Source organism: Nocardioides sp. Root151 (assembly GCF_001427925.1).
Classification (GTDB): Bacteria; Actinomycetota; Actinomycetes; order Propionibacteriales; family Nocardioidaceae; genus Nocardioides.
The window spans coordinates 1,013,022-1,124,348 of the sequence record NZ_LMGG01000001.1; the positions used below are offsets into that span (position 1 = coordinate 1,013,022).

Below are 111,327 nucleotides of genomic sequence, written 5' to 3' on the forward strand. Positions count from 1 at the left end.
TGTACGACGTCCACGCCCGGCACCGCTACGAGCTCGAGCACCAGATGGTCGTCGCGCGATCCCTCCTCAAGGACGCCCACCAGGTCTCCGACCGGGTCGGAGACGCCATGATCCGTGCGCTCAGCACGGCCGCCGCCGCGCATGCAGACGCGGCTACCCACACCCGGGACCTGCAGGCGGCCTCGGATTCCCTGTGGGGCAGCGTCCGGACCCTCGTGCGCGAGGCCGCAGCGGCTCCCGAGGCAGTGCAGGAACGGATCAGCACCAGCATCCTGTCCGGGATGGAGCCGCTGGTCGAGCTGGAGAGCGCGTGGTATCTCCCGTTCGGGTTCGAACCGGATCCGGAATCGGTGACACCGCTCGCCGACCTGTGGTCCACACCGAGCGGTACGGCGTCTTGAGGATTCTGGTCACCAACGACGACGGGATTCGGGAACCCGGTCTGATCGCACTCGCCGGAGAACTGACCCGGGCCGGGCACGAGGTGCACGTGCTCGGGCCGGCGCGCGAGCGCAGCGGCAGTTCCGCCGGGTTCGCCACCGTGGTCGACCACGCCCGGATCCCGATCGAACCGGTGGTGCTGGACGGCCTGCCCGGCATCACCGCCCGAGCCATCGACGCCCCGCCGGCGCTGGCCGTCAAGGCGGCGTGCGCCGGCGCCCTCGACTGGACGCCGGAGCTCGTGGTCTCGGGAATCAACCCGGGGTTCAACACCGGCCGGATGGTCCTGCATTCGGGCACGGTCGGAGCGGCCCTGACCGCTGTCAGCCACGACGTCCCCGGTCTCGCCGTGAGTACGGCCAGGGCCGACGCCGACGGCTTCGCCACCGCCGCCGTACTGGCCGCCTGGCTCGTCGAACTGGCAGAGGCCGAGTCCCTGCCGCCGATCGCGCTGAACCTGAACGTCCCGGCCCTGCCCCTGGCAGAGCTCGACGGGATCAGCGCAGCTTCATTCTCGGACACCTCGGTGAGCGACGTCGGGTTCGTCCTGGAAGGGGACGCGTTCGTCGTCCATCGTTGGCAGAACCAGCCGCCGTTCACGCCCGGGACTGACGCCGCACACCTGCACGCGGGTTGGGCCACACTGAGCGCCGTCTCGCCGCCTTGGGCATCCGCCGGCCCGGTCGATGCCCTTGCCGACGCCCTGTGCAAACGCTGGATCGACACGGTCAGGTCATGACGTGACGACGACGCCCCTGTCCACCGACGCGGGCACGCAGGGGCGTCGTCCGCGCGCAGCAGACATCCTCAGCGGCCCGGACCGAGGCCAGCCACGAAGGCCCGGATCTCTTGGGCGAACAACTCCGGGACCTCGGCGGCCGCGAAGTGGCCGCCACGATCCTGCTCGCTCCAGTAGGTCAACCCGCGGTAACGCCTGGCCACAGCCTTACGGGGCGGACGGATGATCTCGTGCGGGAAGACGGTGACGCCTGTCGGCACGTCGACGTACGTCGCCCGGTCGAGCCCGACCGCTTCCCGATAGAGGCGGGCCGAGGACGCAGCGGTGCCGGTCAACCAGTAGGTCGAGACCACGTCGAGCATCGTGTCGTCATCAAGCAGGCAGTGCCCGTCCTGATCGACGCCTGACCAATCCTTGAGCTTCTCCACTATCCAGGCACACTGACCCACCGGAGAGTCGGAGAGCGAGTAGCCGATGGTCTGCGGCCGGGTGCGTTGGAGCAGGTTGTAGCCGTGGCCGTGCCTGCGGAATCGGCCCTCGCGCTCGACACCCGCCAGCTGAAGCTCTGACGCGCCGTCCTCATCGCCCTCCTCGCGGGCAGCCATGGGCATCGTCAGGTGCACCCCGAGCAGGCGGTCGGCGTGGCGTACGCCGAGCTCGGTGGTCACCATCGCACCCCAGTCGCCACCCTGAGCGATGAACCGGGAGTAGCCCAGGGCCTCCATCAGAGCGACCCAGGCATCGGCGGTGTGCTCGACACCCCAACCGGACCCGGTCGGCTTCCCGCTCCAGCCGTAGCCGGGCAAGGACGGACAGACCACATGGAAGGCCTGGCCCCGCTCGGGCTCAGTCAACAGCTCGATGACGTCGAGGAACTCGAAGCAGGTGCTGGGCCAACCATGCGTGAGCACCAGCGGCACGGCATCGGGATCACTGGACCGCACGTGGACGGCGTGGATGTCGAGCCCGTCGATCTCCACCAGCACCTGCGGCACCGAGGCAATGCGGGAGGCGTAGCGCTCCCAGTCGTAGCCGTCCTGCCAGTGGGCCACCAACCGCTTCATCTCGTCCAACGGCGGGCCCTGGGCCCAGTCAGGCTCGGTGGCCGCTTCAGGCCACCGGGTCCGGCTCAATCGGAGTCGCAGGTCAGTGACCTGTTCCGGGTCGAGGCTCGGTGTGAAGGGCCGCGGCTCAGCCATGGCCAGTCAGACCAGCGTCGGCACGTAGGAGTACGACGACGAACGGGTCAGCGCGAACTCGAAGATGCCCGAGCCGTTCACGCCGTCCAGCGTGAACGACGCGAGCCGGTCGGTGAGCGACGAGTCCACGGTGCGCTGGGTGACCGAACCGTCGAGCGGCCAGGTCTCCCCCTCGACGTGGTCGACGCCCAGCGCCTCGCCGTGGTGGCCGCCGTACCCGGCGCCGGCCATCAGCCCGCCACCACCAGAGGCATCGGTCTCGATCGGCAGCACGTCGCCGGACGCGGTGGTCACCTGCACCAGTCCCGACTTGAGGTCGAGCTGGTCGTCGAAGACAAGGTCGTGCTTGACGTCGGTGATCTCGTCGAGCCGGCCGTCGGTGTGCATCACCGCGCCCTCCAGGAGCAGCCGTGAGCCGTCGCGGCCCTCGACCAGCAGGAAGCCGACGGAGCGATCCGGGAACTGCGCCTGGTACCAGATGTGCAGGCCCTGGCCGCCCTGCATCGTGCGTACGCCGCGGGAGCGGTCGCGCTGGCTGTACCACTGTTCGACGCGCTGTTCCTCGCCGTCGATGGTGACCGTGCCGTCGGCGTACCCCGACTGGAAGAGGTGCGCGAAGGAGGTGGTCTCACCCTTCGGGTTGGTGACGTCGATGTCGCCCCACCAGGCCGGCGTGCGCGCGTGCCACGTGAGGTCGAAGGTCAGGCCGGTCGGGTTGTCGGCGAGCTTCAGCCGCCAGGTCGTGTTGGGCTCGACCACCTCGTAGGAGAAGGGCCCGCAGGTGTCCCAGGACGTCGCCGAGAGCTCGGTCGAGTAGCGGGCGTTGCGCTGCTCGGTGTCCGTGCTCAGCTGGGCGAAGCCGTCGACGGTGTCGCGCAGCGGGTGCAGGCCCAGGCCGACGATGATGGAGGGCCGGGAACCGTCGGTCCGGTGGAAGTTGAAGACGAACCGGTCGAAGAACTTCTCGGGCAGGCCGTCCAGCTCGTCGGGCGTGACGATCGGGTCGTGGAACGGCTCGTTGGATCGGTTGGTCATCTCAGTCCTCCGGTGGAGCAGGGGCAGGGGGCAGTCCGGCGGTGTGGTGGGCGGCATCGAGGAACGACTGCACGAGGGCCTGGTCGGCGTAGTAGTCGTCGCCGACGCCGCGCGCGGCCCGTCGGCGGCCGTATTCGTAGAGCACGGCGAGCTTCCACAGTGCCAGCGCGGTGTACCAGTCGAGCTCACCGAGGTCGGCACCGGTGCGATCCGCGTAGCGGGCAGCAAGCTCCTTGCGGGTCGGGTAGCCGTCCTCGAGCATGGCCGTGCCCAGCTCCTCGGTCGGAGTCAGCGGCTCCTCCGGGTCTGGCACACTGCTCAGGAAGTAGCCGAGGTCGAACAGGGGGTCACCGATGGTGGCCAGCTCCCAGTCGAGCACCGCCTTGATCTCGCCGGGCCGGTCCGCGTCGAGCACGACGTTGCCGATGCGGAAGTCGTTGTGCACGATCGCCGCGCCCGACTCGGCCGGGACATGCACCTGCAGCCAGGCGTCGATCTCCGCGAAGTGCGGCGGCGGCTTCCCGTCGTCGTCGGCCACCAGGCGCGCCATCCGCTTGAGGTGGCGGGCGTTGAAGCCCTCGGGCTTGCCGATGTCGGTGAGCCCGGCGGCCCGCCAGTCGACGGCGTGCAGGTCGGCCAGCGTGTCGACCAGGGTCTCGCCGATCCGGCGCCGCACCTCAGGAGTGTCGAGGGGTGCCGGGGACTCGGTAGTGACGACCGGGCCCGCGGCGAAGCTCATCACGTAGAAGTGCACGTCGATGACCTCATCGGCCTCGGCCGTGGCCAGGACGTCGGCGACCGGGACCGGCGTTCCCGCCAGAGCCCCGACCAGCCGGGCCTCGCGCAACATGTCGTGGGCACCCGGCGGGGTCGGCGGCGGCGGCGGACGGCGTACGACGACCTGGCGTCCGGTGCTGTCGGAGACCAGGTAGGTGAGGTTGGAGTGGCCGTCACCGATGCGCTGCGTGGTCACCTCACCCGAGGTCAGGCCTCGCTTCTCGAGGAAGGCGGCGAGTCGGCCGCGCTCCTCGACGGACCAGTCCCAGTCGCTCATCGCGTCCTCACTCCCCGGTGAAGCGGGGTGCCCGCTTCTCCTTGAACGCGGCCAGCGCCTCGGGCATGTCCGTGGTGCGCGACATCAGCGCCTGGCCGCGGTTCTCGAGCTCGATCGCCGCGGCGTACGACGTGATCTCCTGGTTGCGCTGGATCGCTCGCTTGGACATACGGACTCCACCGGGTGAGTTCGCAGCGATCATCCGGGCCATTGCCAGGGCCTCGTCGAAGAGGTCCTCGGAGGGTACGACGCGGTTGACCAGCCCGATCCGCTCGGCCTCGTCGGCCTTCACGATGCGTGCGGTGTAGCCGATCTCGGCTGCCTTCGCAGGGCCGATCAGGCGGCTCAGGTTGTACGACGTGCCGAGCTCGCCCATCGACAACCCGACCTTCACGAAGGCGGCGCTGAACTTGGCCGTCGGCGCGGCAAGCCTGATGTCGGCGGCCAGGGCGAGGGCCAGCCCGCCACCGGTCGCCGGTCCGTGGATCGCGGCGATCACCGGGAACGGCAGGTGCCTGATGCCCTGGATGCCACCCGTGGCGATCTCCTGGAACTTGAGGAACTCACGCACGCCCATCTCGGTGATCCGGTGGATCTCGTCGAGGTCGAAGCCTGCGCAGAACGCGCGGTCACCCGTGGCGGTCAGGATGAGGGCGCGCAGGGGCGCGTCGCGCAAGGCGAACGCGGCCTCGCCGTACTCACTGAACATCCGGATCGTCTGGCTGTTCATCCGGTCGGGTCGGTTGATCCGCAGGACGCCGATGTCTCCCTCGAGGACCTCGAAGGTCAGCTCCTGGAGGGGTGGGAAGTCCACGGCCACGGTTGCCTGCTGGGGTCGGTCGGTCACGGTCATCTCACTCACTCCCCCGTGAAGACGGGCTGGCGCTGTTCCTTGAAGGCCGCGAGGGCCTCGGGCATGTCCGATCCGCGGGTCAGGAGCGCCTGGCCACGGTTCTCGAGCTCGAGCGCGGCGGCGTACGAGCCGACCTCCATGTTCGCCTGCAGCGCACGCTTGGAGAGCTGCACTCCCCCGGGGCTGTTCGAGACGATCTGGGCGGCCAGCGCGAGGGCGTCGTCCAGCAGCTCGTCGTCCTTGCTGATCGAGTTCACAAGGCCGATCCGCTCGGCTTCCTCCGCCTCGACGATGCGGCCGGTGAACGCGATGTCGCTGGTCACCGCCGGCCCGACGAGCCGGGTGAGCAACCAGGACGTGCCGAGGTCGCCGGCCGACAGGCCGATGCGGACGAACGCGGCGTTGAACTTCGCGGCCGGCGTGCCGATCCGGATGTCTGCCTGCAGGGCGAGCGCCAGGCCGCCTCCGGCAGCAGCTCCGTTGACGGCGGCGATGACCGGCACCCGCATGGACCGTACGGCGACCAGGGCCCGGGCAGCACGTTCCTGCTGGTTGAGCATGCCCATGGCACCCAGGCTCGAGAGGTGCTCGGCGTCGGCCAGGTCGTAGCCGGCGCAGAACGCCTTGCCGGCACCGGTCAACACGACGGCTCGGAGGCTGTCCTCGTCGTCGAGGTCGAGCGCCATCCGCTCGAGCTCGGCGAACATCTGGTTGGTCATCGCGTTGTAGCGGTCGGGCCGGTCCAGCGTCACGACGACGACGCCGGGACTGACCTCCTGCAACCGCAGGGTCTCGTAGGACCTCTCGAGGCTCTTCATCTTCTGAGGCTCTCCTTGTGGGTACTCGTGTTGTCGGTGGATGGGGGATCCGTCTGGGCGATCGCACCGGACCGGGTCCACTTCTCGATGCGGTCATGGGGCACTCCCCAGGCGGCAAGCGCCTCGAGGGTGTGCTCGCCGGGCGCGGCCGGAGGACCGTCCACCTCGGCGGGGGTGCGGCTGAACCTGGGCTGGGGCGAGGGCTGGGTGATGCCCGCGACGTCGACAAAGGTTCCGCGCGCCACGTTGTGCGGGTGCTCCCACGACTCCTCGACCTCGAGCATCGCCGAGACGCAGCCACGGCCGTCGGCCCGGTCGACCCACTCGTCGCGCGGCCGGGTGCGTACGGCGTCCGCGAACACCTTCTTCATCTCGGGCCAGCGGGCGCGGTCGTTCTGGTCCGGGAGACTGGCCGGGTCGATGTCGAGGATCTCCAGGAGCTCGGCGTAGAAGTGCGCCTCCATGGCCGCGACCGCGAGCCACTTCCCGTCCGCGGTCTCGTAGACGTCGTAGAAAGGCGCCCCCGAGTCGACGATGTTCGCGCCCCGCGTGGTCTCCCAGGTGCCACCGCTGACGAAGCCGTGGAAGGCGGCGCCGAGCAAGGCCGAGCCGTCGACCATGGCGGCGTCGACCACCTGGCCCGTGCCGGAACGCTGCGCCTCCCACACCGCGGAGACGACGCCGAGGGCGAGGACCAGCCCACCCCCACCGAAGTCGCCGACGAGGCTGAGCGGCGGTGTCGGCGGTTGGTCGGGACGCCCGATCAGGGCGAGCACGCCGCTCTGTGCGACGTAGTTGAGGTCGTGCCCGACGGCCTGGGCCATCGGTCCGTCCTGGCCGTAGCCCGTCATCCGCCCGTAGACCAGGCGCTCGTTGACGGCGGCACAGTCGTCCGGCCCGATGCCGAGTCGTTCGGTGACGCCGGGTCGGAACCCCTCGATCAGGACGTCCGCGTCACGCACGAGCTCGAGGACGACGTCGCGTCCCTCGGGGTGCTTGAGGTCGACGGCGATCGACCGCCTGCCGCGATGCATCACCTCGGTGCGGAAGTCGGCGTTCGGGCCCACCAGCGCGGCACCGCTCGTGCGGTCCACGCGGATGACGTCGGCGCCGAGATCGGCGAGCAGCATGGCGCAGAACGGGCCCGGCCCGATACTCCCGATCTCGACCACCTTCAGGCCGGCCAGCGGACCTGTGAACGATCGTTTCGTCATGTCACCAGCCTACGCGATGTGTCAATGGTCAGTCCATAACTCGCGGCATGCGGAGTGGGGACCTCTCCACCGACGTGGTCGAGTGCTGAGGTGGTGGTCAGGACAACCACTTCAGCACTCGACCCGTCACAGCGCGATCAGTTCCTGGACGGCCCGGTCCTCGAGCTGCGACACCGGGCCGTCGCCGACCAGGCGGCCGCTGCGCAACGCGAGATAGCGGTCGGCGAGCTTCTGGATCATCCCGATGTGCTGCTCGACCAGGAGCAGCGCCGTCCCCCGTGAGCGGATCTCCTTGAGCGCCTCGATGATGCCGTCGATGATCACCGGGGCGAGGCCCTCGGTCGGCTCGTCGAGCATCAGCAGCGCCGGCTCGGCCATCAGGGCACGACCGATCGCGAGCATCTGCTGCTCGCCGCCACTGAGCGACGTGCCGGAGCGCTTCTTGCCGCGGGCCAGGTTGGGGAACAGGTCGTAGATCGCCGGCAGCGTCCAGGTGCCCTTGCGGCCCGAGGCGCGGCCGAGCATCAGGTTCTCCTCGACCGTCAGGTTGCTGAAGATCCGCTTGCCCTGCGGGACCAGCGAGACGCCGCGCGCCGTCGGCACGTGTGCGCGACCGGAGACCTTCTTGCCGCCCACCAGGATGTCGCCCTTCACGCTCGGTACGCCGTAGACCGACATCAGGGTGGTCGACTTGCCGGCGCCATTGCGGCCCACCAGTCCGACCGTCTCGCCCTCGTTGATGGCGAACGAGATCTCCTGCAGGATGACCGCCCCGCCGTACGCCGCCGACACGTCACGGAACTCAAGGACCGGGCTGCTCATGCTGCACTCCCCAGGTAGGCGCGGATGACGTTCTTGTCGGCACGGACGGACGCCGGGTCACCGGTGGCGAGCAGCTTGCCGAGGTCGAGCACGGTGATCACGTCGCAGGTCCGGAAGACGCCCTCGACGTCGTGCTCGACCAGCAGGGCCGCAACGTTGCGCTCCTTGCAGAGGTTGCGCACGTGGTCGAGCATGCGCACCGACTCGTCGGCGACGAGACCCGCGCACGGCTCGTCGAGGAGTACGACGCGGGGCTGGCCGATCAGCGCGATGGCCAGGTCGACCGAACGCTGGGTGCCGTAGGCGATCTCGGAGCAGACCCGGTCCCGGATCTCGTCGAGGCCCAGCGTCTTCATGATCCCGTCGAGATCGGGCTCGTCGTTCTTGCGGGCCACCATCTCGAGCTGCTGGCCGACGGTCATCGAGCCGAAGACGCTGGTCCGCTGGAAGGACCGCGAGACCCCGTTGCTGCGCCGCCAGCGCGCCGACCGACGGGTGATGTCGGCCTGTTCGAGCAGCACCTTGCCCGACGAAGGCCTCTTGCGGCCGGACAGGGCGTCGATGAACGTCGACTTCCCTGCCCCATTGGGCCCGATGACGCCGTGCACGACGCCCGGCTCCAGCGTGATGTCGATGTTGTCGAGGGCGACCACGGCGCCGTACTTGACCGTCAGCCCGCGGCCTTCGAAGATGCTCATCGGCGTTCCTTTCCACGAATGCGTCGGCTGAGCTTCTGCAAGGCTCCGGTGATGCCGCCCGGCATGAAGACCAGGACCACGATCAGGGCGATTCCGGTGAGCAGGTGCAGGTTTCCGCCGAAGTTGAAGTTGGCCTGGGCGTAGACGAAGAGGAACGTCCCGAGCACCGGGCCGAGGATGATCCCGAATCCGCCGATCAGCGCGGCGATCAGTGAGTCACCGGCCTGGGTGAAGCCGAGGATCTGGGGCGAGATGTAGCCCGCGTTCAGCGCGAAGAGTGCGCCGCCCAGCGAGGCCACCCCACCGGAGAGGACGAAGGCGACGAGGCGGGGCAGGAAGGTGTTGTAGCCGGAGAAGCGCATCCGCTCCTCGTTCTCCCTGATCCCTTCCAGGGTGGTGCCGAACTTCGAGCGACCGACCATCCACAGGACGATCCCGCTGATCACCAGGGCGCTCCAGGCGAAAGGCCAGTAGAGGCCGGGGTTGATCAGGTCGGCCTGGGTCAGGCCGAGGAAGGTCATGTCGGGTTCGTAGGCGATCAGCTTGCCGTCGTGCGCGCCCGTCCAGGGACGGGCCGAGATCTGCACGCTGAGCTGGTAGAGCGCCTGCGACAGCGCCAACGTCAGCATCAGGAATCCGAAGCCGGATGCCCGCACGACGAGCACGCCCATCAACAGCGCGGTCGCGGATCCGACAAGGATCCCGAACCCGACTGCGGTGAGTGGACTCCAACCCCAGTTGGTGATTCCCACCCCGACTGCGTACGCGGAGACGCCGAAGAAGGCGCCGTGGCCGAGGCTGATCATGCCGAGGTGCCGGGCGAGGAACCCGATGCCGAGCGCCAGCATGCTGAGGATGGTGGCGTCGAGCACGAGGCTCATCCGGTAGGTGTCGGTGAGGACGTAGGGGATGGCCAGCCCGACGAGCAGGACGGCGATGCCCACGCCGAGCCCGAAGAGCATCCGGCCGGGGCGACGCTTGATGACGACTGGCTCCACCATCTCGCCGGTGATGTCGTCGGCAGGTGCGGTGGTGGTCATGAGATCCTCTTCCCGGCGAGCCCGGTGGGCCGCCACAACAGGACGATGGTCAGGGCGAGGTAGGGAACGAGCACCGCGAAGCTCGGCGACCAGACGGTGCTGAGGGTCTGGATGAGGCCGAGCCCCATGCCCGCGATCATGGCGCCGGCGATGCTGCCGATGCCGCCGACCACGACCACGATCAGCACGGTGATCAGGAAGGCATTGCCCATCCCCGGGTCGAGCGCGATGTACGGCGCGGCAAGGGTTCCGGCGAGTCCGGCGAGGGCCGAGCCGAGGCTGACCACGATGAGGCTCACCTTGTCGACGTTGATGCCCATGATCGAGGCGGTCTCGATGTCCTGGCTGGCTGCGCGGATGTGCAGGCCGACCGTGCTGAGCCGCAGCCACAGGATGAGGCCGGCCGCCAGGGCGAGGGCGATCACGATGATCGCGAGGCGATAGCTGGGGTACTCGACGCCGAAGACGGTGCTGGTGCCCTGGAGGAACTCCGGCGGCACGACCCGCAGAGTCTTCTCACCCCAGACCAGGATCACGACGCGCTCGACGATCAACGCCAGTCCGAACGTGATCAGGCCCAGCTCGATGTGCGACCGGTGCTGCAGCGGCCGGAAGAAGCACAGCTCGAGCACCACACCGATCACGGCCAGGGCGAGCGGGACGATGATGATGGCCGCGCCGAAGCTCATCCGGTCCGAGACCGAGTAGGCGATGTAGGCGCCGGACATGTAGAGCGCACCGTGGGCGAAGTTGGCCACGCCGCGCAGCCCGTAGATCATTGCCAGTCCTGAGCTGAGGACCATCAGGAGTGATCCGAGGGCCAGCCCGTTGAGCACCTGTGCTGCGTTCACGAGTTTCCTTCCATTGCGTCGGCGCCCGCCGCTCCGAAGAGTGGGCCGCGGGCGCCGACGTCGAGTGGGCGAAGGCGCGCTGTGGCTACTTCTTGCAGGCGGAGTCGGGCTCCGGCGTGGTCACGTCGGGTGAGGAGTTCGTGAGGATCTTGAACTTCAGCCCATTGCCGGCCTTGACCACCTCACCGAGGTAGGAGTCACGCATCAGGCTGTTGTCAGCGCCACGCAGCGTCACGTTGCCGACGATGCTGTCGAAGCTCAGGTCCTGGAGCGCGTCGGCAACCTTGGCCGGGTCAGTGCTACCGGCCTTCTCGATGCCTGCGAACAGGGTCTCGGCAGACAGGAAGTTGTCGGCCGGGACGTAGTAGGGAGCCGAGCCGTGGTCCTCGGTGTAGGCGGCGACGAACTCCTTGTTCAGAGCGTTGTCGCCGTCGACGTCGTAGCCGACGTTGTTGTAGTAGCCGGCGATGGAGTTGCCCAGTGTCTTGAAGAGCGGCTCGGAGACCATGTTGAAGCCGAGGACTGTCTTGAGCTGCTTGTCGAGGTTGAACTGGTCGGCCTGCTGCACGAACGCAACGCCGTCGGCGCCGTATTCGACCGCGAAGACCGCGTCGGCGCCGCTGTCCTTGATCTTCGTGATGTACGAGCCGAAGTCCGTGGTGTTCAGCGGAGCGAACTGCTCGAGGACGACCTCCTTGCCTTCGGCCTCGGCTGCCGCCTTGAACTTCTTGGCGGCACTGTGACCGGTGGCGTAGTCGACGGCCATGATGGCCCACTTGTCGCCGGCCAGCTCCGAGATGGACGACGCCAGGCCGGTGATGTCCATGCTGCTGGTCTGCACGACGTGGAAGGCATTCTTGGAGCACTGCTCACCGACGAGGGCGTCGTCCTTGCCCAGTCCGTTGAAGGACAGCACGTTCAGGCCCTCCAGCTGGGCGTTGAGCGCTGCGTGCTCCGGGGAGGTCATCACGGCACCAATGAACTGGGCGCCGTCCTTCGTGGCCGCCTCCCGCGCCTCGCGCAGGGTGGTGGCGGGGTCCGCGTCGGTCCCCTTGATGATCAGCTCGACCTTCTTGCCGTCGATGCCGCCGTTGTCGTTGGCGAGACGTGCCGCGGTCTTCCAGGCGTTGACCGCGTCGGTCCCGAACTGGGCCAGGGCCCCGCTGGTGGGTGGGATCAGGGCAATCTTGATCGTGTCCCCGCCATCACTTCCCGAGTTCGTGCTGGCGGCGCCGCAGGCTGCCGTGGTGGCCAGCGCGAGTGTCGCCGCGGCCGCAATGAGCTGTCGTTTCATGATGGTGTTCCAATCCACTCGGGTAGCACCGACCCGTGCCGGTGTGCTCCACATCACGAAAGTATGGTCTGATAATTAGATACATACGACCCTAGTAAGGGGGGTCTCTCTGCCCCTTAGGTGATAGAGAGACCCGCTCAGGCCGGCGGCAGCGCCTCGACCGACTCCCGAGACTTCGCCCCCGGGCGGCGTTCGGCGCTGACGATCAGAACCACGGAGGCGACCACGATGCCGCCGCCGACGAGCACCGGCGGTCCGATCGGTTCGGCGAGCACCAGCCAGCCGAGGCCCACCGCCACGACCGGATTGACGTACGCGTGCGTCGCGGTGAGGGAGAGCGGCACGTGGGTCAGCAGCCAGGCGAAGGCGAGGAAGCCGACGATCGAGACCGCCACGACGAGATAGCCGAGCGCGAACCAGGCCCGGGGCGAGTAGTCGATGCTGAACCGCTCCCCTGTGCCGATCGCCAGCGCACACGAGCAGGCAGCGGCGACGAGCTGCTGGTAGGCGGCGATGGTGAAGACGTCCCGGGGCACCTTGAGCACCCCCTGCAGGTATGAGCCGACCGCCCACGCAACGCTCGAGCCCAGGCAGAGCACGACGCCGATCAGCGGCATCTCGCCCGTGACGCCCCGGCCGAGCGCCACCATCAGCACGAGCCCGGCGAAGCCGATGCCGACCCCGACCAGTGTCAGGCGTGCGGGACGGTCACCCGTCACCAGGCGGAGCAGCACCGCCCACGCGGGTACGGCGGCGACGATCAGGGCAGCCACTCCGGAAGGCAGGCCCTTGACCTGGGCCAGCGCCTGGAACCCGTTGCCGAGTCCGAGCAGCAGAACGCCGGTGACAACGAGCGCACCGAGCTGCGCCTTGGTGACGCGCAGCCCGGACCAGCCGCGGCGTACGGCGACGATGGCGACCAGGATCAGGCCCGCGAGGAGGAACCGCTGCGCCATGGCCTGGAACGGGTCCACCTCGTTGACCACGAGGCGGATCGCCAGGTAGACCGATCCCCACAGGATCCACACCGCCGCAAGGCAGAGGGCGAGGGTGGTCCGGTTGGTCCCGGGCGCCAGCTCAGGCACGGCGGCGCTGCCGGGCCGGGGAGCTCACGCGAAGTTCGGTGGACGCTTCGCGATGAACGCCGCGATGCCTTCCGCCGCCTCTCCGTCCTCGAAGAGTCCCTGCTCCTGCTTCGCCTCATAGGCGAAGCCCTGCTCCAGCGGCATCTCGAACGCGGCGTCGACGGTGCGTACGACGGCCAGCTGGGCCGGCAGCGAGGCGGTCACCAGCTCGGCGGCCAGCTCGAGAGCAGCCTTCTCGACGTCGCCGTCAGCGAGGCGGTCGACCAGGCCGATGGCGAGCGCCTCGTCGGCGCGCACCTGGCGGGCGGTGAGCATGATGTCGAGCGCACGGCCGCGCCCGACCAGTTGCGGCAGGCGTTGCGTCCCACCGGCTCCGGGGATCAGCCCGAGCTTCACCTCGGGAAGTCCCAGCTTTGCCTTGGGGCCGGCCACCCGCAGCGTGCAGGCCATCGCGAGCTCGAGTCCGCCACCGAGGGCCAGTCCGTCGACCGCGGCGATGGAGATCCAGGGAGAAGCCGCCAGCCGGTCGTTGACCGCACGCATCGTGTCGCCGTACGCCATGAACGACTCGGCGGTGATGGTCGACATGTGCTTGATGTCCGCGCCGGCAGCGAAGAACCCGTCGAGCGCAGAGGTGATCACCATGGCCTTGACGTCTCCGGCCGCCTGCGCGGCATCGATCGCCGCGTCCAGGCCCTCGAGGATCGGCAGCCCCAGCGCATTGGCCGGAGGCCTGGCCAGCGTCACGACAGTGATGCCGGGTGCCTCGGTTCGCCAGGTGACAACAGGTGCGTCGGACATGGGCCCTCACTTCGCCTTCGGATGCAGTGTGATGAATTTGGTCTGACCTTAACCGAGGACGCTCACCTGTGTCACGGGTCGACAAGAGCCCACTGTGGAGACTCCCACCGGTTCCGGAGCCCGGAACAGCCTGTTCTCCCGACGCTTCCGGCCTCCGACAGTGGGACCACGTCCGTCCAGCCTGAGGAGACCGTGGTGGAGACACAGACCGTGCAGAGGCCGACCTCTGCGGATTCGCTCGCGTTGCATCATGAGGTGGAGCAGTTCCTCTACCGGGAGGCGGACCTGCTCGACACCTGGCGCCTGCCCGAGTGGCTCGAGCTCTTCCTGCCCGAGGGCGTCTACCTCGTGCCCGCCACCGACAAGCCGGACGGCGACCCGGGGCGTGACCTCTTCATGGTCCAGGACGACCGGTTCCTGCTCGAGCAGCGGCTCAACTCCTTGATGAAGCGGTCGGCGCACGCGGAGTACCCGCACTCCCGCACGCGACGCATGGTCACCAACGTGCGCGCCACCGACCTCGGGGACGGCACTCTCGACATCCGCGCCAACTTCACCGTGCAGCGGATCCGCAACGGAGTGCTCGACACCTACGTCGGCCACTACGAGCACTTCGTGGTGCGCGATGACGACAAGGGATTCCTGTTCCGCACCCGACGGTGCGTGCTCGATCTCGACGCCCTCCGCCCCCACGGCAAGGTCAGCATCATCCTGTGAACCGGCTCGCAGGGAAGGTGGCGATCGTCACCGGCGCCAGCCCCAACATCGGCGGGACCCTCGCCGCTGGCCTCGCCGCGGAAGGGGCCCGGGTGCTGTGCGCCGACCTCGACCCCGACGTCGCCAAGGCCAGTGCAGCCCGCATCGAGGAAGCCGGCGGCGAGGCCGTGGCGATGTCGGGAGACGTCACCGACCCGGCTCATGCCGAGGAAGTGGTGGCCCGCGCCGTCGAGACCTGGGGTCGCGTCGACATCCTCGTCAACAATGCGGTGTTCTTCCAGCAACAGGGCCTGATGGACATGCCGTACGACGACTACCGGCGCCAGCTCGACGTGATCCTGGGTGGCTCGTTCCTGTTCTCCAGGGCGGCGGCCGCGGTCATGATCGAGGCCGGCACGGCGGGAAGCATCATCAACGTGCTCTCCACAGCGGCCTGGCAGGGCCAGCCCGGCAACATCGGCTACACCACCGGCAAGAGCGGGCTGATCAACTTCACCCGCTCGACCGCGATGGACCTGGCCCGGTACGGCGTCCGCGTGAACAGCTTCACCCCGACCGCCACGATGCCCACCGACCCCGAGGCGCGGGCCCAGCTGGAGGAGCTTCTGAGCCGCCCGGGCACGCGGTCGATGGACTTCAAGGCACAGTTGCCGCTCAACCGGCTGCCCACCCCCGAGGACTACGTGGGGGCCGTCGTCTATCTCGCCTCCGACGAGGCCTCGATGGTGACCGGCACGAACATCACGGTGGACGGTGGGGCCACGGCGAAGTACTGGCCCTGGCGCCCCCACGACTCCTGACCGCTTCAACACTGAATGAGGACGAGATGAACGACGTCATCATGATCGACCCGACGCGGTCGGCACTCGACACCGCGACGGGTCCGCTCCCGGTCCTCGAGATCTCCCTCCCGGGCACCCCGCACGGCGTCGTCCTGCTGTTCTGCGACATGGGGACCCTGGATCGCGATGCCGCGACCCGGATGAACCATCTGGCCGAGGACGGCTACGACACCCTCGCGGTGGAGGTGGGCGACGGTGTCCTCGAGGTCCTGCCCGTGCTGCTGCAGCGCGCAGCCGAGCGCGGTTGGTCGGCCGAGCAGGTGGCCGTGGTCGGCATCGGCACCGGTGGACGAGCCGCCCTCACGGTCGCCGCGTACGCCGAGCTCGCCGCGGCGGTCAGCTTCTCTGCGCCCCTGCACGGATCAACACCGCACGGATCACCACCGCACTCATCACCCCTGCCTGACCGGCCGGCGCGGACGCCGTGGTTGGGCCTCTTCGGCGCCGAGGACACGGCAGCGCCGGCAGACCACGTGCGCACCCTTGCCGCCACGATGAGCTCTTCCGACGTCTTCACCAAGGTCGTCCGCTATCCCGGGGTCGGCCCGGACTTCCACGCCAGGCTGGACGACGGGCTGAACTACGCAGCGTCGTACGACGGGTGGCAGCGCACCGTCGAATGGCTCAATGCCCGCGTGGCGCCTCGCCTCTCGCCGCTGGCAGTGGCGTGGTGCAGTCGCACGAGCTGAACGCCAACGACAAGGCGGAACATCGCAGTCATCAGGTGACTGCGATGTTCCGCCATGTGGGGAATCCGGTCGGTCAGGAGGGGGCAGTTGCTGCCTCGGGCGCCTTGCGCGGTGCCCGGAACACCTCTCCGAGGGGTTCCTTGTCCTCGGGCGGCAGCTTCTCGCCGGTGATGATCTCGTTCCAGCGCCGCCACCAGGTGCGCATCTGCAGCTCGTCGGTGGTGTTGTTGACAGGCTTGTTCATGCCACGGGAGATGTCCGACCAGGGCAGCTCCTGGCGCCCGCCGTACCCGATCTGGCAGGTCTCGAGGGCCTCGACGTCGTCCGGGGAGGCGAGACCGCCCGGGCCCCAGAAGGTGAGGAAGTTGTCGAGGCGCTGCTTGCGGAGCTCGTCGCCTTCCTCTGGTGGCGCCAGCTCCCAGGCGGTGACCTCCATGTAGTCCGGGGAGATCGGGTCGATCTTGCGGACCACGACACCCATCACCAGGTCGATGATGACCAGGTTCGGGAAGATCACCAGGTTGCGGTTGCCCTTCATCCGGTCGACCCAGCCTTCGCCGTACAGCTCGCGGAACCGCTCGAACCTGGCGTCCCGCTCGACGGCGCCGGCCTCCGACAGGGGCCGTCCGAACAGGCCCTCGGTGGCCGGTGCCCCGGCGACCACGGCGTGGCCGTTGCCGAGGTCGATGCCGCGCGAGTCGCCCAGGGCTGACGGGTCCAGGCTGCCACGGGCGGCGAGGACCATCTCGAAGTAGCGCTGGTGCGTGGAGACCGCGTGGTAGCCGTCGTAGCTGTTCTCGACGAGCAGCTTCCAGTTCGCCTTCACCGAGTACTCATGGGTGCCCTCGAGGATCTCCATGCCCTGTTCGGACTGATCGCAGACGAGGTCGATGTAGTCCGTCGCTCCGGCCAGGTGGGTCTTCAGGTCCACGATGTCGGGATCGAAGCTGATGAAGACGAAACCGCGGTAGGAGTCGACCTTGGGCGGCGAGGCGAGGCCGGGCCGCTCGAAGTCCTCGCCGTACGACGCATCGCTGGGCATCGAGACCATCTCGCCGGCCGTGCTGAACGTCCAGCCGTGGTAGAAGCAGGTCAGGAACCTGGCGTTGCCGGAGGGCTCGCGGCAGAGCATCGCGCCACGGTGCGGACACGAGTTGATCCACACCTTGATCGCGCCCGACTTGTCGCGGGCGAAGATCAGCGGACGGCCGGCGACGTTGCGGGTCTTGAAGTCGTTCTTCTTCTTCAACTCGGTCTCGTGGCCGAGGTAGAGCCAGGTGTGGTTGAAGATCTTGTCCCGTTCCTGGGCGAAGACCTCCGGATCCACCATGACGTTGCGGTTCACTCGGAACCGCGGCATCTCCCGGTCGTCAATCACGTATTCGGACACCGCGCGACCCTCTCAATCTCTTGCACAGACTCTTTGGCTGGTTCCTTGAAGGTGCCCGAAGTCGCAGTTGGTGGCATCGCCACGTTCCGATCCCCGGAACTGCCGGTGTCGAGGTTCCAATGGCTGAAACCAGGCCTGTGTCGCCGTCGATGCGCCGCTGAGACTGAGGGTCCCCCGAACACCTGGAGAGGACGGACATGGAAGGCACCACGACGATGAACCGGCGCTTCGCCTGCACCACCGGAGACCTCGACCCGGGTGAGTCCATGACTGTCCCGGGCGAGGTCAAGATCGCACTGCACCGCACCGAGGACGGCGAGTTCTTCGCCACCGCGGACACCTGCAGCCACGAGGAGTGGTCGCTCGGCGAGGACAGCGACCTGGAGGACGACGAGCTGATCTGCCCGCTGCACATGGCGCGCTTCAACCTGCGCACCGGGGAGCCCACGTGCTTCCCGGCCACGGTCGCCCTGAAGACGTACGCCGTCGAGGTCGAGGGGGAGGACGTCTATGTCGTCGCCTGACCCGACACTCGACACGGCGAACGACACCCGGAAGGTGCTCGTCGTCGGTGCTTCCGTCGCCGGAGTGCGCACTGTCCAGGCACTGCGCAGCGCCGGCTTCACCGGAGTGATCACGGTGCTCGGGGCGGAGCGGCACTTCCCCTACGACAAGCCGCCCATCTCCAAGGAGATGCTGTCGTCCGAGGGCACCGGCGAACCTGTCCCGCTGCTCACCGAGGACGACGTGGCGAAGCTCGACGTCGAGCTGCGACTGGGCGCGGCCGCCGTACGCCTCGACCCCGCGGCGAAGGTCGTCACCACCGAGGACGGCGCGGAGCACGCGTACGACGTTCTGGTGATCGCCACCGGGGCGAGTGCCCGGAACCTGCCCAGTGGCGAGGGGCTGGCCGGCGTGCACACCCTGCGCAACGCCGAGGACGCCGTACAACTGAGGAGCGAGCTCGCCCCCGGACGGAAGGCCGTGGTCGTCGGAGCCGGCTTCATCGGTGCCGAGTTCGCCGCGGCGGCACGCGCCTGGGACGTCGACGTCACGGTCGTGGAGGCCCAGCCGATCCCCCTGGCCCACATCCTCGGCGACCGCATCGGCGCCGAGCTCGGGGGCCTGCACGAGCTCCACGGCGCAACCCTGCTGACCGGTGTGACCACCAAGCGCCTCGTCGGTGAGACCAGGGTGGAGGCGGTCGAGCTCTCGGACGGCCGCACCCTGCCCGCGGACATCGTGGTCGTCGGTATCGGTGCCGAGCCGGCCACCGCCTGGCTCAAGGGATCCGGGCTCCCCGTCAGCAACGGCATCGACTGCGAGGCGTCCCTCGAGGTGACCGGCTTCCCGGACGTGTACGCCGCCGGGGACGTGGCGCGGCCGCTGCACTTCCTCTACGGCGAGCCTGTGCGCATCGAGCACTGGACCAACGCCAACGACCACGCCGCCCTCGTGGCCTCGAGCATCCTCGGCACCCCCGTGCCGCGCCCCGCACTCCCCTACGTGTGGTCCGACCAGTACGGGCACCGCATCCAGATCATCGGCCTGCCCTCCCGGGGCGAGCTCGTGCTCACCCGGGGAAGCGCCGCGACCGGCGACCTCGTGGCGGCGTACGCCGGTCCGGACGGCGTACTGGTGGGCGCACTGGTGCTCGGGAACCCACGGATGTTGATGAAGTGCCGCAAGGCCGTCATGAAGTCGGTGCACCACGCCGAGTTCGAGCGCGACCTTCCCGCGGCTTCCTGACGGCCGTCCCTGTCAGCGCAGGCCCTGCCGACAACCCGTTCCAGACAACGCAGACACGAGGAGAAGTGAGATGGCAGAGGTACTCGGAGTGGGCATCACCCACTACCCGCTGCTGGCCGGCGCGGACACGCACATGGCGAGCCTGCTCAAGACGGCACTGAAGGACCCCGACATTCCCGCCGAGAGGAAGGACCCGGCGAACTGGAACGACCTCGCCCGTCGGGAGTGGGGCGACGACGGCGGTGTCACCGCAGCTGCCGGCCACCGGGCCGCGCTGATGGAGGACCTCAAGGTCTGCCGCGAGGCGATCGACGAGTTCCAGCCCGACCTGCTCCTGGTGTGGGGCGACGACCAGTACGAGAACTTCCGCGAGGAGGTGATCCCGTCGTTCTGCGTGCTCGCCTACCCCGACACCGAGGTCGAGCCGTTCGGCGTGCTGGGCAAGATCAAGGTGCCCAACTACTGGGGCCTGCCGGACGACACGAGCTTCACCATGCGCGGCAACCAGGACTACGCGAAGAAGCTGACCAGCGACGTTCTCAACTCAGGTGTCGACGTCGCCTACAGCTACGAGCAGCGCAAGGGCATCCATTTCCCGCATGCCTTCGCCAACACCCAGGTGTTCCTCGACTTCGACAACATCGGCACAGAGTTCCCCTACCCGATCGTGCCGATGGCGGTGAACTGTTACGGCGAGCACGTGATCGCCCGCCGTGGCGGGATCGCCCGCTTCGCCGACATCGTCGACGAGGTCCTCGACCCGCCCGGCCCGACGCCCAAGCGCTGCTTCGAGTTCGGCAAGGCCGTCGGACGCTCGGTCATGGACAGCGACCTGAGGGTCGCCCTGGTCGCCTCGTCGAGCTGGTCGCACGCGTTCCTGCACGACAAGGGCTGGCACCTGCGCCCGGACACCGAGTCGGACCAGAGGTTCTACGACGCGATGCTCGCCGGTGACTACGACTACTGGGTCTCCCACACCAGCCGGCAGATCATCGACGCCGGGCAGCACGAGATGCTCAACTGGTTCTGCCTGCTCGGTGCGGTCTCCGAGCTCGGGATGGAGCTGGACTGGTCGGACTTCGTGGCCACCGAGATCTTCAACTCCAACAAGGCCTTCGCCCTGTTCCGCTAGATCTCCCGGGGGAACCAGTGCCCACGGCCCTTGGCCAACCCGGCCTCCACGTCCTTGACCACCTTGGACGCGGTGTCCCTCAACGCCGACTCCAGCTGGGCCGGCATCGCGGTGCCGGTGGGGAAGCCCACCGACACCGCACCGATCGCGAACCCGTTCATGACGAGCCCCGTGGCGACACAGGAGAGGCCGAGCTGGGCCTCGTCGGTCTCGCGGGCGACGCCCTCGCCACGAGCGGTGCGCAGCTGGTCGACGAGGGTCGCCACGTCGGTGACCGACTGCGGTGTCATGCCCGGCATCGGGGAAGGCAGGAAGTCCGCCAGGTCGTCCAGGTTCTCGTGGGCCAGCAGGATCTTGCCGATGGCCGTGCAGTTGGCCGGCAACCGTGACCCCACCTGGGCGATGGAGGACGGCGAGTCCGTGGGCGCCAGCTTCTCCAGGTAGACCACGTCGAACTCGCGCAGCACGGCGAATGCGACCGTCTGTCCCGTCCAGCGGTGCAGGTTGGCCAGGTAGGGCATCGCGAGGTCGCGCATGTATCCCGCCGGGGTCGACGCTCCGAGCTGGAGCAGGCCGACGCCGATCTTGTAGCCGGAACGATGGTGCTCCACCGCACCGAGGTCGACCAGCCGGGCCAGCAGTCGGTGCACCGTCGACTTGGGCAGGCCGGAGGCGCGGGAGAGCTCGCTGAGCGTCATCACCCGCTCGTGCGGGTTGAAGGCGTGCAGCAGGTCGAACGCCTTGGTCAGGATCGAAGGTGTCTCGGCGCCCTGGGCTCCCGATCCGTCAGCGCTGGAGCGGGTCATGGAGCCACCTCGGACGGGACACAGACGGGATTGTCAGAAGGTAAGCCTGCCGCGTCCCCCGCCACCACCCCATGCGAAGTTCCGACTGTCGGAACCTCCACTGTCACGTGGGCTGGCCAGTGCCTAGCGTCTCCACGTGCATCCTGTTCACGAGAACGGTGCCGCCCCGACCGGGGTCGACATCCACGCCCACCACTTTGGTGCGGACCTCGCTGCTGCCGGGCTTCCCGACGACCCCCGCTGGCCACGCCTCGTCACGCACGGCGACGGCGCGGGTCAGATCATGCTGGGTGACCGCGTCTTCCGCCAGGTGCACGCCCCGTTGTGGGACACGGCCCAGCGGATCGCCGAGCTCGACGCGGCCGGGATCGGCGTACAGCTCATCTCGCCGACTCCGGTGATGCTCGCCTACTGGGCCGACGCGGAGCCGGCCGACGCCTACGCGCGGGCCACCAACGACTCCGTCGCCTCAGCCGTGGGCGAGTCCGGCGGGCGACTTGCCGGCCTCGGCACCGTCCCACTCCCGTACGTCGACCGCGCCGTCGCCGAGCTGCGACGCTGTGTCGCCGACCTCGGGCTGGTCGGCGTCCAGATCGGTTCCCGGATCGCGGGGATGGAACTCGACGACCCGGTGCTCCGGCCGTTCTTCCGGGCCGCGGACGAGCTGGACGCCGTGGTGTTCGTGCACCCGACCGACGGTGGCGGTGGTGTGATCCGGCGCGGGGGCCAGCCCTACGACTTCGGGCTGGGGATGACCACGGACACGGCGATCGCGGCCTCCGCCCTGGTCTTCGGCGGGGTGCTGCGTGAGTGCGTCGACCTGCGCGTGGTCCTGGCCCACGGATGTGGCACGTTCGCCTGGGCCTGGCCCCGCCTGCGCCTGGGCGCCGGCATCTTCACCGACGCCGCACCCGACGAGCACGACGACCTCGTCGGTCGGCTGTGGGTCGACTCGCTGGTCTTCGACCCGGAGCACCTGCGCCTGCTGACCGAACGCTTCGGTGCCGGTCACGTGGTGCTCGGCACCGACTACCCCTTTGTCGCCGGCCAGCTCGACGGCGCTCGACGCTTCCTCGCCTCCGCCGTCGACCGGGGAGCGCTGACCGGCACACAGGCCGCCGGCGTGCTGGGCGGGAACGGGCGCGAGCTCCTCAGGACCCGCACCAGACAAGGAGCCTGCCGATGAACGAGACCGACGTGGTGGTGGTCGGCGGTGGTCCGATCGGACTGATGACGGCTCTCGGCCTCGCTCGCGCGGGGGTCGAGGTGATGGTGGTCGACCCCGTCACCGAGCCCGAGGGATTCGGCTGGAGCGGCGTGCTGCACAACGCAGTGCTCCCCCACCTGGACTCTCTGGGCGTCCTCCCGGACGTCATCGTTGCGGGCTTCGCCGACCCGCTCTGGTCCCTGTCTGTCCTGCGCACCGGCGAGCAGATCGTCTTCGACCTCGGCGATCTGGCAGACCGCCTGGCCCACCCGTTCAACGTGTACGTCGAGTCGGCGCCGCTGATCGGGGTGCTCGAGTCGCATCTCGCCGTACAGCCCGGGGTCACCTGGCAACGTGGAGAGCAGGTGCTCGACGTACGGCAGGACGCCTCGGGTGTGGAGGTGGTCCTCGGAGCGGACGAGGCCCGGGTGCGCGCTGCGTGGATGGTGGGCGCGGACGGGGCCAACAGCGCCGTACGCCGTGCGGTGGGCCTCGGCTTCCCCGGCAGCACCTGGCCGGAACGGTCCGTGGCGGCCCAGGTCGAGTACGACTTCGGCGAGCTCGGCTACACCAGCTCGACCTTCCAGGTGGACGAGGTCAACGGTGCCGTCGTGCAGCGGATCCGTGACGGCCTGTGGCGCTACACCTGCGCGGAGGCGCTACTGCTTCCCGAGGCCGGCATCCGGGAGCGCCTTGAAGAGACCCTCGCCGTCGTCATCCCCGGTGCGCGAGCCCGGGTCACCGAGTGGACCTGGGCCCGCATGCACCAGCGCACCGCGCCACAGTTCCGCGCCGGCCGCGTGCTGCTCGCGGGGGAAGCAGCCCACGTCACGAATCGCCTGACCGGCCACCGGTCCGTCAGCGGGTTCCTCGACTCCCGCGACGTGGTGGTGGCCCTGGCCGCGGTGCTGCGCGGCTATGCCGACGAGAGCATCCTCGACGGCTACGCGGAGAACCGGCGGCGACTGTTCCTCGACCACGCCTCACCGGCGAGCAAGAGGCGCATGCACCTGGTCACCGACCTCGCCGAAGGAACGTCGTACGCCGACGAGCTGGACGCGTTCCGAATGGCCAGGACTGACGCCGATTCGCACGAGGAGCTGGTGATGTTCGGTGTGGACGACCCGGAATCCGGCCACTCTTTCTAGCCGTTGGAACTCTCCGTTGTTGGGCACTTCCGGCCTTCCTACGCTCGCAGAAGAAGCCAAGTCGTCCCGACGTCAGGAGAATCTCCGTGAGCACCGCCACCGCCCCACTCGACCTTGCCGCCCTGGAGGCGGGTCAGTTCATCGACGCGAAGGGCACCTCGACCCACTACCACGACGTGGGGGAGGGCAAGCCGCTGCTGCTCCTGCACGGTTCGGGCCCCGGTGTCTCGGCGTGGGCCAACTGGCGTCACGCCATCCCCGCCCTGGCCGAGAACCACCGCGTCATCGCCATGGACAGCGTCGGCTTCGGGCTGACCGAGCGGCCCGACTCGGTGCGCTACTCGCTGCGCACCTGGACCGACCACGTGTGGGACCTGCTCGACGCCCTCGGCATCGACCAGGTGTCGGTGGTCGGCAACTCACTCGGCGGACGGCTCGCCCTGCAGATGGCCGAAGACCACCCCGAGCGCCTCGACCGCATCGTGCTGATGGGTGCGCCCGGGGTCGGCATGACCATGACCGAGGGCCTCAAGGCGCTGCGTGCCTACGAGCCCTCGCCGGAGGCGATGGAGTCCCTGCTCAAGAACCACTTCGCGGTGGACAAGTCGATCATCACCGACGACCTCGTGCAGATCAGGTACGAGGCGAGCGCCGCGCCCGGCGCGCACGAGGCCTACCGAAAGATGTTCTTCGACCCCGAGCACGCCGGCGGCGAGCTCGGCATCACCGAGGAGCAGGTGGCGAAGGTGACCATGCCGACCCTGCTCGTGCACGGTCTCGAGGACGCCGTCGTCCCCGTCGACGTGGCCTGGACGATGCTGCGCCTGCTCCCCGACGCGGACCTGCACGTCTTCGCGCGCTGCGGGCACTGGACCCAGATCGAGCGCTCAGCGGAGTTCAACGAGCTCGTGGCCGGCTTCGTGGGCTGACGGCATGACCACCGCCCGGCGGGAGAACGACGTCGCGGAGCAGATTCCCCCGAGTGGCGCGACGACGTGTTCCCCGACCTCAGCGCAGCTGAACGCGACCCCGACGACGAACCGTCTCAGGGACGACGCGGGAATTGCGTGAAGTCGGGGGTGCGCCCTTCCTTGAACGCCTCCCGCCCCTCCTTGGCCTCCGCGTTGCCGTAGAACAGCAGGTTCGTGTCGTGGGCGAGCTGCTGGATGCCGGCGTAGCCGTCCTCGTGCGCATGGAAGCTGGCCTTCGACAACCGCAGGGCGTACGGCGAGAGGGCGAGCATCTCGCGACACCACTTCAGGGTCTCGGCCTCCAGCTCCTCGAGCGGTACGACGGTGTTGACCAGGCCCATGTCGAGCGCGGTCCCTGCGTCGTACTGCCGGCAGAGGAACCAGATCTCCTTGGCCTTCTTGGGCCCGACCAGGTCGGAGAGGATGCTCGACCCGAAGCCGCCGTCGAAGGAGCCCACCTTCGGACCGACCTGCCCGAAGCGGGCATTGTCGGCCGCGATGGTGAGATCACACACGAGATGCAGCACGTGGCCGCCACCGATCGCCCAGCCGGCCACCATCGCCACGATCGGCTTGGGGCAACGCCGCATGGCGACGTGCAGGTCGGTGACGTGGAAGCGACCGGTGGCACCCGGGTCGAGCTGGTAACCACTGTCGCCACGCACTCGCTGGTCGCCCCCCGAGCAGAAGGCCTTCTCCCCCGCGCCGGTCAGGATGATCACGCCGACCGACTCGTCCTCACGGGCACGCATCAGCGCACGGTCGACCTCGACCAGGGTCTGGGGCCGGAAGGCGTTGTGGACCTCCGGCCGGTCGATCGTGATCTTGGCGATCCCGTCGTCGGTGGTCTCGTAGCGGATATCCTCCCAGGTGCCCTGGGCCCGCCACACGGTGGTTTCACTCATGGCGTCATCATCCCTGAGCCCGGGGCACAGGACCGCCTCCGATCGAGGCCGTCACAGGAGAAGTCCACATCACCCCCGCGGCTCGAGCCCCTCGCCGAGTCCGGAGGGCAGGTGCGGCCCGATCGCGATGTGCTCGAAGAGTCCGAGCCCGACCGCGCCGTCGGAACGCACACCACGGCAGATCTGGTGCACGTGCACGTTCTCCCGGGCGGTGGGATGGAGGTCGGCGAGGTTCCAGTGGTCTGACCCGACGGCCGGGCCACCGTGGTCGGCACCGTGCGTCCAGGTCGGGTGCGAGTAGCCGAGCCCCTGCATCAGGAACGTCAGCGTGGGCTCGATCCGGATCCTCCGGTCGACAGCGCCACGCGGCCCCACGGTGAGGTCGACGAGGTGGGGTCGGCGGGTGCCGGCCACGTAGTCGATCTCGAAGTTGAACACGTCGCTGCGCGCGATGGCCTCCTCGACGCCGTACGCAGGGTCGTCGGGCCCGATGAACGGGAGTACGGCGACCGTGCGGGCCTCGCTGCGACCATCCGGCATTTCGTTCACGGCCACCAGCAGGCACTCGTCCTCGAAGCGGAGCAGGGTCCACGCGAAGTAGATGTTGGACTTAGAGGCGGCCATGGTGTGCTCGCTCTTGGTGCCGGTCGTGCGACTGCCCCACGAACGGTCGCGGAAGCCCCACCACTGGTCGCGGGTGACGTCGATGGTCTCCCCGTTGACAGTGAACTGGCCCTCGCAGTCGTTGAACTGCACCGTGCGGGTGCGTTCGGAGATGAGGGTGCCTCGGGAGTAGCGCTCCATCCGGCCGTCCTCGATCGTCTGGGTGACGCCGTGCCAGGTGAGGTCGGCGGCGACCCCGTCGTGTTCCTCGAGGACCACGCGGAGCGTGCGCATCGGCTCGATCACCTCAATGCGCAGCGGACCGACCTGGGTGGTGCGGTCGCGCGGCATCGGCGCCGAGGCATAGACCGAGTGCTGCTGGCCGCCCCGGGAGACGCTGAGTGCACCGTCGATGATGCCGCGGTTCGGATAGACACAGAGACCGACACCCAACTGCGTGGTGAGGTCGGTGTCGTGCATGGCCAGCCAGTGGCGGTCATAGCGCCCGGCATCCGCACCGATGGGATAGGCAATCGGATAGGAGGTCTGGTGGATCGGGAAGTCATCCCAGGGAGACAGCACGGTCAGTTCCTTCTGTTGGACGGACAGGTCAGGTGAATGCCAGGACGTCGTGGTCGATGGCGTGTTGGGCGCCGCGCTGCACCAGCGAGGCGAACATCTCGAAGCCGCGCTCTGTGGGTTGCACGAAGCCGAGGGCGGCGACCATGGCGAGCAAGACGGAGCCGCTGAGCCGGCGGTGCTCCTGCCAGGCCGTGTCGTGGTCCCAGCCGGTGACGCCGCGCTCGTGCAGCGCGTCGACGTGTCGGCCGACGAGTTCGCGCTCCACCGCGCGCCGCGGCTCCGGTTCGAGCGCCGAGCCGAGATAGAAGGCCAGGTCCCAGGCGGGCGTGGTCCAGGCCAGTGTCTGCCAGTCGACGAGCCAGGCGCCGTCGTCGCCCCACAACAGGTTGTCCAGACGGAGATCCTGGTGCACGAGCGTGCGGGGTCCGCCGACTGTGGCAGCCCAGTCGAGGACCTGCGCGCCGAAGCGCTGCACCATCTCCCGCTGCGCGGGATCCAGGCCGGCTCCGACCACGTCCCCGTGGCGCTGCCACGAGATCGCATAGCGCTCGGACAGTCCCTCAATGTGGTCGTCGAGCCGGTTGTAGAACAGGTGCGCTCCACCCACCGAGTCGGCGTCGTCCCAGAACGGTGCCTGCAGCCCGGCGAGTTGCGAGGCCACCGAACGGGCCTGCTCGACGCTGCCGTCGCGCATCTGGTCGAGGGGTCTGGTGCGACCGCTGAGGTCCTCGAGCACGAGCCCGGGGTCGCCGGCTCCGTCCTGGACCAGGCCGAGCAGGCGCGGTGTGCGGACGTCGAGGTGCGGCAACAGGTCGCGATAGAAGCGCGATTCCCGTTCGTAGGCACCGATGCGAGCAGCGGTCGCGGCCGAGTCGGCGTCCGAGGACGGCATCTTGACGAAGACCGACCCCGGGCCCGGTTGCCCGTCGTACCGCAGTTCGACGCGGAAGCTGTCGGCGAGCTGGCCCGCGCCCAGCGGGACGGCCGCGACCTGCCGGATCCGTGACGCCTCGCCGAGGATGCCTCCCGCACGGAGGGCGGCATCCAGGTCGCGCGCCGTCGGCGCGGTGATGAGCGCGGTCAACGGGTCATCCCTCCAGGACGGTCACGGTGCCGGCGGTGCCGTCGACCTCGATCAGCGCGCCGTCGGGGATCTTGCGGGTGGCGTCCTCCAGTGCGACCACGCAGGGCGTGCCGAGTTCGCGGCAGACGATCGGGCCGTGCGAGAAGATGCCGCCGACCTCGGTGACCACACCCGCCGAGGTCAGGAACAACGGCGTCCACGCCGGGTCCGTCGTGGCCGCGACGAGGATGTCCTCGGCGTCGAGCTCGTCGACCTCGGTGGGACTGCTGATGATGCGTGCCCGCCCGCGGACGACGCCCGGGCTGCCGGCCGCTCCCCGCAGGACGGCGTCGTCGCGCGTCGCGACCTGCGCCCGGTCCGAGACCCGCTGCCAGGTCTCCCGGTCGGGCACGTCGCCGGTGACCATGAACGGTGGGATGTAGTCGTAGAGGGAGAGGTAGATCTTCTCCCGTTGGGCGATGAGGGAGGTCCAGGCGGACGGGTCCGCGACGAATTCGTCGAGCTCGGACTCGAGCAGCTGGAAGACCTGGAGGGGCGCCTCGAGGTGACCGGCCTCGTGGGCACGACGGCCCAGCTCCCGGGCGGTCATCCGCTGCTCGTGCAGCAGCATGGCCGCGGTGGTGCGCGTGCGCTCCCGGCCACGCACCCAGGTGCGTGCTGCGGCCACGGTCGCGTCCCAGCCGGCCACGTCGGCTTCGGCAAGCGAGTCGCGGACCTTGCTCGCCGCTGCGTCACGGGTCTCACCGGATGCGGCCATCCGGCCGCGCGCGTCGGCCTGCACTGCGCCGCGCCGCAGCCGGTCGACCAGGGCAAGGGGCAGGCGTACGTCGGTCTCCCAGGTCTCGCAGCGCAGCTCCCACTCCCCCTGGCCGCGGAAGCCCCAGTCGGCGCGCACCGCATCCAGCGCGGCCAGGACCTCGGCGGCCTCGGAGCCCAATTGCTGAAGGCGTTCGTGGAGTCCGTCGAGGCCCTCGTCGAAGGCGGCAACCACGGCCGGCGAGCGGCGTACGGCGGCAGCCACGTCGGCCAGCGCGACGGTCGGACCGGTCGAGTCGACCTCGCCCACACCACCGACCACCTCGAACGCGATGTCACTGTGTCCGGCCTGCGCAGCCAGTGCCATCACGGCACCCAGCGTGAAGCCGGTCTTGGAGGTGACCAGGGCATGCTGGCGGAACAGGTGGCGGAGCTCGGGGTTGAAGGAGCGGATCCGGTCCACCAGTTCGGTGTCGGTGAGCGCGGTCAGGTCCGGTCGGGCCGCGCGTGTCTCGAGGACCTTCTGGCGATCGGCGTCGAGGTCGCCCAGGCCGACGTCGCCGAGGACCTCCTTGTCCAGCCACTGCTGGACCTCGGCAGTGCGTTCCGGATCAACGTGCCAGTCCTCCTCGACGTACGGGAACGCCTTCGAGTCGACGCCGTAGGACAGGTCGAGCAGCTCGGGCGTGTAGCCGGGGACCCGGACGGCGAAGACCCGCAGGTAGGACATGTTGATGTAGACGTAGCCGCCCAGGAGACCCAGGAGCGCGAAGCGCACCTCGCCGTCGTAGATGTCGGGGCCCCACACCTTCGAGGCCACGAAGGCATCGCGGTAGCCGTCCTCGAAGTTCTGCAGGAAGCCGGTGGTGGCGTTCAGCGGGGTGATCGGGTCAGGGAAGACCTCACTGACGTTGCCCCTGGTGTGCACAGGAAAGCGTGGCGACGGATCGAAGTCCAGGATCCAGTCCATGGTGTCCTCTTTCAGTGGGTGACGGTCCCGAGAAGGTTGCGTTCGAGTGCTTCGAGGTCGGCCGGGTCCAGCCCGCCCGCCTCCAGGAGATAGCTGCGGGACCCGCCGTACTCCTCGTCGGCATGGGCCAGGGTTGCCTCCATCGCCTCGGGCGGTGACTCGAAGAGGACCCGCACGTCGTCGAGTGCGACGCCGAGCCCGTCGAAGACCTCGGCATGGAGTTCGACGCGGTTCGGCCGGAACTGCTGGGTCAACGCATAGTCCTGGACCACCAGCTCACGTGGCACGCCCAGCGCGTCGAGGACCAGGGCGATGGTGACCCCGGTCCGGTCCTTGCCCGCCGAGCAGTGCACCAGAATGGGCCCCTTCGCGGGGTCGGCCAGGACCCGGACCACTTCGCCGAGCACCGTGCCCTGGCGACGCAGGATGTCCTTGTAGAACGAAACCATGTCCGGGACCAGGAACGATGTGCTCGTCCCCGACAGCAGGTCGCCGAAGAAGTAGTTGTCGGTGCCCTCCCCGCCCTCGAGGATGGGCAGTGAGAGGACCTCGGCTCCCGTGGCCTCATGCCAGGCAGACGGGTCCTGCTCGTTCTCCTCGACGGAACGCAGGTCGATCACGGTGCGCAGCCCGAGCCCGACGAAATGCTCGGCGTGCACCTTCTCGAAGACACCGAGCGCCTCCTGCGCGCCGGGCCGGGAGAGTGCCTCGGAGCGGAAGACCCGGCCCGGCAGGATCATCCGTCCGTCCGTCGTCGGGTAGCCGCCGAGGTCCCGCAGGTTCGCCGTACCCGGGATCACGAGCCTGGTCGACGCGGGGTCGAAGGCAGTCACGCCGGACGACCTCACGGAGCCACCATCACCCTCAGTGCCTCGCCGGCCGCCTGTCGTCGGGCCACCTCGTTGATCTCGGCCAGCGGCACGACGCCGTCGACCATCCGGTCGAGCTGCAACTGTCCGGAGCGCCACAGCTCCACCATGCGCGGCAGCTCGAAGCGCATGTCGGAGGAGCCGTAGTAGGAGCCGAGCAGCGACTTCTGGTCGTGGAACAGCTCGGCAGCACTGAACTCCAGCATGTCGTCCGCACCACCGGCACCGACGACCACCACGCGGCCGCCACGGCGTACGGCGTCCCAGGCCTGGCGGATCGTCGTGGAGTGGGCGACGGCATCGATCGCGACGTCGTGGCCGACCCCGGACGGACTCTCTGCGAGCTGGGGATCGTCGGGAGCGAAGGCGCGCGTGGCACCGAGTTCGAGCGCGAGCTTGCGGCGGGACTCCTGTGGATCGACCGCCACCACGGTCCCGCCGGCAGCACGGGCACCTTGTACGGCGCTCATGCCGACCGCACCACAACCGATGACCAGGACCGTCTCGCCGGGCCGGACCCGGCCGGTGTTGATCGCCGCACCGAGGCCAGTGGGCACCGCGCAGCCCAGGAGGGCGGCGTACTCGAACGGGAGGTCGTCGGGGATCGGGATGACCGCATGCGCCGGGACCACCGACTCCTCGGCGAAGGTCGCCGTGCCGAGCCCCTGCATGATCGGGCGCCCGTGGGCGCTCAACGGCGCATCCGACTGGTCGAGCTCGCTGGAGCGCTTGCGGGTCGCACAGATGTAGGTCTCGCCGCGGACACAGAAGTAGCACCGGCCGCAGGCGGGCACCCAGGTGAGCAACACCCGCTCCCCCACCACGGTGGAGGTCACGCCGGGGCCGACCTCCACCACCTCACCGGCGCCCTCGTGGCCGAGGATGACCGGCATCGTCTGACCGAACTTCCCCCTCGACAACGAGAGATCGGTCTGGCAGACGCCGGCGGCACGGATCCGCACCACGACCTCGCCCGGCCCGGGGTCCCGACGGACGACGTCGTCCTGCACCTGGAACGGGCCCCCGGCCTCCCAGCTCACTGCTGCATGCATCGTGCTTCCTCTCTTCAGGACGAGCGGGGTGTCAGGACGGCATCGGGTCGCCGAGGATCGCCTTGACCTCGAGGAACTCTTCGAGCGCGAAGGGCCCCATCTCCCGGCCCAGGCCGGATCGCTTGTAGCCACCGAACGGCGAGATCGGCAGCGGCGGCGTGCGGACGCCGTTGACACGCACCTGGCCGGCCTTGATGCGTCGGGCCAGGCGGGCGGCACGCGCCTCGTCGCCGGACCAGACCTCCGCGGAGAGTCCGTACTCGCTGTCGTTGGCCAGCCGGACGGCGTCGTCCTCGCCGCTGTGACCGAGCACCACGAGCACAGGCCCGAAGACCTCCTCGCGGACCACGGTCGCGTCCTCCGCGACGTCGGTGACGATCGCCGGGCGCACGAAGAGACCGTTCGGGTCGACGAGGTCGCCGCCATTCACGGTGGCGCCCTCGGCACGGGCCGCCTCGAGGAATCCGAGCACCTTGTCCCGCTGGACCGGCGAGGCCAGGGGCCCCATCGTCGTACCGTCCTCGAGTGGGTCGCCCAGGACGTAGGCGTTGGCGGCCTCGGTGGCGATGGCCACTGCCTCGGCGCGCCGGGCTTCGGGCACCAGCAGCCGGGTGGGCGCGTTGCACTTCTGGCCGGCATTGGTGAAGCAGTTCTTCACGGTGGTCCGTACTGCGGCCTCGAGGTCAGCGTCGTCGAGCACCACGGCCGGCGACTTGCCGCCGAGCTCGAGGGTGGCCCGCACCACCTGTTCGCCGGCAACGGCCCCGATGTGACGACCGATCTTCAGCGAGCCGGTGAAGGAGACCAGGTCGTAACCGCCGCCGCGCACCAGCGCCTCTCCGGTCTCGGCACCGGTGCCGGTGACCAGGTTGACCACTCCCGGTGGCAGGCTCACCTCTTCGCAGAGGCGGGCGATGAACACCGCGTTCAGCGGGGTCAGCTCCGCGGGCTTGAGCACCAAGGTGCAGCCGGCGGCCAGGGCCGGGGCCAGCTTGGCGATGATCTGGTGGACCGGGAAGTTCCAGGGCGTGATGCCGAGGACGACGCCGACAGCCTCACGGGTGATCGTGCTGCCGGAGGCGTCGCGGGACTCGAAGGCGAAGGTGCGCGCGATCTCCGCCGTGCTGCGCAGCACCTTGGCGGGCAGGGAGGCCAGCACGGCTCGCGACTCGGCCAAGGGCATCCCGATCTCGGACGAGGCCAATCGCGCGAGCTGCTCTCCGTGCGCCTCGAGGGCATCTGCCAGCGCGTCCAGGAAGTCCGCACGCTCGGCCGGCGGCCGTGCCGACCAGTCATCGAGTGCCGTCCTGGCGGCGGCCATGGCCCGGGCCCCGGTCTCTGCATCCGCGTTCGGCACCCGGCCCATGACCGCCCCGTTCGCCGGGTTGACCACGGCGATCGACTCGCCGGGCACCTTCTCCCACTGTCCGCCGATGAACACGGCGTCCTGCGGGATCGTCAACGCTACGACACCTGCCTGCGTGGCGGTCATCAGCGTCACCGGCTCGCGCGCGTGACGGTGACGGGCATGGAGTTCCATCCCCGGAAGATGTTGTGCCTCAGGCGCTCCGCCTCGCCGGTCACCTCGAAGGTGAGCCTCCGGTCGCGGGCCTGCTTGAAGAAGTCACGGATCTCGGCCCGCGCGAGGTGCGCTCCCAGACAGAAGTGGATGCCCCACCCGAAGGTCAGGTGGTCGTTGGACTCGCGGTCGAGGCGGAACGTGTGCGGGTCCTCGAACACCTCGGGGTCCCGGTTCGCCGAGTTGAACCAGAGCACGACCTTGTCGCCCCTGGCAATCTGCTTGTCACCGATGGTCAGGTCCTCGAGGGCCGTACGGCGCATCGCGGCCACCGCGGTGACGTGGCGCAGCATCTCCTCGACCATGGGGTTGAGGAGTGACTCGTCCGCCAGCACCCGCTCCCAGGTGCCGGGGTGCTCGTGCAGGGCCAGGACTCCGCCGGACAGGGTGTGCCGGGTGGTCTCGTTGCCGGCCGCCACGAGCACGATGTAATAGGCGGCGAGCTCCTCACGGGTGAGCAGGACTCCGTCCTTCTTGCCGTTGGCCAGGATGCTCACCAGGTCGTTCTTCGGCTCGGCCCGACGCTGCTCGGTGAGCCCGTCGAAGTAGGACATCACCTCCTCGCGGGCCTCGGCGAGAGCTCCCTCGGCGACCGCGTGGTCGGGATCCGAGCTGGTCAGCCTGTTGGTCCAGTCGACCATCTTGGGCGCATCCCGCTCGGGCACGCCCATGACCTGGGAGAGCACCAGCATCGGCAGACGCGCGGAGACCAGATCGACCAGGTCGAAGCTGCCATGCTCCTCCGCCTCGTCGAGCAGCAGCGCGCAGGAGCGGTCGATCACGTCCTGCCACTCGCGGATCTTGGTGGCACGCAGGTGCGAGATGGAGATCTTGCGCAGCTTGGCGTGCTCGGGGTCGTCCATGTTGTGCAGGCTGGAGGCCCCCTTGCCCTCCACCTTGCGGTCGACGATCTGGGTGCCGTCCGCCGACGACAGCTGGGCGGCATTGGTGGCACCCGCGCGTACGTCGGCATAGCGGGTCAGGGCCCAGAAGCCGGGGCCGTTCTCCGACGGTTCGTTCCAGTGCACCGGGTCCTCGGAACGGAGATGGTCAAAGGCGGCGTCCTCCTGGTTGGAGACGAACAGGTCGAGGTCCATCAGGTCGACCTTGGGACGTGCTTCGGAGATGGTCATTTCGGGCCTCCGGGCTCCGCTGAGGGGTACGGCGCCCATCACTCCGGCGCCTTCACAAGCAAGATTGGGGCCTCTGTCATTAAATGTCAACCATTGATACGGTCAGACCACCATGGTTCGTGGAGACACCTCCCGAACCCCTCGGCCCCGCCAGGAGGAGCACCATGAAGATCAGCATCGACCGCGAGAAGTGCGCCTCACTCGGCGTGTGCGAGTCCATCTCCCCCGACCACTTCGAGATCAATGACGACGGCGACCTCGACGTACTGCGCGCAGACGTCGCGGGAGACGAGGCCGCGCTGATCCAGCGCGCGGTGACCAGCTGCCCGTCCGGCGCACTCAGCCTCGTGGAGGACTGAACGCGACCAGACAGGGTCGGCACCGGCGACCCGGTGCCGACCCTCGTCGAGGGCCGCGGCGACAGCTACTCGTCCTCGTCCGCGCGCTCACGACCGAGCGTGGCGAGCAGGTCTTCGTGCAGTTCCATCCACACGTCGTGATAGCTGTTGCTCATCGGACGGGCGAGGGCACTGCTGTCTCCGCCGCGGAGCCGTTCGAGCGCCTCGGAGAAGCGGCGCTCGTAGGTGGCGAACCAGGACAGACCGGACTCCGAGGCCCGCGCCAGCACCCGAACCACGTCCTCATGGATCGCGTCGAGGCGCCCAGTCAGCGCATCACCGCCGAGGCCGTTCAACTGCACGTCGGTGGTGAACTGCTTGAAGACCCGGTTCGGCGCCAGGAAGTCCTCATAGGCCGCTGACACGTCGGCCAGCGCGTCGGCCTCGACGCTGTCGCCTCGCAGGAGCACGTGGCGGGACTTGCCGGCCGGCGTGAGCATGTGGCCGGAGATGCGGCCAGAGCGGCTCTTGGTGTGGCCGGCCTCGTCGGTGCCGGCGAGCACCGTGGCGATGCGCTCGGCATCGAGTTCCGTCCGGTCCGCCACCCGGTCGGCGTCGGCGAAACCACAGACCTTCAACGCGTGCAGGACTGCGAACTCGTCGCGGGTGTCGCCCATGGAGTCGGCGACGTCCTCGGGCACCGGGTTGCCCCAGGAGCCGGTGAGGAACAGCCGGGGGATCATCTCGGTCGCCACACCGCTCACAATGGTGTCGTAGCAGGCCGAGACCGCGGGGTGGATCTCGAGCAGTCCGTGGTCGGCGACGAGTTCGTCGTACATGCCGGCGGCTCGGACGATCGGCAGCGCGAACCCGGCTGTGTAGGTCAGCGCCCCGGCCTCGATCTTCTCGCGCTGGGTCATCGCGGCGATGCGGCCGTAGAGCGCAGCCGAGGCGCCCTCGCACGTGGTGCGCAGGGCGACCATGTCGTCGAGGCCGAGCGGGCGCACCGACTCCATCGGGGTGTCCCAGGTCGATCGCTCGTAGACCGCGACGGACTCGACGTGGGGCAGGTAGTTGGCCGGCGTGGTGAAGACGGTGGACAGGTCCATCATCTGCACGTCGACACCCGAGTCCGGCGGGAAGAACATCGCGATCGTGACGGACCAGGGCAGGCCCGACTGGGTGTCGCACCAGGAGTACGCCGGCTCGTTGAGGAACACGTCGCGCACCAGGACGAACCCGCCGTCCTCGAGCGGATAGGGACCGTGGTCGCCCACGCCCAGTCGGTTGTCGAAGGAGAGCAGGAAGCCCATCAGCTCGGCAGATCCGTTGAAGCGCTGGAAGGTGTTGCGCGCCTCCGGGTCCTCCAGCGAGATGCGGTTCTCGGCGAACCTGTCGATCCAGGAGCGCTCGAGGATCTCAGCACGGTAGTCCTGCATGGAGGCGAGGATCGGGCCGTCGCCCCACATTCCCTTGTAGAGGCGGCGAACGACGCCGAGGCAGTCCCGGATGCGGTCGGCCTTGTAGTCGAGGTCGTGGAGGTTCAGCTCGAGCGCGATTCCCCGTCCGAAGCTGGGCGCGGTGGCCAGGGCCCACAAGTGGAGCATGTTGACCTTGGTGCCGATCTCGTTGCGCCCGAGGGCACCGATCTCGATCACCTTGTCGATGCCGATCTTGTCCTCGATCGCACGCAGCCAGTCGGGGTGCCGGAACCAGCACTGCATGATGCCCATCGCCTCGTACTCCTGGCGCGGGATCAGTCCGGACTCACCCTCGGTGGCGCGCGACGCGAGCGCGTCCCACTCGTTCCAGGTGTAGTAGCGGATCGCTTCGTTGACCTCCTCGACCGTGAGGTCGCGGTGCATCGTGTCGTCATCGGCGTAGAGGACTCGGGTCTTCATCTCGGCCTGCATGACCTTGTCGCCCTCGACACCGTGGGGCACGACACCGGTGAACTTCTCCAGCAGCAACTGGATCTGCGCCATCTGCTCGGGGGACATGGCCGGCGAGGCGTCCTCACTCGGCGGCGAGTCGTCGACCGGCGAGCCCACCTCCACGCTGACCAGGCCAGCCGGACGGTTCGACACGTCGAGCCGGATCCGGACGCCGTCGGCGGGGATGGTCTCGCCGCGGCCGGTGCGGACGCCCTTGTCGAAGGCGACCGACATGATGCAGGGGATGCCGTACTCACGACAGAGGATGCCGAGGTGGCTCTCCGGGGCACCCTGGAGCGTGACGACCCCCTTGACCCCGGCGTTGAGCGCCATGGTCAGGAACGTCGTGGTGCCACCACGGGCCACCACGACGACATCGCTGACGTCACCGCTGCTCGCGAAGGCGATCACGTCCTCCGGCGTCTCGAGCCACTTGACGACGCCCTCGACCGCATCGGGCGACTCATAGACGTTGAGGCCTTGGCCGACCTGCTCGAATCCTTCACTCCCCGCGACGGAACGGGCCGGCGTGGGTTCGGTGACCTGGGACATCTGACCTCCGGTGGGCTTGCCTGACTGTTCTGTGACACGCGTCACTTTGGTCCGACCATAGGACTTGTTCGCCAATTCGGCAATGGGCGACCGAAGGATGGTTCTGGAGCAACCTCCAGCGGATCGGTTCCGTCGGCGCGGTATCGTCCCCGAGCATCCTCTGACAAACAGCGCTCGAGAAGTGGACTCCCTTGACCAACGACCCCGGCCTCACGACGCCCGGACCCCGCCGTACGGGTGCGCCTTTGATCACCCCAGTCAAGGTGCCGAAGCCGGCCGAGCTGTTCGCGGACATGCTGCGGGAGAAGATCTTCAGCGGCGAGTTCCCGACCGGCGAGGCGCTGCCTCCGGAGCGGACGCTGGTCGAGCAGAGCCAGCTGAGCCGCGCCACCGTGCGCGAGGCACTCGGCGTGCTCAAGCAGCAGGGCCTGCTGATCACCCGGCCCGGTCGCACCGGCGGCTCCATCGTCTCGAGGCCGACAACCAAGGACCTGGTCGGTTCCATCGACCTCTACGTCCAGGCACAGGGCTGGGATTCCGACACGCGGACCCTGGTCGAGACCCGGGAGGTCGTCGAGCCCTGGTGCGCCGCCATGGCCGCAGAACGGCGCTCCGATTCCGAGCTCGACGAGATGCGACACCACAACAGTGCAATGGAGGCTGACCTCGACCATGTCGAGCGCTACCTGGAGGCCAGCAGCGCCTGGCACGTGGCGGTGGCGACCGCGAGCCACAACCCCTTGCTGTCGGCCCTCATGCACGCCAGCCGACAGGCCATGATCACCGGAACACAGGCCAGCCGCTTCCACCGGCACGAGGCCCGCGAGCAGTCGTGGCAGGCCCACCTGGCCATCACGGAGGCGATTGCGGCGCAGGACGCGGCCCGCGCCCACGAGCTCATGGGCGGGCACGTCAGGCCCGGCGACGGGTCCGTGACGGACCTTCTCGGCGGGTGAACCTCAGCCGAGGAACTCGTCGGCCCCGAGGTCGAGCGCGATCCGCGCGCCGCGCCGCAGCAGGTCGCGGAAGACCTGGTCACCGCGTTCGGTCCGCTTGACGCTGCCGGTGGGTGGCACGAGCATCAACAGCGTCGCGAACGCCGCCTCGCGATAGGCCCGCCACGCCTCGTCCACATCGAACTCCACACCACGCGCGAACAGGTCGGCGACATGGGTGCGTACGACGTCCCGCTCGACCAGCGCCCGGGTCTCCGGTGCGAGGGATGTGGCCATGGCATAGGCCAGGTCGAACATCGGAGCTCCCCATCCGACCGTCTGCCAGTCGAGCACCACCACGCGGTCCGGGCCGAAGAGCATGTTGTCGATGCGGTAGTCGTGGTGCACCAGGCTGACCGGGCCGCCGACCCGTTCGGCCCAACCACCGGCGCCGGCGACGAAGCGGTCGATCTGCGCCCGCTCCTCGTCGTCGTACCCGTCGGCGAGGTAGTCCCTCGTCTTCGCCCAGGAGCCCTGCATCCGCTCCACGATCCCCGGGATGGGAACACCGAGGCGTCGGTGCAGCCACGGCGTCTCGGCCAGCCGGGCACTCCCCCAGAACGGCGCTTGGAGTGCGGCCAGCTGGGCACGCATCTGCTCGAGGACGTCGAGTCCGACCGGCTCGAGCTGGTCGCGCGCCGACAGGGCGGAGAGGTCCTCGAGGAGCAGGGTGGGCGCGCCCGTGGAGGACTCGATCACGCCCAGTAGCGCCGGGACGTCGATGTCGCTCTCGCCGACGAACTCGAGATAGAAGCTTGCCTCCCGCTCATAGGCACCGAGGGAGGCAGCGGTGCGAGCCGCCGCCTCGTCGGTCGACGGCACCTTGGCCACCGCAGAGGCAGGGCCGGCACCCTCCCGCCACTCGAGGGCGAGAAGGAGGGTGTCGGCCATCAGGCCATTGCCGATGGGGCGCGCCTCGACCCGCCGAAGGACCGCCTGCGGCGCGGCTGCTCCGGAGGCGCGCATCGCCTCTGCGAGCTGGTCCGGGGCGATCCCGGCGGATTCCGTCAGGGCGGTTCCCGTCGTCACGACGTCCTCAGGCCATCGTCAGGCCACCGCTGACCGACAGCGTCTGGCCGGTGACGAAGCCGGCGCCGTCGGAGGCGAAGAACGAGACGGCCGGGCCGATGTCCTCGGGCGTGCCCAGGCGCTTCATCGGGACCGCGCCGGTCATCCCCGCGATCACCTTCTCTGCGTCGCCACCGCCCGCGCCGTCCGCAAACTTGCGCAGCGCCGGGGTGTCGGTCGGGCCGGGGCACACCGTGTTGGCGGTGACGCCCTTGCGGGCGACCTCGCGGGCCAGGGTCTTGGTGAAGGCGATGATGCCGCCCTTGGCGCCGGAGTAGACCGCCTCCATTGACGAGCCCACTCGGCCGGCGTCGGAGCCGATGTTGATGACGCGACCGAAGCCGCGCTCCATCATGCCGGGCACGACGGTGTGGATGACGCGCAGCGCACCCTTGTAGTTGATGTCGAGGATCTTGTCCCAGAACTCCTCGTCGGTCTTCACGAACGGCATGAAGTCGTCCCAGCCGGCGTTGTTGACCACGACCTCGATCGGGCCGAGCTCGGCCTCGACCGTGGCCACCGCGGCCTTCACCGAGTCCAGCGAGGTCACGTTGATCTCGACGGCGATCGCCTCACCACCGGCGGCGGAGATCTCCTTGGCGGTCTCCTCCGCGACCGGCAGGTTCATGTCGGCGACGACGACCCGGAAGCCGTCCCGTCCGAGGGTGGTGGCGATGCCCTTGCCGATTCCCTGGGCACCTCCGGTGACCAGTGCGACGCGGTTGCTCATGTCTCTCCTTGGGTTGCTGCGGTGATTGTCAGAGGGTGGGGATCAGACGGCCTGGGACCAGAGGACCGGTCCCGCGATGATCGAGTGGCTGGTCAGCTTGCGGCCGAGGACCGACTGGGCCTCGCGGGCTGATTCGATGATGCGCCCGAGGTCGAGGCCGGTGTCGACGCCCATCTCGTGGAACATCGAGACGAGGTCCTCGGTGGCGATGTTGCCGGTCGAACCGGCCGGCACCGGGCAGCCGCCGAGCTCGCCGAAGCTGGACTCGAAACTGGTGCAGCCGGCCTCGAGTGCGGCGTACGCGTTGGCCAGGCCCTGGCCGCGGGTGTTGTGGAAGTGCGCGGTCACCTCGATGCCGGGAAGTCGCTGCACGGCCGCGGCGAAGAAGCGCGAGGAGTACGCCGGGTTGCACATGCCCGTCGTGTCGCCGAAGCCGATCTCGGTGGCGCCCGCCTCGGCGAACTGCTCGGCCAGGTCGAGCACGCGGTCCATCTCGACCTTGCCCTCGAAGGGGCAGCCGAACGAGGTGGCGATCACGGCACAGAACTTGAGATCCTCGGCGACGATGCGCGGTCCCATCGCCGCCACGTCGGCCATCGTCTCCTCGACGGTGCGGTTGATGTTGCGCTTGTTGTGGGTCTGGCTGGCGCTGACGAACAGCGTCGCGTCCTCGAAGTACGCCCGCTCCTTGAGCGCGTTGTCGAGCCCCTTGCTGTTGGGGATCAGGACCATGCGCTCGACGTCGGCGGGTACGTCGATCCGGTGCAGCACCTCGACCCCGTCGGAGAGCTGCGGGATCACGTCGGGCCGGACGAAGCTGGCCACCTCGATCCGCTTGAAGCCGGCCCGGCCCAGCGAGTTGATCAGCCGCACCTTGTCGTCGGTGGAGATCGTCTCGGGTTCGTTCTGGAACCCGTCGCGCGGACCGACCTCGCGAACGTGGACCCGGCGGGTCTCCTGGTCGGTGCTGTTCGGGAACCCGGTGTTGGTCAGGTCTTGGGTCATGGCTCAGTACTCCTGGTCTGCGAGGGCCCGTTCGAGCTCCTCGCGGTGTTCTGGCGCGGCCACCTCGATCAGGCGCAGCGCTCGTTCGGCCACCGTGCAGCCGGTGAGCATGGCGACCCCGTGCTCGGTGACGACGGCGTCGACGTCCACGCGCGACGTGGTGACGACGCCGCCGTGGAGCGAGGGGACGATCGTGGACTGCCGCTGCTCCCCCGACCCGTTGGTCGAGCGGAGCGCGATGATGGAGCGGGACCCGGTGAGGGCGGCCGCGCGACTGAAGTCGACCTGTCCGCCGACGGCCCCGATGTGCACCCCGCGGGCGAGCTCGGCCCCGACCTGGCCGAGCAGGTCCACCTCGATGGCCGAGTTGATGGAGACCAGCGACCGGAGCTGGGACAGCACTCCCGGCGCGTGCGTGTAGCTCGCCGGCCGGAACTCGACCGGGAACTCATGCAACCGGTCGTAGTAGTCGCGGGTGCCGAATGCGGCGCCGGTGATCACCAGGCCCGCGTCGATCTCCTTGCGGGCACCGGTGATCACGCCCTTCTCCACGAGGGTGAACACGCCGTCGGCGGTCATCCCGCTGTGGAAGCCGAGGTCGGCGTGACCGGCCAGGGCGTCGAGGACCGCCTCGGGCAGTGATCCCACGCCGATCTGGATCGTGTCGCCGTCGTCGATGATCGAGGCGACGTTCTTGGCGATGCCGAGCTCGACCTCGTCGGGTTCGCGCTTCGGCGACTCGACCAGGGGACGGTCGGTCTCGATGATCGCGGCGAACGCGGAGAGCGGCAGCTTCGGCCCACCGACGGTGGCGGGCATCTGCTGGTTGATCTCGGCGATCAGTGTGCGGGTGTGCGGGATCGCGTCGGCGACGTACTCGACTCCGATGCCCAGCGTCACGAGGCCGTCGCTGTCGGGCGGCGAGACCTGCATCAACCCCACGTCACAGGGAAGCTGGCCCTTGGCGAACATCCTCGGCAGCGCTGAGTAGTGACAGGGCACGACGTCGAGCAGGCCGTTGCGGCTGAGCCGACGGAGCTGGCCCAGTCCCCCGTAGGAGATGACGGTGAGCAGCTCGGGCAGGTCACCCGAGAGGCGCGCGTTCCAGGTGAGGCCCGAGAAAGCCCGGATCGGGCCGACCTCGTCGACCGCGTCGAGCACCTGGTTGACCAGCTGCTCGGGCTCCGCGCTCCCCTGTCCCCACCAGACCCCGTCCCCGGGGTGGAGGAAGGCTCCGACGTCGAGCATGGCCGTCGCCCTCAGACCCGCTGGACGAGGGTCGCCGTGCCGAGTCCGCCACCGCAGCACATGGTGACCAGGCCGATCTCGACGTCGCGCCGCTCCATCTCCGCGAGGAGCGTGGCGAAGAGCCGGGAACCCGAGGCGCCGACGGGGTGGCCGAGGGCGATGGCTCCGCCGTTGACGTTGACCCGGTCCATGTCCGGCTTCAGCTCGCGCTCCCAGGCGAGTACGACGGGGCTGAACGCCTCGTTGATCTCGACGAGGTCGATGTCGCCCATCGCCATCGCGTTGCGCTCGAGCAGCTTGCGGGTGGCCGGGATCGGGCCGGTGAGCATGAGGGCCGGGTCGACGCCGACGGTGGTCTGGTCGAGGACCCGGGCCCGCTTGGTGAACCCGTGGCGCTGCACGGCCTCGTCGGAGGCGAGCAGGAGGCCGGCAGCCCCGTCGGTCAACGGCGACGAGCTGCCCGCGGTGACCTTGCCGCCGTCAGGGCGGAAGATCGTCTTCAGCCCGGCCAGCGACTCCACGCTGGTGCCCGGCCGTACCGACTGGTCGCCGGTGCGGGTCTCGCCGTCCAGCTGCATCGGGATGATCTCGCGCGCGAAGCGTCCGGCCTCGTGGGCTGCGGCAGCCAGCGCGTGGGAGCGCACCGCGAACTCGTCGATCTCCTGGCGGGAGATGTCCCACTGGTCGGCGATCCGTTCGGCGGCCTCGCCCATCGACGGGAAGTCGTAGAGCTCGCGCAGCTCGGCGGGCCACGCGGCGCCGTACAGCTCCTCGATCCGGGCGACCGCGTCCATCGGGATGCGGCCCATGTTCTCGACGCCCCCGGCGAGCACGACGTCGTGGGTGCCCGAGGCGATCAGGGCGGCGGCCATCTCCACGGCGGTCTGCGCCGACCCGCACCGTCGGTCCAGCACGGTTGCCGGGATCTCGGCCGGGTACCCGGCCTGCAGCCAGGCGTTGCGGGCCACGTTGCGAGACTGCTCACCGAAGGGAGCGGTGCAGCCGACCACGAGGTCCTCGACCTGGTCGGCGGGTACGCCGGTTGCCTCCAGCAGCGCGGTGTAGACCGCACCCAGCATCACGTTGGGGTGGGTGTCGCGGAACCAGCCCTTGTCGGGGTGGGCCTTGCCCATCGGCGTACGAAGCGCCTCGACGATCCAGGCGTCGCGCCCGGTGCCTGCGAAGCTCATAAGTCATGCCTCCTTGGAGCTGGTCGTGGCGAGCGACGTTCGCCGGAGTGCCTGGCAAGGCGGAAGAGGGAGACGGGACGGAGTCCCGGCGACTGATGAGAACGCAGTCCAGGTGCCCGGCGAACGCCGCGCAGCAGGCCAGAGCCGAGGAGTCATGGCTAGATCACCGTCCCGCCGTCGACGGGGAGCACCTGGCCGGTGATGTATCCCGCGGCGTCGGAGGCGAAGAAGACGAACGCCCCGGCGATCTCGTCGGGGGTGGCCCAGCGAGCGAGCGGAATCCGGGCCAGGGTCATCGCCGCGAGCTTCTCGTTGGACCGGATGTTCTCGGTCATCGCGGTCGCGGCCAGCGGGGCCAGCGCGTTGACGGTGATGCTGCGCTTCGCGAGCTCCTTTGCCAGGGACTTGGTGATCCCGATGATCGCGGACTTCGCGGCGCTGTAGTTGACCTGTCCGATGGTGCCGACCAGCCCGGCCGCGGACGTGACGTTGATGATGCGGCCGGTGCCGTCCTCGGCCAGCAACGGCGCAGCGGCCTGGCTGACGGTGAACGCGCCACCGACGTGGACGTCGAGCACGAAGCGGAACTGCTCCGGTGTCATCTTGTGGAACATCGCGGGAGAGATGGCCCCGGCGTTGTTGAGCAGGATGTGGAGGACGCCGTCGGTCAGCGCTGCGGCGCGACGGGCGGCTTCGGCTGCCGCTTCCGCGTCACGTACGTCGAGGGCGAACGACTCGGCCCGGCCACCGGACTCGGTGATCTCCTTGGCCACGGCCTCGGCCGCGGACCCGTCGAGGTCGGTCACCAGGACGGCGGCGCCGGCGGCGGCGTACGCCCGGGCGACTGCGGCACCGATGCCGTTGCCGGCTCCGGTGAGCAGTGCGGAGCGTCCTTGCAGTGAGAACATCAGTAGCTCCTCGGCAGGCCCAGCACGTGGGACCCCAGGTAGTTGAGAACCATCTCCTGGCTCAGGGGGGCGATCTTGGTCAAGCGTGCCTCCCGGAAGTAGCGCGCGACGTGGTACTCCTCGGAGTAACCCATGCCTCCGTGGGTCTGCAGGGCCCGGTCGGCGGCCTGGAAGCCGGCATCTGCGCAGAGGTACTTGGCCGTGTTGGCCTCACGGCCGCAGGGCAGGCCCTTGTCGTACATCCAGGTGGCCTTGCGCAGGATCAGCTCGGCGGCGTCGAGGCGCGCGAGCGAGTCGGCGAGCGGGAACTGGATGCCCTGGTTCATCCCGATCGGACGGCCGAAGACCTCCCGCTCGTTGCCGTAGCGCACGGCACGCTTGAGCGCCGCACGGCCGATGCCAAGAGCCTCGGCTGCGACCAGGCAGCGCTCGGGGTTGAGCCCGTCGAGGATGTACTTGAACCCCTGGCCCTCCTCGCCGATGCGGTGCTCCTCGGGGATCCGAAGGTCGTCGATGAAGAGCTCGTTGGAGGTGACCGCGTTGCGGCCCATCTTGCGGATCGGCCGGATGTCGACGTGGGCGCGGTCGAGGTCGGTGAAGAAGAGGGTGAGCCCGTCGGTCTTCTTCGGGGAGTCCTCGTACTTCGCGGACCGGGTCAGCAGCAGGATCTTCTCCGACTCCATCGCCTTGGAGATCCAGACCTTCTTGCCGTTGACCACGTAGTCGGAGCCGTCACGCTTGGCGAAGGTGGTGATCCGCGTCGTGTCGAGGCCGGCGCCCGGCTCGGTGACGCCGAAGCAGACGTGCAGGTCGCCGTTGACGATGCGCGGCAGGTTCTCCTTCTTCATCTCCTCCGAGCCGTGCACGATCACCGGGTGCATGCCGAAGATCGACAGGTGCATGGAGCTGGCGCCGTTCATTCCGGCGCCGGAGGCGGCGACTTCCTCGAGGAGCAGCGAGGCCTCGGTGATGCCGAAGCCGTGGCCGCCGTACTCCTCCGGGGTGGTGATGCCGAGCCAGCCGCCGTCCGCGAAGGCCTGGTAGAACTCGGACGGGAACTCGTGCGCCTCGTCCTTCTCCATCCAGTACTGGTCGTCGAACTTGGCGGAGAGCTCGGCGACCGCCTTGCGGATCGTCTGCTGGTCCTCGGAGAGCTCGAAGTCCACGGTCCCGTCCTTGGTCTCGTCGGTGCGGCCCGAGATGTTCCCGAACCAACTAATGGAGTGACTATAACAAAAGGTAAGACCAAAAACTATACGAGCTGGAGTCGATCAGCAAGCCGTTCGTTCCACTCCTTCGGAGCCCCGAACAGCTGCTCGTCCAGCCGCGCGCGCTTGTAGAACAGGTGCAGGTCGTGTTCCCACGTGTAGCCGATCGCACCGTGCATGGTGAGTGCGGTGTCTGCCGCCCGGGAGGCCGCCGCGGTGACCTGCGCCTTGACTGCTGCCGCGCGCAACGGAGCCTCCGCGTCGTCGATCTCCAGCGAGGCCGCGGCGAGATAGACCCCCGAGCGGCCGGCCTCGAGGTCGACCAGGATCGAGGCGGCGGCGTGCTTGACCGCCTGGAAGGAGCCGATCGGCACGCCGAACTGGCGACGCTGGAGGCTGTACTCCACGGCGAGGTCCAGCATCCGCTGCATCGTCCCCAGTGCATCAGCCGCGACGAGCACGCCGGCGAGGTCGACGACCCGGGCCAGTCCGACCACCGGATCCCCGTCGACCGCTTCGGACACCACGCCGTCGAGTCGTACGTCGGCCAGGGTGCGGGTGCGATCCAGCAGGCGACGCGGCGTGATCGTGAGTCCCGCAGCGCCGGCGGAGACGATCCGCAGCTGGGGGCCTGCCGACGACTCGACCGGCACCAGGAGCGTCTCGGCACGATCGGCCGCGAGGACCTGCAGCACGTGTCCGCTCAGCCTCCCGTCGGCGCCCATCGACACCGTCGGACCCGCGTCGGGAAGGTGCCCGGACGGGACCAGCAGGGCGACCGGCGAGCCGGCGACCGCCGCCTTGACCAGGTCGGGGTGGCGCTCCAGCAGCGGTACGGCGAGCACGGTGGCCAGCCACGCCGAGCTCGGGACCCCGGCCCGGGCCAGCTCCTCGGCGGTCAGGGCGAGCTCGAGGACGCCTCCGCCCTGGCCGCCCAGGGACTCGGCGATGCCGACACCTGCCATGCCGCCCTCGTTCCACCTCTGCTCGAAGGGTTCGTGGTCGCCGCGCTCGTCATCGGCCTCGAGCCAGGCTCGGACCTGCTCCGGCCCCGCGACGTCGGCCAGCCAGCCGGACAGTGCCTCTCGGTAGGCGTCCTGCTCCTCAGACAGCTTCCACTGCATGGCTCTCCTCAGGGTGTGTGTTTGTCCAGTCGTTCGCCGGTCGATGCGTAGTCAGGCGGCCGACGACTGTTACTTTGGGTATGACCAATCGAACGATGGAACTTCTCAAGAAGCGGTGGGCGATGACTGAATCCACAGAGGCCGGGCCCCAAGGCATACGGCGTCCGGTACAGCTCACCCCGATGCAGGTCCCGAAGGCCTCCGACGTGCTGGCCGACGACCTGAGGGAGCGCATCCTGCGCGGTGACTTCCCCGAGGGCACGGCGCTACCGCCCGAGCGCGAGCTCGTCGCACAGACCCGGATGAGCCGCACCACGGTGCGCGAGGCGCTGCGCATCCTCGAGGTGCAGGGACTCGTGCAGATCCGCACCGGCCGGGCCGGTGGCGCGTTCGTGCAGACCCCGGGCGAGGAGTCGATCGCCAGCTCGGTGAACCTCATGATCCGCGGCCGGCAGATCCGCATGGATGCGCTGCTCGAGACCCGCGAGGCCGTCGAGCCGGCCTGCGCCCGGCTCGCCGCGCAGTACCGCACGGCCGCCGACCTCGAGCGCCTCGAGCGGGCCAACGAGGCGATCGCCAACGCGGGGCCGCTCTCGGAGTTCCTGACCGCCAACGTCGAGTGGCACGTGGCGGTCGCGGTCGCGTCGCACAACGACCTGCTCAACGGCTTCATGCTGGCCCTCTCGCGCGCCATCTACGAATCCACCGACAACAAGGGCTTCATCGACGACGCCGTGCGCAAGACGACGGTCAAGGCCCACAAGAGCATCACCGACGCGATCCGCGCCCAGGACCCCAACGCCGCCGTACGACGCATGCAGCGCCACGTCCACACGTACGCCGAAGCGGTGCTCGAAGTCGAGGAGCGCACCGCCATCGAGGTCGCCGAGATCTGAGCCCGGGCTGCGGGCCTCACCGCAGGTCCTTGACCAGCTCGCGGATCTCGTCGACGGCCTGGGGGTTCTCGGCTCCCGAGAGGTCCCCGGGGTCGGTGTCCATCACGGCTGCCCGGATCGCTCGCCGCAGGATCTTGGCAGACCGGGTCTTGGGCAGCCGTTCGACGCGCACGACCTGGCTCGGAGCGAACGGCTTGCCGACGCCGTCGGCCACGAGACCACGTACGCGCGCGGCGACCTCGGCGTCGTCCTGCGCGACGTCACCCTTGGCGACGTAGAAGACCCAGACGGCCTCACCCTTGGTCGCATCGGGGATGCCGACCACCGCGGACTCGGCGATCGCCGCGTCGACCGCGACGACCGACTCGATCTCGGCCGGCGCGACGCGCTTGCCGGCCACGTTCATCACGTCGTCGCTACGACCCAGGATGAACCAGCTGCCGTCGTCGTCGACGAGCGCGAAGTCCCCGTGCCGCCACAGGTTCTCGAAGGTGGACCAGTAGGCCTCGTGGTAGCGCTCTCCCTCGGGAGTGTCGTTCCAGATCCCGCGGGTCATCGACGGCCACGGCTGTCGGCAGACCAGTTCCCCGATCTGCCCTCGCACCGGCTGCGCGTCGTCGTCGACCACGTCGACGTCCATGCCCAGGGCCGGACCGCCGAGGGAGCAGCTGCGGATCTCCTCGACCGGGTAGGGGCAGAGGAACGAGCCGCCGACCTCGGTGCCCCCGGAGAAGTTGATGATCGGGACCCGGCTGCCGAAGACGTCGCGGGCCAGCCACTCGTAGGACTCCGGGTCCCACGGCTCGCCGGTGGAGCCCAGCACCCGGACGCTGGCGAGGTCGCGGTCGGGTACGCCGCCGGCCGCGCGCAGGGTGCGGATCAGGGTCGGGCTGACCCCGAGCATCGAGACCCCGTGCCGCTCGACGAGCTCCCAGAGCCGGCCGGTGTCGGGCACGTCCGGCGAGCCTTCGTAGAGCAGCAGCGTGCCGCCGGTGCCGTGGGTGCCGAAGATCGAGAGCGGGCCCATGATCCAGCCCATGTCGGTGATCCAGCAGAAGGTGCGCCCGGGCTCCATCTCGAATCCGTAGGACACCTCCGAGGCGGTCTTCGCGACGAAGCCGGCGTGCGTGTGCACCGCGCCCTTGGGCTTGCCGGTCGTGCCCGAGGTGTAGGCCAGCAGCAGCACGTCACCGGCCGCGGTCGGCTCGACGGCGTCGTCGGGTTCGCCGGCGACCAGGTCGCTCCAGGCCACCTCGCCGGCGCGCAGCTCGAGGCCGGACCCGAGGTTGTCCACGACCACCACGTGCTCGACGCTCGGGCAGCTCTCCATCGCGGTGCGCAGCTGCGGCAGCATCGAGGCGACCTTGCGGCGGCGGATGGTGCCGTCGGCGGTGATCACCGCCTTGGCGGCGGCGTCCTGGATCCGGCTCGCGATCGCCGGGGCGGCGAACCCGGAGAACAGCGGCACGAGTAGAGCCCCGAGGCTCGCGACGGCGTACGTCGCCACCACGGCCTCGGGAGTCATGGGGAGGTAGATCGCGACGGCGTCGCCCTTGCCGACGCCCAGCGACCGGAGCCCGCCGCGCACCCGGGCCACCCGGTCGGCCAGCTCGGCGTAGCTGAGGGTGTGCACGGTTCCGTCCTCGGCCTCGTGCACGACGGCGGGCGCCTCGGGCGTGCGCGTGACCCACTTGCCGAGGCACGCGTCGACGGCGTTGAGGCCGCCGTCGACGAACCACTCGGGCCACTTGACTCCGCGGCTCAGGTCGACGACCTGCGAGTATGGCGTGTGGAACGGGATCTCGAGGTCCTCGACCACGGTGCCCCAGAACGCACCGATGTCGGCGACCGACACGGCGCGGAGCTCATCGGCGCTCGTGACGTCGAGGCGGCGCATCAGTCGGGCCACGTTGGAGTTCGTCAGGTAGTCGTCGTCCGGCTGCCACACGTAGGTCATCGGGGTCTCCTCAGGAGCGGGGCATGCCGAGGATGCGCTCGGCCGCGATGTTGCGCTGGATGTAGGTCGAGCCGCCGGCAATTGCCGTGCCTCGCGACTGGTTGGCGAGTCGGAGCCAGGCCCGGACGTCGTCGAGGCCGGTGGCGGCCTCGTCATGGAGGTCGAACTGGCCACCCATCGGCGCCAGGGAGAGCCGGAAGTCGGCAAGGTCCTCGACCAGGGGGCAGAAGTAGAGCTTGCCGATCGAGGTGACCGGCCCGGGAGGCGCACCCGTGTCGGCGCCGGTGATCACGCGCTGGCCGATCGCCTTGTGGATCATCGCCCGGGACCACAGGTCGGCGACCTTCTGCCGAACCTCGGGGTCGGCACCCAGTGGCTCCCCGACCGCGTCGCGCAGGTGGCGGACGTCGTCGATGATGTCGGCGACGGCCTTGGTGGTGTTCACCCGTCCGGTGGCGATCGCGACCCGTTCGAAGGCGAGCGTGCCCATGGTGACCTTCCAGCCACCGTCGACCTCACCGACCACCAGGTCGTCGGGGACGAAGACGTCGTCGAGGAACACCTCGTTGAACTCGGCCTCACCGAGCATGTGCCGCAGCGGGCGCACCGTGATGCCGTCGGAGTCCATCGGGAGCAGGAAGAACGTGATGCCCTTGTGCCGCTGCTTGTCGGGGTCGTTGCCGCCGGTGCGCGCGAGCAGGATCGCGTGGGCGGCGATCTGGGCCCGACTGGTCCAGATCTTCTGCCCGTTGATCCGCCAGCCACCCTCGACCTTGACCGCCTTGGTGCGCAGGCTGGCCAGGTCGGAGCCGGCGTCGGGCTCGGAGAAGAGCTGGCACCACACGTCCTCGCCGGTCAGGATCGGCTCGAGCAGTCGCTCCTTCTGGGCATCCGTGCCGAAGTGCGCGATGGTCGGACCGCAGAAGTCCTCACCGATGATGTTGAGTCGTTCGGGCGCCCCGGCCCGGTCGCACTCCTCGGAGAAGATTGCACGCAGCTGCTCGCCCAGGCCCTGGCCGCCGTACTGCGTCGGCCAGGTGATGCCGGCCAGGCCGGCGTCATGCAGCAACCGCTGCCACTGCTGCCAGAACGGCACCTTCTCGACCAGGTCGCTGGGCTCGGGCCAGGCAAGCTTCGGCAGGGCCTCGTCGAGGAAGGCCCGGACCCGTTGCCGGAACTCCGCCTCCTCCGGGGTGTCGACGATCTCCATCAGACCGCCTCGGCCTGCTGTGCAGATACAGACGTGGCGTGCCTCGGCGCTGCCATTCCACCGGCCTCGAGCTTGGCCGCGATGTCGGCGCGCAGGACGTGCTTCTGGATCTTGCCCGTCGCGGTGGTGGGCAGCGCGTCGACGATCTCGAGCCGCTCGGGCACCTTCTGGATGGCCATGCCCTCGCCGAGGAGGAAGTCCCGCATCTCCTCGAGGGTGAGCTCCGGCTGGCCCTCGTGCATCACCAGGTAGCAGCAGACCTTCTCACCGAGGTAGGCGTCGGGCATCGCGACCAGCGCGACCTGGCTGACGTCCGGCCTGGAGGCGAGGGCGTCCTCCACAGCACGGACGCTGATGTTCATGCCGCCGCGGATCACGATGTCCTTGAGGCGGCCGGTGACGCGCACGTAGCCGTCCGCGTCCATCCGTCCGAGGTCGCCGGACCTGTGGAAGCCGGACGGCGTGTAGTTGGCGGCGGTCTCGTCGGGCTGGCCGATGTACTCGAGGCAGTTCATCGCGCCGCGGTAGGCGATGTCGCCCTCTTCGCCGCGCGGGACCTCGTTGCCGGCCTCGTCGACGATGGCGACCTCCTGCAGGGGCAGCGCCTGGCCGTCGGAGGTGACCGACCTGGAGGGATCGTCGTCGAGGGTGCACATCGTGGTGGTGATGTTCTCGGTGCGACCGTAGAGACTGAGGACGGCCATGTTGGGGATCGCCGCACGGCCGGCCTCCACGAAGCTGCCCGGGATGGGCGCACCGGCCGAGGTCCAGAACCGCATGCTGCTGGCGTCGTGCACCTCGGGGTCGTAGACGTCCAGCAGCATCTGCAGGAAGGTCGTCGCACTCACGCAGGCGGTGCACTTGAACTTCGCGATCCGCTCGAGGCCCTCCTTGGGCTCCCAGCGGTCCATCAGGTGGCTGGCCGCACCGTGGGCGAGGGGCAGGAGATAGCTGGTGACCAGCCCGGTGGTGTGGGTGACGGGCGACGGGCCGAACTGCACGTCGGCCTCGGTGTAGTTCCAGCCCCTGCCGAGCAGGCGGGCGCCGCAGGCCATCGTGTTGAAGGTGTGCAGGCAGCCCTTCGGTCGCGACGTGGTGCCCGAGCTGAACACCACCACGAACGGCTCGTCGGGGCCGACACCCGTGCCGATCTCGGCGTCCGCCTCCTCGCGGGACAGGTCGACCAGCAGGTCCTCGAAGTCCACGGCGCCACTGACCAGGTCTCCCTCGCGGCGCACCACGACGATGGTCTCGAGGAGCCGCCAGTCGGCGCGCAGGTCCGCGAACATCCGCGCGTGGTCGAAGCCGCGGTACGTCGACGCGGTGAAGGCGGCCTTCACGCTCGCGGTCTCGAGGATGAAGCCGACCTCCTCGCGACGGTAGATCGGCATGATCGGGACGATGACCGCACCGATCCGGGCGATCGCGGCACTGATCACGAAGAACTCGGTCCAGCTCGGCAGCTGGACGGCCACCCGGTCGCCCGGACCGATGCCACGGCGTCGCAGGCCCACCGACAGGGCGAGGACCCGCTCGCGGAGCTGGCCGTAGGTGATCTCGGTCGTCGAGTCGGTGCCGAAGACCTTGTCGGGTTGCCGGTCGGCCTGCTTCTCGATCATCGCGAAGAGCGTCTCGTCGGTCCAGAGCCCCTGCTCGTGGAAGCGGGCGATCTGTTCGTCGGTGTAGCGGTCGTGCACCGTGGCGAAGGCCATGGATTCCTCCTGATCGGAACCGATGTCATCAGGCGCGGGGACCACTCGGACGCAGTCCACCTGCAGTGGTCCTGAGATTACAATGGTCAGACCGAATAGGCAATGGGGTGGCCAACCGGCGGGGTGGAGCGTCAGTCCTCCCGCGCACCGATCGTCAACCGGAGGTACTGGGAGATGGCCTCGGCCCGGTTCTCCACGCGCAGCTTGCGCAGGATCTGCTTGACGTGGGACTTCACAGTGCCGACGGCGATCACCAGGCGCTGGGCGATCCGCTCGTTGGTGGCACCCGTGGCCATCAGGGTCAGGACCTCCAGCTCGCGGCTGGTGAGGAGCCCCTCGAGGACCGCCTGGCGGTCACTCACGACCGGTCGCAGCGGTCGGCTCACGGCGAGCGCGGTCGTCTCCTCCCTGGTGGCCAGGTCGATCTCGCTGGTGGCCAGGTCGTCGAGGACTGCCTCGACCGTCTGCATCACCCGCATCACCTCAGCCCGCTGGTCGCGCAGCCGGCCGAGCAGGACCGCCCGCTCGAAGATCTGCGCGAACCCGACCGCGTAGAACCAGAGGATGTCCCGGTCCAGCTCCACGACGTCGTGGCCGCGAAGGTCGGCGTGCAGCAGGCCGATCACGCGGTCGCCGGCGATCAACGGCGCAACGACGTACGACGTCTGCGCGGCCGCCGTCGCCAGGGGCTGGTAGACGCGACTGTCGGCGCTGGCGTCCGCGACCAGCCCCGGCTCGCGCCGCCGGACCACCTCACTCTCGAGCAACATGTGCGACAGACGAATCTTGGGGACCTCACGGATCCAGTCGACGAAGGCGCGCTCGTCGGGCCCCACGTGCGCCGAGTAGCTGCGCCACGGCCGCCAGGTGTCGTCCTCGACGCGGGACAGCATCAGCCTGTCGAAGCCACCGCCCGCGGCGGCCGACTCACAGACCTTCTCGAGCAGCTCGTCCTGGTCGGTGATCCGGCGCAGACGTGCCAGCTCACGGTCCAGCTGGTCCATCCGGCGCAGTCGCTCGTGGCCCAGGAGATCGTGGATGGAGAACCGGACCTGGTGCACGGCGTGCAACGTCTCGCTCAACTCGACCACCCGTTCTCTCCCGAGCTCGTGCCCGGGGTCACTGAGACGCTCGCGCATCATCCCCGCCAGGATCGTCAGCTGCCCGTCCAAGGTGCGCAGCTCGGCCGACGGAACCTGCTCCAGGTCGTCCAGCTCGTCGGCGTCGAGCGAGGTCGACGGCAGCGACTCGACCAACCGGATGGCAGCGGAGTACGCCGATTGCCCCTGGCTGATCAGATCGGCACGGCGTCGCGCTGCGGCCGCGGATGACGACTCCATCAGTCTCCCTCTCGCCCCGTGAGAATGCATTGCGACGACCACGAGCCCTGAGAACGATCGTTAGCACCCCATGCTACGGTGCCGCCGTGGGTCGCCACAGACGAATTCTCGATGCAGCCGCAACGGCCTTCCATGAGAAGGGCTTCCATGGGGTCGGTGTCGACGAGCTCGGCACCCGTGCCGGCCTGAGCGGGCCGTCGATCTACCGGCACTTCTCCGGCAAGGACGAGATCTTGGCGACCTTGCTCAACGAGGCCATGGACGAGCTCCTGGCCGCGACCCGCCCCACCGGCGAGGACCCGGACGCCGAGCTGCGGCGCGCACTGCGCCACCACATCGACTTCGCCCTCGCCAACCGCCAGCTGGTCACGCTCTACCAGCGCGAGGTCCGCTCGCTGGCCGACCCGTGGTCGAAGTCCTTCGCCGGCCGGCGCGGGCAGTACACCCGCAGCTGGGAGGCGCTGTTCGCCAGCTGCTTCCCCGATCTCTCCCCCGGGACGGTCGCCGCCACCACGCAGGCCTGCCTCGGCACAGTGTTCTCCGTGGCGTCGTGGCCCGAGCGCGCGCTGGCGGCCCCCGGCGTACGCGAGATGCTCCTGGAGCTGGCCCTTCACGGTGTGTACGGCGACCGCCGCTCAGCTACCTGATCGACTGCGCGCCGAACCGAAGTCCCACATGCCCGCAGCGATCCGGCGGTACTGCAGCTCGTCGGAGCCCTCGGTGATCCGGTAGCGCCGGTGGTGGCGGTAGATGTGCTCGAACGGGTAGTGCCTGCTGTAGCCGACACCGCCGTGGATCTGCATCGCCCGGTCGGCCGCGTTGCAGGCGAGCTGGTTGCCACGGACGTTGACCATGGCGACCTTGTCGCTGACCGCGGTCTTGCCGTGCACGTCCATCTCCCAGGCGGTCTTCATGATCGTGTTGCGGACCAGTTCGGCCTCCGTCTGCAGCTCCACGAGCTGCCACTGCACGCCCTGGTAGTCACGCATCTGCTGCCCGAAGAGCTTGCGCTCCTCGGTGTACTCGATCGACCTGTCGATGCAGAACTGCGCCGCCCCGAGCGAGCTGGCCGCCTGCCGGATCCGGTTCTCGTGGACGAAGAGCTGGGCACAGTCCAGGCCACGCCCCTCCTCGCCCAGCAGCGCCGCGCCCGGCACGCGGACGCCGTTGAGGCGCACCTCGGCATGGTCGGTCGGCATGTTGAACGTCCACCAGTAGAACGGCACCTCGAAGCCTTCGGCGTTGGTCGGCACCAGGAAGGCGGAGATCCCCTCGGCCTTGCCGTCCTCCCCACTGGTGCGGGCGAACACGAGGTCGATCTCGGAGACGTCGACGACGCTGTTCCAGCGCTTCTCTCCCGTGATGATCCAGTCGTCGCCGTCCTTGACCGCCTTCGTCTCGAGCCAGGTGACGTCACTGCCGTGGTTGGGCTCGGTGAGCCCGAATGCCATCTCCATGTCGCCGGAGACGAGGCGTTCGAGGTACTGCTCCTTCTGCTCGGGCGTGCCGTACTCGTGCAGCACCAGCGCGAGCGGCACGTTGGCCACCATCGACGCCTCGTGGCTGAGCTCGGCGTGCAGGCCCGGCCCGCGACGCGCGAGGTGCTCGCGGATCGTCGCCATCGCGACGTTCGAGCCGTCCTGGCCGCCGAGCTCCTTCGGCAGCGGGTAGCGATAGAAGCCGGCTTCGTCGGCCAGCTTCCGGGCCTCGCGCATGATCTCCCGCCAGCGCCGGGTCGGGATGCCGCCGCGCTCCAGGTCGGTGCGGGTGAACTCCCGGCGGTGGTCGAAGTGCTCCGGGTTGGCCTCCTCGATCGGCTTGATCTTGGTGTCGATGAATTCGTCGAGGTCGGCGATGAAGGACGTGACGTCCTCGGGGATGGACCAGTCCATGGTGTTCCTCCAGCTCGTTGCGGTGATGGACCGACGGTAGGTCGGTCGCTCTCCGCAGGGCCGTTCGTGCGAGCCGGGCGGTGTCGAGATCTCTACCGGTCGGCGTACGACGGGTCGCCGCGGTTCGCCTGCCGGGGTTCCATGGGGCCATGAAGACAGAGACGAAAGTGATGAACAGCGTCGACGAGCTCCGTGCCCTGGAGGGGCAGGTGCTCGGCACCACGGAGTGGTTCGAGGTCACGCGGGAGCGCATCCAGGGCTTCGCCGACGCCACCGAGGACTGGGAGCGGATCCACGTCGACCCCCAGCGGGGCGCCGAGTCACCGTTCGGCACGAACATCGCGCACGGGCTCTACACACTCTCGCTCGGGCCGAAGTTCCAGTACGAGATCTTCGAGATGAACGGCCACTCGCTGGCCCTCAACTACGGCTACGAGAAGGTCCGTTTCACCTCTCCGGTCAAGCTCGGGTCCCGACTGCGGATGACCCAGGAGCTGCTCGCGGTGGAGCCTCTCGAGGGCGGGTCGAAGTTCCGCACACTCCAGACGTTCGAGATCGAGGGGCAGGAGAAGCCGGCCTGCGTCGCCGAGTCCGTCTTCGCCTACTTCGACTGACCTGATTCGCCACAAGATTCGCCAGACCGAGGAGCAAGAGATGCGCGCAGTAGTCGTCGAGACCCTGGACGGGCCCCAGTCCGCCGTGGTTCGTGAGGTCCCGGCACCCGAGGGCGCCCACCGGCGGGCCGACGGACGGCGGGTGCTGGTGGAGGTCCACGCGGTGGGCCTCTCCTTCATCGATCCGTTGCAGACCCGCGGGAAGTACCAGGCCGGCGTCGAGGCGCCGTACGTCTGCGGCTCGGAGCTGTCCGGGCTGGTGCTCGAGGCGCCCGAGGACTCGTGGGTGAAGCCGGGCGACCGGGTCGCCGGGATCGTGTGGCAGGGCGCGATGGCCGAGCAGGCGCTGGCGATCGACGACTTCCTGGTGCGACTGCCCGACGGCATGACGTATGAGGAGGGCGCCGGCATCTACATGAACTACGCCACCGCCTGGTACGCCCTGGACCGCGCCGGAGCGAAGGCCGGCGAGACCGTGCTCGTGACCGGCGCCGCCGGTGGCGTGGGCACCTGCGTCCTCGATCTGTGCCGGATCGCCGGCATCGACTCCGTCGGCCTGGTCTCCAGTGACACCAAGGCCGCGACCGCCAAGGCCGCCGGCGCCACGCACGTCGTCCGCACGGACGAGGGTTGGCTGGAGGAGGTCCGCGAGCTCACCGGCGGTGGCGTCCAGGTGTTCGTCGACATGGTCGGCGGCGACGGCTTCCTCGATGTCGTCCGGTCGCTGAGGATCGGCGGCCGCGGCGTGATCGTCGGGTTCGCCGGCGGGTCGATCCCGTCGCTCAAGATGAACCGTCTGCTGCTGCGCAACCTGACCGTCACCGGCATCACGATGGACGTGATGGAGACCGAGCACCCCGGCACCCTGGACCGCGTGCGCCTGGGCGTCCAGGAGCTGCTCGACGCCGGCCAGCTCACCCCCGAGATCGGCGCGAGCTATCCGATGGAGAAGGCGTCCGATGCCTTGGCCGCACTGGAGGACCGCACCGCCGTCGGCAAGGTCGTCGTCACCATCCCCTGACCCGGCACTCTCGGTGGTCGAGTAGCGAGCCGGTTCTTTCGGTGGTCGAGTAGCGAGCGCCAGCGAGCGTATCGAGACCCAGCCAGCACGACGGTCTCGATACGCCGACTCGTTCCTCGCCGGCTACTCGACCAGCGAGGCAACTCATCCTCGCCGGCTACTCGACCAGCGAGGAGCTGCGTCGGTTCCGTTGGTCGAGGACCCGATGTCCGGCGTCCAGCACTTCGCCGAGGTGCCGGGCTGCCACCTCGAGCTTCGGGTCCGGGCTCTCCCGCTTGCGCTCGCGCTTCCAGATCACCGCGATCGTGGAGGCGGTCTTGTAGTGACAGACCCCCAGGAACCAGTCGAGCTCTGAGGTCGCCGCCCTGACCTCCTCCTCGGAGGCGCCGAGCTCGCGTCGCGCGGCGGCGTACACGTCGATCAGCTCCTGCTGCGAGGGCATCTGCGAGCCCGCGGCCCGATCGGCCTCCGACCGGTGCTCGTGGAAGACCTGGGCGGGCTCGACGTGCATGAGCAACCAGGCCAGGTCGGAGCGTGGGTCGCCGACGGACCAGATCTCCCAGTCGATGACGGCTTCGAGTCCGGAGTCGGTGAACAGCATGTTCGCCACCCGGTAGTCGCCGTGGAGGAGCCGCGGATCGATGCCCTCCGGCGTACGTTCGGCCAACCTGGCATGGAGCTTCTCGTGGCCGGCACCGATGTCGGGGTCCACGGTCGCGAAGAGTCGCTGCCACCTGCCCAGCTCCTCAGTGACCGGCGAGACCGGCTCGTCACCCACACCCAGTGCCTGCGGCGAAACACTCTGCATCCGGGCCAGGGCGCGGGCCGCGACCCGCATCCTCTCCGCAGCCACCTCGGGCGAGGGCGGGGTGTCCGACACGTCGAGCATCGGCTCGTAGGAGTCGCCCGGCAGCAGCTCCATCGCGAACAACGGGGGTACGCCGGGCGGGTCGCCGCCGTCCTCGAAGAGCACGCCGGGCACGGGGAAACCGGCCAGGCCGTCCAGCTGCTGCAGGACCCGCGCCTGACGCAGCACGTCGCGGTTGCGAACCGGTGCCAGGTCGGGAGGTGCCACCTTGAGCACGATCGGTCGCACGCAGTTCTCGTCCAGGAGCTCGGAGGCGTAGGTCAGGCTCGAGACCCCGCCTTCGAGCTGACGAAGACCGCGCACGGTGGCCGTCGTCGACGTACGCCGGGCGGCGCGCGTCGCACGCTGGATGAGGTCATCGGGGTCGAGTTCTCGCACACCCTCACTGTGCGCAGCGCCAAGGCCTCCGGCAACAGGCACACCAGCTCCGGATGGAGGTGCCCACACCAGCCCGGCCCGCGGGCGTCGTGGCGGACGGCCGGATCGGCGTACAACGGGAGCATGCTCCCCCAGACATCACAGGAAATCGCCGCGTCCACCTGGTCGGACCGGTTCCGCCTCGACGGCAAGGTGGCCGTCGTCACCGGCGCCTCCAGCGGCCTCGGAGTAGCGATCGCCCAGGGCCTTGCCGCGGCCGGGGCCGACGTCGCCATCGGTGCACGACGGGTCGAGATGCTCGAGGAGACCCGCGCACTGGTGGAAGAACTGGGCCGGCGCTGTGTCGCGGTCGAGACCGACGTGACCAAGGTCGACGACTGCAACCGCCTGGTCGAGGCCGCCGTCGAACAGCTCGGTGGCTGCGACGTGCTGGTCAACAACGCCGGCATCGGCGGGGAGTACCACGCCGCAACCGAGGACCCGCCGGACCACTTCCGCCATGTCGTCGACGTGAACCTGATGGGCTCCTACTGGATGGCGCAGGCGGCCGGGCGCGTGATGCCCGCGGGCAGCGCCGTGGTGAACCTCTCGAGCGTGATGGCCGTGACCACCGCCAAGATGCCGGCCGCCGGCTACAGCGCGGCCAAGGCCGGCGTCCTCGGCATGACCCGGGACCTCGCTGCACAGTGGGGAGAGAAGGGGATCCGGGTCAACGCGATCCTGCCCGGTGTCTTCCTCACCGAGGCGACGGCCGACTACAGCCCCAACTACCAGGCCAGGATCATCAAGGCACGAGTCCCGGGCGGACGCCTGGGCGATCCTGTGGAGATCGCCAGTACGGCGGTCTTCCTGGCCAGCCCGGCGTCGTCGTACATCACCGGCGTCGGTGTGCCGGTGGACGGCGGCGTGCTGCTCTTCTGACCCGCAGAGACGCGTTCAGGGGAACTCGACGACGACCTTGCCGCGCGCCTCACGCCGGTCAAGGATGCCCAGCGCCTCAGCGGCCCGGTCGAAGGGCAGTCGGTCTCCGATGAAGGGGCGCACCCTGCCCTCCTCGGCCGCAGCCTCGAGGCCGGCCACGAGCTCCGGTGCGTAGCCCGGGAAGCGCTTCTCCCACGGGTCGAGTGCGACGCCGAGGACGCTCAGGTTGCGCAGCAGCAGCCGGTTGACCTTCACCTCGGGGATGGAGCCCTCGGCGAACCCGACCACCATCAGCCGACCGCCCACGTCCAGAGCCCGCAACGAGTCGACGAAGCGGTCACCGCCGACCGGGTCGACCACCACCGCCACACCGTGACCGGTCAGCTCGCGGACCCGGGCCGCCCATGGTTCCGTGCTGCGCAGCACGTTGTCGGCCCCGCAGGCACGGGCGACCTCTTCCTTGGCATCGCTCGACACCACCGCAATCGACGGTTTCGCCTTGCCCCGCAGGAGATCGAGGGTCGCCGTACCGACACCGCCGGCGGCTCCGTGCACCAGCACGGACTCGCCTTCGGTGAAGCCGGCGCGATGCAGGGTGAACCACGCGGTGGCGTAGTTGAGGAAGAACGCGGCCCCCTCCGCCCAGTCCATGTGGGCGGGAAGGCGGACCGTGTAGCGCGGGATGCCGAGCACCCGCTCCGCCATCGCGCCCCAGACACTGAGCCCGGCCACCCGGTCGCCGGGCCGGAACCGTGAGGACTCCGGCGCCTCGAGGACGACGCCGGCGTACTCGCCACCGGTGACGTAGGGCGTCTCGGTACCGTGCTGGTAGAGCCCCTTGCTCTGCAGGACGTCGGGGAAGTTGACGCCAGCGGCGCGTACGTCGACCAGCAGGCGCTCGCCCTCGGCCCACGGGTGTGCCCCGGTCGGCTCGGGTACGTCGTCACGCAGCATGGCGGCGTCCGGTCCGGTGGTGGCGGGGATGACGACGCCGCGCATCAGCAGGCGGCTCCGGAGCGGGCGACCAGTGCTCGTCGCGTCATGCGGTGTTCTCCGTCTGTGTCTTCTTGAGGGCGGGGGCGTGCCGCTCCTCGAAGGGCGGGATCGCGGGGTGGCCCTCCAGTCGGAGGACCAGCAGCGCCGTCTGCGCGCTGAGCTGGTGGTTGGCATCGGCGGCGACCTCGAGGCCGGTGAGGTCGTGCACCTTCGCCAGGCGCAGCCGCACGGTGTTCTCGTGGATGCCGAGACGGGCCGCGGACTCCCGGACGCTCCGCCCGGTGTCGAAGAAGCACTGGAGGGTGCGGAGCAGGTCGGCGGTGCCCGGGGCTCCGGTCAGGAGGGCTCCGAGCACGTCGTGCACGTAGCGCCGGACGGCGCCGACGTCGCTGTTGGCCACGAAGAGGCGGGCGGGCCCGAGGTCGTCGACGGCGATCACCCGCTCACCCGACGTGGCGAAGCGGTCGACGCAGAGGACGACCTCGCGGGTCTCCCGGTAGGCGCGCTGGAAGGCGCCGGCCCGGGTCACGCCGGAGAGTCCGACGATCGCGTCGGGCTCGCCGAGCTCGGCCATCAGGAGCCGCATGACGCCCTTGACCTCGTGCACGAAGGCAACGTGCGCCGACGCCTCGGGCGCCTCGATGAGCAGGATCGTGCCCTCGCGGCCACGGCTGGCGAGCACCTCGACGCCGAGTCGTGCCGCGACCCGGTCGGAGATCATCTCCTCGTCGCGCGGCTCCGTCCCGATCCCCTCGGCGATGTAGACCAGAACCCGGTCGGCGTCGGCCTGCACGCCGAGGTACTCCGCCGCGTCAGCGAGGTCGTCCTCGCGCGTCGAACCGCGCACCAGCTGCCGGGCCAGGGCCGAGCGGGCATTCCAGGAGGCGCGGGCGACCCGGCGCTGGACGACGTACTCGCTGGCGAGGTGGAAGGCAGCCCGCTTGGCGAGGAGCTGGTCGTTGTGCCCGAGCCGGCCGGACACCTCTGCCACGACGAGCCACGCGAAGAGGCAGCCGTCCCGTGCCACCGGCACCATCAGGTGGCGCCGGGCGATGCCACGGGCCGGCTCCGCGGACACCAACAGGGGCTCGGGCGAGGAGAGATCCGTCGGGCCGTTGCGGGCCAGGAGCAGGTCGAGCTCGGGCGGCCGGAAGTCGGAGCCGCGCACCCGCGCGGAGCGGGCGACCACACGGCGGCGAGTGTCCATCAGCCAGATGGGGTTGGCGGTGAGCTCCGCGACGGTGTGCACCAGCGCTGCGATGCCTCCACCGGCTGCCGCCACCGCGCTGAGCTTGAGCTCGACCGCGTGCCGGCGCTGCAGCTCCTCGTGTCGGCGCAGCAGGTCCGAGGTCTCGGGCAGCTGGTGCGCGGCGGTCATGACAGCTTCTTCGCGATGTCCGCGCGCAGCACGTGCTTCTGGATCTTCCCGGTCGCGGTCATCGGCATCGCCTGCACGATCTCGAGCCGCTCGGGCAGCTTCTGCGTGGCGACCTTGTGGTCCTTCAGGTGACCGACGACGTCGTCGAGGGTGATCTCGCCGTCGGGGTCGGCCGGGACGACGTACACGCAGACCTTCTCGCCGAGTCGTTCGTCGGGCATCCCGACCACGGCCACGTTGGCGATCTGGGGGTGGGCGAGGAGGTGGTCCTCGAGCTCGCGGGCACTGATGTTCATGCCGCCACGGATCACGATGTCCTTGAGTCGGCCGGTCACCCGCACGAAGCCGTCGGCGTCCATCCTGCCGAGGTCCCCGGAGCGGGAGAAGCCGTCGGACGTGAAGAGCGCCGCCGTCTCCTCGTCGTTGCGGAAGTACTCGATCATGTGACTGGGGCCCTTGTAGGCGATGTCGCCCTCGTCGCCCCGCGGGACCTCGTTGCCGGCGACGTCGACGACGTGGATGGCAGCACCCTCGAGGGCCGAGCCGTCGGAGGTCGCCGACCTCTCGGCGGGGTCGTGGACGGTGCACATCGTGGTGAGGAAGTTCTCGGACCGGCCGTAGAGGCTCAGGGTCTGGCATCCGGCGAAGAGGGCGCCGGCCTTCTCGACCACGGAACCGGGGATCGGCGAACCCGCGCACACCCAGCGGCGCAGGCTGCTGGCGTCGTGCTTGTCGGCGTCGTAGGCGCCCATCAGCATCTGCAGGAACGGGGTGGCGGTGACCGCCGTGGTGCAGCCGTGCTGCTCAATCAGGCGCAGCGCCTCCACCGGGTCCCAGGCCTCCATGAGGCAGGACTGGGCTCCTGCCAGCAGGGGCAGGACGACGCTGGTGACCAACCCGGTGCTGTGAGTGATCGGCGACGGCCCGAACTGCACGTCGTCGGCGCTGTAGTCGAGGCTCTTCGCGATCGCCGCGGCGCTGGCCCGCAGCGTGTTGAAGGTGTGGAAGCAGCCCTTGGGGCGCGACGTCGTACCCGAGGTGTAGACGATCAGGAATCCGTCGTCGGGGTTGCTGTCGGGGCCGATCTCCGCCTCGAGGGCGTCGAGGTCACCGTCGGCGACCAGGCCGTCGAGGGGGGAGCCGAGCGCGGGGGCCAGGTCGGCGTCCGCCCGGGCGATGTACGTCGCACGCAGGTCGGGGCATTCCTTGGCCAGCTCGGCGAACATCTCGGCGTGGTTGAAGCCGCGCACCTCGCCGCAGGTGATCGCGACAGCAGCGCCCGAGTGCTGCAGCACGTAGCCGACCTCGTCGTCGCGGTAGATCGGCATGATCGGCACGACGATCGCGCCGATCCGGGAGAGTGCCGCGGCGACGACCGCGAACTCCGTCCAGTTCGGCAGCTGGACGCCGACCCGCTCGCCCTTCCGTACGCCGGCGCGGTGCAGGCCGGCGGCCAGGCGGAGGGCCCGCTCGCCGAACTCGCGGAACGTGAAGGAGCTGGTGCTGTCGAACACGAACGTGGAGTCGGGGCGCTCCTCGACCTGCTGTGCGACCAACGCGTTGAAGCTCGTCCGCTGCCAGAAGCCCGCTTCGTAGTAGGACGCGATCTCTTCATCCGTGTACCGATCGTGGACGTTCTTCAGGGCAGCCATGACGTGTTCCTCTTTCGGGCCGGGGTGAGGTGACGATCACTCATGTCGCAGATTAGAATGGTCTGACCCTTTATGCAAGGCTTTCGTCAGTTTCGAGCATCGCCGTACGGAACTCCTCGATCTCCTCCACCGTGATGCCGTGCGCGAGCAGCCAGGCAGTGGCCCCGCCCTCAGCCTCGAGCCACGCCAGGAAGCCGCGCATGTACGCAGCCCTCGGTCGCTGGGCCTCCAGCCCGCCCGGGCCGAGCATCTCGGCGTAGAAGTCGATTCCGCCCAGCCGCCTCAGGATCGACTCCAGGCCCGCGTCGGTCAGCACGTAGTCGGCCACGATCTGCTCCTCGTCGACGCCGAGCGCGGCCAGCACGAGAGCCGCGACAGCGCCCGTGCGGTCCTTGCCGGCGGCGCAGTGGAAGAGCACCGGATGCGCACCGACGTCCATCACGCGGCGTACGGCCAGCACCACGGTCTCGGGCCGGTGCGTGAGGTACGCGTGGTACTTCGCGTGCCAGGACGACGCGCCCCCTGCGGAGAGCGGAATGCGGTGATGTTCCACGCCGTGGTCGGCCCACGACACCAGCTCGAGGTCGGCCTCCGCACGACGGCGCAGGTCAACGACCGACCGCAGCCCGAGCGCACGCACTCCTTCACCGCCGGCGACGTCGGCGAAGCCCGGGTAGTCGCTGCGGAAGATACGGCCCTGCCGCACCTTCCGGCCGTCGGCGGCGACCAGCCCGCCCAGGTCCCGCACGTTGTGCGAACCCTCCACCGATCGGATGCGGTCCACGGGCAGTGACTCGGAAGCACTCATGCCCGCATGCTCGACGGCCCGGGACAGCCGCCACAACCGTCGACCTCCGGGCCGGTGTCGGTCGCCACAGCGGCACGGCTCATCAGGCCTCGAGGCGACCCCGACACAGAAGATTCCGGGAGAGTCCCAGTCAGCGGCGGGATTGCGTCATGATCGGTTCCACCTATTACGCTCACTGGAGCCGTCTAGACCTATCGGCTCACTCGACTATGGGACTGCCTACATGCCTGACGTGTTCACCACCGCCGCGCTCGCGGTCCTCTTCGTCTCCTTCGGAGTGGGCATCGTCGTCGGCCTGACCGGCATGGGCGGCGGCGCCCTGATGACACCCGCCCTGATCTTCCTGGGCATCAACCCGACCGCTGCGGTCGCCAACGACCTGGTCAGCGCGTCGGTGACCAAGTCCGTCGGTGCCGGAGTGCACTGGCGCCACGGGAGCCCGAACCTCAAGCTCGCGGCCTACCTCATCATCGGGTCGGTGCCGTTCGCCTTCGCCGGGGCATTCATCATCGACCACTTCGGCGCGGCCCACGAGCAGGAGGAGTTCGTCAAGACCGCGATCGGCTGCGCGCTGCTCTTCACCGCGGCGACGTACACCTTCCGGATGTACATCCAGCTGCGCCAGGTCACCAGTGGCAACGAGGCTCCGTCCGAGCAGATCGAGATCAAGCCGGTCCCGACACTGCTGGTCGGCATGTTCGGCGGCCTGCTGGTCGGCATCACCTCGGTCGGCTCCGGTTCGCTGATCATGGTGGCGCTGCTGCTGCTCTACCCGACGCTGAGCGCGGTGAAGCTGGTCGGCACCGACCTGGTACAGGCGGTCCCGCTGGTGCTGGCCGCGGCGATCGGCCACGTGCTGGTCTCCGGGGTCGACTGGGAGATCCTGATCCCGCTGCTGATCGGCGGCATCCCCGGCACCTTCCTCGGCGCCCGCATCGCCCACTGGGTCAGCCAGTCGGTGATCCGGCGCGGCATCGTGATCGTGCTGAGCCTGACCGGGCTCAAGCTGCTCGGCGTCTCTCCGGAGCTGGTCGGCATCATCGGTGCCGCCCTCCTTCTGCTCGGTCCGCTGGCCTGGGGCTTCGTGCGCCAGACCCGCGGACTGCCGGCGTTCGACAACAACTCCGGCGCCTGGCGTGTGCCGGACACCACAGCCCAAACCACCACCAAGCCCACAAACCGCGACTGAAAGAGACTCGCGCGCAGCAGACCGATACGATGACGGCTGCTGTTCCAAGAGGAGAGGTCCCAAACAAATGGCAGAGCCGGTCAAGGCCGCGACTCACGCCGACTACCAGCTGAGTCAGCTCGACCAGCTGGAGGCGGAGTCCATCCACATCTTCCGGGAGGTGGCGTCGGAGTTCGAGAAGCCGGTGCTGATGTTCTCCGGGGGCAAGGACTCGATCGTCATGCTCCGTCTGGCGGAGAAGGCGTTCTACCCCGCGAAGATCCCGTTCCCGATGCTTCAGGTCGACACGGGGTTCGACTTCCCCGAGGTGCTGGCCACCCGTGACAACTGGGTGAACCGCCTGGGTGTGCGCATGGTGGTCGCCAGCGTCGACGACGCGATCAAGAACGGCGTCATCGTCGACGACGGCAAGACCAGCCGCAACCGCATGCAGATCGGCACCCTGCTCAACGCCATCGAGGAGGAGGGCTTCACTGCCGCCTTCGGTGGGGGCCGCCGCGACGAGGAGAAGGCCCGCGCCAAGGAGCGCGTCTACTCCCACCGTGACGAGTTCGGCCAGTGGGACCCCAAGATGCAGCGCCCCGAGCTGTGGAGCCTCTACAACGGCCGGATCCACGAGGGCGAGCACATGCGGATCTTCCCGCTGTCCAACTGGACCGAGCTCGACATCTGGCACTACATCGACCGCGAGCAGATCGAGATCCCGTCGATCTACTTCTCGCACCAGCGCCAGGTCATCGAGCGCGACGGCATGCTGCTCTCCGCGAGCGACGCCGTACAGCCGAAGGGCAACGAGACGATCGTCGAGAAGACGGTCCGCTTCCGCACCGTCGGCGACATGACGCTGACCGGGTGCGTGGAGTCCCCCGCGGCGACGACCGCCGAGATCATCGACGAGATCGCCATCGCCCGGGTCACCGAGCGTGGCGCCACCCGTGGTGACGACCGCTTCTCCGAGGCAGCCATGGAAGACCGCAAGAAGGAAGGCTACTTCTGATGGCCGAGCAGACCACCAGTCACGCGATCAACCCCGACATGGACCTGCTGAGGTTCGCCACCGCCGGTTCGGTCGACGACGGCAAGTCGACCCTGATCGGTCGCCTGCTGCTCGACTCGAAGTCGATCTTCGAGGACCAGCTCGAGGCGGTGGAGTCCACCAGCCAGTCCAAGGGCTACGACTACACCGACCTGGCGCTGCTGACCGACGGCCTGCGTTCCGAGCGCGAGCAGGGCATCACCATCGATGTCGCCTACCGCTACTTCGCGACACCGAACCGCAAGTTCATCATCGCCGACACCCCCGGCCACGTGCAGTACACCCGCAACATGGTCACCGGCGCCTCCACCGCCGACCTCGGCCTGGTGCTGGTCGATGCCCGTCAGGGCCTCACCGAGCAGTCGCGCCGCCACGCGGTGATCCTCTCCCTGCTGCGGGTGCCGCACCTCGTGCTCGCGGTGAACAAGATGGACCTGGTCGACTTCGACGAGGAGATCTACGAGAAGATCCACAAGGAGTTCACCTCCTTCGCGACCAAGCTGAACATCCCCGACCTGGAGATCATCCCGATCTCGGCGTTGCAGGGCGACAACGTGGTGACCCGCTCCGAGAAGATGCCGTGGTACTCCGGTCCCACGCTCATGCACCACCTCGAGCACGTCCACGTCGCCTCCGACCGCGACCTGGTCGACGTCCGCTTCCCCGTGCAGTACGTCGTACGCCCCAAGTCCGACGACTTCCACGACTACCGCGGCTACGCCGGCATGGTCGCCGGCGGCGTGCTGAAGAAGGGCGACGAGGTCGTCGTGCTCCCCTCGGGGATGACCTCGAAGATCGCGGCCATCGACCTCTTCGACACCGAGATCGACCAGGCCTTCCCGCCGATGTCGGTCACCGTGCGCCTCGAGGACGACGTCGACGTCTCACGCGGCGACATGATCGCCCGGGTCAACAACGCACCCAAGCCCTCCCAGGACATCGACGCGATGATCTGCTGGATGACCAACGAGCCCCTGCGCCCCCGCCAGAAGCTCGCCATCAAGCACACCACCCGCACCGGCCGCGCCATGGTCAAGGACGTCCAGTACCGCCTCGACGTCAACACCCTGCACCGCGACCAGGACACCAAGGAGCTCGGACTCAACGAGATCGGCCGCGTCCAGCTGCGCACCACCGTGCCACTGCTGTGCGACCCCTACTCCAAGAACCGCGCCACCGGCTCGTTCATCCTCATCGACGAGGCCACCGGCGTCACCGTCGGCGCCGGCATGATCAACAACGCCAGCTGAAATCGCTGGTTGCGGTTCGCCGCGACACGCGCTGGTTGAGGAGGTCGCTCTGCGACCGTCTCGAAACCAAGGCACCAGAGGCCCGCTCGCCCCGTGAGGGACGAGCGGGTCTCTGCTTTCCACCGACCCGTCGCCAGTTCCGATCGACCCGTCGCCAGTTCGGGCTGCGCCGAGCGGACCGTGCAACATGCAGTTCGGCCTTCTCGTCGTACGACGCACGCTCACCGGCGTACGACGCGTCGCGAACTGCATGTTCAACGGTCCGCTTCGACGGCCTGGTTGCCTCAGCGCGTGAGCCTCGGCAGCAACGCCCGGGCCGACCGCGCCCGGAACGCTCCCGACCAGACCCCGGCGCCGTAGGCCAGGTCGTCGAGGCGCCGCGCCACCAGAAAGTTCACGGGGTCCAGGTCGGGTCGGGTACGCCGCCACTCGTGGGCCGCATCCGCGACAGCGGCCACCGCGACGACACGACGGACCCGCGACGACACCAGTGCCGCGGGAAGCACGACGGGCCACCAGTGACGCAGGGCCAGCGCGCCGACCTGCTGGAGCGAGGACGACGCCCCGTCGTACGACAGTCGGGCGGCGAGCTGCGTGGTGGCCGGCCAAGCGATGCCCTGCCCGGTCGTGGGGCGGCACCGCTGCACGAGGCGGCCGGCGGCGAGCGCCCAGACGGCTCCGGCGACGGGCAGGCTCCAGCGGCGTTGGGCGACCACGGCCGCGGCGAACGCCACCGTCCATGGGGTGAAGACCGCGGGCGCTACGGCGGGTCCGTGGCGCTCGGCCAAGGGCGCCGCGCTCGTGCCGTAGACCGCCTTGCGGACCAGCCAGGAACGGGGAGAGACCCGGTGCTCGTGCTGCACCGAGACCCCCGGCTCGTAGCGGACCCGGTGGCCCGACGAGGCGAGCCGCCAGACCAGGTCGACGTCCTCCCCGACCCGCATCTCCTCGGAGAATCCGTCACAGGCCGCCAGCGCAGTCCGTCGTACGACGACACACGCGCTGGGCAGCCATGCCACTCGGCTCATCGGTCGCACCAGCGCGGGGTCCGGGCCACGGTCGAGGGACGACATCGCCGCCTCGTAGCGATCCAGCACGTCGACCGTGCCGCGCGATCGAGCCGTCTCGGACTGCAGTCCCAGGATCCGCGGCGCGACCAACGCCAACCCGGGATCGGCGAAGTGGCGCAGCAGCACGTCGAACGTCCCGGGATCGGGCACCACATCGGAGTCGACGAACGCGACGTACGGCGTACGGCTCGCCGCGAACCCACGGTTCCGCGCGGCAGCCGGGCCCACGTTCACCGACAACGCCACGACCTCGGCGCCGTGCTTCTTCGCCGTGGCTGCCACCAGGTCGGGCCGCTTCGAGGCGTCGTCCACCACCAGGACGTGTACGTCGCGGGGCAGGGCGCCGAGCAGGCGGTCGAGCTGTCGGGGGCGATCGCGCACCGGCACCACGACCGACAGCTCGTCCAGGGAAGGAGTGGGCAGCGTCGCCGCGACCGGGTCCATCATGCCCGCGTCGAGGAGCCGCTCAGCCAGTACGGCGGTCACGGACGACACTGCGAGCTCATCCCCGTCGAGCAAGGTCACCGCCTTCGCGGACAACCGCATCAGTCGACCGGGGCTGCCACCGACCAGGACGCGTCCGCCGTCGTACTGCCGGACGTGGGGGTTCATCCGCAATCGTGCGCCCTCGGGGAGAAGCGGCGGGCGCGGCACTCGCTGCGGCGCGGCCAAGGTCGGCGGCACCGGGCTCACCCCGAGAATCCGCCGTCGGCGGCGACCACCGAGCCGTTGAGCACACCGCCGGCCGGTGAACAGCAGAACGCGATCGTCGCGGCCATCTCCGCCGGCTCGATGGTCCGCTTGATCAGCTGGGACTCGGCGAGCTCTGCCGGGTCGGTGAGCCCGTAGATGCCTGCGGTGGCGGCCAGCATCGCGGTGTCGGTGGAGCCGGGCGAGACCGCGACCGCGGTGACGCCGGTGCCGACCAGGTCGGCAGCCAACCCGCGGATGATCCCGAGTGCCGCGTGCTTCGACGCGTTGTAGGCGGCCAGGTGGAACAGCCCACGGCTCCCGGCGGCGGAGACGACGGCGACGAACCGGCAGTCCGACGGGTCGGGCTGGGCCAGCAGCACCGGCACGCAGGCGGCGGCGGTGTGCCACACGCCGAGTGCGTTGACGCTCCACTGGGTCTGAAGGTCTTCGACCGGCGTCTCCCACAGCGGCGCGCCGCCGGCGATGACACCGGCGGCCGCGACCACTGCGTCGAGGCGGCCGAAGCGATCCACCCCGGCCGCGACCGCCTGCCGCACGGAGGCCTCGTCGGCGACGTCGGCCTCGATCGCCTCGACACGCGCGGGGTCGAGTCGGGCGACGGCGGCGAGGTCCTCACGCGTCGCCAAGGGGTAGGACAGCCCGCTGTCGGCGCCGCGGCAGGAGTCGATCGCGATCACCCGGTGGCCGGTGTCGAGCAGCTCCGCCACAGTGGCCGCGCCGATCCCCCGGGCGGCGCCGGTGACCAGGACGACTCGTTCGGTGCCGGTCACGGCCGGCTCCCCGCGACCAGGCAGCCGCGTTCGTCAACCGCACCCGAGGCCAGGCGTCGGAGTGCCTTCTCGACGATCTGCTCGAGCAGCCGCTCCCCCTCCGCCGCAGTGGCAGTGGTCGGGTCACCCAGGACGCCGTTCGCACTCACCCCGATCACGCCCTGAGCCATCAGCGTGGGGAGTACGTCGGCCAACGCGCGTGTGTCACCGACCTCGGCGGCACCCATGTCGACGGCGGCGGGATCAAGGTGCAGCATGATCGAAGTCTCGACGTGGCCGGCGTGCAGATCAACCTCCTCGGTGGCACACGGCAGCCACCGCACGTTGTGCCCCTCCGTGCGCATCCGGGCGACGGCGGCAGTCAATGCGGTGAGGTTTCCCCCATGGGCGTTGACGAACGTGACCTCTCCAGCCCAGTCGCGCATCGACCGGACCAGCTCGACCAACATGAGCTCCAGGGCCTCGTTGCCGATCGACATGAGGCCGGGAAAGCCCTTGTGCTCGCCCGATGCGCCGAAAGCGATCGGTGGCGCGACGTACGCCGTACCACCGATGCGTGCGGCCAGCCGGTCGGTGACGGCGACTGCGATCGCCGTGTCCGTGCCCATGCCCAGGTGCGGCCCGTGCTGCTCGGTCGACCCGATCGGCACCAGCACATGGCAGTCGGCGGCCAGGGTCGGCCAGTGCGCCCGGGCCAGCGGAGTCATGAGCGGGACCTACTCCCCGAGCCGACGTTCGAAGCCCTCGGGGATGACGAGGTCGGCGGGGCTGAGCTGGTCGATCGAGGAGTGCCCCATGCCGAGCAGGGCGCTGTCGATGCCGCTGCGCAGGAGGTCGAGGACGTTCTCCACGCCGGCCTGGCCGTTGGCGCCCAGGCCCCACAGGTAGGCGCGACCGATCATCACCGCACGGGCGCCCAGGGCCAGCGCCTTCACGACGTCGCTGCCGCGCCGGATGCCGCCGTCCAGCACCACCTCGATGTCGTCGCCGACCGCTTCGGCGATGCCGGGAAGGACCCGGATCGGGGCGGGGGTGCCGTCGAGGTTGTTGCCGCCGTGGTTGGAGACCGAGATCGCGGTGACGCCGAGGTCGCGCGCCCGCTTGGCGTCGTCGAGGCGGCACACGCCCTTGAGCATGAACGGGCCACCCCACTCCTTCGCCATCCACTCGACGTCCTCCCAGGTGGGCGGCGGCGTGGTCATCCACTCGTAGTAGGCGGCGAAGAACGTCGGGCCCTTGCTCTCCCCGGGCGCGGCCAGGTTCGGCGCGGTCAGGTCCGGGATGTTGCGTTCCTTGGCGAACTGCCACGCCCACCGGGGACGGCGCGCCACCTCGGGAGCCAGCCGCAATGCCGACTTGAAGTCGATCTTCTCGGGGATCTCAGGGCTGCCCCAGTCACGTCCCATCGAGAAAGACCAGTCCAGGGTGGCGATCAGGCCCTTGGCGCCAGCTGCGCGGGCACGCTCCATGCGCTGGACCATCACCTCGCGGTCACCGGTCCAGTACATCTGGAAGAACGTGTTGGGGTTGGCCTCCACGACGTCCTCGACCGATCGGCTGGCGAAGTTGCTCAGCCCGATCACCGTGCCGCGCGCTGCCGCGGCCCTGGCCACCGCGACCTCACCGTCGGGGTGCACGGCTTGTACGCCGGTGGGCGACATGATCACCGGCAGGGAAATGTCGATGCCCATGACACTGGTGGCCATCGCACGTTCGGGGCGCTGGCCGGCGACGTGCGGTGCGAGTCCGAGCTCGCGGAACGCGGCCTCGTTGTCGGCAATGCTCTGGCCTCGTTCGGACCCGGCGACGAGTGCGCCGTAGACCGACTTCGGGAGCCGCTTCTTCGCGCGCTGCTGGGCGATCGCGACGGACTCGAACCAGGGATTCTGGGCCCAGGGGTTCTTGGACATGGGAGGAAACCTCTCGAAGGAGCTGGTGGATCTGGATCAGGCAATGGGCTCTGCCCGGCCAGCCGGCCAGACCGAGCGCACCGGACAGATCAAGGAGTGAAGCCGGCCAGCGGGTTCTCCGCGCACGCAGAGACCGGCGCCGACGTGGGCGGCGTGAAGTCGGTGGGTCGCTTCCCGAGCGTGAGCATCACCGGCTGGTTGCGTCCCGGAGTGGCCCGCGAGTGGTCCTGACTGGCGGCGGGAATGCTGCGATCAGCAGCCAGCGCGGACTCGCCGTACCCCTGCACGCACTCGGGGTCCGGACCGTCCATCGGCAGACCGGTGAAGAACTTCGCAGCCATGCAACCACCACGGCAGGAGTCGAAGAACTCGCACTTCGTGCAGGCCCCGGAGGTCTGCGGCGCGCGCAGGTCCTGGAACAGCTCGGAGGTCTGCCAGACTTCTGCGAAACCACCGTCGGCGAGCAGGTTGCCGGCCAGGAAGTTGTCGTGGATCGCGAACGGGCAGGCGTAGACGTCTCCGATCGGGTCGATCAGGCAGACCACGCGTCCGGCGCCGCAGAGGTTGAGGCCGGGCAGTGCCTCGCCGAATGCGGCGAGGTGGAAGAAGGAGTCTCCGGTGAGCACGTCCTCACCGTTGGCCATCAACCAGTCGTAGAGCTCGCGCTGCTGCTCGGGAAGCGGGTGCAGCTCGTCCCACACGTCGGCCCCGCGGCCGGAGGGACGCAGGCGGGTGAGGCGCAGCGTGGCGCCGTAGTGGTCGGCGATCGCCTTGAACTCGTCGAGCTGGCTGATGTTCTCCCGGGTGCAGACCACGGAGATCTTGGCGTCCTTGAAGCCGGCTTCCTGGAGGTTCTTCAGGGCCAGGATCGCGGTGTCGTAGGAGCCGGGGCCACGGACGTAGTCGTTGACCTCGGCGGTCGCGCCGTCGAGCGAGATCTGCACGTCGACGTAGTCGGTGGAGGCCAGGAAGCGGGCCCGTTCGGGGTTGAGCCGCACGCCGTTGGTGGAGAACTTCACGCCCACCTGATGGTCGACGGCGTACTGCAGGAGGTGCCAGAAGTCGGGACGGATCGTGGGCTCGCCGCCGCCGATGTTCACGTAGAACACCTGCATGCGCTGCAGCTCGTCGATCACCGCCTCGCACTGCTCGGTGGTCAGCTCGCGCGGGTCGCGGGTGCCACTGCTGGAGAGGCAGTGCGCGCACGCGAGGTTGCAGGCGTAGGTGAGCTCCCAGGTCAGGCAGATCGGCGCGTCGAGGCCGAGCTCGAACTGGTCGACCAGGGTGCCGCCCTGCGGTCGGGGTGCCTGCGGGCGTGGTGCGGTGATGGTCATCGCTGACCCTCCTTGCGGGGGTGGATCATGTCGGATTCGGCGAGCGTGGACAGTGCGCCGACGTACGCCGTGAACTGCTCTTCGGGCACGCCCGACTCACGCAGGGCTGTGCGTACGTCGGGTGCCGCGGCGAGTGCGCGTACGACGGTGACCAGCTCGGGTCGGCGCAGGAAGGACAGGCGTCGGTTGCCGAAGTGGTAGGCCAGGGCGCCGAACGGTTCGGGACGCAGCGCGACCCGGGGGTTGAGCCGCCACCCGTCCTCGAGACGGACCCCGACCCCGGCTTCGGGCAGGGCGTCGGGCGCGGTCTCGAGGACGGGCGCTGGTGCGGTGACTGACATCGGCTCAGTACACGCCGCACATGCCGTCGATCGAGACTTCCTCGACCAGCATCTCGGCAGTGAGCTCGTCAGTGTCGGCGGTGGTGTTCTCCGGGTTCTGCATGGTTCCTCCTCGGCTCGTATGACGTGGCCCACACATTAATGGCACTCAGGTGCGAAATGGAAGGGCGTCTCGGAAATCCTGTCCGAGCGGGTAGGTTCGCCCCGTGCAGAAGACAGGGCCGGGTCGTCCTCCCGCGACAAGTCACGCCCGGATCGAGGAGGTGGCCTTCCGGCTCTTCGACGAGCAGGGCTTCGAGAACACCACCGTCGACGAGATCGCGGCGGCCGCGGCCGTCAGCCGGCGCACGCTCTTCCGCTACTACCCCTCGAAGAACGACATCCCATGGGGTCGGTTCGACGAGAGCCTCGAGAGCCTCGCCGAGCACCTGCGCGAGATGCCGGCCGACCTCCCCGTCGCCGAAGCGGTCCAGGAGTCGGTCAAGGCGTTCAACTTCGTCGACCCCGATGCGGTGGTCCAACACCGACGCCGCATGCGGCTGCTGATGGAGACGCCGGCACTGCAGGCACACGCGGCACTGCGCCATGCCGCCTGGCGCGGCGTGATCGCGTCGTACGTCGCCGAGCGGCGCGGCCTGTCGCCCGACGACCTGCATCCACGCACGGTCGGCCGGGTCGCGCTGGCCCTCGCACTGTCGGCATACCAGCAGTGGCTCGAGGACGAGCGGGCCTCATTGCCCGACCTGCTCGACGAGACCTTCGAGGCCCTCCGAGTCCACGTCTCCGACGTCAGCGGATGAACCAGCGCCCGAGCAGCGTGCCGTCCTCCTCGAGGAGCAGCGCCAGCTCAAGGGGTACGTCGAGGGTGAGGCCTGCGGTGATGCGGGTGTGCGTGCCACCGACGAGGCGCGGGATCTGGGTGGCGCACAGCTCGTCGGCGACACCGGAGGCGAGCAGTCCGTCGAAGAGGTGGGGTCCGCCTTCGCAGAGCATGTCCCGGAACCCGCGCCCAGCAAGGGAATCCTTGAGTGCGGCGAGATCAACTCGTTCCTCACCCAGCACGAGCACGTTGTCCTCACCCAGCAGCGACCGGGCATCCGCGAGGCCGGGGGCCGTCGAGACGGTGGCCATCAGGACGCGACCGGGCTCGGCCTCGCGCAACAGGTCAGGCACCTGACCGCTGAGGCTGACCACGACGACCGGCTTGTCGGAAGGGCGGTAGTTCTCGGCGCGGGCGGTGCCGGCGCCGACGATGACCGCGTCGCACAGCTTGCGCAGCAGGTGGAAGACCCGGCCGTCCGCATCGTTGTTGATGGAGCCGCTGCGTCCGTCGCTTCCGGTCGCCGCGCCGTCGACGGTGCTGACGAAGTTCACGCGTAGCCACGGCGCGGACGGCGCGGCGTACAACGCGAGCAGGTCGTCGTCGGTGACAGACCCGCTCGTTGGTCGAGTAGGGCGTTCTGCGCCCGTATCGAGACCTTGGCCAGCAGACATCAGGACGCGCATTGCCACCTCGCCACCCAGTACTGGACGCCGAGCGGATCGCCGGAGTAGGTCATCTCACATGTGTGCTCGGCGCCGCCGGCCAACGCACCGAGCGCGCGGAAGGCCGGGACCCCGGCGGCCAACAGCTCCGCGCCCAGGTCGACCGACAGCGTGGCAAGTGTGTCCGCATCGCAGGCACGAAGCGCCGACTCGATCGTGGAGTCGAAAGTGAAGGCACGGTCGTCGAGGTGCCCGGGCGCCTTCTCCCCGCGGCGGGCAGAGCCGTCGCCGACGATCAGAACCCCTGTGCTGACTGGCGATTCCGACTCCGAGGTGGACACGACGATCTCGCGGTCGAAGCCCGCAGCCGACAGCAGCGACCGCGCCACTCGCTCGCCCAACGGCGTGGTGACCCCGCGCGCGACGTTCGCCGGATCAGCGGGCGAACACAGCACCTGGATGCGGTCGGGTGACGAGGCGACCAGCCAGCGCACGGAGTCCAGCGCCAGGGCGCGTACGCCGGCCAGCGGGTCGGCCGTGCCACCGGCGGCGATCATCAACGGTGTCGACGGGACGACCACCGCGTTCCAGCCGGATGAAGGAGCAGGGGTCATGCCAGGCCTCGCGTCACTCGGGCGGGCTGCCGGGAGCCCATGATCGTCGCGACCATGTCGACCACCTGGCGGGTCTCGACCACCTCGTGCACCCGATAGATGCGGGCGCCGGCCTGGGCGCAGAACGCCGTGGCGGCAAGGGTTCCGATGAGGCGCTCCCCCACGGGCAGGTCGAGGGACTCGCCGACGAAGTCCTTGTTGGACAGGGAGACCAGCACCGGCCACCCGGTGTCGACCATCTCGCCGAGGCGCCTGGTGACCTCCAACGAGTGCGCGGTGTTCTTGCCGAAGTCGTGGGCCGGGTCGATCACGATCGAGTCGCGTGAGACGCCCGCGGCCAGTGCGCGCTCCGCGTACGCCGTGGTGTCGGCGATCGCGGCGGCGACGACGTCGGCGTACTCAATGCGGTGCGGGCGGGTGCGCGGCGTGACGCCGCCGGTGTGCGTGCAGATGATGGCCGCGTCGAACTCCGCGGCAACGTCGACGAGCTCGGGGTCGGCGCCGCCCCACGCGTCGTTGAGGAGGTCGGCGCCCTCGCTGCACACCGCGCGGCCGACCTCAGCGCGCCAGGTGTCGACGGAGATCACCAGTGAGGGGTACGCCGAGCGCACGCGGCCCACGAACGACCCGACCCGGCTGATCTCCTCGGCGGCGTCGATCTCGACACCCGGCGCTGCCTTGATGCCGCCGATGTCGACGATCTCCGCACCCTCGTCGACGACCTGCGCGACCCGGTCGAAGGCACTGTCCTCCGCCCAGGTGGCGCCCTTGTCGTAGAACGAGTCGGGCGTCCGGTTGACGATGGCCATCATCAGGGAGGCGTCATCAGCGAACGCCTGCCGGCCGAGCTTGAGGGTCATCAGGCGCCTTCCGACAGGTCAGACAGGTCTGACGGGTTCGACAGCGAGGCAGCCGGCGGGCGTTCGGCGACCTCGACGGTGCGGGTGCTCGGCTGCACGCCCTCGCCGTCGGTGACCGGCACGAACTGCCGCAGGTCGACCGAGGAAATCGAGGAGCCGGAGACCCGCGCCTGGACGGCCGCGAGGATCTGCGTGGCCATCGCGCCCAGGTCGAGCAACGCCTGGTGGCTGTGCGCCCGGCGTCCGAGGTCGACCTGTGCGATCGCGTCCAGCCCCGGCCCACGCAGGGTGTCGATGAGCGCGGCCAGTTCGACGGCGTACCCGGTCGGCACCGACAGTTGCGCGAACCACGACCGGCGGACCGCCCACTCGCCGGCCAATGGCTGCACGAGACCGGCCAGCTGCGGGAAGAGCAGCGCGATCAGCGGACGGGCGACCAGCTCGGTGACGCGTCCCCCGTCGTACGAGGGCACGGCGGAGCCGTCGAGGAAGGGACGCTCGTAGAAGCCCTTCACCAGCGCCACGTCGGGCTCGGTGAGCAAGGGACCGAGCAGGCCGGGCACGAAGTGGGTGTCCCAGTCGAGCAGGTCGGCGTCCATGAAGACGATCACCTCGCCGGTCGTGACGAACTGCGACTTCCACATCGCCTCGCCCTTGCCGGGGCTCCAACCGAGATCGGGACGGATGTCGACGGCCCGGTGCACGACGGCCCCGGCGCCCTGCGCGATGGCGATCGTGTCGTCGGTCGAGTCCGAGTCGATGACCACGATCTCGTCGAGCAGCTCGACGGTCTCCATCAGCGCCTCACGCACCCGAGAGACCTGCCCGCCGACCGTGGCGGCCTCGTTGCGGGCCGGCATCACCAGACTGACCTTGGTCTCGCCCTTCGCCTTCATGAGATCGGCCAACGACCAGTCGCACCAGCGATAGGTCCGCCGCGCCGCCCAGTCGTCGATCACGCTGTCACCCTAGTTCGGCGCGTGAAGGGACCGCGCACAACCCCGCTGGTTGGGAAGGTCGCGCAGCGAGCGGCTCGGACCGGAGATGTGGCGTGGACTCACCCGCGCTCGAGCTGCAGTCGTCCCACCTGAGCGTCGGAAACCCGCACTGCCTTGAATGAACGTTTGTGCAAGACAGACTTTGAACAAACGTTCATTCAACGTGGGTCAGTCGTCGTCGAGCAGGCCCTTCTTCGCCGCTTTGGCGACCACACGTCGTACGTTCGTCAGCGAGCCGCAGCCTTCGTCGATCAGCTGGTTGCGTCGCGCGGCCCACTTCTCGCCGAGCTCGCGACGGACCCGGTCCGAGACCTCCTCGCGGGCAGGCGCGATGATGCTCAGCTCCTCCTCCGCGATGTGGTGGGCGATCAGGTTGCTGAGCTCCTCGACGGCGTCCACGAAGGCCTTCGTGTCGGTGCCCTTCAGCTCGAGGACGGCGAGCAACGCCTCGTTGCCCTCGGCGTGCTCCTCCGAGCCGTGCTCGATGTCGTGGGCGTCGACGTCCTCGGCCTTGCGACGGAGGACCGGATAGACGATCTCCTCCTCCGCCTCACCATGGGCGATCAGGACGTCGGCGAAGGCATGGCGGACGGCATCACGATCGGCCGTGCCCTGGCGCAGCTGGGCCAGCAGCCGCTCGAAACGACGGTGGTCGTCGACGATCAGGTCGAGGACGTCGCCCGAAGTGGGGCGACCCAGGTCGATTCCAGTAGTCATGGGTCGACCGTACCTGCCCGGAGAGGCCCGATGGTCGAGCAGCGACGAAAGAGCCTCCGTCCCCGGTGGTCGAGCAGCGACGAAGGAACGTCCGTCGAGGCCACTCAGAACCAACGCTCGAGCTCCACGGCCACGCCGTCCTCCACCACTGTCCCGGTCGAGGCGTCGGCGGCATCATGCACTTCCTGCACGGCCTGCCCCATGGCCACTCCGCGGCCGGCCCACTGCAGCATCTCGATGTCGTTGTGCCCGTCGCCGATCGCCAGCACGTCGTCCCGCCGTACGCCGAGCTGCCCGGCGACGTACGCGAGCGCCGCGGCCTTGTTCACTCCCACCGGCGAGATGTCGAGCCAGCTGGACAGCTGCGCCACGTAGTCGGTGCTGGACAGCCCGAGCTCGTCCGCCAACGACGCGAGCGCGTCGGAGGAGCCTTCGGGGTGCCGGATCATCACCCGGCAGGCGGGGCGTACGCCGAGCTCGGCCGGGCTGGTCACCACGGACCCGCCGGACAGCTCCCCGCGTGGGAACAGGCGATTCACCCGATAGTCGAGCCCCGGCTCCTCGACCGCGACCATCGCATCGGGGAACCTCTCGAGCACCGCAGCCACGGCAGGTCGCGCGTCGAAGGTCGTGGCCCGCACGACCTCGAGCGGCGCGAAGCGCGCCACCACGGCACCGTTCGACCCGACCAACCAGCCGGGTGACGGCAGGCCGGCCAACCTGGCGACGTCCACGAGCCCGAGCGGCGATCGCCCGCTGGCGAGTACGACGGGAATGCCGGCACGCACCACGCGGGCCACGGCGTCGACCACGGCCGGCGCAATGGCCTCCTCGGACTTGTCGGTGCCGCGGACCCACTCCAGCAGGCAGCCGTCGACGTCCAGCGCCACGAGTCCGGGTCGCCAGGTCATGCGAGCACAGTAGCGACCACCCTTCCGTGCGCCGCTATCACCCGAAATGGCGATTACCCCTCACTCCTGCCGGGTCCAGAGTGAAGCCATGAGGGCGGACAAAACGGTCAGCGCGCTCGCCGGCTTGTGCGCGGTTCTGCTCCTCTCGGCGGGCAGCTGCGTGGACGACGTGGCCAAGGGCGCCTCGAAGGGCGGCGGCGGGCTGGTCCGCTCCGAGGGAGACGACGCCATCGTGCTCGGGACCAGGCGCGCGGACGACATCCTCCTGCAGGTGCCGACAGCGATCCAGCCGACGTTGGGCGCCCGCCTCCGGTCCAGCGTCGACCAGCTGAGCAGCAACACCGAGGTGCAGGACGCCTTGGAGGGCCTCGCATGGGAGACGACGTGCGCTCTGGTGTTCGACAGGGTGCCCACGAGCCTCGACGAAGTCGCCAGCTTCCTGGTGGAACGGGCCGTCAGCTTCGGCATCTCGTTCTTCGACGAGGGCGAGCAGCAGATGGCCGAGATCGTCCTCGACGCGTTCAGCGAACAGGGAAACGAGGCCCAGGACGCATGCAACGACATGTACTCCCAGTAGCCGGCGATCCACTCGAGATCCGCGTGCACGGCATCGGCGACCACGACGACTGGTCCCAGTTGGGCAGCCCCACCTTGCTCGAGCGGCCACCGGAAGGACCCGAGGCGGCGCTCCCGCCAACTGTGCCTCAGCACGACCTCCTGCTGGTCAACTGGTCCCGCGCATCGCGTGGCGTTGCCGGCTTCCTCTGGTACGTCGCACTCCCATTCACCTTGGTCAATGCGGCGGGCTACATGACACCGCCCGACGGCCTTGGCCCGACGGCCGAACGACGCACCAGGTTCGCGGTCGTGCTCACCGGCCTGCTGCTCAGCCTGCTGACGTTCGTGTGGGCACTGGCCCTCGCGGAGACGATCGCGAGGCGGACGTTGGTCACCTGGACGTCCTCACCGGACGCCGGGCGCTGGCTCGCGGGGGCGATCGGGTTGGCGCTCATCGCGGGCATGCTGGGCCGGCAACGACGTACGGCTTCACACACCAAGCCCTTGGTGCTGTGGCTCAACGTGCTGCTGGTCGGCAGTGCCGCGGCCGTCACCGCGTTCACCCGGCCGGCCCACTGGCAGGTGACGTGGTCGAAGATGCCCGACTTCCTCACCACGTGGGGCCCGAGCGCGACCTTCGTGCAGGCGCCTGGGGACCAACCACCCGGTGAGTTCAAGGCCCTGGTCGCCAACGGCCAGCTCGTGCCGTACGTCGACCCGGTGGTCAGCGTGAGCCTCTTCTGCATCGTGGTCGTCGTGCTGACGGGTGCGGTCTTCGCGATCCGCGGGCTCATCGCGGCCGGAACCGGACGGCCGGCCACGCCGGAGTACGTCGTCGACGTGGCGCTGGTGGGCTCGGTGCTCCTGATGGTGTCTGTGGCGTCGGCGCTGCGGCTCTTCGCGGACAACCTCGTGCTCTACCTGTCGAACCATCACGTGCCGTTGTTCGCGGAACCGGGCGAGACCGCAGGATTCGGGAGCCGTGCGCTGCTGCCGCCCCGGAACAGGTTGTACGTCGGGCGGGACGACGCCCTGGTCGACATGCTTCCCCTGGTCGGACTGCTGGCCCTGCTTGCCTTCGCCCTGGCCTTCGTGGTGGCCAACTGGACTCCCCGAGGCGCAGGACGTCCGCGGTTCGGCAAGCGAGGTTCGACGCTCGCCAAGCGCCTTGCCGCCGCACGGTGGCACCGCCGTCTGGTCCTGAGTCTCGAATCGACGCTCGGTCCGACGATCCTGCTGTCGACGTTCCTCTGGGGAGTCTCCATGGCAATGGTCGTGAACTGGATACTGGACGGTTCGAATGCCACATGGGACCGCGCCATCTTCACGGTGCAAGCACTCTCGGTGCTGGCGATCTTCATGGTGGTGGCGGGGCGCAGCCTCCAGAAGGTCCGCAAGGTCGTCGGCATGGTCGCCGACGTGCTGGGCTTCTGGCCGGTCGCCAGCCACCCGTTTGCGGGCGCTTCCTACCGGAACCAGGTCGTCGACGGCATCATCGACGAAGTTCGTACAGCGGGCCGTCGCCCCACGGTGCTGATCGGACACAGTCAGGGATCCGTTCTCTGCGCATGGGCCGTGCACCGGATCCGCACGGAGGAGGAATTCCACGACACCGGCCCCGCCCTGACCCTGGTCACCTGCGGCTGCCCGCTCGAGTCGCTCTATCGCGAAGTCTTCCCTGCCTACTTCCCCGGCTCGTTCTACACCTCGATCTGGGCGACGACGCCGTGGCTCAACTTCTGGCGGGCCACGGATCCGATCGCGACTCCCCTGCCACTGCCCCAGCCTCAACCAGTGGACGCGACCACGGACAACCTCGAGATCGCCGACCCCGACGCGGCCCGCCGGCTGCAGGTCCACTCCGACTACTGGATCGCACCGGAACAGGTCGAACGGGTCGCGCTCTGCCTCCCTCAAGCCGGTCGACACCGGGACGTCGGTCGCAGGCCGGACGTCGTTCCAGCGGCCGGCAAGGCCAAGGGTTGAGGGCAAGGATCACCCGTCGGGTGCGGCGACACCACCCCGTCTCATGCCGCCTCGAGCATGCCGGCGCCGACCCACAGCGTGACGATCGACCAACCGTCGGAGTCAGGCGCAGCCACGGCGATGTGGCCCTCCCAACCGGCCGTCGGGCTCACTCGCCGCCAGCCGATGAGCAGGGCGGCCTGGCGGCCGTGCGGGCCGGCGTACCAGCAGTGCCGCAGGTCTGGTCGTTTCGAGACGGTTCCTGAGGAGGCGAGGAACGAGGCGTCTCGAAGGACGGGCGCCGGAGCGCCCTCCTCGCCCATCGAGTTGCGGCGGGTGGCGGCCACGCGCTCGGCCATCGTGCCGTGATCACCGAACCTGCGCGCGCCTCCTGCCATGCGGCAGATGCTAGGTCGACGTGGGGACAGCGGTCCCCGGAATCGACCTAGGAGGCCTCGCGCTCGGAGACCAGGTTGAGCGCGATGTCCATGATCATGTCCTCCTGGCCACCGACCAGACCACGGCGACCGCACTCGACCAGGATCGTGCGGACGTCGAGGCCGTAGCGCTCGGCGGCGGTCTCGGCGTGGCGCAGGAAGCTGGAGTAGACCCCGGCATACCCGAGCGTCAGCGTGGCGCGGTCGACCCGCACCGGGCGGTCCTGGAGCGGCCGCACGATGTCGTCCGCGGCGTCCTGGAGCGCGAACACGTCGCAGCGGTGGTCCCAGCCGTAGATGTCGGCGACCGCGATGAACGCCTCGATCGGGCAGTTGCCCGCCCCGGCGCCGTGACCGGCCAGGGAGGCGTCGACCCGGTAGATGCCGTTCTCGACAGCGACGACGGAGTTGGCCACCGACAGCGAGAGGTTCTCGTGCGCGTGGATGCCGATCTCGGTCTCCGGCTCGAGGATGTCGCGGTAGGCCTTGGCCCGCGCCTCGACGTCGGGCATGGTCAGGCGGCCGCCGGAGTCGGTGATGTAGACGCAGTGCGCGCCGTACGACTCCATCAGCTTCGCCTGGCGGGCCAGCTCCTCCGGGGGCGCCATGTGGCTCATCATCAGGAAGCCCGAGACGTCCATGCCGATCTCGCGGGCGGTCGCGATGTGCTGGGCCGAGACGTCGGCCTCGGTGCAGTGGGTGGCGACGCGCACGGAGCGGACCCCGAGGCTGTAGGCGTGCTTGAGCTCCTCGATGGTGCCGACGCCCGGGAGCAGCAGGGTGGTCAACCGGGCCTTGTCGATCGCGTCGGCCGCGGCCTCGATCCACTCCCAGTCGGTGTTCGAGCCGGGACCGTAGTTGACCGACCCACCGGCCAGCCCGTCGCCGTGGGCCACCTCGATGGCGTCCACGCCGGCGGCGTCGAGCGCCGACACGATGCGGCGTACGTCGTCGGGCTTGATGCGGTGGCGCACGGCGTGCATGCCGTCGCGCAGCGTGACGTCCTGGATGAAGAGCTCGGTGCTCATCGGCTGGTCTCCTTCTGGGCCGCGATCCGCTCGGCGACCTGGAGGCCGGCGGAGGTCATGATGTCGAGGTTGCCGGCGTACGCCGGGAGGTAGTGGGCCGCGCCCTCGACCTCGAGGAGCACGGTCACCTGGTGCGTGGGTCGGGTCGTGGAGCCCTCCGCGAGGAGCGTCTCGACCGGGGAGTCGGCGGCGATCTCGGTGATCTGCACCTGCTGCTTGAGCCGGTAGCCGGGCACGTACGCCGACACGTCGCCGACCATCTTCTCGACCGACGCGCGGATCTCGTCGTGCACGGACTCGTCAGCGGCGTCGACCAGGCAGAACACGGTGTCGCGCATGATCAACGGCGGCTCGGCCGGGTTGAGGATGATGATCGCCTTGCCCCGCTTCGCCCCGCCGACCGAGACGATCGCGTTCGACGTGGTCTCGGTGAACTCGTCGATGTTCGCGCGTGTGCCCGGGCCGGCCGACTTCGACGAGATCGAGGCGACGATCTCGGCGTACTGCACCGGCACCACCCGCGACACGGCGGCGACGATCGGAATCGTCGCCTGGCCACCGCAGGTCACCATGTTCACGTTCTGCGCGTCGATGTGCTCGTCGATGTTGACCGCGGGCACGACGAACGGGCCGATCGCCGCGGGCGTGAGGTCGATCAGCCGCTTGCCGTACGGCGCCAGGCGGGCGTTGTTGGCGATGTGCGCCTTGGCGGAGGTCGCGTCGAAGACGATCTCGATGTCGTCGAAGCCGTCCATCGCGATCAGGCCCTCGACACCCTCGGCGGTGGTGGGCACCTTGAAGCGTGCGGCGCGGGCCAGCCCGTCGGACTCGGGGTCGATGCCGACCATGGCGCCCATCTCGAGGTGCTGCGAGTGGCGCATCACCTTGATCATCAGGTCGGTGCCGATGTTTCCGGAGCCGATGATGGCGACCTTCGTGCTCATGCGTTGTCCTCCTGCGTCGTGGTGCCGAACCGGGTGGAGACCGTGCCCAGTCCGGTGATGGTGGCGGTGACGTGGTCACCGGGTGCGAGCGGGCGCATCGGGCCGAGTGCGCCTGAGAGGATCACCTGGCCGGCGCGCAGCGGCTCACCGAACGTGCGGGCCTGGTGGGCCAACCACGCCACGGCCTTGAGCGGGTCACCCAGGCAGGCGGCCCCGTTGCCGGTCGAGACCTCCTCGCCGTTGATCGACATCGTCATGGTGACGTCGACCGGCTCGACCTCGTCGAGCGTGAGGTGCTCGGTGCCGAGCACGTAGAGGCCGGACGAGGCGTTGTCGGCCACGGTGTCGGCGAAGGAGATGTCCCAGTCGCGGATCCGGCTGTCGACGATCTCGAGCGCGGCGACGGCGTAGTCGATCGCGCCGCGGATCTGCGCGTCGTCGAGCGGCCCCTCGGCCAGGTCGGCCTTCAGCACGAACGCGACCTCGGCCTCAGCCTTGGGCTGGATGAGTCGATCCGACGGGATGACCTCGCCGTCACCGAAGCCCATGTCGTCGAAGAGCACGCCGAAGTCGGGCTGGTCGACACCGAGCTGGGTCTGCACCGCCTCGGAGGTGGCGCCGATCTTGCGACCGACGACGCGCACGCCGCGCTCCACCTTGGCGGCGTTGAGCCGCTCCTGGATCTGGTAGGCGGCGGCCACGTCGTCGCGTCCGATGAGGTCGCGGACCGGCGTACAGGCCTCTCCGCCGAAGTGGGCGGCGACCAGGCGGTCGGCAGCCTCGGCGATCGCCTCCGGTGAGACGTCGGTCGTCGGCGCCGCGGCGGCGGCAGGGTGCGGGCTGGTGCTCATCAGCGACCTTAGGTGCGTGGGGGCGGGAACGTGTGACCCACACTCTCGCGTCGATTCACCACCGCGCGAGGGAAGCGTCCCGCTCAGCGATACGCTCTTCCGCGGAGGTTCCGATGGCCGAGGACGTTGACCTGGACACCGTCCTGGGCAAGGCGGTGACGATCCTGCGCGCCTTCCGCGCCGAGGACAAGGCGTTGCCGCTCGCCGAGCTCGTGCGGCGCACCGGCCTGCACAAGGCGACCGTGCACCGCCAGGTCGGTGAGCTGGTCGCGACCCGCCTGCTCGACCGGGTCGAGGGCGGCTACCGGCTCAGCGGCGGACTGTTCGAGCTGGGCATGCGGGCCTCGGTGGAGCGCAGCCTGCTCGAGGTGGCGATGCCGTTCCTCCAGGACCTCTACGAACGCACCCACGAGACCGTGCACCTGGGCATCCGTGAGGGCCACGAGGTCGTGTACGTCGCCAAGATCGGCGGCCACCGACAGGCCGCGGCGCCCTCGCGCACGGGCGGTCGGATGCCGGTGCACTGCACCGCCATCGGCAAGGCGCTGCTGGCGTGGGCCGATCCGGAGCTGCGCCGCGAGGTGCTGGCCGGCCCGCTGGAACGACGTACGCCGCGCACCGTGGTCGCACCCGGCATGCTCCGGCGACAGCTCGACGCCATCGTCGAGCGCGGGGTGTCCTACGAGCACGAGGAGTCGGCGGTCGGCATCGTGTGCGTCGCCGCGCCGGTGCTCGACGCCGACGAACGCCCGCTCGCCGCGGTCAGCGTCACCGGCCCGGTGACCCGCTTCCACCCGGAGTCACACGCCAACGCCGTACGCGCCGCGGCGGCCGGCATCGCCGCCACCATCGCCCGGCGCCGGGTGATGACCGACCGCTGATCGTCGCTTCGGGGTCGGCGCTCCGTTGCTTCGGGGGCGGCGCTGCCATCGGCGTTCACTTGAACCTGCAGTTCAGGCCGCTGGTCCGCTGATTGAGCGCGGGCACAGGACGTCGTACGGCGAACTGCATGCTCAGGTGAACGGATCCTCGAGACGCAGGACCAAATGCGGAGCGCCCGCCGCCGAGGGTTCCTCGGGCGACGGGCGCTGCACACCGGGTCAGGAGACCGGCGTCGCCTCACGTTGGTCGAGGGCGGGCTCCGTAGGGGCGTCGGCGTCCTTGCCGAACGTGCGCTTGAGCAGGGCACGCGAGGCCACCAGCGAGATGAACGTGGTGATCACGCCGAACGCGACCGGCAGCACGACGGTGCCGGAGGAGTCCAGCAGCCACTGGAGGATCAGCGGGGTCATGCCGCACAGCGCGCCGGACAGGCCGTAGGCCACCGAGATGCCGGTGTAGCGCACCTTGGTCGGGAAGGCCTGGGCGAGCATGCCGGCCATCACGGAGTAGAACATCACGTCCGGGATCGTGGCGACCACGGCGCCGAGCATGGCCAGCCAGTAGTTGCCGGTCGCCATCAGGATGAACATCAGCGCCAGCGCCGGGATCTCGATGCCGAGCAGGACCGTGACGATCTTGCGGACGTCGTACCTGGTGGTGAGCAGGGCACCGAAGGGCTGCACGAAGAACTGCAGCACGCTGGCGACCAGGATGATCGACAGGAACGAGTCGCGGGAGAAGTCGAGCTCCTTGGTGGCCCACGAGAGAGCGAACGTGTCACGGGCGTAGACCACCACGAACACGCAGAGGATCGAGAAGACACCGAGCGTGACCTCGCGGCCGTTGTGGCGGAACAGCTCGACGACCGGGACCTTGGCGGTCGCGTCGTTCTTCTTCAGCTTCTCCATCTCCGGCGACTCCTCGAGCCGGAGCCGGATCACCAGGCCCACGACCACGAGCACGGCGGAGAACAGGAACGGCACGCGCCAGGCCCAGTCGAGCAGCGCCTGCTCGGGCAGCAGGCTGGTGACCGCGAGGAAGGCGAGGGTGGCCAGGATGCGGCCGGCCGGCGAGCCCTGCTGGGCGAAGGCACCGAAGAGGTAGCCGCGGTCCTTCTTGGTGTGCTCGGTCGCGATCAGCACCGCACCGCCCCACTCGCCGCCGACGGCGAGGCCCTGCACCAGGCGGAGCACGATCAGCCCGATCGGCGCGAGCGCACCGATGGTGGCGTACGTCGGGAGGAGGCCGACGCCGAACGTCGTGACACCCATCAGCATCAGGGTGAGGATCAGGGCGCGCTTGCGGCCGATCTTGTCGCCGAGGTGGCCGAACACCACACCGCCGATCGGGCGGGTGAGGAAGCCGACTGCGAAGGTCGCGAAGGAAAGCAGGGTGGCCACGGCGGGGTCGGAGCCGCTGAAGAACAGCGGACCGAACACGAGGGCCGAGGCCGTGCCGTAGATGTAGAAGTCGTACCACTCGATGGTGGTGCCGACGAAGGCGGCGATGCCGGCCTTCCTCGCCATCCTCTCATCGGGGTTGAACCTGGTGGTGCTCGACATGGGGGGCTCCTTGGGGATGGTGCTAATTCGTGGCTGGCCGGCCTGTGACCGCATTCACGTTAGGTGGGTTTCGTGATGCACGTCCAACACCAAATCCGCACACCATTTGTGCCGTTTGAGGTATGAATACGGACGTGTGCGCCCTACTCGTCGGTCACTTCACCGGACGACGAGGGTCAGCGTCTCGGCGACGCAGACCGGCTTCGTGGCGCGGTCGCACTCGACCACCCACCGCACGGTCACCTGGTCGCCCGCGGGCACCTCACGGACGCCGACGATGGTGGGCGTGGCACGGATCCTGGACCCCACCGGGACAGGTGCCGGGAAGCGCACCTTGTTGACGCCGTAGTTGAGCCGTGAGGCCCCTGCCTCGAGCCGGTAGAGGGTCGCGGCGAAGGCCGGCAGCTTCGCCAGCGTGAGGTAGCCGTGCGCAATCGTGCCGCCGTACGCCGACGAGGCGGCGCGTTCTGGATCGACGTGGATCCACTGGTGGTCGCCGGTGAGATCGGCGAAGCGGTCGACGGACTCCTGGTCTATCTCGACCCACTCCGTGGTGCCGAGGGGCTCGTCGACGACCTGCTGCACCTCGTCCATCGAGGCCAGCACGCGGGGCGCCATCAGGCGATCCGCTCGAAGACGGCAGCCAGGCCCTGGCCGCCACCGATGCACATGGTCTCGAGGCCGTAGCGGGCCCGGCGCCGGTGCAGCTCACGGGCCAGGGTGCCGAGCATGCGGACTCCCGTGGCACCGACGGGGTGGCCGAGCGAGATGCCGGAGCCGTGCACGTTGGTGCGCTCGTGGTCCTCGTCGGTGAACTTCCACTCGCGCATGACGGCGAGCGCCTGCGCGGCGAAGGCCTCGTTGAGCTCGATGACGTCCATGTCGGCGATCGTGAGGTCGGCACGTGCCAGCGCCGCAGCGGTGGCGGGCACCGGGCCGATGCCCATGACGTCGGGTCGCACTCCGGCCACCGACCAGCTGACCAGCCGGACCAGCGGGACCAGTCCGAGGTCCTCGGCGACGTCGGCGGTGGTGACCAGGCACATGGCTGCGGCGTCGTTCTGGCCGCTGGCGTTGCCGGCGGTGACCGTGGACTCGGGGTCGTCACGCAGGATCGGCTTCAGGCGGGCCAGCGACTCGAGGGTGGTGTCGGCGCGCGGGTGTTCGTCGGTCTCGACGACCACGTCGCCCTTGCGGGAGGGAACGGTCACGGGGACGATCTCCTCGGCGAGGATGCCGGACTGCTGGGCGGCCACGGCGCGTTCGTGCGAGCTGACCGCCAGACGGTCCTGCTCCTCGCGACTGATGGCGTACTCCCGGCGCAGGTTCTCCGCCGTCTCGAGCATGCCTCCGGGAACCGGGTGGAAGCGGCCTCCGGGGGTCTGCCGCCCGCGGGTCAGGCCGTCGTGGATCTGGACACCGTTGCGGGCTCCGCCCCAGCGCATGTCGAGGGAGTAGAAGGCCACGTTGCTCATCGACTCGGCACCACCGGCGACGACGACGTCGCTGGCCCCGCTGGCCACCTGCATCGCGGCATTGATCACGGCCTGCAGGCCGGACCCGCAGCGCCGGTCGACCTGCTGGCCGCCGACGCTGACCGGCAGGCCGGCGTCGAGACCGACGACCCGGCCGATCGCGGGCGCCTCGGCGTTGGGGTAGCAGTGGCCGAGGATCACGTCGTCGATGCGGTCGGGGTCCACCCCGGTGCGGGCGAGGAGGCCCTGGAGGGCGGTCACGCCGAGGTCGACCGGGCTGAGGTCCTTGAAGACCCCGCCGTAGCGGCCGATGGGGGTGCGGACGGGTTCGCAGATGACGACGTCGCGGGAGCTGTTCATGGTGGTGCCTTTCAGGGGAGATCGGTGTCGGCGGTGAGGGTGACCAGGACCCGGTCGTCGGGGTCGCGCAGGGCGACCTCGGTCGAGCCGGAGTCAGAGTCGGTGCCCGAGCCGGTGTCGGAGTCGGTGCCGGCGGTCAGCGAGATGCGGGCGGGTTGCGCGCAGAAGAGCGGTGCCAGGTTGCGGTGCCGCAACCGGCGCGGGGCGGCCGAGTCGCCGAGGCGCAGGGCCTCGGCCAGCAACAGCGTGGACAACGGTCCGTGCACGACCAGGCCGGGGTAGCCCTCGACCCGGGTCGCGTACGGCCAGTCGTAGTGGATGCGGTGCGGGTTGGCGGTGGCCGCACTGAACCGCATCAGCAGGGTCGGGTCGGTGACCACATCCCAACCGTCATCGGTCGCTCGCAGCGGTGGGCCGGTTGGCTCCAGCTCGGATGCCGGTTGCGGGTCGGCACCGCTGTCGACGACCGACGGGCCGTCGCGGAACACCAGGTCCTGCCGTTCCTCGATGCGTACGTCGTCCGCCTGCCCGCGCAGCACGTGACGGACCCGGACCACGACGAAGTCGCCGCTGCGGCCGCTCTTCTCGTCGACGGACTCGACGATCGACTCGCGTCGTACCCGCTCCCCCACGCGCAGCGGGGCGTGCAGCTCCAGCGATCCGCCGGCGAACATCCGCCGGGGCTGGGGCAACGGCGGCAGCAGGCCACCACGGTGGGGATGGCCGTCGACCCCGAGCTGGGAGGACAACGGCCAGGCCGGCAGAGCGACCCAGTGCCACAGGGGCGGCAGGTCCTCACCCTCGGCCGGGGCCGGTGCGCCCGAGTCGAGGAGTGCCGCGAGTGCCGCGACCCGACCGGGGTCGACGTACTCCTCGCTGGTCACCTCGTGCGGCGACCAGCCGGTGCCTTGCTGATCGGTGGTGGACACGGTCACATGAACCGTCCGCCGGTCACCTCGGCGACCGTGCCGGTCATGTACGACGACAGGTCCGAGGCGTAGAAGACGGCGACCGACGCGACCTCGGCCGGCTCGCCGGCGCGGGCCATCGGGATCTCGGCCATCTTGCCGTCCCATGCCTTCTGCGGCATGGCCTCGGTCATCGCCGAGCGGATCAGGCCGGGCTGGATCGCGTTGATCCGCACGCCGTGGTGCGCCATCTCCTTGGCGGCCGCCTTGGTCATGCCGACAATGCCTGCCTTGGCGGCGGAGTAGTTGGTCTGCCCGATCATGCCGACCTTGCCCGAGAGCGACGAGATGTTCACGATCGCACCGGACTTCACCTCACGCATCCGGGCGGCGGCCAGGCGGGTGCCGTTCCAGCAGCCCTTGAGGTGCACGGAGATGACCTGGTCGAAGTGCTCCTCGGTCATCGTGCGCATCGTGGCGTCGCGGGTGATGCCGGCGTTGTTGACCACGATGTCGAGCGAGCCGTACGTCGACTGCGCCAGGTCGAGCGCGGCCTCGACGTCGTCGGCCTTCACCACGTCGCAGGCGATGCCGACGGCTACGTCGGGTCCACCCAGGCCCTTGGCTGCGACCTCGGCGGCGGCACCGTCGAGGTCGGCCAGCACGACCCGCGCACCCTGCGCGACGTAGGCCTCGGCGATGGCCAGGCCGATGCCCTGGGCGCCACCGGTGATGACGGCGGTCTTGTTCTCGAGCAGGTTCATCAGGAGTTCCCCTTCTGGGAGTGTGCGTCTCGGGCCACCACTTGGGCCGCGATGACGTTGCGTTGGATCTCGTTGGTGCCCTCGCCGACGATCATCAGCGGGGCGTCGCGGAAGTAGCGCTCGACGTCGTACTCACGCGAGTAGCCGTAGCCGCCGTGCACGCGGATCGCGTCGAGGGCGACCTCCATGGCCGCCTCGGAGGCGAACAGCTTGGCCATCCCGGCCTCCATGTCGGCGCGCTTGCCCTCGTCGAGGCGCTCGGCCGCGTCGACCGTCATCAGCCGGGCGGCGCGGACCTTGGTGGCCATGTCGGCGATCAGGTTGCCGACCGACTGGTGCTTCCAGATCGGCTTGCCGAACGACTCGCGCTGCTGCGCGTAGGAGACGGCGTCACCGACTGCGGCTTGGGCCACGCCGACCGCACGGGCGGCGACCTGGATCCGGCCCACCTCGAGGCCGCGCATCATGTGGCCCCACCCGAGGTCGGGCTCGCCACCGAGCACGGCGTCGGCCGGGACCCGCATCGAGTCGAAGACCAGCTCGCAGGCCTCGACGCCGCGGTAGCCGAGCTTGGGGATCTTCTCGCTGACGGTCATGCCGTCGCCGGGCTCGACCAGCAGCACGCTCATGCCGCGGTGGGCGGGCTCGGCGTCGCGGTCGGTGACGCAGAGCAGCCCGATCAGGCCGGCGTGCTGGGCGTTGGAGATCCAGGTCTTCGAGCCGCGGATGACGTAGTGGTCGCCGTCGCGGACGGCGTACGTGCGCATCGCCTGGAGGTCGCTGCCGCCGGACGGCTCGGTGAGCGCCATCGTCGCGCGGATCGAGCCGTCGGCCATCGCCGGGAGGTACGTCGCCTTCTGCGCGTCGGTGCCGAACGTGCGGATCAGGTAGGAGATCACCGAGTGGCCGCCGATCGCGCCGGCCAGGCTCATCCAGCCACGGGCCAGCTCTTCGGTGACCCGGGCGAAGCAGGCCGTGCTGACGTCGACGCCGCCGTGCTCGGCGGGGACGAGGAGCCCGAAGAAGCCGAGCTTCTTCATCTCCTCGATGAACTCCTCGGGGTAGGTGTCGGTCGACTCGTACTCGCGCACGTTCGGCCGCACCCGCTCGTCGACGAAGTCGGCGACCAGTCGGACCATGTCCTTCTCGTCGGGTGTCAGCGTGCTCATGGGGTGCCTCCGGTTTCGGTGTTGCTGCTGGTGAGGATGCGTCGGGCCCGGTCGACCACGGGCAGGTCGACCATGCGGCCGTCGACGAGGAGTACGCCGTCCCCGGCGGCCTCGGCCGCGGTGACGACCCGCTGTGCCCACGCCACTTCGGTGGCGTCGGGCGCGAAGGTGGCCGCGGTCGGGGCGACCTGGGCCGGGTGGATGCAGAGCTTGCCGGCGAAGCCCAGGGCGGCGGCCCGGCGTACGTCGGCAACGAGTCGGTCGGCGTCGCGCACGTCACCGGTCACCCCGTCGACCGGTCCGGCGAGGCCCGCGGCGGCAGACGCCAGGACCAGGGCGCCACGGGCGGACGCCATCGCGGCGACGTCCTCGGGATCGACGCCGAGCTCGGTGGCCAGGTCGTAGGTGCCGAGGGCGAGCCGGACCACGCCCGGGACGGCGGCGATCGGCTCCGCGCGGAGGACGCCGCGGGCCGTCTCGAGAAGCGCGACGACCTGCGCGCCGTCACCCAGCGAGGCGACCGTGGCGGCGACGGCTGCGGGGTCCTGGGCCTTGGGCAGCATGACGGTGCATGCCACGCCGCTCGCCAGGAGCTCGGAGAGCGCGGCCAGGTCGGCGTCGTGCCACGGGGTGCCGTGGGCGTTGACCCGCACAGCGGCGGCCGTCGTGGTGGTGCGCAGCCAACTGACGACGTCGTCGCGGGCGCGGTCCTTGGCGTCGGGTGCCACGGCGTCCTCGAGGTCGAGGACCACGAGGTCCGCACCGGCTGCGGCCGCCTTGTCGAAGCGGTCGGGCCGGTCGCCCGGGACGAAGAGCAGGGTGCGTGCGTCCATGTCAGGCCACCTCGGTCTTCGGGGCGTGGCCGGTCGTGCGGACGACTCCGCGGGCGAGCAGGTCCGCCACGGCAGCGGCATCGAGGCCGAGCACGTCGCCCAGCACGTCGCGGGTGTGTTGACCGACCGCCGGGGCAGGACGAGGTGGCGCGCTGGCGCGGTCGACGTACACGGGTGAGCCGGGGGCGAGCAGGCGGCCGACGCCGGGCTGGTCGACGGTGCCGAAGAGCGGGTGGCTGCGGAGCACGGCCGCGTCGTCGGCGACCAGGTCGCCGAAGGTGCGGTACGGCGACCAGAGGATGCGGGTCTCTCCCAGGGAGGCGGTCACCTCTGCCTCGGTGTGCCGCTCGAACCACTCGGCGACCAGGCCGGCCAGCACGCCGCGGTGGCGGTAGCGGTCGCCCTCGTCGTCGAAGTCGGCCCCGAGCGCCCCGGCCAGGGTGTCGATGACGTCGCCGAGCCCGGTCATCGACCGCAGGTCCGACCACTGGCGCGGGGTGAGCGCGACCAGCATGAAGCGGGCGCCGTCGCTGGTGACGAAGTCGCGACCGAAGGTGCCGTAGACGTAGTTGCCGTCAGCGGTGCGCTCCGAGGACGGGTTCAGCATCGCGTCGGCGAGGTAGCCGAGGTGTCCGGCAGCGGCGAGGGCGACGTCCTCGAGGGCGACCCGCACCTCGCTCCCCCGGCCGGTGGCGGCGCGGCGGCGCTCGGCTGCGAGCAGCCCGACGGCGAGGTAGAGGCCGGCGGCGAGGTCCCATGCGGGGAGCAGGTGGTTGACCGGGGCGGCCTGGTCGGCCGGGCCGGTGACCAGCGGGAAGCCGGTGCCGGCCTGCACGGTGTAGTCGACCGCGGTGCCGCCGTCGTGCTTGCCGGTGAGCAGCACGGTGACCACGTCGGTTCGGCGCTCGCTCAACGCGGTGTGGGTGAGCTCGGGCCAGCGCTCGGTGTTGGTGACCAGGATGCCGGCCTCGGCGACCAGGTCCGCGACGAGGCGGCGCCCCTCGGCCGTGCCTAGGTCGACCTCGATGGCCTGCTTGCCTGGGTTCAGCCCGTTCCAGTAGAGGCTGGTGCCGTCGTCGGTGAGTGGCCAGCGGGTGCGGTCAGGTCCGCCGCCGATCGGCTCGACCCGGATCACCTCGGCACCGAGCTGGGCGAGGGTGAGTCCGCACAGCGGCGTGGCGACGAAGCTGGAGACCTCGACGATCCGCAGGCCGGCGAGCGGGCCGGTGGCTTGGCCGGCCGAGGCACTCGCGGGTACCGGGTCCGGGCGGGGTTCAGTGGACGTCATCGAGAAGGGTCCTTTCGGGGCGGGACGGGACGCGGTCCGATCGGGCGGCGCCCGCGAGCAGCCAGGTGGCGGCGATCACCGCGACCGGTGCGCCGTACACGAGGAGGAGGCGGTCGGGCGCCCACGTGGCGGCCACCCAGGAGTAGCCGACCGCGAGACCGGCGAAGCGGAGCATGTTGGAGACGCCCAGGGCGGTGCCGTGGTCGGCTGCCGACGACGTCATCAGCACGTGTGCGGACGTGGCCTGCACGGCGCCGATGGCGCAGCCGGTGACTGCGAGGAGCACGACGGCGAGCGGCAGGGAGTCGTGGTCGAGGGCGAACGCGAGGCCGAGGGAGAACAGTGCGGCGGCCAGCACGACGAGTCCGACGCGCATGGTGCGGACCGCGGTGAAGCGCTCCGAGAGCCGCGACGTCACCGGCGCGAACAGGGTCAGCGGGACGGCCAGCGACAGCATCATCAGGCCGATGTGGCCGGGCCCCAGCCCGACGTCGCGTCCAAGGTGCAGCGGGGTGGCGGTGATCGCGACGCCGAGCGCACACATGACGGTGCCGGCCGCCGCGGTGCCGGCCAGGAAGCGCGGGTCGGCGAGGTGGTCGGGGTCGACGAACGCCCTCTCGCTGCGGCGCGCGATCAGCACGTGCAACAGGAGGGCCAGCGCGCCGACGAGCACCAACGCGACGCCGACGACGGCACTGCGGTGCTGACCGGCCCAGGCGAAGGCGCCGACGAGGGCGCCGACTCCGGCGACCAGCGTCATCATCCCGGAGACGTGCAACGGGGTCGGCACGGCCGGGACCGAGGGCACCAGGGTCACCACGAGCACGAGCAGGACCAGGCTGAGTGAGGCGTGGGTGAGGAAGACCCAGCGCCAGCCCAGGGTGTCGGCGATCAGTCCACCCAGCGGCGGGCCGATCGCCTGGCCGACTCCGATCGCGGAGGCCCACGCGGCCATCACGCGGGCCCGGTTCTCCGGCCAGTGCCGACCGAGGACCTGCTGGACCGACGACGGGATGGCCGAGCACGCGACACCTTGAAGGGCCCGCATCAGCACGAGGTACCAGAGGTCCTGGGCCGCCGCGGCGCCCGCCCCGGCGATGACCATCAGCACCAGCGAGGCGCCGAGCAGGAGCCGGGAACCGAAGCGCTGGCACATCCACCCGGCGACCGGGGAACACAGCACCATGGCCAGGGTGAAGGCGCTGACCGCGAACACGATGCCGCTGGCGCTGGCGTCGACCGCTTCCGCGATCACGTTGATCGGCGCGCTGATGATGGTGCTGGACAAGGTGCCGAGGGTCGAGCACGCCAGCAACGCCGCGTAGGCGTGGCGACGTGAGGAGTCCCGGCGGTGTGCGCTCATCGCAGGTAGAGCCGCACCGTGTCGATCTCCTCGCGGAGCAGGCGCACGTCCTCGACGGTGGGGCGCTCGGTCTCGCGCACGTCGTCCGCGACGACGATGTCCCAGCCGGTGGCGGCGCGGACCTCGTCGACGGTGACGCCCGGGTGCACCTCGCTGACCTGCAGCTCGCCGAACTTGTCGGGACGGCGCAGCACGGCCAGCGGCGTGATCACGGTCGAGACGCCGTGGCCCGGCGGCACCATGCGCGGGTCCTCCTCGCGGGCCCGCACGGGGCTCGGCGAGGTGCAGAAGTCGACCTTCGCGGGCAGGGCGCCCGGGTCGTGGCGGCGGAGCACGACGATGCACTCGCCGGCGTTGGGCACGATCTCGGCGGCGCCGCCGGCTCCGGGCAGGCGCACGGTGGGCTTCTCCCAGTCACCGATGAACGTGGTGTTGAGGCTGCCGAAGCGGTCGACCTGGGCGGCGCCGAGGAAGCCGACGTCGACGTGGCCGCCCTGGAGCACGTAGCCGAAGAGCGCGTGCATGCTGAGCACCGCCTCCGCACCGGTGACCAGCACCGAGTCGGCGATGCCCTCGGCAAGGCCGTCGGGGTGGGCGCCGCAGACGCCGGACTCGTAGACCAGCTCGACGTTCGGGTTGACCGTGCGCAGGGCCAGGTCGACAGCCAGCGTGGGCAGGCCGACACCGGCGAAGACACGGCGCAGGCCGACCAGCTGTCGGGCGGCGACGGTGGCCAGGAACTCGGTGCTGCCGGGTGCGACGTCTGAGTAGGTCATGCCCGCTCCCCCGTCTCGAGCTCGGACCAGCGTGAGGCGCCGAGTTTCGCCAAGTAGGCCTGGCGATCCGGGAGGTCGTGCACCCATTCGTCGAGCCAGGCCAGCAGCCGTGTGCGGTCGCGACTGATCGGCTCCCAGTCGCGGTAGAAGTCGTTGTCGCGCACGTAGTGGTCGTGCGTGTACGACGGGTGCGCGCCGCCGGGCACCTCGACCACCGCGTCCACGGCATGTGCGGGGAGCAGCGTGCGGTTCGGGTCGGCGCGGACCACCTCGTCCTCGACGATCTCCTCGACGGTGACGATCACCCGCGTGGCGGCGTACGCAGCTTCCTGCTGGGCGCCGGTGATGCCCCACATCTGCACGTTGCCGAGCCGGTCGGCCCGCTGGGCGTGCACGATGGTCACGTCCGGACGCAGCGGCGGGACCACGTAGATGTCGGGCCCGCCGAACGGGTCGGCGACCTTGCGGATGTTGGGGTTCAGCTTCGGGAGGTCGCTGCCGGCGTACGACCGGAGGGGGAAGAACGGCAGGTTGGCCGCGCCGGCCTCGTAGCGGCAGAGCATGCCGTAGTGGCTGTACTCCTCGACCTCGAGCGGCTCGGGGTCGGCGCGCTCGATGCGTCGGCGCACCTCGTGCAGCGAGCCCGCGGAGCCGCTGGCGAAGAACGAGGCAACCAGCTTGCTCACGCAGCCTGCGGCGACGAGCTGGTCGTACATGATGTCGGGCGTCATGCGGCAGACGGTGAGGTCACGGCGGCCCTGGCGGATGATCTCGTGCGCGGCGGCGAACGGGATCAGGTGACCGAACCCCTCGAGGGCGATGGTCATGCCGTCGCGGACGTGCGCCGCGATCGCGGCCGGCAGGTCGGTCACCTTGTCGGTCACCTCGCCGGTCACCTTGGTCGCGATCGTCGCAGTCAACGCGGGCTCCTCGAGGCTCAGTGATGGGTGTCGAGTGCCAACGATGCCGCCGGAACGGTGCAGAACTCCAATACTTCTTGGGTGGTCCATTGATACCTGATCCGACATGAAAAACGTGAGACAGATATCGCAGGCGGTTCCAAACCGCTGCATCATGGATGCCGTGGACGACACCCTCACCGACCCCGTCACCGCACCTGCCGTGACCCTGCAGGACCTTCTCGGGCTGCTCGATCTCGAGCAGCTCGGGTCGACCGCCCGCACGGTCAGCTGGCGGGGCCAGCCCCAGGCGCACCCCGAGGACCGCATGTTCGGCGGCCTGCTGCTGGCCCAGGCCCTGGTGGCTGCCGGGCGCACGGCGCCGACCACCCAGCGGGCGATCAGCCTGCAGGCCGACTTCCTCGAGGGCGCGCCCACCGACCGGCCGATGACCTGGCGGGTCGACCTCATCACCGACGCCAACTCGCTCAGCACGCGACGCAGCACGCTGGTCGCCGACGACGGCGCCGAGCTGTTCACCGCCACCACCCGCTGGGCGACCACCCGCGAGGACCTGCCGTCCTTCTCGGCGGTCGCGCCGGCCGACGTGCCCGGCCCCGAGTCCCTGGCCGAGCTGGCCGAGCGCTACCCCGACGACCCGCGCATCCCCTCGTGGTGGCGGATCCGCCGTCCGGTGCACTTCCGGCACGTCGAGCCCCCGCCGTACGTCGCACCGGAGCCGACGACCGACCGCCAGACGGTGCACGTCCGCAGCACCGACCCGCTGCCCGAGGACCCGGTGCTGCGTGCCGGCGTGGCGGCGTACGTCACCGACATGAGCCTGCTGGAGCCGGCCTTCCGTGCACTCGGCGCCGCCCGGCACGCGCCCGGGTCACGCATCCTCAGCCTGACCCACGGGCTGACCTTCCACCGCGAGCCCGACCTGTCGACCTGGCACCAGTTCGACTCCCGGGTCGGCGCGGTCGCCCACGGGCGCGCCTACGGCGTCGGGGAGCTCTTCGACGACCGGGGCCGGCACGTGCTCACCGCCACCCAGCTGGGCCTGGTCAAGACCGTTCCGACGCCGACGCAGTAGAGGCGCCAGAATCAGTCGACGACCTCGACGGTGACCTCGGCGCCTTCGAGTCGGGCCAACTGCTCGACCGAAGCGTCGAAGGTGCCCAGGGGGATGGTCTGGTCGGAGTATCCGACGCCGTCAGCGTTGTAGAAGAAGCCCAGGCTCCCCCATGGGGCAAAGCAGATGAGGTCGCCGTTCCCCGGGTCGGAGCCGGGCGAGCCCTCGGTGTCGAGCTCCGGGGACAGGCGGCCGACCTTCTCCTTCCCCCCGAACTCCTCGAGCGTCAGGGCGAGAGGGAGCCTCGAGAGAAGATCGCGGACGGTGGGGTTGTCCTCGCTGATGGTGACATCGACCGAGGTGTCTTCCGAGGTGAAGCGGATGACCGTCCCCACGACCGCGTCGTCTCGAGCGCCTCTGCTGAGGTCGGGCCTCGGGCCTGCTGTAGAGATCACGGAGACCGAGGAAGGCGTCGCACCGGACGATGCATCGCCGTCCGATGACCTGCATCCAGTGACGACACCGAGGGCCACCAACAGTGCAGCCGTGAACAGCCCTCGCCGAACGACGGCCATCTCAGAACGTTGCCGCATCGATGACGAAGCGGTAGCGGACGTCGGAGTCGAGGACTCGCTGATAGGCGTCGTTGATCTTGCTGGCGGGGATGACCTCGATCTCGGCGCCGAGGTCGTGCTCGGCGCAAAAGTCGAGCATTTCCTGGGTCTCGCGGATGCCACCGATCATGGAGCCTGCGAAGGACCGGCGGCCCATGATCAAGGAGAACGCCTGCACCGGGAGCGGCTGTGCGGGCGCTCCGACGTTGACCAAGGCACCGTCGAGGGCAAGGAGCTTCAGGTAGGCGTTGATGTCGATGGTGGCGCTGACCGTGTTGACGATCAGGTCGAAGCTGCCGGCCAGGTCGGTGAACGTGTCCTCGTCGCTGGTGGCGTGGTAATGGTCGGCTCCCAGGCGGAGGCCGTCCTCCTGCTTCTTCAGCGACTGGGACAGGACGGTGACCTCGGCGCCCATGTCGTGGGCGAGCTGGACGCCCATGTGGCCGAGCCCTCCGAGCCCCACGATCGCGACCTTCTTGCCGGGTCCGGCGCCCCAGTGGCGCAGCGGGGAGTAGGTGGTGATGCCCGCGCACAGCAGCGGGGCTGCGACGTCCAGGTCAAGGCCGTCGGGGATGCGGAGAACAAACTTCTCGGTCACCACCACGTGCGTGGAGTAGCCGCCCTGGGTGATGGTCCCGTCACGGTCGACGATGCCGTAGGTGCCGGTGTTCCCGGCCAGGCAGTACTGCTCCTCCCCGGCTCGACAGTTGGCGCATTCGCCGCAGGAGTTCACCATGCAACCCACTCCCACTCGGTCACCGACAGCATGCGCGGTGACGGCCGAGCCGACCTCGGTGACGATGCCGGCGATCTCATGGCCCGGCACCAGCGGGTAGGGCTGGGGACCCCAGTCTCCGCGGACCGTGTGGATGTCGGAGTGGCAGATGCCGGCGTACTTCACCTCGATCAGCACGTCGTACGGGCCGAGGTCTCGGCGCTCGATGGTGGTGGGCACGAGGCCGCCAGTGGCGGATCGAGCGGCATAGGCGTTGACGGTCACCATGGGTTCTCCTGTTCGGTGTTCAAAGGGTCTGTGGGGTGGAGTGGGAATCGGGCATGGCCGGTGACTCACGGCCTCATGGGGAACGCCGTACGGCGTCCGAGGAACGCCAGCGTCAGGGCAGTCAGGGCGAGCACGACCATGACGATCGGGAGGGCGATGCCGTCGAAGTTGCCGATGACGACGGCGCCGACCACGCCGGCGGCGAAGATGGCCAGGTTGAAGGCGACGCCGAGCATGGAGTTCGCGACATCGGCGTTGTCGCCACTGGCGATGCTGATGGCCGTCTGCAGTTGGGCTGCCGCGCCACCGAAGGCCAGCCCCCACAGGACGATCGCCATCAGGACTGCGACGACGGAGTGGTGGCCGACGATGAAGAGTGCGCCGGCGGCGATGAACAGAGCGATGCTGGTCAGGACCAAGGGCCGCAACGTGTGATCGATGACGGCGCCGGTGACGCCGATGCCGAGCAGGGCCGCGACGCCGAAGGTGACCAGCGCGACGTCCACGGAGAGGTCGAGTCCGCCCGAGCTGAGATAGGCCGAGATGTAGGTGTAGACGATGTTGTGCGCGAGCATCCACGCCACGATCACGGCGAGGATCACCGCGACACCGGGAAGGTGCAGCACGCGGACCAGCGCGATCTGCGTGGTTGCGGCCTGGCCGGGTGCGTCGGGGATCAGGAGTGCGGCCAGAACCGCGGTGATCAGCGTCAGGACCGCCAGGGTTCCGAAGGACCAGCGCCAGTCGGATGTCGCGCCGAGCCACGAACCGAAGGGTGTTCCGACGGCCAGGCCCAGCGGCACTCCGATCGAGGCGATCGCCAGTGCCCTGCCGGTGTACCTGGGTGCGGTGATGCGCCGTGCGTACCCGGCGGTCATCCCCCAGACCAGGCCGGCGAACGCCCCACCCACGAACCGTGCGGCGAGGGAGAGGGCGATCTCACTGGAGAGCGCAGTCACGACGTTGGCGGCAAGGATCCCGAGGATGCCCACGATGAAGACCGGCTTGCGGCGCATCCCCCGGGTCAACGCAACCGCGGGGATCGCTGCGATCACCGTGCCCAGGGCAAAGGCGCTCACGAACTGCCCCGCGACTCCCTCACTGACGCTCAACCCCACAGCGATCTGCGGCAACAGGCCCGCAGGCATGGTCTCGGTCGCGATGAGCAGGAATCCCATCAGTGCCATCACCAACAGTGCCGCCAGGGGAAGCCGGTCCCCGTCGTCGGTGGGCGCCTTCGCCACGCGGTCGGACGTAATGGTCTGGCAGGTCACGGAGCGGTTCCTCTCGGGTCAGCGGGTCTGTTGCATCCATGTCACCTGATCGGCGGACGCCGAGGAAGTCACGGTCGGAAGGTGTACCGACAGGGCACCCCACGAGGCCGGCAGCCGCCGTACCGTTGGCGGCATGGACAACCGAGCCGAGGTGCGTGAGTTCCTCACCAGCAGGCGAGCAAAACTGACACCTCGCGACGTGGGCATGCCCGACGTGGGTCAGCGGCGAGTCCCCGGCTTGCGCCGCGGCGAAGTGGCTGCCCTGGCGGGGGTCAGCATCGAGTACTACTCCAAGCTCGAACGCGGCGCCCTGGCCGGCGTCAGCGCCTCGGTGCTCGACGCGATCTCCCGGGCGCTGAAGCTTGAGGAGGCCGAGCGCGCTCACCTCTTCCACCTCGCGCAGGCTGCCGACGGCACCAGCGCGATCCTGCGCCCCCGTCGGCGTGCCAAGCGTGCCTGGACGGCACCGCCCACGCTCCAGTGGGTGTTGGACGCCTTCGCGAACGGTCCGGCGATCGTCCGCAACGGGCGGATGGATCTGCTCGCATCCAACGAACTCGGCCGCGCGATGCACGCCTCGCTCTACGAACGGGCCGGGACCGAGGTCCCCAACTTTGCCCGCTACACGTTCCTCGACGAGGACTCCCGACGGTTCTATCCCGACTGGGACACGGCCGCTGACACGTGCGTCTCGATCCTGCGCACCGAGGCAGGTCGGGACCCCCATGACAAGCAGATGCACGACCTGGTCGGCGAGCTCTCCACCTGCAGCGACGACTTCCGGCGACGCTGGAGCAGCCACGACGTACGTCTGCACGGTTCCGGAACCAAGCAGTTCCACCACACGGTCGTCGGAGATCTCGATCTGGCCTACGAGAGCGTCGACATGGTCTCCGAACCTGGCCTCACGCTCACCTTGTACGCCGCCGAACCGGCCTCGCGAACCGCAGAGGCACTCGCACTGCTCGCCTCGTGGACCGCGCCAGCAGTGCCGACACGGAACAGCTGAGGATCGGCGTCACCACCGCTCCGGGGCCACGCTGAGCGACAACCCAGCTCAGGACCGCTCCGCACCCTCGGGCGTAGGCAGCGCCTCCTCCGAGGAGCGCAGCACCGCGAGCAGGGCCGGGTTGCGGTCGCCCTTGCGCCAGACCAGCTGTTGGTACGACGCCCGGTTGCCCTCCTGGAGCGGGATCACACCGATGCCGCGCTGGACGACGTTGGCGACCGCCGTGTCGAGGGTGAAGGTGATGCCGACCCCGGCCGCCACGAGCGCGATCACGGTCCACGAGTCGGGTGCGGTCTGCACGACGTTGGGCTGGAAGCCGGCCGCCTTGGCCAGGTCGAACATGCCGTCGCGCACGCTGGATCCGGGGTCGGCGGGCAGGGCGACGAACTGCTCGTCGCGCAGGTCGGCCATGGAAAGCCGTTTGCGTGAGGCGAAGCGGTGTCCGTGCGGGACGACGATCACGTAGCGCTCGGCCGCGATCGGGCGGTAGTCCACACCTTCGGGCTCGATGCGCCAGCGCGCGATCACGAGATCGAGCTCGCCGTCGACCAGGGAGCGCAGGGCCTCGTAGTTGTAGGTGGTGCTCCGCAGCGAGAGCTCGATGCCCGGGTGCTGCTCGCGCACGACCCGGCCCAGCTGGCCGACCAGCACGTGCGACGACGGGCCCGCGAAGCCGAGGCGGACCCGGCCGGTCTCGCCACGGCCGGCCGAGCGTACGGCGCGCTTGGCCACGCGCACTCCCTCGAGCACGTCGTTGGCCGGGCGCACCAGCGCCTCGCCGGCGGTGGTCAGGCGCACGCTGCGGGTGGTGCGCTCGAACAGCGGCGACCCCAGCTCACGCTCCAGCTGCTTGATCATGCGGCTCAGCGGCGGCTGGGCCATGTGCAACCGGTCGGCGGCCCGGCCGAAGTGCAGCTCGTCCGCGACCGCGAGAAAGGCCTCGAGGTGGTGCAGTTCCATCCGCCAACTATTGCGTCAGAAGCAATGATTGTCCACCGATTGGGTATTGGACGCGCAATAGACTCCTCGGCGATGCTGAGGGCATGACCTCACCGCTCCTGCCGCTCGACGGCATCACCGTGGTGGCCCTCGAACAGGCCGTCGCCGCGCCCCTCGCCACCCGGCACCTCGCCGACCTCGGCGCCCGGGTGATCAAGCTCGAGCGCATCGGTGAGGGTGACTTCGCCCGCCAGTACGACACCGCAGTCAACGGCCTGGCGTCGCACTTCGTGTGGCTCAACCGCGGCAAGGAGTCGGTCGCGCTCGACCTCAAGGACCCCGACGGCCTCGCCCTGGCCCGCGAGCTGATCGCCGGTGCCGACGTGTTCGTGCAGAACAACGCCCCGGGCGCCGCAGCCCGCCTCGGTCTCGACCTCCAGGAGCTGGCCGACGAGAACCCGCGCCTGGTCGTGGCCTCCATCTCCGGATACGGCACCGACGGACCCCTGCGTGACCGCAAGGCCTACGACATGCTGATCCAGGCCGAGTCGGGCCTGGTCTCCGTGACCGGCACTCCCGACACCGCGACCAAGACCGGCGTGCCCAGCTCCGACATCGCCGCCGGCCTCTACACCGCGCAGGCCGTGCTCGGCGCGCTGTTCCGCCGCGAGCGCACCGGCAAGGGCGGCGTGGTCGACATCTCGATGTTCGACGCCACCGTCGAGTGGTTGGGCCACCCGCTCTACATGCACCTCTACGGCGGCGTGCAGATCCCGCGCATGGGACTCAGCCACGCCTCGATCGCGCCGTACGACGCCTACCCCAGCTCCGACGGCCAGATCCTGATCGGCGTGCAGAACGACCGCGGCTGGCGCGCGCTGGTCACCCACGTCCTCGAGCTGCCCGAGCTCGCCGAGCACCCCGACTACGCCACGAACCCGCAGCGCGTCGCGAACCGCGCCGAGGTCGACCGGATCGTCGGCAAGGCGACCCGCGGCTTCACCACCGCCGAGCTCGACCGGCGCCTGGCCGAGGCCGGCGTCGCAGCCGCCCAGGTCAACGACATGGCCGGCCTCGCCAAGCACCCGCAGCTCTCCGAGCGCGACCGCTGGCGCACGGTCGAGACGCCGTCCGGCCCGGTCGACGCGGTCCTGCCGCCCACCACGTTCCGCGACGTCGAGCTGCCGATGGGCCCGATCCCGGCGTTGGGCGAGCACACCGCCGCCGTGCTCACCGAGCTCGGCCGTGACGACGTCGACATCGCCAAGCTCGCCGCCACCGGCGTCATCGGCCTCGCCTGACCGCCACTCCCCTCACGACCTCCACCGAACGAGCCCCCAGGAGCCCCCATGGAACCCGACGAATTCGCCTTCGTCCTCGACGCCGTCCGCACCTTCATCCGCAAGGACGTGGTCGCGGCCGAGGACGAGATCGAGGAGAGCGACCGGATCCCCGACCGCCTGCGCGACAAGGCCAAGGCGATGGGGCTGTTCGGCTACATGATCCCCACCGAGTACGGCGGCCTGGGCATGTCGGAGCTGGAGGACGTGCGGCTGGCGATGGAGTTCGGTTGGACCACGCCGAGCTTCCGGTCGATGTTCGGCACCAACAACGGCATCGCCGGGCAGGTCCTGGTCAACGCCGGCAGCGAGGCCCAGAAGGAGCGCTGGCTGCCCGGGTTGGCCAGCGGCGACCTGGTGGCGTCGTTCGCGCTCACCGAGCCCGAGGCCGGCTCCGACCCCAGCGGCCTGCGCACCAAGGCGGTCCGCGAGGGCGACGACTACGTCATCTCCGGCCAGAAGCGCTTCATCACCAACGCGATGTACGCCGACCTGCTGATGGTCTTCGCGCGCACCGGTGACGTCACTGACGGCACGAAGGGCATCTCGGTGTTCGTCGTACCCACTGACACACCGGGCGTCACCGTCGGGCCGAAGGACGCCAAGATGGGCCAGCGCGGCGCGGCCACCTCCGAGGTGTTCTTCGACAACGCGCGCGTGCCGGTCGGCAACCTGGTCGGCGAGGTCGAGGGCGAGGGCTTCGGCACCGCCATGCGGTCGCTGGTCAAGGGCCGGATCCACATCGCCGCGATGTCGGTCGGACTCTCCAAGCGCCTGATCCACGAGAGCCTCAAGCACGCCACCACCAACACCCAGGGCGGCACGAAGCTGGCCGACTTCCAGCTGGTGCAGGCGATGCTCGCCGACAGCGAGGCCGAGTCGTTCGCCGGCGAGTGCATGGTGCTCGAGGCTGCCCGCCGCTACGACGACGAGTCCGACCGGCGCATCGCACCGTCGAGCGCGAAGCTGTTCTGCACCGAGATGGTCGACCGGGTCGCCGACCGGGCCGTCCAGATCCACGGCGGCATGGGCTACATGAGCGAGGTCCCGGTGTCGCGGTTCTACCGTGACGCCCGCCTGTTCCGGCTCTACGAGGGCACCAGCGAGATCCAGAAGCTGATCATCGCCAAGCAGATGATCCGGGCCTTCGAGGCATGAGCGCCCCCACCAGCCCTGGCCTCCTGGTCGAGGACCACGGCCCGGTCCGCGTCCTGACCCTCAACCGCCCCGAGCGCCGCAACGCCGTCGACCTCGACGACCGTGCCACGCTGCTCGACGCGCTCGTGCACGCGGGGCGGGAGTCACGCGCGATCGTGCTCACCGGTGCCGCCCCGATGTTCTGCTCCGGCGGTGACATCGGCTCGATGACGACGGACCCGGAGATCAGCCGCCGCCGACTCGAGCTGGTCAACGCGATCGCCCGACAGATGGTCACCTCGGCGACACCGATCGTCGCGGCCGTCGAGGGCGGTGCCTTCGGCCTCGGCCTGGCCCTGGCCTGCGCCTGCGATCTCGTGGTCGCCTCCGAGTCGGCCCGGTTCGCCGCGTCGTTCGCGAAGATCGGGCTGGCCCCCGACACCGGCCTGCTCTGGTCGCTCCCCCAGCGGGTGGGGCCGGCGCTGACCCGACGGATGGTGCTGACCGCCTGCACCCTCGATGCTCCCGCCGCCCTTGCCTGCGGCCTGGTCGACGAGCTGGTCGACGACGGCACGGTCCTCGACAGGGCGCTCGTCCTGGCCGGCGAGCTCGCCACGAAGTCCGCACCGGCGCTCGCCGGCGTACGCCGCATCCTCGCCCAGCCCGACCAGACCCTCGAGGGCATCCTGACCGCGGAGGCCGAGGTGCAGATGAGTCTCTTCGCGACACCCGAGTTCTCCGAGGGCCGCACGGCGTTCCTCGAGCGACGCCCCGCGGACTTCGCGGGCGCCGCCGCGTCCCCCGTCTCGGTCGAGGTGTTGTCATGACGGCACCGGCGCCCCGCCTGCGCACCAGGTTCACCGAGCTCTTCGGTGTCGAGCACCCGGTCATCCAGGGCGGCATGCAGTGGGTCGGCCGCGCCGGGCTCGTCGCCGCCGTGGCCGAGTCGGGAGCACTGGGCTTCCTCACCGCGCTGACCCAGCCCACGCCCGAGGACCTGGTCAAGGAGATCCTCCGCACCCGCGACCTCACCGACCGGCCGTTCGGGGTGAACCTGACCATCCTGCCGACGATCAACCCGCCGCCGTACGCCGAGTACCGGCAGGCGATCATCGAGTCCGGCGTACGCATCGTCGAGACCGCCGGCAGCATGCCCGCCGAGCACCTCGAGGTGTTCCGGCCGGCCGGCGTGAAGGTGATCCACAAGTGCACGAGCGTCCGGCACGCGCTCAAGGCCGAGGCCCTGGGCGTCGACGCGGTCAGCATCGACGGGTTCGAGTGCGCCGGCCACCCCGGCGAGGACGACATCCCCGGACTCGTGCTGATCCCCGCCGCCACGCGAGCACTGTCGATCCCGGTGGTCGCCTCGGGCGGCTTCGCCGACGCCCGCGGCCTGGTCGCCGCACTGGCGCTGGGCGCCGACGGCGTCAACATGGGCACCCGCTTCCTCTGCACCGAGGAGGCGCCGGTGCACCGCCGGATCAAGGAGCAGATCGTCGCTGCCAGCGAGCACGACACCGAGCTGATCTTCCGGCCCCTGCGCAACACCGCCCGGGTGGCCCGCAACGCGGTCAGCCAGGAGGTCGTACGCCGACTCGACGCCGGCGCGGAGTTCGCCGAGGTGCGCGAGCTGGTGGCCGGCGTACGCGGTCGGTCGGTCTACGAGAACGGCGACCCCGAGGCCGGCATCTGGAGCGTCGGCATGTGCCAGGGCCTGATCGACGACATCCCCACCGTCGACGCCCTGGTCAGCCGGATCGTCGCCGAGGCCGTCGACCTCATCGCCGGTAGGTTGGCCAGCGCGGTCAGCTGATCCGAGGCCGAGTCCGCCGCACGGCTCCGTGTCGCGAACTGCGGCAGTTGGCGCCTCTCGTGCGGTCGCTCGAGCGGAACCGCGGACGCCGCACGAGCGAACTGCCGTAGTTCGCGACAGGTTCTGCCTGCTCGGGGACGCAACGCCCCCAGCGAAAGGATCAGGCCTGCAGTGGACCGGCCCAACGCCAGTGCTTGTCAGGTCCGAAGTACTCCACACGGTTGACGCCGTCCGCGGTCTCTTCCTCGATGCGGGCCCACTCGAGAGCTGCGGCGTGGTCTGGATGGTCGCCCTCGGCCACGACCTGGCCGAGGGCGTCAAGGAAGCGGTAGCTCACCATGGCCCACACGATTCACTCTTGTGCCGGCTCCACCGGTCTCAAGTTGAGACGAAGGCCGTCAGCCCTACTCGGACCCCCCGATCCAGCTCATCGCCATTGATGGTGGGGACGGAGTGGAAGGACGACGTTCGCGGCGGCCCTCATCACGCGTGCGGGTTCACCAGCACCTTGGTGTGACTGCTCTTGCCCGAGTCGAGCTCCTCGAGGAGGTCGCCGAGTTCGGACAGGCTGACGGTGCCGGTGTGCAGCGGGGCAACGTCGATCCTCTTCTCGGCGATCAACCGGATGGTCGCGACGAAATCGTCGTGGTTGTAGGCCAGGGAGCCGATGACGGTCAGCTCGCGGACCTGCCAGTCGCCGTAGCTCACCGTCGAGGTGTCCAGCGGGAAGCCGAGCAGGGCAAGCGTGCCGCCGCGGCGTACGAGTTCGGCGGACGGCTGCAGTAGTGCGGCGACGCCCGTGCATTCGTAGAGTACGTCGGCGCCACGGCCGTCGGTCATGGCCTCCACGCGAGCCTTCAGCTCGCTCGGGTCCACCACATCGGTGAATCCGAGACCGGTGGCCATGTCGCGACGCGCGGACGAGGGCTCGGAGACGATGACGTGGCCGGCACCGGCGTTGCGTGCGTTCTGCGCGGTCAACAGTCCGATCGGGCCGGCTCCCTGGACAACGACGATGGCGCCGGGGGCCGCGGCGACCCGGCGTACGGCGTGGAAGGTGACGGTGGCGGGCTCGACCAGGGCAGCCTCGATGTCGGTGACCTCGTCCGGGACCGGGATGAGCCGGCGGGCCGAGACATGCACCTGACCGGCGAAGGCGCCGTGCTCGGGGGCATCCGGGTCGACGCCATTTGCTTCGGCGAAGGCGGTGTCGCACTGGCGCGTGTGTCCGGCGATGCACTGGGAGCAGGTGCCGCAGGCCGGTCCGACACCGCCGACGACGCGCTGGCCGACGTCGAGTCCGGTCACTCCGTCTCCGACGGCGCTCACGCGTCCGGTCCACTCGTGGCCGAACACGGCCGGGGGCAGCATGTGCCCGTCGGTGTAGCCGTGGACGTCGGTGCCACAGACGCCGGTGTAGGTGATGTCAACGATCGCGCGGCCCGGCTCAGGCAGGGTGAGCGTCTCGTTCGACTCGTGCAGTGTGCGGGGTCCGGTGACGGTCACCACCGGGTGTGCCTTGGGCGTGCCGCTCTCGTTCACTGCGCCGGCCATGGCTCCACTCCTTCGGTTCGCAGGGCTGTGCGCCCATTTGGTTGAATGTTCAACAATCATACCCGGCCGCCCCAGCGATGGACCCTGCTGGTCGATCAGGCCAGGCGCGTCGGGAAGCCGCCGGTCGCGATGGGACCCCACGTGGTGGGCGTGATGCGCAGCAGCGACTTGCCCTGGTCGAGCATCGCCTGGCGGTATTCGGCCCAGTCGGAATGCTCACCGGCAATGTTGCGGAAGTACTCGACGAAGGCGTCCAGGGCTTCGTCGCCTTCGGTGGCGTCGAGGACCTCGCACGTTCCTGAGACCTGCACCCAGGCTCCGTTCCACTCGTCGGAGACCACCACCACGGAGACGTCGGGACGTCGTCGCACGTTGCGGGTCTTGGCGCGCTCGGGGTAGCTGGCGATCACCAGCCGGCCGGAGTCGTCGACGCCGCCGGACACCGGCGAGGCCTGCACGCCCCCGTCGGCTCGTTGGGTGATCAGAAGCATGTGGTGGCGCGGGCGGACGAACTCGAGCAGTCCGTCGAGGTCGACCTTGGTGTTGGTGGCGATCGTGCGGGCCATGGTCGCTCCGTTCGGGGAGGGGAACGTGTCACCTCAACCCTAGTGCGCCCGGCCCAAGGGTTGAGGCCTGCGCGAGCGGGTGCGCGGTGAGCCCACCGCTCCCCTTCCAGCGTGTAACGCGCTGTCCATGACGGTGTGCACCCGGCTGGCGGGGTGTGAGGTGGCGACAGGGGCGCGGTGGTGCCGGCGCACGGCGGCTCCTGTTGTTTGGTGTGGGCTAGAACGTCCGCCAGGTGAGGGCGACGAGGGTGCAGACCAGGCCGGCCAACCCCAGCGGCAGGACCGTGGCGAGGGTCGTCCACTTCACCGATCGCGTCTCCCGCCAGATCGTGAGCATCGTCGTGCTGCACGGGTTGTGGAGCAGGCAGAAGAGCATCAGGTTCACCGCCGTGAGCAGGGTCCAGCCTCCGATGTCGACCAGCACGGTGCCGGCTTGGGCGTCGGAGAGGTTGACCATCACCCCGGCGGCTGCGTCGGCGGCCGCACTGGTGGTGTGGCCGAGGGTGAGGGTGAGCATGAGGATGGTCGGGATGACGATCTCGTTGGCGGGGATGGCGACCAGGTAGGCGAGCAGGATGATCCCGTTGAGGCCGAGCACCCACCCGGCGGGTTCGAGGCCGGTCACGAGGTGCGCGGCCAGGGTGGTGCCGCCGAGGTGGAGGTTGCCGAGCAGCCAGATCACCGCACCGGCCGGGGCTGCCATCACCAGTGCCCGGCGCAGCACCTTGTAGGTGCGGTCGACCATGCTGGTGTAGATGGTGCGCCAGACCTGCGGTGGCCGGTACGGCGGCAGCTCGAGGGAGTAGACCGAGGTCTCTCCCCGCAGCACGGTCCGGGACAGGGCCCATGACACGGCCAGGGTGGTGAGGATGCCGAGCACGGCGACGAGGACCACGCTCCCGGCGGCGAGGACCCCGGCGAGGGCGGGTGGTGCGAGTGAGCCGATGAAGATCGTGCCCATCAGGATCAGGGTGGGCCATCTGCCGTTGCAGACGCTGAAGTTGTTGGTGATGATCGCGATCAGTCGCTCGCGGGGGCTGTCGATGATGCGGGTGGCCGTCACGCCGGCGGCGTTGCAGCCGTAGCCCATCATCATGGTGAGGGACTGCTTGCCGTGGGCGCCGGCGCCGGCGAAGAGGCGGTCGAGGTTGAACGCCACGCGGGGCAGGTAGCCGAAGTCTTCGAGGAGGGTGAAGAGCGGGAAGAAGATCGCCATCGGGGGCAGCATCACCGCCACCACCCAGGCCGTGCCCAGGTACACCCCGTCGACCAGGAGGCCGGTGACCCACCAGGGCGAGCCGACCACCTCGAACCCGGCGCGTAGCCAGGTGTGGCCGTGGTCGACGAGCAGCACGTAGAGCAGGTCCGAGGGGACCGCGGCACCGGCGATGGTGAACCAGAAGACCCCGAAGAACAGCACCCCCATCACCACGAATCCCCACACCCGGTGGGTCAACGCCCGGTCGAGGACCTGGTCGAACGCCGGACGGTGCGCGGCACCGTCGGCCACGGGAGTGGTCACACTGGCGCGTGCGATCCGGGCCGCGTCGTCGAAGATCGAGGTCACCACACCGTCACCGAAGTCCTCCGGCAGGGTGCGCCGCAGCCGGGCCGCGGTGTCGAGGACTGAGTCCCTGCTCATGCGGGGCCCCCGGGCACACCGCAGCGCAG

The 111,327-nt window shown here is 69.6% G+C and carries 109 protein-coding genes (1 of these 109 cut by a window edge); 31 read left to right on the forward strand and 78 right to left on the reverse strand.

Going from position 1 to position 111,327, the window contains the following annotated elements; all coding sequences use genetic code 11:
- Window positions 1-401 carry the 3' portion of a hypothetical protein gene (locus ASD66_RS24670; protein WP_056890179.1) on the forward strand. It extends 145 nt beyond the left edge of the window, so 401 of the gene's 546 nt are visible here — the last part of the coding sequence; its start codon lies beyond the left edge, outside the window; it ends in the stop codon at window positions 399-401.
- Complete coding sequence (gene surE, locus ASD66_RS24675; RefSeq protein ID WP_162254247.1) at window positions 398-1,180, forward strand: 5'/3'-nucleotidase SurE; 783 nt, start codon at window positions 398-400, stop codon at window positions 1,178-1,180. Before ASD66_RS24670 ends, surE begins: the two co-directional genes overlap by 4 nt.
- Before the next feature lie 68 nt (window positions 1,181-1,248).
- On the opposite strand, the gene ASD66_RS04795 is transcribed toward surE, so the two are convergent.
- The 13 genes from ASD66_RS04795 to ASD66_RS04855 all read right to left on the reverse strand — a co-directional run bounded on the left by ASD66_RS04795 (window position 1,249) and on the right by ASD66_RS04855 (window position 13,944).
- Entirely contained in the window at window positions 1,249-2,379 is a 1,131-nt protein-coding gene (locus ASD66_RS04795) for an epoxide hydrolase family protein (RefSeq protein WP_056890181.1), read from the reverse strand.
- Window positions 2,380-2,385: 6 nt separating this feature from the next.
- Window positions 2,386-3,414 (reverse strand): hypothetical protein, encoded by a 1,029-nt coding sequence (locus ASD66_RS04800; protein ID WP_056890182.1) that lies wholly within the window; start codon window positions 3,412-3,414, stop codon window positions 2,386-2,388.
- A gap of 1 nt (window position 3,415) precedes the next feature.
- Entirely contained in the window at window positions 3,416-4,468 is a 1,053-nt protein-coding gene (locus ASD66_RS04805) for a phosphotransferase family protein (protein ID WP_056890183.1), read from the reverse strand.
- A gap of 7 nt (window positions 4,469-4,475) precedes the next feature.
- A complete protein-coding gene (locus ASD66_RS04810) occupies window positions 4,476-5,321 on the reverse strand; it encodes an enoyl-CoA hydratase/isomerase family protein (RefSeq protein WP_200949869.1) in 846 nt (281 codons plus the stop codon).
- A gap of 5 nt (window positions 5,322-5,326) precedes the next feature.
- Complete coding sequence (locus ASD66_RS04815) at window positions 5,327-6,139, reverse strand: enoyl-CoA hydratase/isomerase family protein (RefSeq protein WP_056687789.1); 813 nt, start codon at window positions 6,137-6,139, stop codon at window positions 5,327-5,329.
- Window positions 6,136-7,353, reverse strand: a complete 1,218-nt coding sequence (locus ASD66_RS04820) for a CaiB/BaiF CoA transferase family protein (protein WP_056687786.1) — start codon at window positions 7,351-7,353, stop codon at window positions 6,136-6,138. The genes ASD66_RS04815 and ASD66_RS04820 overlap by 4 nt, the downstream gene beginning before the upstream one ends.
- 126 nt (window positions 7,354-7,479) lie before the next feature.
- Window positions 7,480-8,175, reverse strand: coding sequence for an ABC transporter ATP-binding protein (locus ASD66_RS04825; protein WP_056687783.1), 696 nt, complete (start codon window positions 8,173-8,175; stop codon window positions 7,480-7,482).
- Window positions 8,172-8,873, reverse strand: coding sequence for an ABC transporter ATP-binding protein (locus tag ASD66_RS04830; RefSeq protein ID WP_056687779.1), 702 nt, complete (start codon window positions 8,871-8,873; stop codon window positions 8,172-8,174). The genes ASD66_RS04825 and ASD66_RS04830 overlap by 4 nt, the downstream gene beginning before the upstream one ends.
- Complete coding sequence (locus tag ASD66_RS04835; RefSeq protein WP_056890184.1) at window positions 8,870-9,913, reverse strand: branched-chain amino acid ABC transporter permease; 1,044 nt, start codon at window positions 9,911-9,913, stop codon at window positions 8,870-8,872. The genes ASD66_RS04830 and ASD66_RS04835 overlap by 4 nt, the downstream gene beginning before the upstream one ends.
- A complete protein-coding gene (locus ASD66_RS04840; protein WP_056890185.1) occupies window positions 9,910-10,764 on the reverse strand; it encodes a branched-chain amino acid ABC transporter permease in 855 nt (284 codons plus the stop codon). The genes ASD66_RS04835 and ASD66_RS04840 overlap by 4 nt, the downstream gene beginning before the upstream one ends.
- Before the next feature lie 85 nt (window positions 10,765-10,849).
- A complete protein-coding gene (locus ASD66_RS04845) occupies window positions 10,850-12,058 on the reverse strand; it encodes an ABC transporter substrate-binding protein (RefSeq protein ID WP_056687771.1) in 1,209 nt (402 codons plus the stop codon).
- A gap of 137 nt (window positions 12,059-12,195) precedes the next feature.
- Window positions 12,196-13,143, reverse strand: coding sequence for an EamA family transporter (locus ASD66_RS04850; RefSeq protein ID WP_056890186.1), 948 nt, complete (start codon window positions 13,141-13,143; stop codon window positions 12,196-12,198).
- A gap of 24 nt (window positions 13,144-13,167) precedes the next feature.
- Window positions 13,168-13,944 carry an enoyl-CoA hydratase/isomerase family protein gene (locus ASD66_RS04855; RefSeq protein ID WP_056688287.1) on the reverse strand — a complete coding sequence of 259 codons (777 nt, stop codon included), beginning with the start codon at window positions 13,942-13,944 and terminating at the stop codon, window positions 13,168-13,170.
- Window positions 13,945-14,139: 195 nt separating this feature from the next.
- Here ASD66_RS04855 and ASD66_RS04860 point away from each other — a divergent pair, with 195 nt between their 5' ends.
- Genes ASD66_RS04860 through ASD66_RS04870 form a run of 3 tightly spaced genes read left to right on the forward strand, consistent with a single transcriptional unit; the run spans window position 14,140 to window position 16,192 of the window.
- The gene (locus tag ASD66_RS04860) at window positions 14,140-14,661 is read left to right on the forward strand and encodes an aromatic-ring-hydroxylating dioxygenase subunit beta (RefSeq protein ID WP_235529961.1); all 522 of its coding nucleotides are present in this window, start codon (window positions 14,140-14,142) and stop codon (window positions 14,659-14,661) included.
- Window positions 14,658-15,461 carry an SDR family NAD(P)-dependent oxidoreductase gene (locus ASD66_RS04865; RefSeq protein WP_056688290.1) on the forward strand — a complete coding sequence of 268 codons (804 nt, stop codon included), beginning with the start codon at window positions 14,658-14,660 and terminating at the stop codon, window positions 15,459-15,461. The genes ASD66_RS04860 and ASD66_RS04865 overlap by 4 nt, the downstream gene beginning before the upstream one ends.
- Before the next feature lie 26 nt (window positions 15,462-15,487).
- Entirely contained in the window at window positions 15,488-16,192 is a 705-nt protein-coding gene (locus tag ASD66_RS04870; protein WP_056890187.1) for a dienelactone hydrolase family protein, read from the forward strand.
- 73 nt (window positions 16,193-16,265) lie between these two features.
- Here the strand turns inward: ASD66_RS04870 and ASD66_RS04875 are convergent, their stop codons facing one another.
- Window positions 16,266-17,582, reverse strand: a complete 1,317-nt coding sequence (locus ASD66_RS04875; RefSeq protein ID WP_056890188.1) for an aromatic ring-hydroxylating oxygenase subunit alpha — start codon at window positions 17,580-17,582, stop codon at window positions 16,266-16,268.
- Between the two features lie 197 nt (window positions 17,583-17,779).
- On the opposite strand from ASD66_RS04875, the gene ASD66_RS04880 reads away from it, so the two are divergent.
- The 3 genes from ASD66_RS04880 to ASD66_RS04890 all read left to right on the forward strand — a co-directional run bounded on the left by ASD66_RS04880 (window position 17,780) and on the right by ASD66_RS04890 (window position 20,463).
- Window positions 17,780-18,106: a non-heme iron oxygenase ferredoxin subunit gene (locus ASD66_RS04880; RefSeq protein ID WP_056890189.1), complete on the forward strand. Its 327-nt coding sequence runs from the start codon at window positions 17,780-17,782 to the stop codon at window positions 18,104-18,106.
- The gene (locus ASD66_RS04885; RefSeq protein WP_056890190.1) at window positions 18,093-19,331 is read left to right on the forward strand and encodes an NAD(P)/FAD-dependent oxidoreductase; all 1,239 of its coding nucleotides are present in this window, start codon (window positions 18,093-18,095) and stop codon (window positions 19,329-19,331) included. The genes ASD66_RS04880 and ASD66_RS04885 overlap by 14 nt, the downstream gene beginning before the upstream one ends.
- Before the next feature lie 70 nt (window positions 19,332-19,401).
- On the forward strand, window positions 19,402-20,463 hold the full coding sequence (locus ASD66_RS04890; RefSeq protein WP_056890191.1) for an extradiol ring-cleavage dioxygenase: 1,062 nt from the start codon (window positions 19,402-19,404) through the stop codon (window positions 20,461-20,463).
- Here ASD66_RS04890 and ASD66_RS04895 read toward each other — a convergent pair.
- Window positions 20,460-21,269: an IclR family transcriptional regulator gene (locus ASD66_RS04895; protein WP_056890192.1), complete on the reverse strand. Its 810-nt coding sequence runs from the start codon at window positions 21,267-21,269 to the stop codon at window positions 20,460-20,462. The genes ASD66_RS04890 and ASD66_RS04895 overlap by 4 nt on opposite strands.
- Window positions 21,270-21,405: 136 nt before the next feature.
- On the opposite strand from ASD66_RS04895, the gene ASD66_RS04900 reads away from it, so the two are divergent.
- The 3 genes from ASD66_RS04900 to ASD66_RS04910 all read left to right on the forward strand — a co-directional run bounded on the left by ASD66_RS04900 (window position 21,406) and on the right by ASD66_RS04910 (window position 24,553).
- Window positions 21,406-22,455 carry an amidohydrolase family protein gene (locus ASD66_RS04900; protein WP_056890193.1) on the forward strand — a complete coding sequence of 350 codons (1,050 nt, stop codon included), beginning with the start codon at window positions 21,406-21,408 and terminating at the stop codon, window positions 22,453-22,455.
- A complete protein-coding gene (locus ASD66_RS04905; RefSeq protein ID WP_056890194.1) occupies window positions 22,452-23,624 on the forward strand; it encodes an FAD-dependent oxidoreductase in 1,173 nt (390 codons plus the stop codon). The genes ASD66_RS04900 and ASD66_RS04905 overlap by 4 nt, the downstream gene beginning before the upstream one ends.
- Before the next feature lie 86 nt (window positions 23,625-23,710).
- Window positions 23,711-24,553, forward strand: a complete 843-nt coding sequence (locus ASD66_RS04910; protein WP_056890195.1) for an alpha/beta fold hydrolase — start codon at window positions 23,711-23,713, stop codon at window positions 24,551-24,553.
- Window positions 24,554-24,669: 116 nt separating this feature from the next.
- On the opposite strand, the gene menB is transcribed toward ASD66_RS04910, so the two are convergent.
- The 8 genes from menB to ASD66_RS04950 form a co-directional block, all read right to left on the reverse strand.
- Window positions 24,670-25,500 carry a 1,4-dihydroxy-2-naphthoyl-CoA synthase gene (menB, locus tag ASD66_RS04915; RefSeq protein ID WP_056890196.1) on the reverse strand — a complete coding sequence of 277 codons (831 nt, stop codon included), beginning with the start codon at window positions 25,498-25,500 and terminating at the stop codon, window positions 24,670-24,672.
- Between the two features lie 69 nt (window positions 25,501-25,569).
- Window positions 25,570-26,685, reverse strand: a complete 1,116-nt coding sequence (locus ASD66_RS04920; protein WP_056890197.1) for a hypothetical protein — start codon at window positions 26,683-26,685, stop codon at window positions 25,570-25,572.
- Window positions 26,686-26,713: 28 nt separating this feature from the next.
- Complete coding sequence (locus ASD66_RS04925) at window positions 26,714-27,769, reverse strand: phosphotransferase family protein (RefSeq protein ID WP_056688323.1); 1,056 nt, start codon at window positions 27,767-27,769, stop codon at window positions 26,714-26,716.
- A 4-nt stretch (window positions 27,770-27,773) separates the two neighbouring features.
- Window positions 27,774-29,495, reverse strand: coding sequence for a PEP-utilizing enzyme (locus ASD66_RS04930; protein WP_056688326.1), 1,722 nt, complete (start codon window positions 29,493-29,495; stop codon window positions 27,774-27,776).
- An 11-nt stretch (window positions 29,496-29,506) separates the two neighbouring features.
- Window positions 29,507-30,328, reverse strand: a complete 822-nt coding sequence (locus ASD66_RS04935; protein WP_162251052.1) for a tyrosine-protein phosphatase — start codon at window positions 30,326-30,328, stop codon at window positions 29,507-29,509.
- Between the two features lie 11 nt (window positions 30,329-30,339).
- Entirely contained in the window at window positions 30,340-31,416 is a 1,077-nt protein-coding gene (locus tag ASD66_RS04940; RefSeq protein ID WP_056890198.1) for an alcohol dehydrogenase catalytic domain-containing protein, read from the reverse strand.
- A gap of 31 nt (window positions 31,417-31,447) precedes the next feature.
- Entirely contained in the window at window positions 31,448-32,956 is a 1,509-nt protein-coding gene (locus ASD66_RS04945) for an aldehyde dehydrogenase family protein (RefSeq protein ID WP_200949871.1), read from the reverse strand.
- The gene (locus ASD66_RS04950; RefSeq protein WP_056890199.1) at window positions 32,914-34,128 is read right to left on the reverse strand and encodes a cytochrome P450; all 1,215 of its coding nucleotides are present in this window, start codon (window positions 34,126-34,128) and stop codon (window positions 32,914-32,916) included. The genes ASD66_RS04945 and ASD66_RS04950 overlap by 43 nt, the downstream gene beginning before the upstream one ends.
- A gap of 164 nt (window positions 34,129-34,292) precedes the next feature.
- On the opposite strand from ASD66_RS04950, the gene ASD66_RS04955 reads away from it, so the two are divergent.
- The gene (locus ASD66_RS04955) at window positions 34,293-34,487 is read left to right on the forward strand and encodes a ferredoxin (RefSeq protein ID WP_056688336.1); all 195 of its coding nucleotides are present in this window, start codon (window positions 34,293-34,295) and stop codon (window positions 34,485-34,487) included.
- Window positions 34,488-34,552: 65 nt separating this feature from the next.
- Here ASD66_RS04955 and ASD66_RS04960 read toward each other — a convergent pair whose 3' ends face one another.
- Window positions 34,553-36,952, reverse strand: coding sequence for a PEP-utilizing enzyme (locus ASD66_RS04960; protein ID WP_056890200.1), 2,400 nt, complete (start codon window positions 36,950-36,952; stop codon window positions 34,553-34,555).
- 245 nt (window positions 36,953-37,197) lie between these two features.
- On the opposite strand from ASD66_RS04960, the gene ASD66_RS04965 reads away from it, so the two are divergent.
- Entirely contained in the window at window positions 37,198-37,908 is a 711-nt protein-coding gene (locus tag ASD66_RS04965) for a FadR/GntR family transcriptional regulator (RefSeq protein WP_056688342.1), read from the forward strand.
- Between the two features lie 3 nt (window positions 37,909-37,911).
- On the opposite strand, the gene ASD66_RS04970 is transcribed toward ASD66_RS04965, so the two are convergent.
- The 8 genes from ASD66_RS04970 to ASD66_RS05005 all read right to left on the reverse strand — a co-directional run bounded on the left by ASD66_RS04970 (window position 37,912) and on the right by ASD66_RS05005 (window position 46,428).
- Entirely contained in the window at window positions 37,912-38,976 is a 1,065-nt protein-coding gene (locus ASD66_RS04970) for a phosphotransferase family protein (RefSeq protein ID WP_200949872.1), read from the reverse strand.
- A 7-nt stretch (window positions 38,977-38,983) separates the two neighbouring features.
- Window positions 38,984-39,745, reverse strand: a complete 762-nt coding sequence (locus ASD66_RS04975) for an SDR family NAD(P)-dependent oxidoreductase (protein ID WP_056688344.1) — start codon at window positions 39,743-39,745, stop codon at window positions 38,984-38,986.
- Between the two features lie 42 nt (window positions 39,746-39,787).
- Window positions 39,788-40,750, reverse strand: coding sequence for a hydroxymethylglutaryl-CoA lyase (locus ASD66_RS04980; protein WP_056890201.1), 963 nt, complete (start codon window positions 40,748-40,750; stop codon window positions 39,788-39,790).
- A 3-nt stretch (window positions 40,751-40,753) separates the two neighbouring features.
- A complete protein-coding gene (locus tag ASD66_RS04985; protein ID WP_056688350.1) occupies window positions 40,754-41,998 on the reverse strand; it encodes an acetyl-CoA hydrolase/transferase family protein in 1,245 nt (414 codons plus the stop codon).
- A gap of 11 nt (window positions 41,999-42,009) precedes the next feature.
- Entirely contained in the window at window positions 42,010-43,188 is a 1,179-nt protein-coding gene (locus tag ASD66_RS04990) for a thiolase family protein (protein ID WP_056688353.1), read from the reverse strand.
- 158 nt (window positions 43,189-43,346) lie between these two features.
- On the reverse strand, window positions 43,347-44,096 hold the full coding sequence (locus ASD66_RS04995) for an SDR family NAD(P)-dependent oxidoreductase (protein WP_056688356.1): 750 nt from the start codon (window positions 44,094-44,096) through the stop codon (window positions 43,347-43,349).
- Window positions 44,096-45,262 (reverse strand): acyl-CoA dehydrogenase family protein, encoded by a 1,167-nt coding sequence (locus ASD66_RS05000; RefSeq protein ID WP_056688358.1) that lies wholly within the window; start codon window positions 45,260-45,262, stop codon window positions 44,096-44,098. The genes ASD66_RS04995 and ASD66_RS05000 overlap by 1 nt, the downstream gene beginning before the upstream one ends.
- 86 nt (window positions 45,263-45,348) lie before the next feature.
- Window positions 45,349-46,428, reverse strand: coding sequence for an acyl-CoA dehydrogenase family protein (locus ASD66_RS05005; protein ID WP_056890202.1), 1,080 nt, complete (start codon window positions 46,426-46,428; stop codon window positions 45,349-45,351).
- A gap of 122 nt (window positions 46,429-46,550) precedes the next feature.
- Here ASD66_RS05005 and ASD66_RS05010 point away from each other — a divergent pair, with 122 nt between their 5' ends.
- Window positions 46,551-47,324 (forward strand): FadR/GntR family transcriptional regulator, encoded by a 774-nt coding sequence (locus tag ASD66_RS05010; protein ID WP_056688913.1) that lies wholly within the window; start codon window positions 46,551-46,553, stop codon window positions 47,322-47,324.
- Between the two features lie 16 nt (window positions 47,325-47,340).
- Here ASD66_RS05010 and ASD66_RS05015 read toward each other — a convergent pair whose 3' ends face one another.
- The 4 genes from ASD66_RS05015 to ASD66_RS05030 form a co-directional block, all read right to left on the reverse strand.
- The gene (locus ASD66_RS05015) at window positions 47,341-49,281 is read right to left on the reverse strand and encodes an AMP-binding protein (RefSeq protein ID WP_056890203.1); all 1,941 of its coding nucleotides are present in this window, start codon (window positions 49,279-49,281) and stop codon (window positions 47,341-47,343) included.
- 10 nt (window positions 49,282-49,291) lie between these two features.
- The gene (locus ASD66_RS05020; RefSeq protein ID WP_056890204.1) at window positions 49,292-50,491 is read right to left on the reverse strand and encodes an acyl-CoA dehydrogenase family protein; all 1,200 of its coding nucleotides are present in this window, start codon (window positions 50,489-50,491) and stop codon (window positions 49,292-49,294) included.
- Window positions 50,491-52,203, reverse strand: a complete 1,713-nt coding sequence (locus ASD66_RS05025; protein ID WP_056890205.1) for an AMP-binding protein — start codon at window positions 52,201-52,203, stop codon at window positions 50,491-50,493. The genes ASD66_RS05020 and ASD66_RS05025 overlap by 1 nt, the downstream gene beginning before the upstream one ends.
- Before the next feature lie 131 nt (window positions 52,204-52,334).
- Complete coding sequence (locus ASD66_RS05030) at window positions 52,335-53,543, reverse strand: LuxR C-terminal-related transcriptional regulator (protein WP_056890206.1); 1,209 nt, start codon at window positions 53,541-53,543, stop codon at window positions 52,335-52,337.
- 86 nt (window positions 53,544-53,629) lie between these two features.
- On the opposite strand from ASD66_RS05030, the gene ASD66_RS05035 reads away from it, so the two are divergent.
- Complete coding sequence (locus ASD66_RS05035) at window positions 53,630-54,190, forward strand: TetR/AcrR family transcriptional regulator (RefSeq protein ID WP_056688374.1); 561 nt, start codon at window positions 53,630-53,632, stop codon at window positions 54,188-54,190.
- On the opposite strand, the gene ASD66_RS05040 is transcribed toward ASD66_RS05035, so the two are convergent.
- Entirely contained in the window at window positions 54,179-55,435 is a 1,257-nt protein-coding gene (locus tag ASD66_RS05040) for an acyl-CoA dehydrogenase family protein (protein ID WP_056688378.1), read from the reverse strand. The genes ASD66_RS05035 and ASD66_RS05040 overlap by 12 nt on opposite strands.
- Before the next feature lie 149 nt (window positions 55,436-55,584).
- Between ASD66_RS05040 and ASD66_RS05045 the strand changes: the two genes are divergently transcribed.
- Together ASD66_RS05045 and ASD66_RS05050 are read left to right on the forward strand one after the other, a co-directional pair.
- Entirely contained in the window at window positions 55,585-56,049 is a 465-nt protein-coding gene (locus tag ASD66_RS05045; RefSeq protein ID WP_056890207.1) for a MaoC family dehydratase, read from the forward strand.
- 40 nt (window positions 56,050-56,089) lie between these two features.
- Window positions 56,090-57,070, forward strand: a complete 981-nt coding sequence (locus ASD66_RS05050; protein WP_056890208.1) for an NADPH:quinone oxidoreductase family protein — start codon at window positions 56,090-56,092, stop codon at window positions 57,068-57,070.
- A 157-nt stretch (window positions 57,071-57,227) separates the two neighbouring features.
- Here the strand turns inward: ASD66_RS05050 and ASD66_RS05055 are convergent, their stop codons facing one another.
- On the reverse strand, window positions 57,228-58,316 hold the full coding sequence (locus ASD66_RS05055; protein ID WP_056890209.1) for a phosphotransferase family protein: 1,089 nt from the start codon (window positions 58,314-58,316) through the stop codon (window positions 57,228-57,230).
- Window positions 58,317-58,439: 123 nt separating this feature from the next.
- Here ASD66_RS05055 and ASD66_RS05060 point away from each other — a divergent pair, with 123 nt between their 5' ends.
- Complete coding sequence (locus tag ASD66_RS05060; protein WP_056890210.1) at window positions 58,440-59,237, forward strand: SDR family NAD(P)-dependent oxidoreductase; 798 nt, start codon at window positions 58,440-58,442, stop codon at window positions 59,235-59,237.
- A 15-nt stretch (window positions 59,238-59,252) separates the two neighbouring features.
- Here the strand turns inward: ASD66_RS05060 and ASD66_RS05065 are convergent, their stop codons facing one another.
- The 4 genes from ASD66_RS05065 to ASD66_RS05080 form a co-directional block, all read right to left on the reverse strand.
- Complete coding sequence (locus tag ASD66_RS05065) at window positions 59,253-60,236, reverse strand: NADPH:quinone oxidoreductase family protein (protein WP_056890211.1); 984 nt, start codon at window positions 60,234-60,236, stop codon at window positions 59,253-59,255.
- Window positions 60,237-60,276: 40 nt separating this feature from the next.
- Window positions 60,277-61,611 carry a PucR family transcriptional regulator gene (locus ASD66_RS05070; protein ID WP_056890212.1) on the reverse strand — a complete coding sequence of 445 codons (1,335 nt, stop codon included), beginning with the start codon at window positions 61,609-61,611 and terminating at the stop codon, window positions 60,277-60,279.
- Complete coding sequence (locus ASD66_RS05075; RefSeq protein ID WP_056688399.1) at window positions 61,608-63,263, reverse strand: AMP-binding protein; 1,656 nt, start codon at window positions 63,261-63,263, stop codon at window positions 61,608-61,610. Before ASD66_RS05075 ends, ASD66_RS05070 begins: the two co-directional genes overlap by 4 nt.
- A gap of 70 nt (window positions 63,264-63,333) precedes the next feature.
- Window positions 63,334-64,071: a tyrosine-protein phosphatase gene (locus ASD66_RS05080; RefSeq protein WP_082599325.1), complete on the reverse strand. Its 738-nt coding sequence runs from the start codon at window positions 64,069-64,071 to the stop codon at window positions 63,334-63,336.
- Between the two features lie 223 nt (window positions 64,072-64,294).
- Between ASD66_RS05080 and ASD66_RS05085 the strand changes: the two genes are divergently transcribed.
- The 3 genes from ASD66_RS05085 to cysN all read left to right on the forward strand — a co-directional run bounded on the left by ASD66_RS05085 (window position 64,295) and on the right by cysN (window position 67,546).
- Window positions 64,295-65,260 carry a sulfite exporter TauE/SafE family protein gene (locus ASD66_RS05085; RefSeq protein ID WP_056688404.1) on the forward strand — a complete coding sequence of 322 codons (966 nt, stop codon included), beginning with the start codon at window positions 64,295-64,297 and terminating at the stop codon, window positions 65,258-65,260.
- 67 nt (window positions 65,261-65,327) lie between these two features.
- A complete protein-coding gene (cysD, locus tag ASD66_RS05090) occupies window positions 65,328-66,257 on the forward strand; it encodes a sulfate adenylyltransferase subunit CysD (RefSeq protein ID WP_056688407.1) in 930 nt (309 codons plus the stop codon).
- A complete protein-coding gene (gene cysN / locus ASD66_RS05095) occupies window positions 66,257-67,546 on the forward strand; it encodes a sulfate adenylyltransferase subunit CysN (RefSeq protein WP_082599326.1) in 1,290 nt (429 codons plus the stop codon). The genes cysD and cysN overlap by 1 nt, the downstream gene beginning before the upstream one ends.
- A gap of 284 nt (window positions 67,547-67,830) precedes the next feature.
- Here cysN and mftF read toward each other — a convergent pair whose 3' ends face one another.
- From mftF to mftA, 7 genes are all read right to left on the reverse strand, one after another.
- Window positions 67,831-69,228 carry a mycofactocin biosynthesis glycosyltransferase MftF gene (gene mftF / locus ASD66_RS05100; protein ID WP_056688410.1) on the reverse strand — a complete coding sequence of 466 codons (1,398 nt, stop codon included), beginning with the start codon at window positions 69,226-69,228 and terminating at the stop codon, window positions 67,831-67,833.
- A gap of 77 nt (window positions 69,229-69,305) precedes the next feature.
- The gene (locus ASD66_RS05105; protein WP_056688413.1) at window positions 69,306-70,100 is read right to left on the reverse strand and encodes a mycofactocin-coupled SDR family oxidoreductase; all 795 of its coding nucleotides are present in this window, start codon (window positions 70,098-70,100) and stop codon (window positions 69,306-69,308) included.
- On the reverse strand, window positions 70,097-70,807 hold the full coding sequence (gene mftE / locus ASD66_RS05110; protein WP_056688416.1) for a mycofactocin biosynthesis peptidyl-dipeptidase MftE: 711 nt from the start codon (window positions 70,805-70,807) through the stop codon (window positions 70,097-70,099). Before mftE ends, ASD66_RS05105 begins: the two co-directional genes overlap by 4 nt.
- Window positions 70,808-70,816: 9 nt before the next feature.
- Window positions 70,817-72,010, reverse strand: a complete 1,194-nt coding sequence (gene mftD, locus ASD66_RS05115; RefSeq protein ID WP_056688419.1) for a pre-mycofactocin synthase MftD — start codon at window positions 72,008-72,010, stop codon at window positions 70,817-70,819.
- A gap of 89 nt (window positions 72,011-72,099) precedes the next feature.
- Window positions 72,100-73,344 carry a mycofactocin radical SAM maturase gene (mftC, locus tag ASD66_RS05120; protein WP_056688421.1) on the reverse strand — a complete coding sequence of 415 codons (1,245 nt, stop codon included), beginning with the start codon at window positions 73,342-73,344 and terminating at the stop codon, window positions 72,100-72,102.
- The gene (gene mftB, locus ASD66_RS05125) at window positions 73,341-73,685 is read right to left on the reverse strand and encodes a mycofactocin biosynthesis chaperone MftB (RefSeq protein ID WP_082564151.1); all 345 of its coding nucleotides are present in this window, start codon (window positions 73,683-73,685) and stop codon (window positions 73,341-73,343) included. The genes mftC and mftB overlap by 4 nt, the downstream gene beginning before the upstream one ends.
- 4 nt (window positions 73,686-73,689) lie before the next feature.
- A complete protein-coding gene (gene mftA, locus ASD66_RS24065) occupies window positions 73,690-73,788 on the reverse strand; it encodes a mycofactocin precursor MftA (protein WP_156388536.1) in 99 nt (32 codons plus the stop codon).
- Between the two features lie 103 nt (window positions 73,789-73,891).
- Here mftA and mftR point away from each other — a divergent pair, with 103 nt between their 5' ends.
- Complete coding sequence (gene mftR / locus ASD66_RS05130; protein WP_056688424.1) at window positions 73,892-74,485, forward strand: mycofactocin system transcriptional regulator; 594 nt, start codon at window positions 73,892-73,894, stop codon at window positions 74,483-74,485.
- On the opposite strand, the gene ASD66_RS05135 is transcribed toward mftR, so the two are convergent.
- The 6 genes from ASD66_RS05135 to ASD66_RS05160 all read right to left on the reverse strand — a co-directional run bounded on the left by ASD66_RS05135 (window position 74,475) and on the right by ASD66_RS05160 (window position 79,270).
- Window positions 74,475-75,059 carry a dihydrofolate reductase family protein gene (locus tag ASD66_RS05135; RefSeq protein ID WP_235529962.1) on the reverse strand — a complete coding sequence of 195 codons (585 nt, stop codon included), beginning with the start codon at window positions 75,057-75,059 and terminating at the stop codon, window positions 74,475-74,477. The genes mftR and ASD66_RS05135 overlap by 11 nt on opposite strands.
- 119 nt (window positions 75,060-75,178) lie before the next feature.
- The gene (locus ASD66_RS05140) at window positions 75,179-75,784 is read right to left on the reverse strand and encodes a hypothetical protein (protein WP_156388537.1); all 606 of its coding nucleotides are present in this window, start codon (window positions 75,782-75,784) and stop codon (window positions 75,179-75,181) included.
- Window positions 75,781-76,644 (reverse strand): dihydropteroate synthase, encoded by an 864-nt coding sequence (folP, locus tag ASD66_RS05145; RefSeq protein ID WP_056688433.1) that lies wholly within the window; start codon window positions 76,642-76,644, stop codon window positions 75,781-75,783. Before folP ends, ASD66_RS05140 begins: the two co-directional genes overlap by 4 nt.
- Complete coding sequence (locus tag ASD66_RS05150; RefSeq protein WP_056688437.1) at window positions 76,644-77,603, reverse strand: glucosyl-3-phosphoglycerate synthase; 960 nt, start codon at window positions 77,601-77,603, stop codon at window positions 76,644-76,646. Before ASD66_RS05150 ends, folP begins: the two co-directional genes overlap by 1 nt.
- 207 nt (window positions 77,604-77,810) lie before the next feature.
- Window positions 77,811-78,359, reverse strand: coding sequence for a hemerythrin domain-containing protein (locus ASD66_RS05155; RefSeq protein WP_056890215.1), 549 nt, complete (start codon window positions 78,357-78,359; stop codon window positions 77,811-77,813).
- A 104-nt stretch (window positions 78,360-78,463) separates the two neighbouring features.
- Window positions 78,464-79,270 carry an HAD family hydrolase gene (locus tag ASD66_RS05160; RefSeq protein ID WP_056890216.1) on the reverse strand — a complete coding sequence of 269 codons (807 nt, stop codon included), beginning with the start codon at window positions 79,268-79,270 and terminating at the stop codon, window positions 78,464-78,466.
- Between the two features lie 88 nt (window positions 79,271-79,358).
- On the opposite strand from ASD66_RS05160, the gene ASD66_RS05165 reads away from it, so the two are divergent.
- On the forward strand, window positions 79,359-79,847 hold the full coding sequence (locus ASD66_RS05165) for a hypothetical protein (protein WP_056688447.1): 489 nt from the start codon (window positions 79,359-79,361) through the stop codon (window positions 79,845-79,847).
- Entirely contained in the window at window positions 79,823-81,814 is a 1,992-nt protein-coding gene (locus ASD66_RS05170; protein ID WP_156388538.1) for a hypothetical protein, read from the forward strand. Before ASD66_RS05165 ends, ASD66_RS05170 begins: the two co-directional genes overlap by 25 nt.
- 41 nt (window positions 81,815-81,855) lie before the next feature.
- On the opposite strand, the gene ASD66_RS05175 is transcribed toward ASD66_RS05170, so the two are convergent.
- The 4 genes from ASD66_RS05175 to ASD66_RS05190 are packed head-to-tail and all read right to left on the reverse strand — an operon-like array spanning window position 81,856 to window position 85,053.
- Window positions 81,856-82,191: a hypothetical protein gene (locus tag ASD66_RS05175; RefSeq protein ID WP_156388539.1), complete on the reverse strand. Its 336-nt coding sequence runs from the start codon at window positions 82,189-82,191 to the stop codon at window positions 81,856-81,858.
- 47 nt (window positions 82,192-82,238) lie between these two features.
- Window positions 82,239-83,258 carry a 4-hydroxy-2-oxovalerate aldolase gene (gene dmpG, locus ASD66_RS05180; protein ID WP_056688457.1) on the reverse strand — a complete coding sequence of 340 codons (1,020 nt, stop codon included), beginning with the start codon at window positions 83,256-83,258 and terminating at the stop codon, window positions 82,239-82,241.
- Window positions 83,255-84,202: an acetaldehyde dehydrogenase (acetylating) gene (locus ASD66_RS05185; protein WP_056688460.1), complete on the reverse strand. Its 948-nt coding sequence runs from the start codon at window positions 84,200-84,202 to the stop codon at window positions 83,255-83,257. Before ASD66_RS05185 ends, dmpG begins: the two co-directional genes overlap by 4 nt.
- Window positions 84,199-85,053 (reverse strand): 2-keto-4-pentenoate hydratase, encoded by an 855-nt coding sequence (locus ASD66_RS05190; protein WP_056688463.1) that lies wholly within the window; start codon window positions 85,051-85,053, stop codon window positions 84,199-84,201. The genes ASD66_RS05185 and ASD66_RS05190 overlap by 4 nt, the downstream gene beginning before the upstream one ends.
- A 113-nt stretch (window positions 85,054-85,166) precedes the next feature.
- On the opposite strand from ASD66_RS05190, the gene ASD66_RS05195 reads away from it, so the two are divergent.
- Entirely contained in the window at window positions 85,167-85,934 is a 768-nt protein-coding gene (locus tag ASD66_RS05195) for an IclR family transcriptional regulator (protein ID WP_056890217.1), read from the forward strand.
- A gap of 219 nt (window positions 85,935-86,153) precedes the next feature.
- Here the strand turns inward: ASD66_RS05195 and ASD66_RS05200 are convergent, their stop codons facing one another.
- From ASD66_RS05200 to ASD66_RS05250, 11 genes are all read right to left on the reverse strand, one after another.
- The gene (locus tag ASD66_RS05200) at window positions 86,154-87,497 is read right to left on the reverse strand and encodes an MFS transporter (protein WP_056688469.1); all 1,344 of its coding nucleotides are present in this window, start codon (window positions 87,495-87,497) and stop codon (window positions 86,154-86,156) included.
- Window positions 87,498-87,656: 159 nt separating this feature from the next.
- Complete coding sequence (locus tag ASD66_RS05205; protein WP_056688472.1) at window positions 87,657-88,115, reverse strand: MaoC family dehydratase; 459 nt, start codon at window positions 88,113-88,115, stop codon at window positions 87,657-87,659.
- Window positions 88,115-89,332 (reverse strand): acetyl-CoA C-acetyltransferase, encoded by a 1,218-nt coding sequence (locus tag ASD66_RS05210; RefSeq protein ID WP_056890218.1) that lies wholly within the window; start codon window positions 89,330-89,332, stop codon window positions 88,115-88,117. The genes ASD66_RS05205 and ASD66_RS05210 overlap by 1 nt, the downstream gene beginning before the upstream one ends.
- An 11-nt stretch (window positions 89,333-89,343) precedes the next feature.
- Window positions 89,344-90,261, reverse strand: a complete 918-nt coding sequence (locus ASD66_RS05215; RefSeq protein ID WP_082599387.1) for an FAS1-like dehydratase domain-containing protein — start codon at window positions 90,259-90,261, stop codon at window positions 89,344-89,346.
- A gap of 2 nt (window positions 90,262-90,263) precedes the next feature.
- Complete coding sequence (gene fabG, locus ASD66_RS05220; protein ID WP_056890220.1) at window positions 90,264-91,004, reverse strand: 3-oxoacyl-ACP reductase FabG; 741 nt, start codon at window positions 91,002-91,004, stop codon at window positions 90,264-90,266.
- On the reverse strand, window positions 91,004-92,173 hold the full coding sequence (locus ASD66_RS05225; protein ID WP_056890221.1) for an acyl-CoA dehydrogenase family protein: 1,170 nt from the start codon (window positions 92,171-92,173) through the stop codon (window positions 91,004-91,006). The genes fabG and ASD66_RS05225 overlap by 1 nt, the downstream gene beginning before the upstream one ends.
- A complete protein-coding gene (locus ASD66_RS05230) occupies window positions 92,170-93,006 on the reverse strand; it encodes an HpcH/HpaI aldolase/citrate lyase family protein (RefSeq protein ID WP_056890222.1) in 837 nt (278 codons plus the stop codon). Before ASD66_RS05230 ends, ASD66_RS05225 begins: the two co-directional genes overlap by 4 nt.
- A 1-nt stretch (window position 93,007) precedes the next feature.
- On the reverse strand, window positions 93,008-94,294 hold the full coding sequence (locus tag ASD66_RS05235) for a CoA transferase (protein ID WP_082599327.1): 1,287 nt from the start codon (window positions 94,292-94,294) through the stop codon (window positions 93,008-93,010).
- Window positions 94,281-95,657 (reverse strand): MFS transporter, encoded by a 1,377-nt coding sequence (locus ASD66_RS05240; protein WP_056890223.1) that lies wholly within the window; start codon window positions 95,655-95,657, stop codon window positions 94,281-94,283. The genes ASD66_RS05235 and ASD66_RS05240 overlap by 14 nt, the downstream gene beginning before the upstream one ends.
- Complete coding sequence (locus ASD66_RS05245) at window positions 95,654-96,433, reverse strand: CoA-transferase subunit beta (protein WP_056688492.1); 780 nt, start codon at window positions 96,431-96,433, stop codon at window positions 95,654-95,656. Before ASD66_RS05245 ends, ASD66_RS05240 begins: the two co-directional genes overlap by 4 nt.
- Window positions 96,430-97,353 carry a CoA transferase subunit A gene (locus ASD66_RS05250; protein ID WP_200949875.1) on the reverse strand — a complete coding sequence of 308 codons (924 nt, stop codon included), beginning with the start codon at window positions 97,351-97,353 and terminating at the stop codon, window positions 96,430-96,432. Before ASD66_RS05250 ends, ASD66_RS05245 begins: the two co-directional genes overlap by 4 nt.
- A 163-nt stretch (window positions 97,354-97,516) precedes the next feature.
- On the opposite strand from ASD66_RS05250, the gene ASD66_RS05255 reads away from it, so the two are divergent.
- Window positions 97,517-98,428, forward strand: coding sequence for an acyl-CoA thioesterase (locus tag ASD66_RS05255; protein WP_200949876.1), 912 nt, complete (start codon window positions 97,517-97,519; stop codon window positions 98,426-98,428).
- A gap of 11 nt (window positions 98,429-98,439) precedes the next feature.
- Here the strand turns inward: ASD66_RS05255 and ASD66_RS05260 are convergent, their stop codons facing one another.
- The 3 genes from ASD66_RS05260 to ASD66_RS05270 all read right to left on the reverse strand — a co-directional run bounded on the left by ASD66_RS05260 (window position 98,440) and on the right by ASD66_RS05270 (window position 101,298).
- Window positions 98,440-98,802 (reverse strand): cyclophilin-like fold protein, encoded by a 363-nt coding sequence (locus ASD66_RS05260; RefSeq protein WP_235529963.1) that lies wholly within the window; start codon window positions 98,800-98,802, stop codon window positions 98,440-98,442.
- Between the two features lie 181 nt (window positions 98,803-98,983).
- On the reverse strand, window positions 98,984-100,024 hold the full coding sequence (locus tag ASD66_RS05265; protein ID WP_056890226.1) for an NAD(P)-dependent alcohol dehydrogenase: 1,041 nt from the start codon (window positions 100,022-100,024) through the stop codon (window positions 98,984-98,986).
- Window positions 100,025-100,089: 65 nt separating this feature from the next.
- Entirely contained in the window at window positions 100,090-101,298 is a 1,209-nt protein-coding gene (locus ASD66_RS05270) for an MFS transporter (protein WP_200949877.1), read from the reverse strand.
- Window positions 101,299-101,431: 133 nt separating this feature from the next.
- On the opposite strand from ASD66_RS05270, the gene ASD66_RS05275 reads away from it, so the two are divergent.
- Window positions 101,432-102,307 (forward strand): helix-turn-helix transcriptional regulator, encoded by an 876-nt coding sequence (locus tag ASD66_RS05275; RefSeq protein ID WP_056890227.1) that lies wholly within the window; start codon window positions 101,432-101,434, stop codon window positions 102,305-102,307.
- A 48-nt stretch (window positions 102,308-102,355) separates the two neighbouring features.
- On the opposite strand, the gene ASD66_RS05280 is transcribed toward ASD66_RS05275, so the two are convergent.
- The gene (locus ASD66_RS05280) at window positions 102,356-103,267 is read right to left on the reverse strand and encodes a LysR family transcriptional regulator (RefSeq protein WP_056688506.1); all 912 of its coding nucleotides are present in this window, start codon (window positions 103,265-103,267) and stop codon (window positions 102,356-102,358) included.
- An 83-nt stretch (window positions 103,268-103,350) separates the two neighbouring features.
- Here ASD66_RS05280 and ASD66_RS05285 point away from each other — a divergent pair, with 83 nt between their 5' ends.
- The 4 genes from ASD66_RS05285 to ASD66_RS05300 are packed head-to-tail and all read left to right on the forward strand — an operon-like array spanning window position 103,351 to window position 107,536.
- Window positions 103,351-104,547, forward strand: coding sequence for a CaiB/BaiF CoA transferase family protein (locus ASD66_RS05285; protein WP_056890228.1), 1,197 nt, complete (start codon window positions 103,351-103,353; stop codon window positions 104,545-104,547).
- A 48-nt stretch (window positions 104,548-104,595) separates the two neighbouring features.
- Window positions 104,596-105,744: an acyl-CoA dehydrogenase family protein gene (locus ASD66_RS05290; protein WP_056890229.1), complete on the forward strand. Its 1,149-nt coding sequence runs from the start codon at window positions 104,596-104,598 to the stop codon at window positions 105,742-105,744.
- Window positions 105,741-106,550, forward strand: coding sequence for an enoyl-CoA hydratase/isomerase family protein (locus ASD66_RS05295; RefSeq protein ID WP_056890230.1), 810 nt, complete (start codon window positions 105,741-105,743; stop codon window positions 106,548-106,550). The genes ASD66_RS05290 and ASD66_RS05295 overlap by 4 nt, the downstream gene beginning before the upstream one ends.
- Complete coding sequence (locus ASD66_RS05300; RefSeq protein WP_056890231.1) at window positions 106,547-107,536, forward strand: NAD(P)H-dependent flavin oxidoreductase; 990 nt, start codon at window positions 106,547-106,549, stop codon at window positions 107,534-107,536. The genes ASD66_RS05295 and ASD66_RS05300 overlap by 4 nt, the downstream gene beginning before the upstream one ends.
- 160 nt (window positions 107,537-107,696) lie before the next feature.
- Here the strand turns inward: ASD66_RS05300 and ASD66_RS05305 are convergent, their stop codons facing one another.
- The 4 genes from ASD66_RS05305 to ASD66_RS05320 all read right to left on the reverse strand — a co-directional run bounded on the left by ASD66_RS05305 (window position 107,697) and on the right by ASD66_RS05320 (window position 111,298).
- Window positions 107,697-107,876 carry a hypothetical protein gene (locus ASD66_RS05305; protein ID WP_056688520.1) on the reverse strand — a complete coding sequence of 60 codons (180 nt, stop codon included), beginning with the start codon at window positions 107,874-107,876 and terminating at the stop codon, window positions 107,697-107,699.
- Window positions 107,877-108,019: 143 nt separating this feature from the next.
- Window positions 108,020-109,090 carry a zinc-dependent alcohol dehydrogenase gene (locus ASD66_RS05310; protein ID WP_056688523.1) on the reverse strand — a complete coding sequence of 357 codons (1,071 nt, stop codon included), beginning with the start codon at window positions 109,088-109,090 and terminating at the stop codon, window positions 108,020-108,022.
- A 95-nt stretch (window positions 109,091-109,185) separates the two neighbouring features.
- Window positions 109,186-109,656 (reverse strand): TIGR03618 family F420-dependent PPOX class oxidoreductase, encoded by a 471-nt coding sequence (locus ASD66_RS05315; protein WP_056688526.1) that lies wholly within the window; start codon window positions 109,654-109,656, stop codon window positions 109,186-109,188.
- A gap of 217 nt (window positions 109,657-109,873) precedes the next feature.
- A complete protein-coding gene (locus ASD66_RS05320; RefSeq protein ID WP_056890233.1) occupies window positions 109,874-111,298 on the reverse strand; it encodes a nucleoside recognition domain-containing protein in 1,425 nt (474 codons plus the stop codon).
- Window positions 111,299-111,327 lie beyond the last annotated feature (29 nt).

What these genes read in the sequence shown, in the direction of transcription:
- ASD66_RS04795 (WP_056890181.1), bottom strand. Translation starts at nt 2,379, where the DNA reads ATGGCTGAGCCGCGGCCCTTCACACCGAGCCTCGACCCGGAACAGGTC.
- ASD66_RS04800 (WP_056890182.1), bottom strand. Translation starts at nt 3,414, where the DNA reads ATGACCAACCGATCCAACGAGCCGTTCCACGACCCGATCGTCACGCCC.
- ASD66_RS04805 (WP_056890183.1), bottom strand. Translation starts at nt 4,468, where the DNA reads ATGAGCGACTGGGACTGGTCCGTCGAGGAGCGCGGCCGACTCGCCGCC.
- ASD66_RS04810 (WP_200949869.1), bottom strand. Translation starts at nt 5,321, where the DNA reads ATGACCGTGACCGACCGACCCCAGCAGGCAACCGTGGCCGTGGACTTC.
- ASD66_RS04815 (WP_056687789.1), bottom strand. Translation starts at nt 6,139, where the DNA reads ATGAAGAGCCTCGAGAGGTCCTACGAGACCCTGCGGTTGCAGGAGGTC.
- ASD66_RS04820 (WP_056687786.1), bottom strand. Translation starts at nt 7,353, where the DNA reads ATGACGAAACGATCGTTCACAGGTCCGCTGGCCGGCCTGAAGGTGGTC.
- ASD66_RS04825 (WP_056687783.1), bottom strand. Translation starts at nt 8,175, where the DNA reads ATGAGCAGCCCGGTCCTTGAGTTCCGTGACGTGTCGGCGGCGTACGGC.
- ASD66_RS04830 (WP_056687779.1), bottom strand. Translation starts at nt 8,873, where the DNA reads ATGAGCATCTTCGAAGGCCGCGGGCTGACGGTCAAGTACGGCGCCGTG.
- ASD66_RS04835 (WP_056890184.1), bottom strand. Translation starts at nt 9,913, where the DNA reads ATGACCACCACCGCACCTGCCGACGACATCACCGGCGAGATGGTGGAG.
- ASD66_RS04845 (WP_056687771.1), bottom strand. Translation starts at nt 12,058, where the DNA reads ATGAAACGACAGCTCATTGCGGCCGCGGCGACACTCGCGCTGGCCACC.
- ASD66_RS04855 (WP_056688287.1), bottom strand. Translation starts at nt 13,944, where the DNA reads ATGTCCGACGCACCTGTTGTCACCTGGCGAACCGAGGCACCCGGCATC.
- ASD66_RS04870 (WP_056890187.1), top strand. Translation starts at nt 15,488, where the DNA reads ATGAACGACGTCATCATGATCGACCCGACGCGGTCGGCACTCGACACC.
- ASD66_RS04880 (WP_056890189.1), top strand. Translation starts at nt 17,780, where the DNA reads ATGGAAGGCACCACGACGATGAACCGGCGCTTCGCCTGCACCACCGGA.
- ASD66_RS04885 (WP_056890190.1), top strand. Translation starts at nt 18,093, where the DNA reads ATGTCGTCGCCTGACCCGACACTCGACACGGCGAACGACACCCGGAAG.
- ASD66_RS04890 (WP_056890191.1), top strand. Translation starts at nt 19,402, where the DNA reads ATGGCAGAGGTACTCGGAGTGGGCATCACCCACTACCCGCTGCTGGCC.
- ASD66_RS04895 (WP_056890192.1), bottom strand. Translation starts at nt 21,269, where the DNA reads ATGACCCGCTCCAGCGCTGACGGATCGGGAGCCCAGGGCGCCGAGACA.
- ASD66_RS04905 (WP_056890194.1), top strand. Translation starts at nt 22,452, where the DNA reads ATGAACGAGACCGACGTGGTGGTGGTCGGCGGTGGTCCGATCGGACTG.
- menB (WP_056890196.1), bottom strand. Translation starts at nt 25,500, where the DNA reads ATGAGTGAAACCACCGTGTGGCGGGCCCAGGGCACCTGGGAGGATATC.
- ASD66_RS04930 (WP_056688326.1), bottom strand. Translation starts at nt 29,495, where the DNA reads ATGGACTGGATCCTGGACTTCGATCCGTCGCCACGCTTTCCTGTGCAC.
- ASD66_RS04940 (WP_056890198.1), bottom strand. Translation starts at nt 31,416, where the DNA reads ATGCATGCAGCAGTGAGCTGGGAGGCCGGGGGCCCGTTCCAGGTGCAG.
- ASD66_RS04945 (WP_200949871.1), bottom strand. Translation starts at nt 32,956, where the DNA reads ATGGAACTCCATGCCCGTCACCGTCACGCGCGCGAGCCGGTGACGCTG.
- ASD66_RS04950 (WP_056890199.1), bottom strand. Translation starts at nt 34,128, where the DNA reads ATGACCATCTCCGAAGCACGTCCCAAGGTCGACCTGATGGACCTCGAC.
- ASD66_RS04955 (WP_056688336.1), top strand. Translation starts at nt 34,293, where the DNA reads ATGAAGATCAGCATCGACCGCGAGAAGTGCGCCTCACTCGGCGTGTGC.
- ASD66_RS04960 (WP_056890200.1), bottom strand. Translation starts at nt 36,952, where the DNA reads ATGTCCCAGGTCACCGAACCCACGCCGGCCCGTTCCGTCGCGGGGAGT.
- ASD66_RS04975 (WP_056688344.1), bottom strand. Translation starts at nt 39,745, where the DNA reads ATGAGCAACCGCGTCGCACTGGTCACCGGAGGTGCCCAGGGAATCGGC.
- ASD66_RS04980 (WP_056890201.1), bottom strand. Translation starts at nt 40,750, where the DNA reads ATGACCCAAGACCTGACCAACACCGGGTTCCCGAACAGCACCGACCAG.
- ASD66_RS04985 (WP_056688350.1), bottom strand. Translation starts at nt 41,998, where the DNA reads ATGCTCGACGTCGGAGCCTTCCTCCACCCCGGGGACGGGGTCTGGTGG.
- ASD66_RS04990 (WP_056688353.1), bottom strand. Translation starts at nt 43,188, where the DNA reads ATGAGCTTCGCAGGCACCGGGCGCGACGCCTGGATCGTCGAGGCGCTT.
- ASD66_RS04995 (WP_056688356.1), bottom strand. Translation starts at nt 44,096, where the DNA reads ATGTTCTCACTGCAAGGACGCTCCGCACTGCTCACCGGAGCCGGCAAC.
- ASD66_RS05005 (WP_056890202.1), bottom strand. Translation starts at nt 46,428, where the DNA reads ATGCAGTGGAAGCTGTCTGAGGAGCAGGACGCCTACCGAGAGGCACTG.
- ASD66_RS05010 (WP_056688913.1), top strand. Translation starts at nt 46,551, where the DNA reads ATGACTGAATCCACAGAGGCCGGGCCCCAAGGCATACGGCGTCCGGTA.
- ASD66_RS05015 (WP_056890203.1), bottom strand. Translation starts at nt 49,281, where the DNA reads ATGACCTACGTGTGGCAGCCGGACGACGACTACCTGACGAACTCCAAC.
- ASD66_RS05020 (WP_056890204.1), bottom strand. Translation starts at nt 50,491, where the DNA reads ATGGAGATCGTCGACACCCCGGAGGAGGCGGAGTTCCGGCAACGGGTC.
- ASD66_RS05025 (WP_056890205.1), bottom strand. Translation starts at nt 52,203, where the DNA reads ATGGCCTTCGCCACGGTGCACGACCGCTACACCGACGAACAGATCGCC.
- ASD66_RS05030 (WP_056890206.1), bottom strand. Translation starts at nt 53,543, where the DNA reads ATGGAGTCGTCATCCGCGGCCGCAGCGCGACGCCGTGCCGATCTGATC.
- ASD66_RS05040 (WP_056688378.1), bottom strand. Translation starts at nt 55,435, where the DNA reads ATGGACTGGTCCATCCCCGAGGACGTCACGTCCTTCATCGCCGACCTC.
- ASD66_RS05045 (WP_056890207.1), top strand. Translation starts at nt 55,585, where the DNA reads ATGAAGACAGAGACGAAAGTGATGAACAGCGTCGACGAGCTCCGTGCC.
- ASD66_RS05050 (WP_056890208.1), top strand. Translation starts at nt 56,090, where the DNA reads ATGCGCGCAGTAGTCGTCGAGACCCTGGACGGGCCCCAGTCCGCCGTG.
- ASD66_RS05060 (WP_056890210.1), top strand. Translation starts at nt 58,440, where the DNA reads ATGCTCCCCCAGACATCACAGGAAATCGCCGCGTCCACCTGGTCGGAC.
- ASD66_RS05065 (WP_056890211.1), bottom strand. Translation starts at nt 60,236, where the DNA reads ATGCGCGGCGTCGTCATCCCCGCCACCACCGGACCGGACGCCGCCATG.
- ASD66_RS05070 (WP_056890212.1), bottom strand. Translation starts at nt 61,611, where the DNA reads ATGACCGCCGCGCACCAGCTGCCCGAGACCTCGGACCTGCTGCGCCGA.
- ASD66_RS05075 (WP_056688399.1), bottom strand. Translation starts at nt 63,263, where the DNA reads ATGGCTGCCCTGAAGAACGTCCACGATCGGTACACGGATGAAGAGATC.
- ASD66_RS05080 (WP_082599325.1), bottom strand. Translation starts at nt 64,071, where the DNA reads ATGAGTGCTTCCGAGTCACTGCCCGTGGACCGCATCCGATCGGTGGAG.
- ASD66_RS05085 (WP_056688404.1), top strand. Translation starts at nt 64,295, where the DNA reads ATGCCTGACGTGTTCACCACCGCCGCGCTCGCGGTCCTCTTCGTCTCC.
- cysD (WP_056688407.1), top strand. Translation starts at nt 65,328, where the DNA reads ATGGCAGAGCCGGTCAAGGCCGCGACTCACGCCGACTACCAGCTGAGT.
- cysN (WP_082599326.1), top strand. Translation starts at nt 66,257, where the DNA reads ATGGCCGAGCAGACCACCAGTCACGCGATCAACCCCGACATGGACCTG.
- mftF (WP_056688410.1), bottom strand. Translation starts at nt 69,228, where the DNA reads ATGAACCCCCACGTCCGGCAGTACGACGGCGGACGCGTCCTGGTCGGT.
- mftE (WP_056688416.1), bottom strand. Translation starts at nt 70,807, where the DNA reads ATGACTCCGCTGGCCCGGGCGCACTGGCCGACCCTGGCCGCCGACTGC.
- mftD (WP_056688419.1), bottom strand. Translation starts at nt 72,010, where the DNA reads ATGTCCAAGAACCCCTGGGCCCAGAATCCCTGGTTCGAGTCCGTCGCG.
- mftC (WP_056688421.1), bottom strand. Translation starts at nt 73,344, where the DNA reads ATGACCATCACCGCACCACGCCCGCAGGCACCCCGACCGCAGGGCGGC.
- mftB (WP_082564151.1), bottom strand. Translation starts at nt 73,685, where the DNA reads ATGTCAGTCACCGCACCAGCGCCCGTCCTCGAGACCGCGCCCGACGCC.
- mftA (WP_156388536.1), bottom strand. Translation starts at nt 73,788, where the DNA reads ATGCAGAACCCGGAGAACACCACCGCCGACACTGACGAGCTCACTGCC.
- ASD66_RS05140 (WP_156388537.1), bottom strand. Translation starts at nt 75,784, where the DNA reads ATGACCCCTGCTCCTTCATCCGGCTGGAACGCGGTGGTCGTCCCGTCG.
- folP (WP_056688433.1), bottom strand. Translation starts at nt 76,644, where the DNA reads ATGACCCTCAAGCTCGGCCGGCAGGCGTTCGCTGATGACGCCTCCCTG.
- ASD66_RS05155 (WP_056890215.1), bottom strand. Translation starts at nt 78,359, where the DNA reads ATGACTACTGGAATCGACCTGGGTCGCCCCACTTCGGGCGACGTCCTC.
- ASD66_RS05160 (WP_056890216.1), bottom strand. Translation starts at nt 79,270, where the DNA reads ATGACCTGGCGACCCGGACTCGTGGCGCTGGACGTCGACGGCTGCCTG.
- ASD66_RS05165 (WP_056688447.1), top strand. Translation starts at nt 79,359, where the DNA reads ATGAGGGCGGACAAAACGGTCAGCGCGCTCGCCGGCTTGTGCGCGGTT.
- ASD66_RS05170 (WP_156388538.1), top strand. Translation starts at nt 79,823, where the DNA reads ATGCAACGACATGTACTCCCAGTAGCCGGCGATCCACTCGAGATCCGC.
- ASD66_RS05175 (WP_156388539.1), bottom strand. Translation starts at nt 82,191, where the DNA reads ATGGCAGGAGGCGCGCGCAGGTTCGGTGATCACGGCACGATGGCCGAG.
- dmpG (WP_056688457.1), bottom strand. Translation starts at nt 83,258, where the DNA reads ATGAGCACCGAGCTCTTCATCCAGGACGTCACGCTGCGCGACGGCATG.
- ASD66_RS05185 (WP_056688460.1), bottom strand. Translation starts at nt 84,202, where the DNA reads ATGAGCACGAAGGTCGCCATCATCGGCTCCGGAAACATCGGCACCGAC.
- ASD66_RS05190 (WP_056688463.1), bottom strand. Translation starts at nt 85,053, where the DNA reads ATGAGCACCAGCCCGCACCCTGCCGCCGCCGCGGCGCCGACGACCGAC.
- ASD66_RS05195 (WP_056890217.1), top strand. Translation starts at nt 85,167, where the DNA reads ATGGCCGAGGACGTTGACCTGGACACCGTCCTGGGCAAGGCGGTGACG.
- ASD66_RS05200 (WP_056688469.1), bottom strand. Translation starts at nt 87,497, where the DNA reads ATGTCGAGCACCACCAGGTTCAACCCCGATGAGAGGATGGCGAGGAAG.
- ASD66_RS05205 (WP_056688472.1), bottom strand. Translation starts at nt 88,115, where the DNA reads ATGGCGCCCCGCGTGCTGGCCTCGATGGACGAGGTGCAGCAGGTCGTC.
- ASD66_RS05210 (WP_056890218.1), bottom strand. Translation starts at nt 89,332, where the DNA reads ATGAACAGCTCCCGCGACGTCGTCATCTGCGAACCCGTCCGCACCCCC.
- fabG (WP_056890220.1), bottom strand. Translation starts at nt 91,004, where the DNA reads ATGAACCTGCTCGAGAACAAGACCGCCGTCATCACCGGTGGCGCCCAG.
- ASD66_RS05225 (WP_056890221.1), bottom strand. Translation starts at nt 92,173, where the DNA reads ATGAGCACGCTGACACCCGACGAGAAGGACATGGTCCGACTGGTCGCC.
- ASD66_RS05230 (WP_056890222.1), bottom strand. Translation starts at nt 93,006, where the DNA reads ATGGACGCACGCACCCTGCTCTTCGTCCCGGGCGACCGGCCCGACCGC.
- ASD66_RS05235 (WP_082599327.1), bottom strand. Translation starts at nt 94,294, where the DNA reads ATGACGTCCACTGAACCCCGCCCGGACCCGGTACCCGCGAGTGCCTCG.
- ASD66_RS05240 (WP_056890223.1), bottom strand. Translation starts at nt 95,657, where the DNA reads ATGAGCGCACACCGCCGGGACTCCTCACGTCGCCACGCCTACGCGGCG.
- ASD66_RS05245 (WP_056688492.1), bottom strand. Translation starts at nt 96,433, where the DNA reads ATGACCTACTCAGACGTCGCACCCGGCAGCACCGAGTTCCTGGCCACC.
- ASD66_RS05265 (WP_056890226.1), bottom strand. Translation starts at nt 100,024, where the DNA reads ATGGTGACCGTCAACGCCTATGCCGCTCGATCCGCCACTGGCGGCCTC.
- ASD66_RS05275 (WP_056890227.1), top strand. Translation starts at nt 101,432, where the DNA reads ATGGACAACCGAGCCGAGGTGCGTGAGTTCCTCACCAGCAGGCGAGCA.
- ASD66_RS05280 (WP_056688506.1), bottom strand. Translation starts at nt 103,267, where the DNA reads ATGGAACTGCACCACCTCGAGGCCTTTCTCGCGGTCGCGGACGAGCTG.
- ASD66_RS05285 (WP_056890228.1), top strand. Translation starts at nt 103,351, where the DNA reads ATGACCTCACCGCTCCTGCCGCTCGACGGCATCACCGTGGTGGCCCTC.
- ASD66_RS05290 (WP_056890229.1), top strand. Translation starts at nt 104,596, where the DNA reads ATGGAACCCGACGAATTCGCCTTCGTCCTCGACGCCGTCCGCACCTTC.
- ASD66_RS05295 (WP_056890230.1), top strand. Translation starts at nt 105,741, where the DNA reads ATGAGCGCCCCCACCAGCCCTGGCCTCCTGGTCGAGGACCACGGCCCG.
- ASD66_RS05300 (WP_056890231.1), top strand. Translation starts at nt 106,547, where the DNA reads ATGACGGCACCGGCGCCCCGCCTGCGCACCAGGTTCACCGAGCTCTTC.
- ASD66_RS05305 (WP_056688520.1), bottom strand. Translation starts at nt 107,876, where the DNA reads ATGGTGAGCTACCGCTTCCTTGACGCCCTCGGCCAGGTCGTGGCCGAG.
- ASD66_RS05310 (WP_056688523.1), bottom strand. Translation starts at nt 109,090, where the DNA reads ATGGCCGGCGCAGTGAACGAGAGCGGCACGCCCAAGGCACACCCGGTG.
- ASD66_RS05315 (WP_056688526.1), bottom strand. Translation starts at nt 109,656, where the DNA reads ATGGCCCGCACGATCGCCACCAACACCAAGGTCGACCTCGACGGACTG.
- ASD66_RS05320 (WP_056890233.1), bottom strand. Translation starts at nt 111,298, where the DNA reads ATGAGCAGGGACTCAGTCCTCGACACCGCGGCCCGGCTGCGGCGCACC.